We start from the raw sequence: 85,006 nt of genomic DNA, 5'->3' as shown, positions 1-85,006 counted from the left end.
CACGGGACCGAAGCGGTGCCACCAGTACCGGACCGCCGCGTGGCTCACGTCGATCCCGCGCTCGTGCAGCAGGTCCTCGATATTCCAGCGCGAGAGCGGGAACCGGACGTAGAGCATGACCTGCTCCCCTTTGAGTCCGCGTCTATAGGTGAGCTCTGTTCAGGGTTTGATCCTCTTCTGACCGTTGGTGATACTCCCGCGGGGTGAGCCCGTCGAGGCTCGAGTGCGGGCGGTTATGGTTGTAGTCGTCGCGCCATGCCGCAATCAGATGGCGGGCATGGCGCAGGGTCGGGAACAGGTGCTCGTTCAGGCACTCATCCCGCAGGCGACCGTTGAAGCTCTCCACGAAGCCGTTCTGCATTGGTTTGCCCGGCGCGATGTAATGCCATTCCACCTGGCGATCCTCCTGCCACTTGAGCATCGCGTTACTGGTCAGTTCCGTGCCGTTGTCGGAGACCACCATGCAGGGGAAGCCGCGCATTTCGGCGATGCGATCCAGCTCTCGGGCGACCCGGATGCCCGAGAGCGACGTATCCACGACCGTCGCTAGGCATTCCCGGCTGAAGTCGTCGATCACGCAGAAGATGCGGAACCGGCGGCCGTCAGCCAGCGCGTCCGACACGAAGTCGAGCGACCACCGCTGGTTTGGCCCCTGCGGGATCGCCATCGGCGCCCTGGTCCCGACCGCGCGCTTGCGTCCGCCCCGTTTGCGGACGGTTAACCCTTCCTCCCGGTAGAGCCGATAGAGCTTCTTCCAGTTCACGTCCCAGCCTTCCCGTTTGAGCAGGATGTGCAGCCGCCGATAGCCGAACCGACGCCGCTCCGAGGCCAGCTCTTTCATCCTGGCCCGCAGTTCCGTGTCCGCCGGGCGCTTTGATGCACGCCGGTAGACGCGCGGATCGATCCCGGCCAGCGCACAGGCCCGCCGCTGCGTGTAGCTCTTCTCTTTCATGGCCCAGTCCACCGCATTCCTCCTCGAACCGGGCCTCAGAAGTTTTTTCCGAGCATCTCTTTCAGTGTCGCCACATCCATCATCTGCTCGGCCAGCATCTTCTTCAGCTTCACGTTCTCAGTCTCCAGCGCCTTAAGCCGCTTCGCATCGGCGACCTCCATGCCGCCGTACTTGCGTCGCCAGTTGTAAAATGTCGCGTCGCTGATCCCGTGCTTGCGGCACAGATCGGGCGCGCTCATGCCCGCCTGGTGCTCCTTCAGGATGCCAATGATCTGCGCTTCGCTGAAACGGCTTATCTTCATCTTCTGTCTCCTCAGTTGGAGAACAGGCTAACCTAAAATCGAGGACTTTTCAGGGGAGCAGGTCAGACAGTCCCCAGAGTGCTTCGATCGCCTCCTCGATATCTTGACGCTTGCCGTTCTCTCCGTCCAACAGTCACACTCCATTCCACTTGTCATGGGCAGAGCATATCCGCGGGAAGATGTGCGCACAATCAATCGGGACGGCAGTCCAGTTCTGCCGGTAGGGCCAGGCCAAGTTGGATTTCAGTACCATTTCACGAACGCCTCTGGCGTCGAAGTGTTGAGCTGACACTTTCGATAAGTCTAAATTTTTCAGATGGTTAAAAGGAATTCACCAAATGGGCGCAGTCATGAGGTCCGGAGAATATGGGCCCTGAGAGACCACTTCCGGGCCTCCTTGCGACGATGCCAGTGCTCAGCCCCGCCCGCATAACCCTCGAAAACAACGAGAAAATCCGGCCGCAGCCGGATCGAGAGAACGCTTTCGCGAGGGCAAGTGGCGGAGAGACAGGGATTCGAACCCTGGGTGGGGTCGCCCCCACAACGGTTTTCGAGACCGCCCCGTTCGACCACTCCGGCACCTCTCCGCATCCAGGCTGGCTGGTCTGTGGGCGGCTGTTTATTTATGCCGGCGGACGGGTGCAAGGGGAAAGTGCGGGGCAGGGCGCGCGGCGTGTCCGCCGGGCCCGGCGGCGGCGACGGGGCGGGCGCGCGCGGCTTGGGATTAGCGCCTGGATTAGCGCCGGGATTTGCGCCGGGATTTGCGGTTGACTCGCGCGCCGCACGGCACCATAACGCGGCTTCCCATTCCCCGGCCTCGCGCCGGGGTCAATCCTTGTGCGGGCAGGACACCGCACACGCTGTCCGAGGCGCGGGGCGCGCGACGCTCCGCCGAAACACCGCAGCAGGTGGCCGCAGGGCGCGGAAGACGAAGGAAGACGACGCATGTTTGCGGTGCTCAGGACTGGTGGCAAGCAGTACAAGGTTGCCAAGGACGACAAGGTCTCGATCGAGAAGCTGAACGCGCAGCCCGGCGAGACCGTGCAGTTCAACGACATTCTGATGCTGGGCGGCGACAAGGTCACCGTCGGCGCGCCGTTCATCACCGGCGCCGCCGTGCAGGCCGAGGTGGTGGACCAGTTCCGCGGGCCGAAGACGATCTCCTACAAGAAGCGCCGCCGCAAGGCCTCGTCGCAGCGCCGCAAGGGCCACCGGCAGTCGCTGACGCTGATCCGCGTCACCGACATCCTGGCCTCGGGCGGCGACAAGACCGGCGTGCGCGCCGCCGACGCCGCCGCCGAGACGGTGAGCGAGGCGCCCGCCAAGGCCGCCAAGCCGGCCGCGAAGAAGGCCGCCCCGAAGCCCAGCGCGAAGCCGGCCGCGAAGGCCGAGGCGAAAGCCGCCCCGAAGGCCGCCGGGAAGGCCGGGAAGGCCGACGCACCGGCCGCGGACGCCGGCAGCAAGCCGGCGAACCTGCTGGCCGAAGCCAGGGGCAAGGCCGACGATCTGAAGAAGATCGGCGGCGTCGGCCCGAAGCTGGAGAAGACGCTGAACGAGGCAGGCGTGTTCCACTTCTGGCAGATCGCCGAATGGGGCCCCGAGGAAGTCGCCCACATGGACGAGCTGCTGTCGTTCAAGGGCCGCATCGAACGTGACGACTGGATCGGCCAGGCGAAGACCTTCGCCGCCGAGACCGAGTAACGCGACGAGTTAAGGAGACCGACAGATGGCACACAAGAAAGCAGGCGGTTCGTCCCGCAACGGTCGCGACAGCGCCGGCCGTCGCCTTGGCGTGAAGAAATACGGCGGCGAGGCCGTCATTCCCGGCAACATCATCGTTCGCCAGCGCGGCACCAGGTGGTACCCGGGACAGAACGTCGGCATGGGCCGCGACCACACCATCTTCGCCACCGCCGAGGGCAAGGTGACGTTCCGCAAGGGCCTCAAGGGCCGCACCTTCATTTCGGTGCTGCCAGCCGCCGAAGCGGCCGAGTAGACCGTCGCCGAAACGCGAATGCGAAGGCCCGGTCGAACCATCGGCCGGGCCTTCTTGACTCGCAGACGGGCCCGGCGAGTTGCCGACGCCGGCAGGCCCGGCGATCAATCACCTGGAGCCCATGCGCCATGACCGATTTCAAGCGCTCGACCTGGACCGGCCACGCCGACGACCGCGGTGCCGTGTCCGCGCAGCCGGTGCTGACCACCGAGCGGCTGGTGCTGCGTCCGCTGCGGCGCGCCGACGCCGGGCTGATCGCGCTCTACACCGGCGACGCGCGGCTGGCGCGCATGACGATGAACATCCCGCACCCGCTGCCGCCCGGCCGCACCGAGGCGTTCATCGAGCGCGTGCTGACCGGCGAGCGCGGCGAGACGGTCTGGGTGATCGAGCACACCGGCTCGGTCGCCGACGGGCTGATCGGCCTGATCAGCCTGAAGGACGACGGCGGCATCGGCTACTGGGTCGGGGCGCCGTTCTGGTCCACCGGCTTCGCCACCGAGGCGGTCGGGCGGATCGTCGCCTGGGCGCGCGGCCAGGACCGCGGCCCGCTGCACGCCGAGGTGTTCCAGGACAACGCCGCCTCGGCCAAGGTGCTGACCAAGACCGGCTTCGCCTACATCGGCCAGGGCCGGCGCTACTGCACCGCGCGCCAGGCCGAGGTCGACACCTGGCGCTACTCGCTGGCACATGAAACCTGGGCGCAGGACGCCTGACACCGCACCGCAGGGGGCCGACATGAAATTTCTGGATCTGGCCAAGGTCTACGTCCGCTCCGGCGCCGGCGGCAACGGCGCGGTCAGCTTCCGCCGCGAGAAGTACATCGAGTACGGCGGCCCCGACGGCGGCGACGGCGGCAACGGCGGCGACGTCTGGGCCGAGGCGGTCGAGGGGCTGAACACGCTGATCGACTACCGATACCAGCAGCACTTCTTCGCCCGCAACGGGCAGGGCGGCATGGGCCGGCAGCGCACCGGCAAGGGCGGCGACGACATCGTGCTGAAAGTGCCTGTCGGCACCGAGATCCTCGACGAGGACCAGGAGACGCTGATCGCCGACCTCGATACCGTCGGCCAGCGCGTGCGCATCGCCCGCGGCGGCAACGGCGGCTTCGGCAACCTGCACTTCAAGACCTCGACCAACCAGGCGCCGCGCAACTCCAACCCCGGCCAGCCCGGCGTCGAGCGCACGCTCTGGCTGCGGCTGAAGCTGATCGCCGACGTCGGCCTGCTGGGCCTGCCCAACGCCGGCAAGTCGACCTTCCTGGCCGCGACCTCGAACGCGCGGCCGAAGATCGCCGACTATCCGTTCACCACGCTGCACCCGAACCTGGGCGTGGTCGGCATCGACAACACCGAGTTCGTCGTCGCCGACATCCCCGGCCTGATCGAGGGCGCGCACGAGGGCCGCGGCATCGGCGACCGCTTCCTCGGCCATGTCGAGCGTTGCGCCGCGCTGCTGCACCTGGTCGACGGCACCTCGGACACCGTGGCCGAGGACTACCGCACCGTGATTGCCGAGCTCGAAGCCTACGGCGGCCACCTTGCCGACAAGCCGCGGATCACCGTGCTGAACAAGATCGACGCGCTCGAGCCCGAGACGCTGGAGGAGCGCGCGGCCGAACTGGAAGCCGCCGCCGGCGGCAGGATCCTCACCATGTCCGGCGTCAGCCGCGACGGCGTGACCGAGGTGCTGCGCGCCCTGCGCCCGATCGTCGACGCCAACCGCAGGCCGGCCCCCGAAGCGCCCGAGGACCAGACATGGAGACCCTGACCGCCGCTGCGCCCGACCCTGCGCGCATGCTGGGGCAGGCGCGGCGCGTGGTCGTCAAGATCGGCTCGGCGCTGCTGGTCGACCAGGCCTCGGGCGCGCTGCGCCGCGACTGGCTGGAAGGGCTGGCCGCCGACGTCGCCATGCTCAAAGGGCAGGGCGCCGAGGTGGTGCTGGTCAGCTCCGGCTCGATCGCGCTGGGCCGGCGGATCCTGCGGCTCGACCCGAGATCCGACCGGCTGGACGAGGCGCAGGCCGCCGCGTCCGTGGGCCAGATCAAGCTGGCGCAATCCTACGCCGACGTGCTCGCCACCCACGGCATCACCGCCGCGCAGGTGCTGGTGACGCTCGAGGACAGCGAGCAGCGCCGCCGCTATCTCAACACCCGCGCCACGCTGCGCACGCTGCTGGACCTGGGCACCGTGCCGATCGTGAACGAGAACGACACCGTGGCCACCGACGAGATCCGCTATGGCGACAACGACCGGCTGGCGGCGCAGATCGCCTCGCTGTCGGGCGCCGATGTGCTGGTGCTGCTGTCGGATGTCGACGGGCTCTACACCGCCAATCCGCGCGACGACGCCGCCGCGCGGCACATCGCGCTGGTGGAAAGCCTGACGCCGCAGATCCGCGCCATGGCCGGCGGCACCGGCAGCGCCGGCGCCAAGGGCGGGATGAAGACCAAGCTGCTGGCCGCCGACATAGCCATGCGGGCCGGCTGCGCGATGGCGATCACGCTGGGCAATGTCGAGCGGCCGCTGTCGGCGCTGGCCGGCGGCGCGCGCGCCAGCTGGTTCCGCGGCGCGTCCGATCCCAAGACCGCGCGCAAGCGCTGGATCTCGGCGATGAAGCCGCGCGGCCGGATCACCATCGACGCCGGTGCGGTGCGGGCGCTGCACGCGGGCAAGTCGCTGCTGCCGATCGGCGTGACCGAGGTCACCGGCCGCTTCGGCCGCGGCGATCCGGTCGAGATCGCCGGCCCCGAGGGCGAGGTTCTCTGCCTCGGCCTGGCCGGCTACGACGTCGCCGACGCGCGCGCGATCCGCGGCTTGCAGTCCGGGCAGATTGCGGAAAAACTGGGCTATCCGGGCCGGGTGGCGCTGATCCACCGCGACGACATGGCAATCTGAGCAACCAGGGGACTTCCGATGGACGGAGCCGAGACCGACATCCACGCGATGATGCAGCAGCTGGGCCAGAACGCCCGCGCCGCCGCGCAGGTGCTGGCCTCGACCCCGCCAGAGGTGAAGGACAAGGCGCTGACCGCCGCCGCCGACGCGGTGCTGGCCGGCAGCGACCGGATCATCGCGGCGAACGCCAGGGATCTGGAGTTCGGCCGCGCCAAGGGCCTGACCGGCGCGATGATGGACCGGCTGACGCTGACCGCCGAGCGGGTGCAGGCGATTGCCGAGGGCCTGCGCACCGTCGCCGCCCAGCCCGACCCGGTGGGCCGGGTGCTGGCGGAATGGGACCGGCCGTCGGGGCTGCACATCCGCCGGGTCTCGACGCCGCTGGGGGTGATCGGCGTGATCTATGAAAGCCGTCCGAACGTGACGGCGGACGCCGGCGGGCTGTGCCTGAAGGCGGGCAATGCCGCGATCCTGCGCGGCGGCTCGGAAAGCCTGCACAGCTCCACCGCGATCCATGAATGCCTGGTCGAGGGCCTGCGCGCCGCCGGCCTGCCCGAGGCGTCGATCCAGCTGGTCCCGACCCGCGACCGCGCCGCCGTGGGCGAGATGCTGACGATGACACAATATATCGACGTGGTGGTGCCGCGCGGCGGCAAGGGCCTTGTCGGGCGCGTGCAGGCCGACGCCCGCGTGCCGGTGTTCGCGCATCTCGAGGGCATCGTGCACATCTATATCGACGTCGATGCCGACCCGGAGAAAGTCAGCCGCGTGGTGCTGAACGCCAAGACCCGCCGCACCGGCATCTGCGGCGCGGCCGAGTGCCTGCTGTTCCACCGCGACTACAAGCAGACCGAAGCGGTGCTGAAGATGCTGCTCGATGCCGGTGTCGAGGTCCGCGCGGGCGAGGGGCTTCAGATCGACGGCACCGTTCCGGCGGCGCAGGACGACTGGGGCCGCGAGTATCTCGACAGCATCATCGCCGCGCGCAAGGTCGAGGACGTGCAGCAGGCGATGGAGCATATCCGCACCTATGGCTCGGGTCACACCGACTGCATCCTGACCGAGAACGACGCCACCGCCGCGCGGTTCTTCGCCGGGCTCGACAGCGCGATCCTGATGCGCAACGCCTCGACCCAGTTCGCCGACGGCGGCGAGTTCGGCATGGGCGCCGAGATCGGCATCGCCACCGGCAAGATCCACGCCCGCGGCCCGGTCGGCGCCGAGCAGCTGACCAGCTTCAAGTACCTGGTCGAGGGTGACGGCACGGTGCGACCATAGCGCCGCCTGCCGACCGGAACCCGCCCGGCGGTGACGCCGGGCGCGGCCCCCGATCCGGCGTCAACGAAGTTTTCAGAGTACGTTTCGCTGTAAGATCAAATGGTTGAGGGGGTTTTCACGGTGAGATCCGCCGTTTTCACGGTGCGAACTCCCCGGCCTCACAGCACCCGGTTGTACATCACCACATGCTGCGCCCGCATTCCCAGCGCCGCGTACAGCGCGTTGCCCTCGGTGTTCTCCGGCTCGGTCGCCAGCCAGATCTCGGCGCAGCCTTCCTGCCGGGCCAGCTGCGTCGCCTTCTCGGCCAGCGCGGTGCCGATCCCCAGCCGCCGGTGGGCGGAGGCCACCCCCAGTTCCTCGATGAACAGGTTCGGCGGCTTTTCCGGGTGCCGGTGGATCACCGCCTTCAGCTGCCCGACCACGGTGCCCCTCAGCACCGCGACCAGCAGGTGCTGGCAGGGATCGTCCAGATAGTCGGAAAGATGCCCGGGTTCGATCGGCGCGTCGAACACCTCGTCCGCCAGATGCTCCAGCAGGGCCATGTTGCGCCGGTCGACCCGCGTCACGCGCAGCGGGATCGGCGCGCCTTTCACGACGAGACGCCCCGCGCAGGGCAGGGCGCCGCCGGGCACATCGCCGGGATCAGCCGCGCCAGGTGCGCACCGGACCGCTATCCATGTGCACGAAGTTCGACCGCCCGTACTTGCCGACGCCGCCCGCGTTGCAGGCCTCGGCGGCCTTGGCCATCTGGTGGATCGAGCGCGACGTCAGCTTCAGGTCCGCCGCCATGCCGCGGATGTGGTACGAATTCTGCGCCACGCCCCGGCTGCGCCGGCTCAGCATCCGGTTGGTCGCCGGGCTGCGATAGCCCGAGACCACCTTGTAGGCCTCGTCGGTGTCCATCAGCCGCAGGGTCGCCGCCAGGATGTCGACGTTGCGGCGGTCGTACTGGATCACCTCGTTCTCGCGCCAGTCGCGCATGAACCAGCTGATCTCGGACAGCGCCTCGGGGATGTACTGGCCTTCGACCCAGTAGATGGTGTCGACCGCCTCGCCGGTGCGGGGGCTGCCCAGCCGGATGCGCCGGACGTCGCCGGCGCCGCGCAGGAAACCGGCGGCGTTGGCGTAGACCGGTGCGGCCGACGCCGCTGTAGCGGCGAAGAGCCCTGCAAGCACATCTCGCCGGTTGATGGGGGATTTTTTGCTGATCATCTGCCTGCGTAGGTTCCGTTTTCGGGTTTGTGTCTTTACGGCCGCCGCCCTTTTCCGGGCCTGTCGACCGATGCTGCTCGTGCCTTTGGTCTGTTCTTCTTGTCGTTGCGACGATGCGCCGGCGTATGACTTTGGTTTACGCGCGCCGGCTCCCGTCCTCTCGTTCGCGTGAGCAGACCATGCCACCGGCCCGCCGCCGCTCCAAGGGCCTGATCGCCGGGGGTCGGGGCAATGCGCGAAAATCCGCCGACATGCGCCGCGCTTTTCGGGAACCGTGTCTGCGGTGCAACAGGGGTGTGGCTGCGGCAAAAGTCACACGGCCGCACGATTTCTGCCGGAATTGGCGGTCATGTTGCTTTATGCGCGGCGGTGCAGACCGTAACTGTTGGGCGACGAACGCGCGCGCGAAGCAACACGCGATCCACGTTTCATGGGGCACGAATGACGCATCGGCTTACCAGTATCCTGACCTCGCTTTCCCTGTTCGTGGCCGTGGGGCACGTGCTTCCGGCGCAGGGCCAGACCCCGGGCACGGGCGCAGAGCCGTCGACCGGCGCGGTCGCCGCGCCGGTGCCGGCCGCGGCGCCGCTGAGCCCGGCCCAGGCGGCGCTGCGCGATGCGCTGGACGCCGCCGGCCCGCAGCTGGCGGCGGTTGTCGGCGTCTACCAGCAGCACGACTTCGCGCCGGTCTGGACCGCGCCGCGGGCCGAGGCGCTGCTGGCCGCGCTGGACCAGGCGGGTCGGCACGGGCTGCCTGCCGGGCGCTATGACGAGGCGCTGCTGCGCGGCGGCGAGCCGGGCACGCCGGCCTACGAGGTCGCCATGACCCGCGCCTTCCTGACCTATGCGCGCGACGTCAATTCCGGCCTGCTGGAGCCGCGCCGCGTCGATTCCGACATCGTCGTGTCGCCGAAGCGCCCCGATCCGTTCGCGCTGCTCGAGGGGCTGGCCACGGCGCCGGACGCCGCCGGCTACCTGGAGGCGCTGGCCCCCTCGCACCCGCACTACGCCGCGCTGCAGGCCGAAAAGGCGCGGCTGGAACAGCTGGTCGCGGCCGACATCTGGGGCGATCCGGTGCCCGCCGGCCCGACCCTGCGCCAGGGCGACAGCGGCCCGCGCGTCGCCGCGCTGCGCAGGCGCCTGGCGGCGATGGAAAGCCTCGAGCTGGGCGAGGCGCCGGTGTTCGACGCACCGCTGGCGATGGTGGTGAAGGCGTTCCAGCGCAGCCGCAGGCTGAGCGACGACGGTGTCGTCGGCCCGACGACGCTGGCGGTGCTGAACGCCCAGCCCGAGGACCGGCTGAAGCAGGTGCTGGTCAACCTGGAGCGCCAGCGCTGGCTGAACTACGACCGCGGCACGCGGTACATCCTGGTCAACCAGGCGGCGTTCACCGCGCAGCTGATCGACCAGGGCGAGGTGACGCTGGATACCCGCGTGGTGATCGGCACGAACGAGCACCGCACGCAGGAATTCAACGACAGCATGACCTACATGGTCGTGAACCCGACCTGGCACGTGCCGCGCTCGATCGCCACCGAGGAGATGCTGCCGAAGCTGCAGCGCAACCCGGGCGCGCTGGGCAGTTCGATGCAGATCATGACCCGCGGCGGCACCCGCATCAATCCGATGCTGGTCGACTTCCGGCGGTTCACCCGGTCGAACTTTCCGTTCGTGATCAAGCAGCGGCCCGGCCCCGGCAATGCGCTGGGCAAGGTCAAGTTCATGTTCCCGAACCAGTTCAGCATCTACCTGCACGACACGCCGGCGAAGCACCTGTTCGGCCGCGACGTGCGCGCCTACAGCCACGGCTGCGTGCGGGTGCAGAAGCCGTTCGAGCTGGCGCATGCGCTGCTGGCGCCGCAGGCTGACGATCCGCAGGGCTATTTCCGGACGCTGCTGGACGGCGGCAAGGAACGTCGCGTCAACCTGGAACAGCCGGTGCCGATCTACCTGACCTACCATTCCGCCTTCGTCGGCGCGGATGGCACGGTCGGGTATGCCAGCGACATCTACGGCCGCGACGCGCGCGTGTTCGAGGCGCTGCAGGCCGAGGGCGTCAACCTGGGTGCGGTTGAAGGCTGACCCTTTTACGACTAATTCTCGGGGGCGGCGCGCGGATGCGGGCCGCCCTTTGCTTTGCCCCGAAATGCAGGATCCTCGCATGTCCCACACCCTGAGAGCGATCGCCGAAGCCCTTGGCGCACAGGCCGACGGGGACCTGGACATCGAGATCTCGGGCGTGGCCGAACCCGCGCACGCCGCCGCCGACCAGCTGGCGCTGGCGATGGAGCCGAAATTCGGCGCCGCGCTGGGCGAGGGCGCGGCGCAGGCGGCGATCCTGTGGGAGGGCGCCGACTGGCGCGGCATGGGCCTGAAGGCGGCGATCTTCGCGCCGCGCTCGCGCTATGTGCTGGCCGGGGTCAGCCGCGTGTTCGACCATCCGCTGCGGCTGGCGGCTGGGGTTCACCCCTCGGCGGTGATCGAGGCGGGGGCGCGGATCGGCCGCGAGGTGTCGATCGGCGCGTTCACCTATGTCGGCCCCGGCGCGGTGATCGGCGACGGCAGCCGGCTGATGAACCATGTCTCGATCGGCGCCGACGTGCGCATCGGCCGCGACGCGCTGATCCACCCGCAGGTGCACATCGGCGCGCGGGTGGTGATCGGCGAGCGGTTCATCGCCCAGCCCGGCGCGATGATCGGCGGCGACGGCTTCAGCTTCGTCAGCCCGTCGCGCGACAACCTGGAAAGCGTGCGCGACAGCGGCCACATCTCCGAGGCCAGCCGCACGCCGGGGTTCGTGCGAATCAACTCGCTGGGCGCGGTGCGGATCGGCGACGACGTCGAGGTCGGCGCCAACGCCGCCATCGACCGCGGCACGGTGGTCGACACCGCGATCGGCGACGGCACCAAGATCGACGATCTGGTCGACATCGGTCACAACGTGCAGATCGGCCGGCACTGCCTGCTGTGCGGCCAGGTCGGCATTGCCGGCAGCACCGAGATCGGCGACCGGGTGGTGCTGGCGGGGCAGGTCGGGGTCGCGGACCACATCTCGATCGGCTCGGACGTGATCGTCGCGGCCGGCTCGGGCGTGGGCTCCAGCATCCCGGCGGGCAGGGTGATGATGGGCTATCCCGCGGTCGAGATGAAGCAGAACATCGCCAACATCCGCGCGATCCGCCGCATCCCGCGGGCGCTGAGCCGGGTCGAGGCGTTGGAGAAACGGGTTTCAAAGCTCGACCCGAGCGAGTAAGGGATGGCGGAAACATTTTGAGGATCGCATGAGCAAGACTGTCGAAGAACAGGTCATCGCCATCATCGCGGAGCAGGCCCTGATGGAACCCCAGGACGTGTCGCCCGAAGCGACGCTGGAGGATCTGGGCATCGACTCGCTGGGGCTGGTGGAGGCCGTGTTCGCGATCGAGGAGACGTTCGACGTCTCGGTGCCGTTCAACGCCAACGAGCCCGCCGAGTCCGAATTCGACATCACCAACGTGCGGTCGATGGTCCGCGCGGTCGAACAGCTGGTCGCGCAGAAGGCCGACACGGGCACGTGAAACGGGTCGTCATTACAGGCCAGGGCGCCGTGTCTTCCCTGGGGATGAGCGCGGACGAGACGCTGGCCGGGATGCGCGAGGGGCGCAACGGCATCGGTGCGCTCGAGTTCCAGGACGCCGAGCGGCTGTCGATCCCGATCGGCGGGCAGATCAAGGGCTATGACCCGGCCGCGCGGTTCAGCCGGCAGCAGATCACCCTCTACGACAAGTTCACCCAGTTCGCGCTGATCGCCGCCGAGGAGGCGATCGCCCAGTCCGGGCTGGAGTTCACCGACAGTCTGGCCGAGCAGGCCGGCGTGGTGCTGGGCACCGCCGGCGGCGGGCTGCAGACCCAGGACGAGAACTACCGCTCGGTCTACGAGGAGGGGAAGAACCGCGTGCATCCGTTCGTGGTGCCGCGGCTGATGAACAACGCCGCCGCCAGCCATGTGTCGATGACCCACAACCTGCAGGGCCCGTCGTTCACCGTCGCCACCGCCTGCGCCTCGTCGAACCACGCCATGGGGCAGGCGTTCCAGCTGATCCGCTCGGGCGCGACCAGGGTGATGCTGACCGGCGGCTCGGAAAGCATGCTCTGCTTCGGCGGCATCAAGGCGTGGGAGGGGCTGCGCGTGCTGTCGCGCGACGGCTGCCGGCCGTTTTCCGCCAACCGCAACGGCATGGTCCAGGGCGAGGGCGCGGGCGTGTTCGTATTCGAGGAGTACGAGCACGCGAAGGCCCGCGGCGCGCAGATCCTGGCCGAGGTGGTCGGTTTCGCCATGACCTCGGACGCGTCGGACATCGTCATGCCGAACAAGCTGGGCGCCTGCCGGGCGATCCGCGGCGCGCTGCGCGACGGCGGCCTGTCGACCGCCGAGGTGGGCTACATCAACGCGCACGGCACCGGCACCACCGCCAACGACCGCACCGAGTGCGCGGCGGTGCGCGATGTCTTCGGGGCGGATGCGGACAAGCTGATGATCTCGTCCACCAAGTCGATGCACGGCCACCTGATCGGCGGCACCGGCGCTGTCGAGATGCTGGCCTGCATCATGGCCGTGCGCGAGGGCGTGGTGGCGCCGACGATCAACTACGAGCAGCCGGACCCGGAATGCGATCTGGACGTGGTGCCGAACGCGGCGCGCGAGGCCGATGTCTCGGTGGCGCTGTCGAACGCGTTCGCCTTCGGCGGGCTGAACGCGGTGCTGGCCGTCCGCCGGATCTGACCGGCGGACGCGGATCGCTTCGGCGGCGTCAGTTGCCGCCGGTCTTCTTGCCCAGCGCCTCGTAGGCGGCGGTGAAGCCGGACAGCGACACCTCCAGGATCACCGGCTGATCCGGCGCCGAAGCCGACAGCAGCCGCATCCGCGCGACCCTTCCGGCCTTCATCGCGTTGACCTCGGCCTGGGTCAGGCCGAAGCGGACGAAGCAGCCCGATCGGGTGCACCAGTTGTACGGGTACTGCCGCGCCTGGCCCTGGTCGACCTGCATCACCAGGCCTTCGTTCAGCAGCGTGCCCAGCGGCGTGATCGCGGTCACGCCGGCGACCGCCTCTTCGCCGGCGGGCAGCTGCACCAGCGTCAGCTCGGACACCGGGTTGCCGCTGCTGTCGCTGGCCAGCTGGTACATGAAGCAGCCGCGGCTTTCGGTGTCGCAGCGCAGTTCCCAGTCGGTGAAGGTCTCGATTTCCAGCGTGTCGGGCAGTTCCGCCGCGGCCGCGCCGGGTCCGGCATCGAGCGCGGCGTCGCCGTCGGCGGGCGCGTCGGCCTCGGCGTCGGTCGCCGCATCTTCCGCGGTGTCCGGTGCAGTGTCCGGTGCGGTGTCCGGTTCCGCGGCGGCGTCCGCGCCGGCTGCCGATCCGGCCGGGGCGCTGTCATCGTGGGCGGCGTCCTGCGCCAGGGCGGGCAGCGCGGTCCAGGCCGCGACCATGGCGGCCGCCAGGATCCGGGTGCTGGTCAAAGTCATCTTGAAGCATCTCCCTTGTGAGCCTTGTCAGGCGGGGTGTCAGCTATTGCAGGTGCTGTCAACGGCCGCGCAGTCGACGGGGCGGTTCCGGTCTCCGGCCGCCTGCGGGGGACGGTTCCGGCGGTAACGACCGGGCCTCACGATGGAAAAAGGCACCCCGAAGGATGCCTTTAACCGCTGCAAGCAGCTTTTCTCCCTGTCGGACCGGCCGACTTATGGTGCGGAGGCTAGGCAAAGCCTTTCTTTGCGTCAACAGGGCTTGTGAAAAATTCGCCCGGCCCCCGCGATGCGGCCGGCGGACCGGTCCGAAACCCTGCGCCGCGGCGCGAAAAAAAAAGGCCGCACCCAAACGGGTGCGGCAGGTCCAACAGGGAGGAAAAAGCGATTTGACGCAACGCGCCCGTTCGCTGGTAGATAATGTCCTACCACCGTTAATAATGTATGTAACAAACGGCACAAACAAGGCACGGGGCAGGGATGGCGCAAGAAAATACCATTTTTCTGGGGGGCGGGGGCCCGGAACAGCGCGATCCGCAGACGCTGGCGCTGAAATATGCGAACCGCCACGGGCTGATCGCCGGCGCCACCGGCACCGGCAAGACGGTGACGCTGCAGATCATGGCCGAGGCGTTCTCGGCCGCCGGCGTGCCGGTGTTCCTGGCGGACGTGAAGGGCGATCTGTCGGGCCTCGCGGTGCCGGGGGCGCCGACCGACCGGCTGCACGAGGCGCTGCAGACGCGCGCCGCGGCGATCGGACTCGACCCATACGGGTATCGCGCCTTCCCGGTGGTGTTCTGGGATGTATTCGGCGAATCGGGCCACCCGGTGCGCACCACCATCTCCGAGATCGGCCCGCTGCTGCTGTCGCGGCTGATGGAGCTGACCGAGGCGCAGGAGGGGGTGCTGAACATCGCCTTCCGCATGGCCGACGAGGAGGGGCTGGCGCTGGTCGATCTGAAGGACCTGCGGGCGCTGCTGGTCTGGCTGGGCGAGAACGCCAGGGAGCTGTCGCTGACCTGGGGCAACATCTCGACCGCCTCGGTCGGCGCGATCCAGCGGCGGCTGGTGGTGCTGGAGAACCAGGGCGGCGCGGGTCTGTTCGGCGAGCCGGCGCTGCAGCTTGCCGACATGACCGCCACCGGGGCGGACGGGCGCGGCCGGATTAACGTGCTGGCCGCCGACCGGCTGATGCAGGCGCCGCGGCTTTACGGCACCTTCCTGCTGTGGCTGCTGTCCGAGCTGTTCGAGGAACTGCCCGAGGTTGGCGATCCGGACAAGCCGAAATTCGTGTTCTTCTTCGACGAGGCGCATCTGCTGTTCGACGACGCGCCCAAGGCGCTGATCGACAAGGTCGAGCAGGTGGCGCGGCTGATCCGCTCCAAGGGCGTCGGCGTCTATTTCGTCACCCAGAACCCCGACGACGTGCCCGAGGACGTGCTGGGCCAGCTGGGCAACCGGGTGCAGCACGCGTTGCGCGCCTACACCCCGCGCGACCAGAAGGCGCTGCGGGCCGCCGCCACCACCTTCCGGCCCAACCCGCGGTTCGACACCGAGACCGCGATCCGCGAGGTCGGCGTCGGCGAGGCGCTGGTCTCGACCCTGCAGAAGAAGGGCGTGCCCGGCGTGGTCGAGCGGGTGATGATCCGCCCGCCGTCCTCGCGCCTGGGCCCGGCCAGCGCCGCCGAGCGCGCCGCGGCGATGCGCGACTCGCCCGTCGCCGGGCGCTACGATACCGCCGTCGACCCCGACTCGGCCTACGAGATCCTGCAGCGCCGCGCCGACGAGGCCGCGCGCGAGGCCGAGGCGGCCGAGGCGGCGGAGCAGGCCGAGGAGCGCGAGTTCAGGTCCGGGCACCGCTATTCCGGCGGGCGCGAGAAGGGCGGCGACGCCGGCCTGGGCGAGGTGCTGGTGCGCGAGGTCGTGCGCAGCGCCACCTCGCGATCGGGGCGGAAGTTCATCCGCGGCGTGCTGGGCGGGCTGTTCCGCGGCCGCTGAGACCTGGCGCGCGCTCAGAGCGGCTCCATCTCGTCCACCGCCTGCGCCTGGGCGCGGTGCTCGGCGCGGGCGCGGGCGGCCTCGACCAGCGCCTGGAAGATGCGCCGCTGGCGGCGGGCATAGATCAGGTGCTCGGGGTGCCACTGGACGCCGAGGTAGAAGTCGTCGCCTGTGCATTCCACCGCCTGCACCACGCCCGACGGCTCGCGCGCGGCGATGCGCAGGCCGCGGCCCAGGTCCGCCACCGACTGCGTGTGCAGCGCATTCACCCGCATCTCGTCCGGGCCCGAGATCCGCGCCAGGTAGGTGCCGCCGACCACCCGCACCGTCTTGCGCGGCAGCACCGTCCAGTGGCGGCGGGCGTCGGCGTAGACCGCGTAGATGTCCTGGTGCAGCGAGCCGCCGAGCGCGACGTTCATCATCTGCGCGCCGCGGCAGATCCCCAGCACCGGGCGGCGCAGCGTGCGCGCGTCGCGCACCAGCCGGCGTTCCAGCGCGTCGCGCTCGGGATCGACCCGGGCCTCGGGCATCAGCCGGCCGCCATACAGATCCGCCGAGATGTCGTCGCCGCCGCCGACGATCAGCCCGTCGACGTCGCGGATGCTGGCCGGCCGGCCGACGCGCCACCAGACCGCGCGCCCGCCGGCCAGCAGCACCGACAGGGCGATCGCGGGAAAGATCCGCCAGCCGCTGCGGGCCGAGGTGGTGATGCCGATCAGCGGCCGGTTGCGATAACGCCTCAGCAGTCGGTCCAAAGCCCGGCCTCGTCCAGCCGCGAGCGCACCAGCGGCCACCAGTCGCCGCGCACCGTGGTCCAGCTGTGGCGGTGCGCGCGCCAGTCGCCGGCCAGCGTCTCCAGCACGCCCCCGGCATCGGCGACGCGCTCGACCAGCACCCAGCGGTTCCACGCGTCGGCCATGGTCCAGCCGGGCTCGTCCAGCCGGCAGTCGGGCAGCCGGAAATGGAACGCCGGCCGCGCCGAAACCGGGTTGCCGGGCCCCAGCACGCGGTCGATCTGGTCGCGGTGCGCCAGCGCCAGCACCGGCATCATGTCCAGCGCCCGGTTGCGGGTCGGGTTGTGCATCAGGTAGAGCCGCGCCAGCGCCGCGCCGTCGGCCGGGGCCGGCTGCGTCGCCAGCGCGTCGACGAAGGCGCGCGGGTAGGGGTCGACGAACGGCAGCGCGCGGCGCGCGATGTCGATCTCGAACCGGTGCCGCAGCAGATCCTCGAGAAAGGCGAATGCGCGGATCACCGAATGCAGGTAGCCGGCGTCGAATGTGGCGCAGCCGATGTTGTAATGCATGCCGTAGGCGAACAGCGCCGAGGCGCGGGTGCCCTCGGCGCCGGCGTCGGCCAGCGCCCGCGCCAGCCGGTCCAGCGCCGGCAGATCGTCGACCTCGACCGGCGGGCAGACCAGCTCGACCGGGATCACCGGGCGCGCGACGCTGCGGCCCAGCCGTTCCAGATCGGTGCCGTCGGCCTTCAGCGCGGTGTCCAGCTCGACCCGGAACGCGCCCAGCGCGGTGCCGGTCACCACCCACACGTCGGTGCCGTCGGGCAGCGCGCTGCCGCCCAGCACCTCGGTCACGACCTCGGCCGCCGTCTCGGGGGTCAGGCCGCCGAATTCGAGCTCGGCGCCGACGCGGCGCGGCGCGCCGTCGGGGCCCTCGGGGCGTGGCAGGGGGTCGAACGGCGCAAGCTGCGTCATAGCCTGCGAACGCGCAACCGCGTCAGCCGGTTCCGCTCCCGCTTCATCACCTGGAAGCGGAAGCCGTGGAAGGTGAAGCTCTGGCCCTCGGTCGGGATCGTCTGCGCCTCGTGGATCACCAGCCCGGCGACGGTGTTCGCCTCGTCGTCGGGCAGCGACCAGTCGCAGGCGCGGTTCAGGTCGCGGATCGTCATGCTGCCGTCGATCAGCACCGAGCCGTCGGGCTCGGGCGTCAGCGTCTGCTCGTCCTCGTCGTGCTCGTCCGAGATCTCGCCGACGATCTCCTCGAGGATGTCCTCCAGCGTGATCAGCCCGCGCAGCGCGCCGTATTCGTCGACCACCAGCGCGAAATGCGTGCGGCGGCGCAGGAATTCGCGCATCTGGTCGTCCAGGGTGGTGGTCTCGGGGACGAAGTACGGCTCCATCGCCACGTCCATCACGTCGAAGTTGGCCAGGTTCTCCAGCCCGCCCTCGCTGGCGTTCAGGATCGTGTTCACGGCGCGCAGCAGGTCCTTGGCGTGGATCACGCCGACGATGTTCTCGGGGTCGTCCTTGTAGACCGGCAGCCGGGTGTAGGTCGAGCGCAGGCACTGGCTGAGGATCTCGGCCGGCGGCGCGTCGGCGTCGATCATCTCGATCGACTGGCGGTGCAGCATGATCTCCTCGACCTCGCGCTGGCCCAGGTCCAGCGCGCCCAGCAGCCGGTCGCGGTGCTCGCGCTCCACCGCGCCCTCGGAATGGTGCAGCGCGATGGCGCCGGCGATCTCTTCCTGTGCGGCCAGCACGCTGGCCGTCGGGTCGGTCTCGACCCCGAGCAGGCCCAGGATCGCGCGCACCAGCCAGCGCACCGCGTTGACCACCGGCGAGAACGCCCGCACCACCACGCTGATCACCGGCGCGACCCGGACCGCGGCGGTCTCGGGGTTGGTGATGGCGTAGGTCTTCGGCATCACCTCGGCGAAGATCAGCACTAGGGCGGTCATCACCAGCGTCGCCACCGCGACGCCGCTTTCGCCGAACATCAGCGTCAGCGCCGAGGTCGCCAGCGACGTCGCCAGGATGTTGACCAGGTTGTTGCCCAGCAGCACCGCGCCGATCAGCCGCTCGTTGTCCTCGGTCAGCTTCAGCGCCCGCTGCGCGCCGCGCTGGCCCTTGTCGGCCATGCCGTGCAGCTTGCCGCGCGAGGCGGCGGTCAGCGCGGTCTCCGAGCCCGAGAAGAACGCCGACAGCATCAGCAGCGCCAGCACCGCCGCCACCGTCAGCCAGAGCGCGGCGTTCCAGCCGGCGGCGGCGGTTTCGGTCATGATCTCGGTTTCCATCGCGGGCGTCCTGCGCAGTCTCGGTTGCTGGGTAGTTAGGGGCGCAGGGGGGGCGGTTGCAAGCGCGCCGCCCCGCGCGGCCGGCTCAGGCCAGCGGGTGCGTGTCCAGCACGATCCGCTTCAGCCGTTCCTCCAGCACGTGGGTGTAGATCTCGGTGGTGGCGACATCGGCGTGGCCCAGCAGCGCCTGGATCGAGCGCAGGTCGGCGCCGTTCGCCAGCAGGTGCGTGGCGAAGGCGTGGCGCAGCGTGTGCGGCGACACGCGGTCCGGCGCCAGGCCCGCCGTGGCGGCGAACTGCCTGACCAGCAGGAAGAACTGGGTGCGGGTGATGTGCCCGGCCTTCCCGCGCGAGGGGAACAGCAGCGCCGAGGCCGCGCGGCCGGTCCGCGCCGCCGCCGCGGCCTCGGCGGCGTCGCGCGCCGCCAGCCAGTCGGCCAGCGCGGCGCGCGCCGGGTCCGACAGCGGCACCATCCGCTCGCGCCCGCCCTTGCCGCGCACCAGCAGCATCCGCGGATCGCCGCGCGCCGCTGCCACGGGCAGCGAAACCAGTTCGGACACTCGCAGCCCGGTGGCGTAGAGCAGTTCCATCAGGCAGCGGTTGCGGGTGCGCTCGGCGGCGCCGCGCCCAGTGGCGGCGGCGGCGTCCAGCAGCGCGTCGACGTCGGTCTCGGACAGGGTGCCGGGCAGCTTGCGGCCCTGCCGCGGGCCGGGGATCAGCGCCGCCGGATCGTCGCCGCGAAAGCCCTCGGTGAAGGCGAAGCGGTAGAACCCCTTCAGCGCCGAAAGCCGCCGGGCGCGGGTGCTGGCGGCGCGGCCGTCCAGCTCCAGTGCCGACAGATAGTCCTCGATCTGCGCCCGGGTCGCGGTCTCGACCGTACCGCTGGCGCGGTGCAGGTGGCCGGCGAAATCGCGCAGGTCGCGGGCGTAGTTCTCGAGCGTGGCGCGGGCGGCGTTGCGCTCGACCTGCAGCGCCTCCAGGAACGGGCCGACCCAGGCGTGCGCCGCGCTCATGCCGGCGGCAGCAGCAGCAGCGTCTCGATCGCCACCTGGCGGGCGACGTCGTCCTGCCCGGCGGCGCGCAGCAGGTAGAGCGCGGCCTCCAGGTCGCCGGGGTCGATCTCGGGGCCCGGCTCGAGCAGGGCGAGGGTGCGCATCAGCGCCTCGCCGGTGAAGCCGCGCGCGATCAGCCGGCCGATCTGCAGCGCGTCCTCGGTCGGCGGCGCGTCGGTGGTCAGACCGGCCACCGCCGCCACCTGCAGCGGCGCCAGCGCCGCGGTGTCGGGCAGCGCCGGCGCGCCGGCGGCCAGCGCGGCCAGATAGCGGCTGGAGACGTCGTTGTCGTCGGGGAACCACGGCACCGCCGCGGCGTGCGCGCCGGCCAGCAGCAGCAGCGCGCCGACCTCCTGCCGCAGGTCGGCGGGATAGGCGTCCGGCGGCAGCGCCTTGAGCTGGCGCAGATAGACCTGCGCCAGCGCCGGGCGCAGGTCGACTTCCGAGAACATCCGGTCGGCGGCGCGCAGCGCCGGCACGATCGCCTGCGGGTCGGCCAGCGCCAGCGCCCGGTCCAGCGCCTGCACCGCCGCGGCCCGGTCCCAGACCCCGCCCGAGGCGGCGGGGGTGCCGGCGCGGTAGGCCTCGAACAGCAGCGCCGGCGGCATCGCGCCGGCGCGCACCAGCTTCTCGCGGGCGGTGATCCGGGTCTTCAGCGGGCTGTCGCCCGCGGCGTCGGGGACCAGGAACGCCAGCGGCAGCGCCCGCGCCGGGCGCGGCAGCGCCACGGCCTCGCGCACGACGTAGTCCAGCGTGGTCAGCGGCTCGGGGACCGGCGGCGGCTCCAGGCCCTCGAAGGCGGCGGGATCGAGGAACCAGGCCAGCGCGGTTTCCTGCGCCGGCGCGATGTCGCCGACCTCGCGGCCCAGGCTCAGGGTAAGCGCCGCCGCCGGCCAGTCGCCCAGCCGCGCCAGGCAGTAGACCCGCGCCGGCAGCGTCGGCGACAGCGCCGGCGAGCCGCGCAGCTGCTCGCACTCGTCGTCGACGCGCCCGGTCAGCAGGCCGATGTCGAAGGCGCGGCGGAACAACTCGGGATCGGTGACGCCGGCAGCGTCGACCAGCGCCTCGGCCGCGTCCAGCATGCCCGCCTCCATCAGCGCGTCGATGCGGGCCAGCAGCACGCGGTTTTCGGGCCCCGAGCCGGCGGGCGGCACGGTCTCAGTCAGCAGCAGCGTGCGGAACAGCGCGCGCGCCGCCGGCACGCCGCCGGCGCGATGTTCGGCGATCAGCCGGCGCACCCGCGGCGCCGAGGCGCCCCCCCACAGATCGCGCGGCAGTCCGGCGGCGTGCGGCGCCAGGATGCCGACGCCGTTGCGCGCCACCAGGTCCAGCGGCCGGGTCTCGATCACGCCGGGGTCGAACGGGCGCACCGTCGGCCGCGCGGCGCCGCCGGGGGCGGTGCCGTCAGGCGGCGCCGCGCCGGTGCGCAGCACCTCGGACAGCCAGGGAATGGCGCTGCGGGGCGGATCCTCGGCCGCCACGGTGGCCGGGGCGGCAAGGGCGAGCGCGGCGGCCAGGGCGGCGGCGAGGGCGGTGACGGAGCGGCGCGCGCGCATGGCTACTCCGCGGTCGGGGTCACGGGGACCACGACGCGTTCCACCGGCGGCGGCGGCGGCGCGATCAGCGCGTAGCCGACGAGGACCAGCGCCCCCAGCAGCAGCAGGTAGGCGAGATACTTGAATACCCGTCTCATCGGGGGGCCTGCCTCTCGTTTTGTGCGGGCGTCTGGCACGCCTCGTTTCGCTATGGAAACTACCCCGCCCTTCGGGTTACATCAATCGCCGACCGAGAGGAAACATCCACCCGTGACCGCCGCCACCGATCACAAAGTGACCGTCGTGCTGACCCGACCGCTGGTTCTGGTCGGGCTGATGGGGGCGGGAAAGACCAGCGTCGGCAAGCGGCTGGCGGCGATACTGAACGTGCCGTTCCGCGATTCCGACCACGAGATCGAGGCCGCCGCCGGGCTGGAGGTGCGCGAGATCTTCGAAAGATTCGGCGAACCCTACTTCCGCGACGGCGAGGCGCGGGTGATCCGCCGCCTGCTGGCCGACGCGCCTGGCATCCTCGCCACCGGCGGCGGCGCGTTCATGTCCGAGCCGCTGCGCCAGGAGATCGCCCGCAGCGCCTGCTCGGTCTGGCTGGACGCCGAGCTGGACACGCTGTGGCAGCGGGTCAAGGACCGCCCGACACGGCCGCTGCTGCAGCAGCCCGAGCCGCGCAAGGTGCTGGCTGCGCTGCTGGAGTCGCGCGCGCCGGTCTACGCCGGGGCCGACGTGCGGGTGCGCTCGGAGCCGGGGCTCAGCCACGAGCAGATGGCCCGGCGGATCCTCGAGGGCGTGCGCGCGCATGACCTGGCGCACCCCGGCCGTCCGCCCGCCCTGGAGAAGAAGACCGGCTGATGAACGCTCCGCCCGACACCGCCGCCGACGTCCGCACCGTCACCGTGGACCTGCCGGGGCGCGCCTACCCGATCCGGATCGGCGCCGGGCTGATCGCCCGTGCCGGCGCCGAGATCGCGCCGTTCCTGGCCCGCCGCCGGGTGTTCGTGCTGACCGACGAGACCGTCGCCGGGCACCACCTCGAGACGTTCCGCGCCGCCTGCGCCGCCGAGGACATCGCCGTCGAGGCGCTGGCGCTGCCGGCCGGCGAGGCGACCAAGGGCTGGCCGCAGCTGCAGCGCGCGGTCGAGTGGCTGCTGGAGGCAAGGGCCGAGCGGCGCGACCTGGTGGTGGCGCTTGGCGGCGGGGTGATCGGCGATCTGGCCGGATTCGCCGCCGCGATCCTGCGCCGCGGCGTCGGTTTCGTGCAGGTGCCGACCACGCTGCTGGCGCAGGTCGACAGCAGCGTCGGCGGCAAGACCGGGATCAACTCGCCGCGCGGCAAGAACCTGATCGGCGCCTTCCACCAGCCGCGGCTGGTGCTGGCCGACGTCGCGGTGCTGGAGACGCTGGCCGCGCGCGATTTCCTTGCCGGCTATGGCGAGGTGGTGAAGTACGGGCTGCTGGGCGACGCGGATTTCTTCGCCTGGCTGGAGCAGGCCGGCCCGACCCTGGCCGGCGACCGCGACGCGCGGCTGCGCGCGGTCGAGCATTCCTGCCGGATGAAGGCCGGGATCGTGCTGCGCGACGAGACCGAGCAGGGCGAGCGGGCGCTGCTGAACCTCGGCCACACCTTCTGCCACGCGCTGGAGGCGGCGACCGGCTATTCCGACCGGCTGCTGCACGGCGAGGGCGTCGCCGTCGGCTGCGCGCTGGCCTTCGAGGTCTCGGCCCGGATGGGGCTGTGCAGCCAGGAGGAGCCCTCGCGCGTGCGCGCGCACCTGCGCGCGATGGGGATGAAGACCGACCTGGCCGACATTCCCGGCGACCTGCCGGACGCGGATGCGTTGCTGGAGCTGATGGCGCAGGACAAGAAGGTGCAGGACGGCCGGCTGACCTTCATCCTGGCGCGCGGCATCGGCCGGGCCTTCGTCGCCGGCGACGCCGACCTAGACGTCGTGCGCGGCGTGCTGCGCGACGCGCTTGCGCAGCGGAAACGCGCCTGAGGCCAGCGCCACCCCGGCCGAGACGACCGCGATGCCGGCGGCCTTGACCGGGCCGATCGCCTCGCCCAGCAGGGCCCAGCCGCCCACTGCCGCCAGCACCGGCACCAGCGCCGCGAAGGCGGCGCTGCGCGACGCGCCCAGATGCCGGACCGCGTAGAAGAAGGTGAAAGTGGCGACGAACCCCGACAGCACGCCCTGCACCAGCACCTGCAGCGCCAGGCTGCGCGGCGGCAGCGCGGTGAAGTCGACGCCCACGACCAGCGCCATCGCCCCCAGCACAACCGCCGACCAGAAGCACAGCACCGCACCGGCCACCGCCGGCGCCAGCCCCGAGCGGCGGAACAGCACGGTGTAGGCCGCCCAGGACAGCGCCGCACCGGTGAACATCAGGTGCCCGCGCCAGGCACCGGTGCCGGCGTTGGCGGCCGCCTCCCAGCCGCCGACCGCCAGCGCGCCGGTGACGATCATCGCGAACCCCGCCATCTGCAGGCGCGAGAACCGCTCGCCCAGCAGCGCGGCGGACAGCAGCGCGACATAGAGCGGCAGCATCGACGGCGTGAACACGCCGCTGTCGGCGACCGGCGCGAACCGCAGGCCGCCGGCGAGCAGCAGGATGAACAGCACGCCGCCGAACAGCGGCAGCAGCACCAGGTCCGCCGGGCGCACGCCGCGCGGTACCGGGCCGTGGCGCAGCAGCACCGGCAGGAACAGCACCGCGCCGGTGCCGAAGCGCACCAGCGCCACCTCCAGCGGGCCCATGCGCGCGGTGACGGCGGCGCGGGTGGCGACCAGGAACGAGGCCCAGATCAGGATCGTCAGCGCCAGCGCCGCCGGCGCCTTCCAGCCGGCGGGGCGGTCTGGCGGCCGGTCGGGGGCCGGATGGGCGGGGCCGGTTGCCGGACGGGCGGGGCCGGGTGCCGGACGGGCGGGGCCGGGGGCCGGATGGGCGGGGCCGGGGGCCGAACGGGCGGGGCCGGGGGCCGGGTGGTCGCGTCTCGGGGGCTGGCGCATGGCGGGCAATCTCGGCGGCGGCGCGGCGCCGGTCAAGGCGCTTCGCGCTTGACGCGGCACGCCGGGTCGGTGATCTCGCAGATCGACGCGCCGGGTGGACAACCACCGGGGGCGATCCCAATATAGCCGGAAGGAGGATGCCCGAGCGATGCACAAGGTCCCACGCGTGACGCGCGAGATCAGCTATGCCCACTCCGCCCGGACCAAGGCCGGGCGCGGCCTGATCCGGCTGACCGAGAACCTGACCGGGCGGATCAGCCTGATCCGCATGGCGCGCGGCTACGAGCGCGAGGTCAGCGCCGGCGAGGATTTCTGGCAGGTGATGGTGCGCCGCTACGGGCTGGGGCTGGACGTGCGCGGCGGTTCGCTCGACAACATCCCGAAGCAGGGGCCGCTGGTGGTGATCTCGAACCATCCCTACGGCATCCTCGACGGGCTGATGATGGGCTACATCCTGTCCACCACCCGCGGCGATTTCCGGATCATGGCGCACCAGGTGTTCCGCAAGGCGTCCGAGCTGGACCGGGTGATCCTGCCGATCAGCTTCTCCGAGACCAAGGAGGCGACGCAGCTGAACCTGGACACGCGCCGGACGGCGATCTCGTACCTGTCCGAGGGCGGCTGCGTCGGCATCTTCCCCGGCGGCACGGTGTCGATGCCGCTCAAGCCGTTCGGACGGCCGATGGACCCCAGCTGGCGGCGCTTCACCGCCAAGCTGATCGCCAAGTCGGGCGCGCAGGTGGTGCCGGTGTTCTTCGACGGCCACAACAGCCGCATGTTCCAGGTCGCCAGCCACATCCACTTCACCCTGCGCATGGCGCTGCTGATCAACCAGTTCAAGTCCCGCGTCGGCGAGAAGGTGCCGGTGGTGATCGGCAACCCGCTGCCGCCCGAGGATCTTGCCAGATACGGCCGCGATCCCAAGGGGATGATGGATTATCTTCGCACCGAAACCTACAAGCTGAGCCCGGAGCCGATTTCCGACTACGGCTACGGCTTCGACTTTCCCTGACCAGCGGTGCCGATCGGCGTCTTCGACAGCGGCCTGGGCGGGCTGACGATCCTGGGCCGGCTGCAGGCGGCGCTGCCGGGGCAGGACTTCCTGTATCTGGGCGACAACGCCAACGCGCCCTACGGCGTGCGTGGCGCGCGCGAGATTTTCGATCTGACCGCAAGGGGTTGCGAGGCGCTGTTCGTGCGCGGCTGCACGCTGGTGATCCTCGCCTGCAACACCGCCTCGGCGGTGGCGCTGCGGCAGATGCAGGAGTTCTGGGTGCCCGCCGACCGCCGCGTGCTGGGGGTGTTCGTGCCGATGATCGAGACGATCATCGCCCGGCCCTGGGCGCTGCGTGGCCCGGCGGTGCCCTCGCCGGTGCGCGACATCGCGCTGTTCGCGACGCCCGCGACCGTCGACAGCGGCGCCTTCACCCGCGAGCTGGTGCTGCGCGCCCACGGTGCGCGGGTGCTGGAGGTGCCGTGCCCCGGGCTGGTCGACGCGCTCGAGACCGGCGACGCGGCGGCGGCGGGCGCGGTGGTGGTGCGCGCCGTCGGCTGGGCGCTGCAGGGGATGCCGGCGCCGCAGGTGGTGGCGCTGGGATGCACGCACTACCCGCTGGCGCGCGGCGCCTTCGCCCGGGCGCTGCCGGCGGGCACGCGGATCCTCAGCCAGGGCGACGTGGTGGCGGCCAGCCTCGGGGACTATCTTGGCCGGCATCCGCAGTTCGCGGGAACGGGCGAGAGCCGGTATCTGACCACAGGTGATCCGGCTGCCGTCGGCGCGGCGGCCAAGCGTCTGCTGGGCAGCGACCTTCCGTTCCATCGAGCGTGAATTGCGCGCCGCCGCCGAAAGGACTATCTGAAGCCTCGCAACACACGGAGTTCTGGCATGGAAAAGGCGCGGATCGCGATCCTTGGCGCAAGCGGCTATACCGGGGCGGAGCTGGTCCGCCTGATCGCCACCCATCCCGGCATGCGCATCTCCGCGCTGACCGCCGAGCGTCGCGCGGGCGAGGAAATGTCTTCGGTGTTTCCGCACCTGCGCCATCTGGACCTGCCCAGGCTGGTGAAGATCGACGAGGTCGATCCCGGTGACGTGGAGCTTTATTTCTGCGCGCTGCCGCATGCGACGACGCAGGAGGTGATCTCGGCCCTGCCGCGCAACAAGATGATCGTCGACCTGTCCGCCGACTTCCGGCTGGACGATCCGGCGGCCTACAAGGAATGGTACGGCCACGACCACCTGGCGCTGGATCTGCAGGAAGAAGCCGTCTACGGCCTGACCGAGTTCTACCGCGACCGGATCAAGGGCGCGCGGCTGGTCGCCGGTACCGGCTGCAACGCGATCACCGGCCAGTTGGCGGTCACGCCGCTGCTGAAGGCGGGCGTGATCGACCCGGACGAGATCATCATCAACCTGGCCACCGGCGTCTCGGGCGCGGGCCGCGCGCCGAAGGAGGGCACGCTGCACGCCGAGGTCTCGGAAGGCTTCCACGCCTACAACATCGCCCGGCACCGGCACATCGCCGAGTTCGAGCAGGAGTTTTCCAAGGCCGCCGGCCGCCCGGTCAGCCCGACCTTCGTGCCGCACCTGCTGCCGCAGAACCGCGGCATCCTGGCGACCGTCTATGTGAAAGGCGCGGCGCAGGAGATCCACGCCGCCCACGCCGCCGCCTTTCGCGACGAGCCGTTCGTCACCGTGCTGCCGTTCGGCGAGGCGCCGGCGACGCGGCATGTGCGCGGCTCGAACCATGCGCATATCGGTGTGGTGGCCGACCGCCGACCGGGGCGGGCGATCGTGTTCGCGGCCCTCGACAACCTGGTCAAGGGCGCCTCGGGGCAGGCGATCCAGAACGCCAACCTGATGCTGGGCCTGCCCGAAACCATGGGGCTGGAAGCGGCCCCGCTGTTTCCGTGAGGGTGCCATGGCCGGTCTGAAGAAGAAACGCAGGATCCAGCTGATCCTGATCGGCGCGGCGATGCTGGGCACGGCCAGCGCGCTGGTGATCTTTGCCGGGCGCGACGCGTTCGAGTTCTTCCGCTCGCCCTCGGACATCGCCGCCGAGCCGCCGCGCCCCGGCGAGCGGTTCCGCCTCGGCGGGCTGGTCAAGGAAGGCAGCTGGCAGCGCGGGCCGGTGCACCGTTTCGTGGTGACCGACCTGAACGCCGACTACCCGGTCGAATACACCGGCATCGTGCCCGACCTGTTCTCGGAGGGGCAGGGCACCGTCGTCACCGGCACCATCGAGAATGGCGTGTTCGTCGCCACCGACGTGCTGGCCAAGCACGACGAGACCTACATGCCGCGCGAGGTGATCGACAGCCTGAAGGAACAGGGCGTCTACCGCGACGGCGCGGCCGGTGGCGATGGTGGCGATGGTGGCGGTGGCAGCTGAGCCTTAACGGAACCTGAACCCCGGCCTGCTACGGTGCGGACGATTATCCGAAAATCGTCATCATGAGGAGCTGGCCGATGCAGAGCGTCGATGCCATCGCGCGCGAGATCGTCGCGCGGGAAGGCGGCTATGTGAACGACCCCGACGATCCGGGCGGGGCGACGAAATACGGGGTCACGGTGCATACCATGCGCCGCCTGGGCCTGGACCTTGACGGCGACGGCGACGTGGACGCCGCCGACGTGCAGCGGCTGACCGTCGATCAGGCGGTCTCCATCTTCAGGACCCACTACTTCGAGAAGCCGGGCATCGCCCGGCTGCCGGTCGCGCTGCAGGCCACGGTGTTCGACATGTACGTCAACGCCGGCTCCAACGCGGTGAAGATCCTGCAGCGCCTGCTGGCCGAGTTCGGCGAGCCGGTCGCGGTGGACGGCGTACTGGGGCCGCTGACCGCGGCCGCCACGGCGCGCGCCTGGGCCCGGGCCGGCGACTATCTGGTCGACGCCTACGGCATCGCGCGGCGCAACTACTACTATGCGCTGGCCGACAGCCGGCCGGCCTCGCGCAAGTACGCGCGGCGCCGCGACGGCGGCAAGGGCGGCTGGATCGCCCGCGCCGAGGCGTTCGTCTCGGCCCGGTTCCGCCTGACGGACGCGCAGCACCGCGCGCGGGTGGCGTCATGGGCGTGATGCAGGCCCTGGGCCTGATCCCGGCGCTGCGCCGCACCGCCGAGGTCTTCGTCGCCAACCGCACCGAGCGCGCCCGGCAGGAGCATGCCGAGAACATCGCCAGCCTGGAGCAGCTGGGCACCGAGTTCGCCCGGCCCCGCGCCGGTGTGTTCGACGGTCTGGTCGACGCGCTCAACCGCCTGCCGCGCCCGGCGCTGGCGCTGGGCACGCTGGGCCTGTTCGGCTTCGCCATGGCCGATCCGGTCGCCTTCGGCGTGCGGATGCAGGGACTGGCACTGGTGCCCGAGCCGCTGTGGTGGCTGCTGGGCGCGATCGTCAGCTTCTATTTCGGCGCACGCGAGCTGAACTATTTCCGCGGCGCCCGCGCCGCGACCGACCCGGCGGCGGTGTCGCGCACCGTGGACGCGATGACGCAATTGCGCACGCTGGCCGCGCCCGAGGCCCCCCCCGAGGCCCCCGCACCCGAGGCCCCCGCACCCGAGGCACCGGAGGCGCGCGCCCCGCTCGGGGTCGACCCGGCCGCGGCCAACCCGGCGCTGGCCGAGTGGCGCGCGCGGCAGTCGCAACAGTCGCGGCAATGACGATCCGGCGGCCCGCAGCCTGCGGGCCGCCGCCCCCGATCCCCGGCGAGCCGCGTCCGGCGCCGCAACCCGCCGCCCGCTGACGGACCCGTGAGCGCAGGAATTGCGGATTTGAACCTTCCGCCGCGCTTGCCTATCCTGCACCCCGAAAGGGGACGTCATGAACGCGGAATTCGGACATCTTGCCGTGATCCTGGCCTTCATGGTCGCCATCGTGCAGATGGCCGTGCCGCTGACCGGCGCGTTGAAGGGCTGGCAGAACTGGATGGCCGTCGCCGTGCCGGCGGCGCTGCTGCAGGCGGCGCTGATCGCGCTGTCGTTCGCCAGCCTGACCTGGGCGTTCGTGACCTCGGATTTCTCAGTCGCGCTGGTGGCGAACAACTCGCATTCCGCCAAGCCGATGATCTACAAGATCTCCGGCACCTGGGGCAACCACGAGGGCTCGCTGCTGCTGTGGGTGCTGATCCTGACGCTGTTCGGCGCCGCGGTGGCGCTTTGGGGCCGGGCGCTGCCGGGCCGGCTGAAGGCGCTGGTGCTGTCGGTGCAGGCCAGCATCGCGGTCGCGTTCCTGGCCTTCCTGCTGTTCACCTCGAACCCGTTCGAGCGGCTGGCGGTGCCGCCGCTCGACGGCAACGACCTGAACCCGCTGCTGCAGGATCCCGGCCTCGCCTTCCATCCGCCGTTCCTCTACCTCGGCTACGTCGGGCTTTCGATGGCGTTCTCGTTCGCGATCGCCGCGCTGATCGACGGGCGCGTCGATCCGGCCTGGGCGCGCTGGGTGCGGCCGTGGACGCTGGCGGCCTGGCTGTTCCTGACCATCGGCATCGGCATCGGCTCCTGGTGGGCCTACTATGAACTGGGCTGGGGCGGCTGGTGGTTCTGGGACCCGGTCGAGAACGCCAGTTTCATGCCCTGGCTGTTCGCCACCGCGCTGCTGCATTCCGCCATCGTCGTCGAGAAGCGCAACACGCTGAAAAGCTGGACCATCCTGCTGGCGATCCTGGCGTTCAGCTTCTCGCTGATCGGCACCTTCATCGTCCGTTCGGGGGTGATCACCTCGGTGCACGCCTTCGCCAACGATCCGACGCGCGGCATGTTCATCCTGCTGATCCTGGCGGTGTTCATCGGCGGCGCGCTGACGCTCTATGCGTTCCGGGCCAACGCGCTGAGGTCGGATTCGGTGTTCTCGCTGGTCAGCCGCGAAAGCGCGCTGGTGATGAACAACCTGCTGCTGGTGGTGGCGGCGCTGGTGGTGTTCGTCGGCACCGTCTGGCCGCTGGTGGCCGAAATGGCCACCGGCCGCAAGCTGTCGGTCGGCCCGCCGTTCTTCAACCTCTCGTTCACGCCGTTCATGGTGGCGCTGGCGATGATGCTGCCGCTGGGCGCGATCCTGCCGTGGAAGCGGGCCAGGCCGGGCCGGGCGATGAGGCCGCTCTGGGGTCCGCTGGCGCTGAGCGTGGCGCTGGGCGCGCTGGTCTGGTCGCTGCAGACCGGCGGGCGGATGCTGGGGCCGGTCGGCGCGGTGCTGGCGACCTGGGTCCTGCTCGGTGCGCTCGCCGACCTCGGGCAGCGGGCACGGGTCGGCAAGGCCGGCGCGGGCGAGGTGCTGCGCCGGCTCGGCAGCCTGCCGCGCGCCGACTGGGGCAAGGCGGTGGCGCACGGCGGCATGGGGGTGATGATCTTCGCCATCAGCGCGATCACCGCCTGGCAGCAGGAGGACATCCGCGTCGTCCAGCCCGGCGAACGCTTCGCCTTCGCCGGCTACGAGCTGACGCTGGAACGGGTAGAGCGGGTCGAGGGGCCGAACTACAGCTCGGACATGGCGTTCATCGCGCTGGACCGCGACGGACGGCGGATCGCCACGCTGACGCCGGAAAAGCGCTTCTACCCCGTGCAGCGCTTCCCGACCACCGAGGCGGGGATCGACCTGGGCGTCACCCGCGACGTCTACGTGGTGATCGGCGAGCAGCAGCCGGATGGCGGCTGGGTGGTGCGCAGCTTCGTCAAGCCGTTCGCCAACTGGCTGTGGGCGGCAGTGGCGTTCATGGCGCTGGGCGGCGTGCTGAGCCTGACCGACCGCCGCTACCGCCTGGGCGCTGCGGTGCGCCCGGCGGCGCGCGCGGTGCCGGCGGAATGAGGCCGGCATGAGGCTGGTCCTCGCCCTCTGCCTGGCGCTGCTGGCGCTGCCCGCGCAGGCGGTGCAGCCCGACGAGGTGCTGGACGATCCCGTGCTCGAGGCGCGCGCGCGCGCGCTGAGCAAGGAGATCCGCTGCCTGGTCTGCCGCAACGAGAGCATCGACGAATCGAACGCCGATCTGGCCCGCGATCTGCGCATCCTGGTGCGCGAGCGGCTGGTGGCCGGCGACAGCGACGCGCAGGTGCTGACCTTCCTGGTCGACCGCTACGGCGAGTATGTGCTGCTCAGGCCGCGCTTCACCGCCGGAAACGCGGCGCTGTGGCTGGCGGCTCCGGCGCTGCTGCTGCTGGGCGGCGGCGTCGCCGTGGTCTTCGTGCGGCGCCGTGCCCGCATCGCCGCGTCGCCCGGGGCCGGTGGCCCCGACCGCCCGCTCAGCCCCGACGAGCAGGCCCGGCTGGACGCGCTGCTGAAGGACGGCGGCGGCCGCTGACGCCACGTTTCGGCTTTCCAAGCCGCGCGCGCCCCGGCTAGGGTCGCGCCGAACAGGCGGAGGGCCGGGCGTGAGCGACTACCAGACCATCCTTTTCGACGTGGCCGACGCCGTCGCCACCATCACCCTGAACCGGCCGCAGGTGAAGAACGGGCTGAACCCGCAGATGCGGGCCGAGATCCTGCACGCGGTGCGCCACGCCCCGGAACAGGCCCGCGCGCTGGTGCTGACCGGGGCCGGCGACGCGTTCTGCTCGGGGCAGGACCTGGGCGACCGCCGGCATGCCTCGGACCTCGACATCGAGCGCACGCTGCGCGAGGAATACGAGCCGATGCTCAAGGCGATCTACGACTGCCCGATCCCGACCATCGCCGCGGTCAACGGCGCCGCGGCGGGGGCCGGGGCCAACCTGGCGCTGGCGGCGGACGTGGTGATCGCGGCGCGATCGGCGGTGTTCATCCAGGCCTTCGCCCGCATCGGCCTGATCCCCGACGCCGGCGGCACCTACTGGCTGCCGCGCCAGGTCGGCTTTGCCCGCGCCATGGGCGCGGCGCTGTTCGCCGACCGGATCCCGGCCGAAAAGGCCGAACGCTGGGGCATGATCTGGGAAGCGGTGGACGACGCCGACTTCGCCGCCACGGTGCGCGGCCGCGCCACGCTGCTGGCGCAGGGGCCGACGGCGACGCTGCGGCGGATCAAGCAGGCGCTGCGCCAGAGCTACGGCAACACGCTGGACCAGCAGCTCGACCTCGAGGCGCATCTGCAGGGCGAGGCGGGAAGGACCCGCGACTTCATCGAGGGCGTGCTGGCCTTCACCGAGAAGCGCGCGCCGAAGTTCGAGGGCCGCTGACCCGGTGCGCCGGGCGGCGCGCGAGTTCTGGTGGTTCGGGCTGAAGCAGGCCTGGGCCTGCCTGTTCGGCGGGCTGATGCTGGCGCTGATCCTGGGCACGAAGTTCCTGTACCCCGGCGATGCCTGGCTGCCGCGCTACGACTTCCTGTTCCTCGCCGCGCTGGCGATCCAGGGCGGGCTGCTGGCGCTGCGGCTGGAGACCTGGTCCGAGGCGCGGGTGATCCTGCTGTTCCACCTCGTCGGCACGGTGATGGAGCTGTTCAAGACCCATGTCGGCAGCTGGATCTACCCCGAGGAGGCGGTCTTCCGCATCGCCGGCGTGCCGCTGTTCTCGGGGTTCATGTACTCCAGCGTCGGCAGCTATCTGGCGCGGGTCTGGCGGATCTTCGACTTCCGCTTCACCCGCTACCCGCCGCCGGTCGCCACCGCCGCGGTCGCCGCGCTGTCGTACGTCAACTTCTTCACCCATCACTACGCCACCGACCTGCGCGTGCCGCTGATCCTGGCGACGCTGGCGCTCTATGCCCGGACCCGGGTGTACTACACGCCGCGCGCGCTGCGGCTGCGGATGCCGCTGTGGCTGGGGTTCGGGCTGGTGGCGCTGTTCATCTGGCTGGCCGAGAACATCGGCACCTTCGGCGGCGCCTGGGTCTACCCCGACCAGGCCGACGGCTGGAAGATCGTCGGCCTGTCCAAGCTGGGCGCATGGTACCTGCTGATGATCCTTAGCTTCGTCATGGTGACATGGGTGCAGCCGCCGCGGCGGGAACACGCGCGCCCTTGACCGCGCCCGGCGCTCGGGGAACGGTGCGGCCATGAGCTTCGCATCCGCCGTCACCAGCGCGCCGATCCCCTACGACCCGGCCAAGGGCGCCGAGGCCGCCGCCCGCGTCGCCGGCACCGGCGCGGCGTTCGAGGCGCTGGTCGCCGGCGCCGCCGGCTGCGCGCCGCACCTGGCGCATCTGGCCGAGGCCGAGGCCGACTGGCTGCTGGAGGCGGCGCGCGGCACGCCCGAAGCCGCGCTTAAGGACGCGCTGGCCGGCGCGCGCGGCGGCGAGCTGCACGATCTGGCCTCGCGCCTGCGCCGCGCCAAGCGCCGCATCGGCCTGCTGACCGCGCTGGCCGACCTGGGCGGCGTCTGGGGGCTGGACGAGGTCACCGGCGCGCTGTCCCGGCTGGCCGACGAGGCGCTGCAGACCTGCGCCGAACTGCTGGTCGCCGAGGCGCGGCAGGCCGGGCGGCTGCCGCCGACCGACGCCCCCTGCGGCGGGCTGGTGATCCTGTCGATGGGCAAGCTGGGCGCGGTCGAGCTGAACTATTCCTCGGACATCGACCTGATCGCGCTGTTCGACGAAGGCAACTACCCGCCCGACGACTACGCCACCGTGCGCAAGCAGTTCATCCGCATCGTGCAGCGGATGATGAAGCTGATGTCCGAGGAAACCGGCGAGGGCTACGTCTTCCGCACCGACCTGCGGCTGCGCCCCGACCCGTCGGTGACGCCGGTGTGCATCGGCATGGGCGCGGCGGAATACTACTACGAAAGCCAGGGCCGCACATGGGAGCGGGCGGCCTTCATCCGCGCCCGCGTCAGCGCCGGCGACCGGGCGGCCGGGCAGCGATTCCTCGACGATCTGACGCCGTTCATCTGGCGCCGGCACCTGGATTTCGCCGCGATCGAGGACGCCCACGACATGCGCCGCCGGATCCGCGAGCACAAGGGCCTGACCGGCGCCTTCCGGCTGCCCGGCCACAACGTCAAGCTGGGCCGCGGCGGCATCCGCGAGATCGAGTTCTTCGTGCAGACCAACCAGCTGATCTGCGGCGGGCGCGACCCCAGCCTGCGCGAATCGCGCACCCGCCCGGCGATGGCGGCGCTGGCCCGGGCCGGCTGGGTGCCGCAGGCGCTGGCCGAGGAGCTGGCGCAGGCCTATGTCGACCACCGCACGCTGGAACACCGGATCCAGATGATCGAGGACGCGCAGACCCATCTCTATCCGGCCGACCGGCACGGCCGCGACCGGATGGCGGCGTTCTGCGGCGCCGACGACCGCGACGCGTTCGAGGCCGGGCTTGCCGAACGCTTCGAGCGCGTGCACCGGCTGGCCGAGGATTTCTTCGCCCCCGACGAGCCCGACCGCGAGGGCGGCGAGGGCTGGGACGCCTTTCCCGACCCCGAGCGCACCCGCGAGGTGGTGGAAAGCTGGGCCCGGCTTCCGGCGCTGCGGTCCGAGCGCGCGCAGCGCATCTTCGGCCGGCTGAAGCCGCAGGCGGCGGCGCGGCTGTCGGGCGCGGCGCGGCCCGATCTGGCGCTGGAATCCTTCGACCGCTTCCTGCGCGGGCTGCCCGCCGGGGTGCAGGTGTTCTCGCTGTTCGACGCCAACCCGCAGATCCTCGATCTGCTGCTCGACGTCTGCGCCACCGCGCCGCGGCTGGCGGACCACCTGGGCCGGCGCGCCGGGGCGCTGGACGCGGTGCTCAGCGGGCGCTTCTTCGATCCGCTGGCGCCGGTGCCCGCGCTCGAGGCCGAGCTGGCCGAGGCGCTGGCCGCCGCCGACGGCTACGAGGCGGTGCTGGACGCCGCCCGCGTCTGGGCGCGCGAGCAGCGCTTCCGCGTCGGCGTGCAGCTGCTGCGCCGGATCGCCAGCCCGGACGAGGCCGGCGCCGCGTTCTCGGCGGTGGCCGAGGCGGTGCTGCGCGCGCTGCTGCCGCACGTGATCGCCGAGCACGCCCGCAAGCACGGCGCGCCGCCCGGCGGCGGCGTGGCGGTGCTGGCGCTGGGCAAGCTGGGCTCGTCCGAGATGACGGCGGCCTCGGACCTGGACCTGATCATCGTCTACGACGCCGCGCCCGACATGACCTCCGAGGGGCGGCGGCCGCTGGCGGCCTCGGCCTACTACGCGCGGCTGACCCAGGCGCTGGTGTCGGCGCTCAGCGCGCCCACCGCCGAGGGCGAGCTTTACGAGGTCGACATGCGGCTGCGCCCGTCGGGGCGGCAGGGGCCGGTGGCGACCTCGCTCAGCGGCTTTGTCGCCTACCACGCCGAGCGCGCCTGGACCTGGGAGCATCTGGCGCTGACCCGCGGCCGCGTCGTCGCCGGGCCGGACCCGCTGTGCGCCGCGCTGCGCCGGGCGATGGCAGACACGCTGGACGCGCCGCGCGACCGCGCCAAGGTGCTGGCCGACGTGCGCGAGATGCGGGCGCGGATCGCCGAAAGCCGGCAGACCGACGATCCCTGGGCGATGAAGGAGCGCCCGGGCCGGCTGCGCGACATCGAGCTGGCGCTGCAGACCGGCAAGCTGCTGACCCCCGGCATCACCGCCTGCGCGCCGCGCCGGATGATCGACCCGTTGGCGAAGGCGGGATTCCTGACCGGCGACGAGGCCGACCACCTGCGCACCGCCGTCGCCCGGCTGATGGGGCTGCAGCACTACGCGCGGCTGGCGCTGTTCGGCGATTTCGACGTCGAAAGCGGCGGCCCGGGGCTGAACGCGCTGGTCGCCGAGGCCGGCGGCGCCGGGAACATCGAGGCGCTGCGCGTGCAGCTGGCCGAGGACGCCGAGCGGTCCGAGCGGATCGTGACCCGCGTGCTGGAGGGGTAGCGGATGCTGCCGGTGGTGTGGCATCCGGACTACATCGCGCCGCTGAAGCCGGGGCACCGGTTCCCGATGTCGAAATACGGCTATCTGAGGCGCGCGCTGGTGGCGCGCGGCGTGCTGCCGCAGACAGGCGGCTACCTCGCCCCGGCGCCGGCGCCGTTCGCGCAGATCGCCGCGGTGCACGCGCCGGGCTATGTCGACCGGGTGCTGACCTGCGCCACCACCGCCGCCGAGCGGCGCGCCATCGGCCTGCCGGCGACGCCCGCGGTCGCCCGCCGCGCGCAATTGTCGGCGGCGGGCACCACGCTGGCGGCGCGGCTGGCGCTGGAGCACGGGGTGGCCTGCAACGCCGCCGGCGGCGCGCACCACGCCGGGCCCGCGGGCGGCGCCGGGTATTGCGTGTTCAACGATGTCGCGGTGGCGGCGCGGGCGCTGCTCGACGCCGGGCAGGTGCGCCGGGTGCTGGTGGTCGACCTCGACGTGCACCAGGGCGACGGCACCGCGCTGATCTTCGCGGCGGAACCGGCGGTGTTCACGCTGTCGGTGCACGCGGCGCGCAACTACCCGGCGCGCAAGGCGGCTTCGCGACTCGACGTCGGGTTGGAGGACGGCACCGGCGACGGCGCGTACCTGGCGCGGCTGGGCGCGGCGCTGGACCTGGTGCTGGCGCAGCACGCGCCCGACATCGCGTTCTACAACGCCGGCGTCGATCCGCACGCCGCCGACCGGCTGGGGCGGCTGGCGCTGACCGACGCCGGGCTGCGCGCCCGCGATCGGCTGGTGCTGCGCCGGCTGCGAGGCGCCGGCGTGGCGGTGACCGGGGTGCTGGGCGGCGGCTACGACAACGACATCGAGGCGTTGGCCGGCCGCCACGCCATCCTGTTCGAAGAGGCGCGGGCGGCGCAGGCGGCATGAAGGGCGATCTGGACATCGACCCGCGCGGCCTGCTGCACGAGGCCTACCGCATCGACGGCATCGGCGGCGCCGACTGCCGCACGATCTTCCTCGACTGGGCGCTGGGGCTGCCGGCCGGGCAGGACCCGGCGCAGGCGGTGCGGCAGGCGCACGCGCACTACGCCCCGGCCCATCCCGACCATCCGATGACGCGGGTCCTTGCCGAAGGGCTGGCCCCCGCGCCGGGCCGCCGGCGCGGGGGCCGGGCCGGCCGCGGGCGCTAGCCGCGGCTCCGCGCCCCCTCGGGCGCCGGAGCCGTTCACCCCGCGCGCACCGCGTCGAGCACCCGCACCCAGGACCGGATGCCCTTGTGGAAGCTGCGCAGGCTGTACTTCTCGTTCGGCGAGTGGATGCCGTCGTCGTCGAGGCCGAAGCCGATCAGCACGCTGTCGACGCCGAGGATCTCGCGGAAGCGGCCGACGATCGGGATCGAGCCGCCGCCGCCGGCGAACACCGCCGGGTTCGGCCACTCCGCGCTCAGCGCCGCGCGGGCGCGGGCGAACTCGGGCCGGCCGGTGGGCATCACTGTCGCCGGCGCGCCGTCGCGCGAGACGAACTCCAGCTCGAAATCCTCCGGCAGCCGCGCCTCGATCCAGGCCCGGAAGGCGTCGCGGATCGCGATCGGGTCCTGCGTGCCGACCAGCCGGAAGCTGACCTTGGCCGAGGCCCGCGCCGGCAGCACGGTCTTGAAGCCGGCGCCGGTGTAGCCGCCCCACATGCCGTTGATCTCGGCGGTGGGCCGCGCCCAGACCTGCTCCAGCACCGAAAAACCCTGCTCGCCGGCCGGGACCGACAGGCCGACCTCGCCCAGGAAGGCGGCGGCGTCGAAATCCAGTGCGCGCCAGCCCGCGGCGATCTCCTCCGGCACCGGCGTCACGCCGTCGTAGAAGCCGGGGATGGTGACCCGCCCGTCGCCGTCGTGCAGCTGCGACAGGATCTTCGCCAGCACCCGGTTCGGGTTCATCGCCGGGCCGCCGAACAGCCCCGAATGCAGGTCGCGCGACGGGCCCTTGACGGCGAACTCCACCGCCAGCAGGCCGCGCAGCATGGTGGTGATTGACGGCGTGTCGGTGTCGAACATGCCGGTGTCGCAGACGAAGGCGATGTCGGCGGCCAGCTCTTCGCGGTGCGCCTCGAGGAACGGGATCAGCGAGGGCGAGCCGGATTCCTCCTCGCCCTCGAACAGCAGCACCAGGTTGCCGGGCAGGGCGCCGGTCGCCGCCTTCCAGGCGCGCATCGCCTCGACGAAGGTCATCATCTGGCCCTTGTCGTCGGCGGCGCCGCGGGCGCGGATCACCTTGCCCGCGGCGGTGTCCTCGACCGCGGGGTCGAACGGCTTGCGGTCCCACAGCTCCAGCGGGTCCACCGGCTGCACGTCGTAGTGGCCGTAGAACAGCATCTTCGGCCCCGGCGCCTCGTGGCGGGCGACCACCATCGGCTTGCCCGGCGTGTCGCGGCGCGAGGCGGCGAAGCCCAGCCCGGTCAGCTCGTCGACCAGCCAGTCGGCGGCCTTGACGCAGTCCGCGTGATAGACCGGATCGGTCGAGATGCTGGGAATGCGCAGCAGCGCGAACAGCCGCTCCAGCGCGGCGTCCAGGCCGCGGTCCGCGGCGCTCAGGGCGGCGTCCAGTGTCATGCTATACTCCTGTCATCGGCCGGTGGCGCGGACCTTGCCCGCGCCATCGTGCTAGGTCCAGTTGATTTGCGTCAAGGCGGCGGCATCGGGCCGCGCGTCTGATGGAACGCAATCAGGAAGGCAGAGGAGACGCCATGTACAACAATATCCTCGTCCCGATCGACGTGTCCCACGAGGATGTCGCGAAATGGATCCTGGGGCTTGCCGGGCGGCTGGTCGGGCCGGGCGGCAAGATCACCGCGCTGCACGTGATCCCCGAAGTCCCGGCCTACACCGAGGCCTATGTGCCCAAGGACGTGCGCACGCTGCGCGACCGCGACCTGCAGAAGCTGGCCGAGACCCTGGTCAAGGACGCCGGGCTGAGCACCGCGCACGTGCGGCTGGAGCGCGGCGGCGCCTATGTCCGGATCCTCGAGGTGATCGACCAGCTCGAGCCCGACCTGGTGATCATTGGCTCGCACCGGCCGGGGTTCACCGACATCTTCCTCGGCTCGACCGCCGCGCGGGTGGTGCGGCACGCGCCCTGCTCGGTGCTGGTGGACCGGCATTCGGTGCAGGAGCCGTCGGTCTAGACGCCGCGGCGGCGGCCCGGCCCCCGGAAGCGCCCCGGCGGCCCCGGCGGCCCCGGCGCGGGCCGGCCGCCGGGGCCGGAATCGCGCCGGTTGCGGCGTGCTCAGCGGGTGATCCAGCCGCCGCCCAGCACCCGGCTGCCCTCGGGGGCGTAGAACACGCAGGCCTGGCCGGGGGCGACGCCCTCCTCGGGGGCCAGCAGCTCGACCTCGGCGCTGTCCGGGCCGGTCGGGCGCACCCGCGCCGGCTTCGGCGGGCGGGTCGAGCGGACCTTGACGCCGACCTCCCAGCCGCCTTCCGGGGCATCCCGGAAATCGCCGTCGCCCAGCCAGTTCACCTCCCTGACCGGCACGCGGGCGGTGGCCAGCGCCTCGCGCGGGCCGACGACAACCCGATGCGAATCGGCGTCGAGCTTCACCACATACAACGGCTCGCCGCCGCCGATGCCCAGGCCCCGGCGCTGGCCGATGGTGTAGTGGATTACGCCTTCGTGCGTGCCCAGCACGCGGCCGTCCAGGTGCACGATCTCGCCCGGCTCGGCCGCGCCCGGGCGCAGCTTCTCGATCACCGCGGCGTAGGAGCCGTTGGGCACGAAGCAGATGTCCTGGCTGTCGGGCTTGTCGGCCACTTCCAGCCCGAACTCGCGGGCCAGCGCGCGGGTCTCGGCCTTGGACTTCAGGTGCCCCAGCGGGAACCGCAGGTAATCCAGCTGCTCCTGCTTTGTCGAGAACAGGAAATAGCTCTGGTCCCGCTCCGGGTCGGCGGCACGGTGCAGCTCGGCCCTGGCGGGGCCGTCGACGCGCTGGATGTAGTGCCCGGTGGCCATGCAGTCGGCCTCCAGGTCCCTGGCGGTTTCCAGCAGGTCGCGGAACTTCACCCGCTCGTTGCAGCGGATGCAGGGCACCGGCGTCGCGCCGGCCAGGTAGGCGTCGGCGAACTCGTCGATCACGCTTTCGCGGAAGCGGTTCTCGTAATCCAGCACGTAGTGCGGAAAGCCCATCTCGTCGGCGACGCGGCGGGCGTCGTGGATGTCGCGCCCGGCGCAGCACGCGCCCTTCCTGGCCAGCGTCGCGCCGTGATCGTACAGCTGCAGCGTGATGCCGACCACGTCGTAGCCCTCGCGCTTGAGCATCGCCGCGACCACCGAGCTGTCGACGCCGCCGGACATCGCGACCAGCACGCGCGTGTCCTCGGGCCGCTTGGGCAGGCCCAGCGAGTTGCGAAGCGGCGGGATGTCGGGCGCACCATCGGTGCGCCGCGGGGCAGTCTGGGTCATGACGGTCTCCGGAGTTGCGCGGGAATATAGTAAAACCCTCGACATATTCAAAGGGCGGCTTCAGAGCCGGTTAAGTCTCGGTGCCTATCCCGGTGCCAAGGGGAACGAAACCTTTGGTGAAGCGAGATGTACATAAGACGCGACAAGGGCCCGCTGTACGTGACATTGCCCGACGGCAGCCGGCTGACCCGCTCCGATCTGCCCGATCGCGGGACCCGGCGCTGGGTGGCGCGGCGCAAGGCGGTCGTGGTCAAGGCGGTGAACGCCGGCCTGCTGTCCGAGGAGGAGGCGTGCGAGATGTACCAGCTGTCGCTCGAGGAACTGCACAGCTGGCGAATCGCCATGGAGACGCACGGCGCCCGCGCGCTGCGCGCAACGGCGTTGCAGAAATACCGACAAGTTTAACGAGAAATTGACTCGCCCTATGCGTGTAGTAATGTCCGGTTAACCATTGCTCGTTAATCGTTTGACCAGATTGACGAATTGGCAGGACCGGAGAACCCGCATGCGCATACTACTGGTGGAAGACGACCCGACCACGTCGCGCAGCGTCGAAATGATGCTGACCAGCGCCAACCTGAACGTCTACGCCACGGATCTGGGCGAAGAGGGGATCGACCTGGCGCGGCTCTACGACTACGACCTGATCCTGCTCGACCTGAACCTGCCCGACATGACCGGGCACGAGGTGCTGCGCCAGCTGCGGATGTCGAAGATCGACACGCCGATCCTGATCCTGTCGGGTCTCGACGACACCGAAAGCAAGATCAAGGGCTTCGGCTTCGGCGCCGACGACTACATGACCAAGCCGTTCCACCGCGAGGAACTGATCGCCCGGATCCACGCCATCGTGCGGCGCTCCAAGGGCCATGCCCAGTCGATCATCACCACCGGCCCGGTGGAGGTGAACCTGGACACCAAGACGGTCGAGGTCGGCGGCCAGCCGGTGCACCTGACCGGCAAGGAATACCAGATGCTCGAGCTGCTCAGCCTGCGCAAGGGCACCACCCTGACCAAGGAGATGTTCCTGAACCATCTCTACGGCGGCATGGACGAGCCCGAGCTGAAGATCATCGACGTGTTCATCTGCAAGCTGCGCAAGAAGATCTCGGAAGCCACCGGCGGCGACAACTTCATCGAGACGGTGTGGGGCCGCGGCTATGTGCTGCGCGACCCGGCGCCGGTCGCCGACAGCGCCGGCACCGCCCGGCTGGCGATGGGCGCCTGACGGCGCCCGGCGCGGGCGCCGCAGGCGGCCGCGACCCGGCGCTCGAACGGCGCCGGACCCGACCCGCGCCGAACGCGCGGTGATGCTGGCAAACTCCGGCGCACGACGCTACACCTGCCTCGCCGGAATACGCGGGGAGGGTGGCATGGCCAGCAACGCGAGCGACAAGGCCGTGGATGAGCTTGGCGAAAGCGAGGCGCGGGGCGAGCTCGAACGGCTCGCCTCGGCCATCGCGGCGGCCGACATCGCCTATCACCGCGACGACGCGCCCGAGATCGCCGACGCCGACTACGACGCGCTGAAGCGCCGCAACGCGGCGATCGAGGCGCGTTTTCCGCACCTCAAGCGCGCCGACAGCCCCTCGGAGCGGGTCGGCGCCGCCCCGGCGCAGGGCTTCGGCAAGGTGGTGCACGCGGTGCGCATGCTGTCGCTGGGCAACGCCTTCTCGGACGAGGACGTGCTCGAGTTCGACAGCCGCGTCCGGCGCTACCTGAACCTGGATGCCGACGCCGCGCTGACCTGCACCGCCGAGCCGAAGATCGACGGGCTGTCGCTGTCGCTGCGCTACGAGGGCGGCCGGCTGGTGCAGGCCGCCACCCGCGGCGACGGCACCGAGGGCGAGAACGTCACCGCCAACGCCCGCACCATCGGCGACATTCCCGCATCGCTGCGCGGCGCGCCCCAGGTGCTGGAGGTGCGCGGCGAGGTCTACATGGCGCACGAGGATTTCGCGGCGCTGAACGCCCGTCAGGCCGAAAGCGGCGGCAAGACCTTCGCCAACCCGCGCAACGCCGCCGCCGGATCGCTGCGCCAGCTCGACGCCGCCATCACCGCCGCGCGCCCCTTGCGCTTTTTCGCCTACGGCTGGGGCGAGATCTCGGCGCCGCTCGCCGATACCCAGTCCGGCGCGCTGAAGCGTCTGGAAAACCTGGGCTTCACGGTCAACCCGCTGACCCGGACCGTCGCCCGTCCCGACGAGATGCTGGCGCATTACCGCCGGATCGAGGCCGACCGCGCGACGCTGGGCTACGACATCGACGGCGTCGTCTACAAGGTCGACGACCTGGACCTGCAGCGCCGGCTCGGCTTTCGCTCGACCACGCCGCGCTGGGCGATCGCGCACAAGTTTCCGGCCGAGATCGCCACCACCCGGCTGGAGAAGATCGAGATCCAGGTCGGCCGCACCGGCGCGCTGTCGCCGGTCGCGCGGCTGACCCCGGTGACCGTCGGCGGCGTCGTGGTCTCGAACGCCACGCTGCACAACGCCGACTACATCGCCGGGCGCGACAGCCAGGGCAACCCGATCCGCGAGGGGCGCGACCTGCGCGAGGGCGACTGGGTCACCGTCTACCGCGCCGGCGACGTCATCCCCAAGGTCAGGGACGTCGACCTCTCGCGCCGCCCGAAAGGCGCGCAACGCTATGAATTTCCGACCAAATGCCCGCGCTGCGGCTCGGACGCGGTGCGCGAGGAGGGCGAGGCCGTCGCCTACTGCACCGGCAACCTGATCTGCCCCGCGCAGGCGGTTGAAAAGCTGAAGCATTTCGTCTCGCGCTCGGCCTTCGACATCGAGGGGCTGGGCGCCAAGCAGGTCGAGGCGTTCTTCGACGACGGCTGGATCCGGGAGCCGGCCGACATCTTCACCCTGTCGCAGGCTCACGGCCCCGGCAGCGACGCACCGCTGGAGAAACGCGAGGGCTGGGGCCCGAAATCCGCCACCAACCTGTTCGCGGCCATCGACGAGCGCCGCCGCATCCCGCTGGCCCGGCTGATCTTCGGGCTCGGCATCCGTCACGTCGGCGAGACCTCGGCGGCGCTGCTGGCGCGCAGCTACGGCAGCTGGGACGCGTTCGCCGCCGCGATGCGGGCCGCCCGCGACCACGACGGACCGGAATGGGAGGCGCTGAACGCCATCGACGGCGTCGGCAAGGTGATGGCCGGCGCCGTGGTCGACTTTTTCCACGAGCAGACCGCCCGCGCCGCCGTCGACCGGCTGCTGGCGCACCTCGACGTGCAGGACGCCGAGACGCCGCGGACCGAGGGCTCGCCGGTCGCCGGCAAGACCGTGGTCTTCACCGGCACGCTGGAGACGATGACCCGCGCCGAGGCCAAGGCGACGGCGGAATCGCTGGGCGCGAAGGTGGCCGGCTCGGTCTCGGGCAAGACCGACATCCTGGTGGCCGGGCCGGGTGCCGGATCGAAGCTGAAGAAGGCCGAGGAACTGGGCGTCGCGGTGATGACCGAGGAGGAATGGCGCGCCCTGATCGGGTGACGCCGGCAGCCCATGGCCCACCAGCGCCCCGAGATCCTGTTCCCGCTGTTCTCGGCCCTGACCGAGCTGCCCGGCATCGGCCCCAAGACCGCCGGCCTGCTGGAGAAGGTCGAGATCACCAGGCCGCGCGACATGCTGTTCACGCTGCCCGCCGGCGGCATCGACCGCCGCCGCCGCGACACCGTGCTGGGTGCGCCGCTGCCCGGCGTGGTCACCGTCGAGGTGACGGTCGGCGCGCACGTCCCGCCGCGCGCCCGCAACCGCCCCTACCGGGTGTTCGTCGAGGATGCCAGGACCGAGTTCGAGCTGGTGTTCTTCCACGCCCGCGACGACTGGCTGCACAAGGTGCTGCCCGCCGGCCAGCGCCGGCTGGTCTCGGGCCGGGCGGAACTGTTCGACGGCCGCGCGCAGATGGCGCACCCCGATTACATCCTGCAGCCGGACGAGGCCGGCGAGCTGCCGCTGTTCGAGCCGGTCTACCCGCTGACCCAGGGCGTTACCCAGAAGGCGATGCACAAGGCCGCCGCCGGCGCGGTGGCGCTTGCGCCCGCGCTGCCGGACTGGATCGACCCGCACCTGAAAGCGCAGCGCGACTGGCCCGGGTGGCGCGCCGCCGTCGCCGCCGCCCATGCGCCGGACACCGCTGCCGATCTTGCACCCGAGGCCCCGGCGCGGCAGCGGCTGGCCTATGACGAGCTGTTCGTGCACCAGCTGACGCTGGCGCTGGCCCGCGCCAGGGCCCGCAAGCGGCCCGGCCGCAGCACCAGGGGCGCCGGAGAACTGGCCGGCAAGATCCTGCAATCGCTGCCGTTTTCCCCGACCGGGGCGCAGACCCGCGCGGTGGCCGAGATCCAGGGCGACATGGCCGCTTCGCACCGGATGAACCGGCTGCTGCAGGGCGACGTCGGCTCCGGCAAGACGCTGGTCGCGCTGCTGGCGATGCTGGCGGCGGTCGAGGCCGGCGGGCAGGCGGCGCTGATGGCGCCCACCGAGATCCTCGCCCGGCAGCACATGGAGGGGCTGGCGCCGCTGGCCGCCGCCGCCGGCGTGCGGCTGGAACTGCTGACCGGGCGCGACAAGGGCGCGGAACGGGCGGCGAAGCTGGCGGATCTGGCCGAGGGGCGGATCGACATCCTCGCCGGCACCCACGCGCTGTTCCAGTCCGACGTCGCCTTCCGCGACCTGCGGCTGGCGATCGTTGACGAGCAGCACCGCTTCGGCGTGCGCCAGCGCATGGACCTGAGCGAGAAGGGGCAGGCGGCGGACATCCTGGTGATGACCGCGACGCCGATCCCGCGCAGCCTCGCGCTGTCGCACTACGGCGACATGGACCTGTCGGTGCTGGACGAGAAGCCGCCGGGCCGCCAGCCGATCGACACCGCGCTGGTGTCCGCGGACCGGCTGGACCAGGTCGTCGAACGGCTGCGCGCCGCCGTGGCCGAGGGCCGGCAGGCCTACTGGGTCTGTCCGCTGGTCGCCGAATCCGAAGCCACCGAGGCCACCGCCGCCGAGGCCCGGTTCGAGCATCTGCGCGCCGCCCTGGGCGCGGGCGCGGTCGGGCTGGTACACGGCCAGATGCCGCACGCGCGCAAGGACGCGGCGATGGCCGATTTCGTTTCCGGGCGCACCCAGGTGCTGGTCGCCACCACGGTGATCGAGGTCGGCGTCAACGTGCCGCAGGCGACGATCATGGTGATCGAGGGCGCCGAGGGCTTCGGCCTGGCGCAGCTGCACCAGCTGCGCGGCCGGGTCGGGCGCGGCAGCGGCAAGTCCACCTGCCTGCTGATGTACTCCGGCCCGCTGAGCGAAAGCGCCAGGGCCCGGCTGGCGATCATGCGCGAGACCGAGGACGGCTTCCGCATCGCCGAGGAGGATCTGCGCCTGCGCGGCGCGGGCGACCTGCTGGGCGTGGCTCAGTCCGGCCTGCCGCGGTTCCGCATCGCCGACCTGGAGCGGCAGGGAGAGCTGATGGCCACCGCCCAGACCGACGCCCGCCGGGTGCTGGCAGAGGATCCCGACCTGAGCTCGGAGCGGGGGCAGGCGGTGCGCACCGCGCTCTACCTGCACGAGGCGGACCGGGCGATTCGGATGCTCTCGGTCGGCTGAAGGCCCGCGCCAAGCCGTTGAAAACCGGGCCTCTCCGGCTTTGATCTCAAATGTTCTGCAAAAGTTCTTGACCTGACCGCGTCAAAAGGAGAACATTCCGTTAACACGCAGCCGAGAGGACAAGCCGATGCGCCGCCCGACCGACAACGAGTTTTCCGCGAACAGGACCCTTCTGGGCGACACGCTCGGCCTTGCCGCGATCTGTTTCATGGTGCTTGTCGGACTGACGCTTCCCGGCCTGTCCTGACGCTGCGTGTACCCTTTGCCTGCGGATCGTCCCGGCCTGTCACCCCGTCCTGCCTGAGGGGTCCGGCCATCGCCTCCGATGCTGCCCAGGAGCCGATGCCAGAGATGAGACGCCACTTGCCGCCGCGATGGTCTCGCGGCGGCTTTTTCTTTTCGGTCACAAGGCTACAGCGTGAGGCTGCGGTCGTTCCATCGGCGCAGCAGGTCATCCAGATCCCTGGCCACAAGCCGGTGTTCACATTCGATCCCGTACCATGCGTGCACGCCGGGCATGCCCTTGCGGAAACAGAACTCGATGCCGTCGACGCCGGCGTGGCCGATCACAAGATCGCCGCGGTCCGCCACGACATGGGCGCGGTCGGCCGGCAGGATCAGTTGCAGATGGTTGAACGTGTCGTAGACGCCGCTGGCGAAGCGCGCGAAATAGGCGTCGCAGGCCGGGGACCAGGCGGCCGCATCGCCGCGGGTCACCATGTCAGGCGGCGACTTCCAGCGCCTTGTCGAACGCGTCCAGCGTCGCCTCCAGCGCCAGCATGATCGAGGCGTGGCGGTTCTTGTAGTCCCGCGCCGGCTCCAGCACCTCGTAGCCGTCGAACGGCGCATCCGGCACCGGGCCGCCGGACTTCAGCATCGCCTTCAGCTGGTCGCGGGCGGTCTCGACCTCGGCGCGGGTGCGCCCGAGAATCACCTTGCCCGACACCGCGGCCGAGGCCTGGCCCAGCGCGCAGGCCTTCACGTCCTGGGCGTAGTCGGCGATGCGGCCGTCCTCCAGCGTCAGATCGACGGTCACGGTCGAGCCGCACAGCGGCGAGCGCTTCATCGCCGTCGCCTGCGGCGCAGGCAGGCGCGCGGTATGCGGAATCTCGGCCGACAGCGCCAGGATGCGCTGCGAGTACAGCTTGATGAGATCGGCGTCGCCGCTCATGGCGCTCTCCGCTTTCCAAACCCGTCCGTCCCCCATATCTAGGCGCAAACCGCGGCACGGGAAAGTGGACGAAATGACAAACACGCGATTCGACCCGGACACCTTGCGCTGGACCGACACCGGGCTGATCCCGGCCATCGCCCAGGACCACGCCACCGGCGAGGTGCTGATGATGGCGTGGATGAACCGCGAAAGCCTGGCCGAGACGCTGCGCACCGGCGACGTCACCTACTGGTCGCGCTCGCGCGGCGCGCTGTGGCGCAAGGGCGCGACCTCGGGGCACCTGCAGAAGCTGGTGCGGCTCAGCGTGGACTGCGACCGCGACACGATCCTGATGCAGGTCGAGCAGACCGGCCCCGCCTGCCACACCGGGCGGCGCAGCTGCTTCTACACCGACGTGGAGGCGGGCGCGGAGCGGATCACCGCGGACCCGCTGCCGGAGTAGCGGCCAGCCCCACCAGTTCGCGGATGTCCCGCGGGCTGGCACCCTCGGCCCGGTACTTCGCGATCGCCCGCGCGTCGTCGCGCTTGGCCAGCCGTCGGCCGGCCGCGTCGCGGATCAGCCGGTGGTGGTGGTAGACCGGCACCGGCAGGCCCAGCAGCCGTTGCAGAAGCACGTGGATCGCCGTCGCCTCGAACAGGTCCCGGCCGCGCGTGACATGCGTCACCCGCTGGTGCGCATCGTCCAGCACCACCGCCAGGTGATAGGACGTGCCCCAGCCGCGCCGGGCCAGCACCACGTCGCCGATCTCGCGCATCATGCGCTCGGGCGCGACCGCGATCGTGCCGGTCTCGCCGTTCGGGCCTGCGCCGGTCTCGGTGAACCGCACCGGGCCGACCCGTGCCGCGGCCCGGGCCATGTCCAGCCGCAGCGCCGCGTCCCCGGGCGGCGGGCCGCCGTCGTAGCGGTGCGCGCGGCAGGTGCCGGGATAGATCAGCCCGTCGGGCCCGTGCAGCGGCGCGCCCTCCTGCGGGGCGGACAGCGCCGCCTCGACCTCGCGCCGGGTGCAGGTGCAGGCGAACAGCATGCGGTCCGCCCAGAGCTGCTCGACCACCATGCGGTAGTCGGCCATGCGCTGCGACTGGCGCAGCACCGGCTTGGGCCAGTCCAGCCCCAGCCAGCCCAGGTCGTCGAGGATCTGCGCCTCCCATTCGGCGCGGGCGCGGCTCTGGTCGATGTCCTCGATCCGCAGCAGCAGCCGCCCGCCCGCCGCCTGCGCCCGCTGCCACGCGGTCAGCGCCGAGAACGCGTGGCCCAGGTGCAGCGGCCCGGTGGGCGAGGGCGCGAAGCGCTCGGTGTGCAAGGCTCAGGCCTTCTTCAGCACGAACACGGTCGATTCCATTCCGATCCCCGGCAGGTGCGCGCCGTGCTCGCGGAACAGCAGCTGTGCCGCGCAGCAGTCGAGCTGGTCGTTGATCCGTCCGGTGTAGTCGGCCGAGGCCAGCCCGTGATCGTTCAGCGAGAACACGAACAGCCCGCCCCGCGGCAGCCTGGCCATCACCGCGGCGACCGTGGCGGCGGGGGCGTGGCCCGGGGTCAGCACGCCGACCGCGGCGATCATCGGGTAGGCGCCGGCGGCGAACGGCAGCGGATCGTCCAGGTCGGTCTGCGTCAGCTGCCGGTAGACCCCCTTGGCGCGGGCCTGCGCCAGCATCTCGGCCGACAGGTCGGTGCCGTCGATGGTGGTGAACCCGGCGGCGTGAAACGCCTGACCCGACAGCCCGGTGCCGCAGCCCAGGTCCAGCAGCGGCGCGGACTTGTCGCGGGCCTGCCCGGCCAGCGCGGCGGCGGCGCGGGCGGGGGTGGCGTAACCCTGGCGTGCAACCTCGTCATCGTAGCTGCGCGACCAGTCGTCGTAGAAGCCGCGCGTCTGCTCTCCGGGCTCCAGATCGTAGACCCGGTCCAGAAACGTCCTGTCAGAATCCATCAATACCTCCGGCCCCGTATTCTAAGGGCCGTGGTCCGGGTGTCTAGGCGAGGGCCGGCGCCGCCTGCAGCCAGCCGTGCAGGTCGGCCTTGGCGCGGTCGGTATAGGCCTTGTAGCGCTGCTGCCGGCCCTTGCGCCCGCCGCGCACGTCGCCGACGGGCGGGAACAGCCCGAAATTGACGTTCATCGGCTGGAAGGTCCTGGCGTCCGCGCCGCCCGAGATGTGCGTCAGCAGCGCGCCCATCGCCGTGGTCGCGGGCGGCGGCGTCAGCGGCCGGCCCAGGCGCTCGGCGGCGGCCAGCCGCCCGGCGACCAGCCCCATCGCGGCGCTTTCGACATAGCCCTCGACGCCGGTGATCTGCCCGGCGAAGCGCAGCCGCGGCTGCGTTCTCAGCCGCAGCTGCCCGTCCAGCAGCCGCGGCGAGTTCAGGAAGGTGTTGCGGTGGATCCCGCCCAGGCGCGCGAACCGCGCGTCCTCCAGCCCGGGAATCATCCGCAGAACATCGGCTTGCGCGCCGTACTTCATCTTGGTCTGGAAGCCGACGATGTTGTAGAGCGTGCCCAGCGCATTGTCCCGGCGCAGCTGCACCACCGCGTGCGCCTTGACCTCCGGCTGGTGCGGGTTGGTCAGCCCGCGCGGCTTCATCGGCCCGTGGCGCAGCGTCTCGCGGCCGCGCGCGGCCATCACCTCGATCGGCAGGCAGCCGTCGAAATACTTCGCGTCCGCCTCCCAGTCCTTGAACCCGGTCTGGTCCGACTCGAGGATTGCGTCGATGAACGCCTCGTACTGGTCCTTGTCCATCGGGCAGTTCAGATAGGCGGTGCGCTCTGCCTCGGTGTCGCCCTTGTCGTAGCGCGACTGGAACCAGGCCTTGCTCAGATCGATGCTGTCGATATGCACGATCGGCGCGATGGCGTCGAAGAACGCCAGCGAATCCTCGCCGGTCTCGGCCCGGATCGCCTGCGCCAGCGCGTCCGAGGTCAGCGGCCCGGTGGCAATGATGACGCTGTCCCAGTCCGCGGGCGGCAGGCCGGGCACCTCGCGCCGGTCGATGGCGACCAGCGGATGCGCCTCCAGCGCCGCGGTGACGCCCTGGCTGAAGCCGTGGCGATCCACGGCCAGCGCGCCGCCCGCGGGCAGCTGGTGCGCGTCGCCCATCCGCATGATCAGCCCGTTCGCAGCGCGCATCTCCCAGTGCAGCAGGCCGACGGCGTTCTGCTGGTCGTCGTCCGAGCGGAACGAGTTCGAGCACACCATCTCGGCCAGCTCGCCGGTCTGGTGCGCGAAGGTGCCGCGCTCGGGGCGCATCTCGTGCAGGATGACGGGCACGCCGGCCTGCGCCGCCTGCCAGGCGGCCTCGGACCCGGCCATGCCGCCGCCGATGATGTGGATGGGGGCTGGGGTGCTCATGCGCGGGATGTAGAGAACGCAGGCGCAAAAGAAAAGGGGGCCGCGTGCGGCCCCCGGGGGTGCGGTCGGCGCCGGATCAGGCGGCGACGGCGGTTCCGGCGCCGCGGCGGCTGTCCAGCGACAGCGCGCCGGCGCCCAGCGCCACCAGCACCAGGAAGCCGCCGGCGATCGACACGTTCTTCATGAACTGGGTCATCTGCATCACCTGCGCCATGCCCTCGGCGCCCTGCGCCGGCAGCAGGTGGAACAGAACGCCGGACAGCAGCGAGAAGCCGGCCAGCAGCACCGCGGTGATCCGCACCTGGAAGCCGGCGAGGATGAACAGCCCGCCGACCAGTTCCAGCGCGATGGTCGGCCAGACCAGGACGCCGGGCAGGCCGCCGGACTCGATGTAGGCGGCGGTGCCGGCCGGATCGCCCAGCTTCGCCCAGCCGGAGGTGATGAAGATGACAGAGAGCAGCAGGCGGCCCAGCGGCGCCGCGTATTTCAGTTGGTCGGTCATGTGTCGGTCCCGTTTGCGCCCCGGCATCCGCGGGGTCCATTGCGATATGGCGGGATAGATACACCCTCGCCAGCCGCAAACAATCCTCGGATGGATGCACAGATTGTTCACGCTCTGGCGACGGTAGCGATCAGGCGTCCGGCGTCTCCCCAGAGCCGTCGGGGGCATCGCCGCCCGGATCCGGCGATCCGTCGACCGGCGCGTCCCCGGCGTCGCCGCCATTGCCATTGCCAGTGCCGCCGTCACCGTTGCCATTGTCGCCGTTGCCGGTCTCGGCGATCCAAGCGACCGAGACCACCTCCTCGCCGGGCGAGGTGTTGAACAGCTTGACGCCGCCGGCCCCGCGCGAGCGGTACGAGACGCCGTCGACCGGAATCCGGATCGACTGCCCGGTCGAGGTCACCAGCATGATCTGGTCGTTCGCCTCGATCGGGAAGGCCGAGGCGATGTCGCCCGACTCGCGGCCGCGGCGCTCGCCCAGGTCCATCGCCCGCACGCCCTGGCCGCCGCGCCCGCGCAGCGGATACTCGTGGCTGGACGTGGTCTTGCCCAGCCCGCCGGTGGTGACGGTCAGGATCATGTTCTCGGCCGCGGACATCTGGGCATAGCGCTCGGGGCTGATGTCGCCGGCGATCGCGTCCTCGTCCTCGTCGGCGGCGTCCTCGGTGATGCCGGCGACGGCGCGGCGCATCTTCAGATAGGCGGCGCGTTCCTCGGGCGAGGCCTCGAAGTGCCGGATCACCGCCATCGACACCACCCGGTCGTCGCGCAGCAGGCGGATGCCGCGTACCCCGGTCGAGGCGCGGCCGCGGAACACCCGCACCGCGGTGGTCGGGAACCGGATCGCGCGGCCCGCACTGGTCCACAGCATCACGTCGTCCTCTTCCGAGGCGATGCGCGCGTTCACCAGGCTGACGTCCTCGGGCAGCTTCATCGCGATCTTGCCGTTCGACTTCACGTTGGTGAAATCCGACAGCGCGTTGCGGCGCACGTCGCCGGCGCTGGTGGCGAATACGATCTGCAGGTCGTCCCACTCGTCCTCGTCGCGGTCCACCGGCATGATCGCGGCGATCGAGACCCCGGCCGGGATCGGCAGGATGTTGACCACCGCCTTGCCCCGCGAGGTGCGCGAGCCGCGCGGCAGCCGCCAGGTCTTCAGCTTGTAGACCATGCCGTCGGTGGTGAAGAACAGCAGCGGCGTGTGGGTGTTGGCGACGAACAGCGTGGTGACCACGTCCTCGTCCTTCATCGCCATCCCGGCCAGGCCCTTGCCGCCGCGGCGCTGCTCGCGGTACTCGGTCAGCGCGGTGCGCTTGATGTAGCCCGAAAGGGTCACGGTCACCACCATGTCCTCGGGCTCGATCAGGTCCTCGTCCTCGAAATCGGCGGCGTATTCGACGATCTCGGTGCGGCGCGGCACGGCGAACTGCTCGCGCACCTCGCGCAGCTCGTCGCCGATGATCGCCATGATCCGCTCGCGCGAGCGCAGGATGTCCAGGTACTCGGTGATCTTGCCGGCCAGCTCTTCCAGCTCGTCGGTGACTTCCTTGACGCCCAGCTGGGTCAGCCGCTGCAGCCGCAGGTCCAGGATCGCGCGGGCCTGCACCTCGGACAGGTTGTAGGTGCCGTCCTCGTTGATCGTGTGGCTGGGATCGTCCACCAGCCGGATGTAGGGCGCGATATCGGCCGCCGGCCAGCGCCGGGTCATCAGCTTCTCGCGCGCCTCGGCGGCGTCGGCCGAGGCGCGGATCGTCGCCACCACCTCGTCGACGTTGGTGACCGCGACCGCCAGCCCGCACAGCACATGCGCCCGCTCGCGCGCCTTGCGCAGATCGTGCGCGGTGCGCCGGGCGACGACCTCCTCGCGGAACGACACGAACGCGGTCAGGAAGCCGCGCAGCGTCAGCTGCTCGGGCTTGCCGCCGTTCAGCGCCAGCATGTTGCACGCGAACGAGGTCTGCAGCGGCGTGAACCGGTACAGCTGGTTCAGCACCACCTCGGCGGTGGCGTCGCGCTTCAGTTCGATCACCACGCGCACGCCGAAGCGGTCGCTCTCGTCCTGCACATGGGCGATGCCCTCGATCTTCCGGTCGCGGGCCAGCTCGGCGATCTTCTCGATCATCGTCGCCTTGTTCACCTGATAGGGGATCTCGGTGATGACGATGGCGTAGCGGTCCTTGCGGATCTCCTCGATGGTCGAGCGCGCCCGCAGCAGCACCGAGCCGCGCCCCTCGAGATAGGCCTTCTTCGCGCCCGAGCGGCCCAGCATGATGCCCCCGGTGGGGAAGTCGGGGCCGGGAACGTAGTCCATCAGCTGTTCCGAGGTCAGGTCCGGCGTCTCGATCAGCGCCAGCGTGGCGTCGACCACCTCGCCCAGGTTGTGCGGCGGGATGTTGGTGGCCATGCCGACGGCGATGCCGCCCGCGCCGTTGACCAGCATGTTCGGGAACCGCGCCGGCAGCACGGTCGGTTCCTGCTGCTTGCCGTCGTAGTTGTCCTGGAAATCGACGGTTTCCTTGTCGATGTCCGCCAGCAGATAGTTCGCCGGCTTGTCCATGCGCACTTCGGTATAGCGCATGGCCGCCGGGGCATCCCCGTCCATCGAACCGAAGTTGCCCTGGCCGTCCAGCAGCGGCAGCGACATCGAGAAGTCCTGCGCCATCCGCACCAGCGCGTCGTAGATCGCGCTGTCGCCGTGCGGGTGGTACTGGCCCATGACGTCGCCGACCGGGCGCGCGGACTTGCGGTAGGACTTGTCGAATGTGTTCCCGGTCTCGTGCATCGCAAACAGGATGCGCCGGTGCACGGGTTTCAGCCCGTCGCGCAGATCGGGGATCGCACGGCTGATGATCACGCTCATCGCGTAATCGAGGAAGGATGTCTCCATCTCTTCTTCGATCGAGATCGTGGGTCCGGAATGCACCGGACGCTCGGGCGGCTCTTCGCCGTCCTGCGGGGGGATCGGATCGTCGGTCACGGGGCTGGGTGCCTGCTCTTATTGTCCCGGTATATTGTGTGCGGGACTATAGACCACGACGATATCGGGTAAAAGCCCATTGTGGCGCGGCCCCGGCCGGGGCCGCGCGCGGGTGCCGGGGGGCAGGGGCCCCGCAGCGGGCTCAGAACGGGATGTCGTCGTCCATCCCGCCCGAGGGCGGCCCCGACGGGCCCGAAGGCGCCGGCGCGCCGCCGCCGTAGTCGTCGCCGCGGCCGCCGGAATAGCCGCCACCGCCGCTGCCGCCGCCCTGGCCGCCCGGCGAGTCGAGGAAGGTCATCTCGCCCTTGAAGTTGCGCAGCACCACTTCGGTGGAATAGCGGTCCTGGCCCGACTGGTCCTGCCACTTGCGGGTTTCCAGCTGGCCCTCGATGTAGACCTTGGAGCCTTTGCGCAGGTACTGCTGCGCCAGGTCGGCGAGGCGCTCGTTGAAGATCGCGACGCTGTGCCACTCGGTGCGCTCGCGGTTCTCGCCGGTGTTGCGGTCGCGCCAGCGTTCGGAGGTGGCGATGCGCAGGTTGCACACCTTGCCGCCGTTCTGGAACGTCCGCACCTCGGGATCCGCCCCCAGGTTGCCGATCAGGATTACCTTGTTCACGCTTCCGGCCATCGCCGTCTGCCCTCCACTCGATTCTCGGTTCCGCGAGACCCTAGCCAGTTTGTCCGGCGGGCGCCACAGCGCGCGGACGCGGCCGGCAGGGGCGGTGCCGTCACCTGCGGTAACCAGGGGTGATCGGCGCGGGGGTGCAAGCCGCGCCGGGCTCTGCTAAAAGACTGCGGGGACTTGAAAAGACTCGGGAAAGCGGAAAGCGGGGGGTATGGCATGCGCGCGATGCTCGCGGGACTGGTGGTGACATGCGCGGTGGCGGCCGCGGGCGCGGCGTCCGCGCAGGGCATCCTCGGCGGCGGCTCGGCGCTGTCGGCCCACGACCAGAGCCTGATCCGCAGCCCGAAGAAGGGCCGGCTGAAGAGCAAGCCGCGGGTTCCCACCGCCGCCCGCGCCGAGACCGAGCCGCTGGGCATCCCGCTCGAGGCCTATGCGCCGGGCGATCCGTTCGCCACCGGCCCGGTGCCCGACAGCCCCTATGCGGTGCACGCGCGCGCTGCGGCACAGCGCCACGGCGTGCCGGCGGACCTGTTCTACAAGCTGGTGACCCGGGAAAGCCGCTGGAACCCGAAGGCACTCAGCCACAAGGGCGCGATCGGGCTGGCGCAGCTGATGCCGTTCACCGCCCGCAAGCTGGGCGTCGATCCGCACGATCCACAGCAGAACCTGGACGGCGGCGCGCGCTACCTGGCCGAGCAGTATCGCCGGTTCCGCGACTGGCGGCTGGCGCTGGCGGCCTACAACGCCGGCCCCGAGGCGGTGCAGCGCTACAACGGCATCCCGCCCTACCGCGAGACCCGGCTCTACGTCGCCGCGATCATGGGCGACTGATCTTCGGCGCCTGACCATCGGCGACCGGCCGCGTCCCGCCTGCACACCCCGCCGGCGGGACTTGTAAATGTTCCGTTAATGTTCCAGTTTGGCGGGGTGGGATTCCGCCCCCGGCGTCTTACATACGCCGGGGCGCAGGAGAGGGCTTATGGCTGAACTCAAGAACATCGAGATCCGCGGCGCGCGGGAACACAACCTGAAGTCCGTGGATGTCGACATTCCGCGCGACAGGCTGGTGGTGATCACCGGGCTGTCGGGTTCGGGCAAGTCCAGCCTCGCCTTCGACACGATCTACGCCGAGGGCCAGCGCCGCTATGTCGAATCGCTGTCGGCCTATGCCCGGCAGTTCCTCGACATGATGCAGAAGCCGGACGTCGACCACATCTCGGGGCTGTCGCCGGCGATCTCGATCGAGCAGAAGACGACCTCGAAGAACCCGCGCTCGACTGTCGGCACGGTGACCGAAATCTACGACTACATGCGGCTGCTGTTCGCCCGCGTCGGCACCCCCTACAGCCCCGCCACCGGCCTGCCGATCGAGGCGCAGCAGGTGCAGGACATGGTCGACCGGGTGATGACGATGGAGCAGGGCACCCGCGCCTACCTGCTGGCGCCGATCGTGCGCGACCGCAAGGGCGAGTACCGCAAGGAATTCGCCGAGCTGGCCAAGCAGGGCTTCCAGCGCGTCAAGGTGAGCGGCGAATTTCACGAGCTGGACGCGCCCCCGACCCTGGACAAGAAGTTCCGCCACAACATCGACGTGGTGGTCGACCGCATCGTGGTGAAGGACGGGCTCGAGACCCGGCTGGCGGATTCGTTCCGCACCGCGCTCGACCTGGCCGACGGCATCGCCATCCTCGAGACCGCGCCCCGCGACGGCGAGGGCGAACCCGAGCGCACCGCCTTCTCCGAGAACTTCGCCTGCCCGGTCTCGGGCTTCACCATCCCCGAGATCGAGCCGCGGCTGTTCTCGTTCAACGCGCCGTTCGGCGCTTGCCCGGTGTGCGACGGGCTGGGCAAGGAGCTGTTCTTCGACGAGCGCCTGATCGTCCCCGACGCGGGCATCAGCCTGCTCGGCGGCGCCATCGCGCCCTGGGCGAAGTCGAAGTCGCCGTATTTCCGGCAGACCGTCGACGCCATCGCCAAGCATTACGAATTCGATCCGCGCACCCCCTGGCGTGACCTGCCCGAGGCGGTGCAGCAGGTGATGCTGCACGGCACCGGCGGCCAGAAGATCAAGTTCCGCTACGACGAGGGCGGCCGCATCTACGAGGTCAGCCGCCCGTTCGAGGGCGTGATCCCGAACATGAAGCGCCGTTACCACGAGACCGACTCGAGCTGGATCCGCGAGGAGTTCGAGCGTTACCAGAACGACCGCCCCTGCGGCGCCTGCGACGGCTACCGCCTGCGCCCCGAGGCGCTGGCGGTGAAGATCGGCGGGCTGCACGTCGGCCAGGTGGTCGAGATGTCGATCCGCGAGGCGCACGCCTGGTGCGAATCGGTGCCCGGCGCGCTGACCGCGCAGCGGAACGAGATCGCCCGCGCCATCCTCAAGGAGATCCGCGAGCGCCTCGGCTTCCTGAACAACGTCGGGCTGGAGTACCTGACGCTCAGCCGCTCCGCCGGCACGCTGTCGGGCGGCGAGAGCCAGCGGATCCGGCTGGCCAGCCAGATCGGCTCGGGGCTGACCGGCGTGCTCTATGTGCTCGACGAGCCCTCGATCGGCCTGCACCAGCGCGACAACGACCGGCTGCTGGGCACGCTGAAGAACCTGCGCGACCAGGGCAACTCGGTGATCGTCGTCGAGCACGACGAGGAGGCGATCCGCGAGGCCGACTGGGTGCTGGACATCGGCCCCGGCGCGGGCGTCCACGGCGGCGAGATCATCGCCGCCGGCACCCCTGAGCAGATCGCGGCGCACACCGGTTCGGTCACCGGCGACTATCTTGCCGGGCGGCGGCAGATCGCCGTGCCCGCCGAGCGGCGCGCCGGCAACGGCAAGTCGGTCGTGGTCGAGGGCGCCACCGGCAACAACCTGCAGGACGTCACCGCCGAGTTCCCGCTGGGCAAGTTCGTCTGCGTCACCGGCGTCTCCGGCGGCGGCAAGTCGACGCTGACCGTCGAGACCCTGTTCAAGACCGCCTCGATGCGGCTGAACGGCGCCCGGCAGACGCCGGCGCCGTGTTCGACGATCAAGGGGCTGGAGCATCTGGACAAGGTCATCGACATCGACCAGCGCCCGATCGGCCGCACCCCGCGCTCGAACCCGGCGACCTACACCGGCGCGTTCACCCCGATCCGCGACTGGTTCGCCGGCCTGCCCGAGGCGAAGGCGCGCGGCTACAAGCCGGGCCGCTTCAGCTTCAACGTCAAGGGCGGCCGCTGCGAGGCCTGCCAGGGCGACGGCGTGATCAAGATCGAGATGCACTTCCTGCCGGATGTCTACGTCACCTGCGAGACCTGCGGCGGCAAGCGCTACAACCGCGAGACGCTCGAGGTCCTGTTCAAGGGCAAGTCGATCGCCGACGTGCTGGACATGACCGTCGAGGATGCCGAGACGTTCTTCCAGGCGGTGCCGGCGATCCGCGAAAAGATGACCGCGTTGACGCGCGTCGGCCTCGGCTACATCAAGGTCGGCCAGCAGGCGACGACGCTGTCGGGCGGCGAGGCGCAGCGGGTGAAGCTGTCGAAGGAACTGAGCAAGCGCGCGACCGGACGCACCCTCTACATCCTCGACGAGCCCACCACCGGGCTGCACTTCGAGGACGTGAAGAAGCTGCTGGAGGTCCTGCACGAGCTGGTCGCGCAGGGCAACTCGGTGGTTGTGATCGAACACAATCTGGATGTGATCAAGACCGCCGACCACATCATCGACATCGGCCCCGAAGGTGGCGACGGCGGTGGCAGGATTGTGGCGGCCGGCACCCCGGAATCCGTGGCCCAGGTGGCGGAAAGCCATACCGGTCAATACCTTAAGCCGATGCTGAAATCGCGGAGGATCGCCGCCGAGTAGCCCGCGAAAATCGCCAGGCAGCCAAATTCCTGCCCCAGACCACGGTTAAATTCACAACCGAAAGTGGTTCACAAGTGAAAGGAACACTCAGATGGCAGGTATCAGCAGGGCGCGCAAGCAGGACTCGGGCGACAAGATCACGGCACTGCTGTTCGTGGCGGTCGCGTTCGCGGCGGTGTTCGTGGGCGTGCACAAGGACGACATCGTCGAAGGGCGCCTGATCGAGGTTCTGACCTCCTACGTGCAGGACAGCTGACCCGCGCCGCCCGTATGGCGGCCTGAGCGGGCCGCGCCGGCCAGGCGCGGCCCGTTTTCGATTCTTCCGGTCGCAGGTCGTCGTCTTCTGCGGCGGCCCCTCAGCGCCGGAACCCCGCGTCGTGGCTGTCGCCGCGACCCGCTCGACCGGCGCGGCCGGCGCGTCGGGGTTGAGGATCGTCAGGCCCGGCCCGGTCCTGCGTCCGGCCCCGCCGGCGCCGCGCTCAGCCGGTGCGGTCGCGCCCGGCCAGCCACGGCAGCATCGCCGAGAAGTCGCGGCCGCGGCCCTGGTCCTCGACGAACGCCTGGTACAGCCGGACGGCCTGCGCGCCCAGCGGCGTCTCGGCGTGGACCTGCGCCGCCGCGGCCTGCGCCAGCCGCAGGTCCTTCAGCATCAGTTCGGCCGCGAACCCCGGCTGGTAGTCGTTGTCGGCGGGCGATTTCGGGCCGACGCCGGGCACCGGGCAATAGCTGTTGACCGCCCAGCACGATCCGGACGAGGTCGAGACCACGTCGAACACCTTCTGCGGGTCCAGCTCCAGCTTCTCGGCCAGCGCGAACGCCTCGCACACGCCGATCATCGACACCCCGAGGATCAGGTTGTTGCAGATCTTCGCGGCCTGGCCGGCGCCCGACGGGCCGCAGTGCACCGACCTGCCGCCCATGATCTCGAACAGCGGCAGCGCCGCGGCATAGCCGTCCTCGGTGCCGCCGGCCATGAAGGTCAGCGTTCCGGCCTCGGCGCCGGCGATGCCGCCCGAGACCGGCGCGTCGACCGCGCGCAACCCGGCCGTCACAGCATCCTCGGCCACCGCGCGGGCGGTGGCGACGTCCACGGTCGAGCAGTCCAGGAACACCGCGTCGTCGTCCATGAACGGGATGATCTCGCCGGCGACGCGGCGCAGCACCTCGCCGTCGGGCAGCATCGTGACCACCACCGCGCGGGTGGCGGCGGCCTCGGCGGCGGTGGTGGCGGGGGTCACATGCTCGACCTCGATCCCGGTCACGTCGTAGCCGTGCACCTTGTGCCCGGCCGCGGCCAGGTTGCGGGCCATGGGCGCGCCCATGTTGCCCAGTCCGATAAAACCGATTTCCATCAGGCTCTCCCTTCTAGACCGCGAAATCCGGCGCGCCGTCGACCGGGGCCAGCATCGCGGCGATGTCGGCCTCGCTCACCTCGGCCAGCGCGCGGTGGCGCCAGCGCGGCCGCCGGTCCTTGTCGATGATCGCCGCGCGGATGCCCTCGACGAAATCGCCGTGCTCGGCCGAGCGCGCGGTGAAACGGTACTCCAGTCCCAGCGCCTCGGGCAGGGTGTCGACGCGGCGCGCGCCGCGTACCAGCGCCAGCGCGCAGCACACCGACAGCGGCGAGTTTCCCGCCAGCGCCGCCGCCGCCCCGGCCCAGCCCTCGGCGGCGGCGGCCTCGGCGATGGCGGCGGCGGTGTCGAGCCCGAACAGCCGGTCGATCCGCGCCCGCTCCGCCAGCAGCGGCGCCGGCCCGGGCGGCTGCGCCAGCGCGCCGATGGCGGCGACGTCGCCGCCGGCGCACAGCGCCGCGGCCAGCTCCGGCCAGGCCGCGCGCGGCACGAACCGGTCGGCGAAGCCGCAGGCGATGGCGTCGGCCGGGCCCATCCGCGTGCCGGTCATCCCCAGGTACTCGCCCAGCCGTCCCGGCGCCCGCGCCAGCAGCCACGAGCCGCCGACGTCGGGCACCAGCCCGACGGCGCATTCCGGCATCGCCACCCGCGTATCCTCGCCCGCCACCCGGTGCCCGGCATGGCAGCCGATGCCGACGCCGCCGCCCATCACGAAGCCCTGCATCAGCGCCACCACCGGCTTGGGATAGGCGGCGATGCGCGCGTTCATCCGGTATTCGTCGGCCCAGAAGCGCCGGCCGTAGTCGTAATCGCCGGCCCGGGCGGTGCGGTACATCTCGGCCAGATCGCCGCCGGCACAGAACGCCCGCTCGCCGGCGGCGTCGATCAGCACCAGCGCCACCGCCGGATCGTCCGCCCAGCGGTCGAGCGCCGCGCCGATCGCGCGCACCATGTCCCAGGTCAGCGCATTCAGCGCCTGCGGCCGGTCCAGCGTCAGGCGCCCGGCGCGGCCCTCGGTGCGGACGCGGATCCCGCTCATCCGCCGCGCTCCGCCAGCATCGCGCGGGCGGTGATCAGCCGCATGATCTCGTTGCTGCCTTCCAGGATCTGGTGCACGCGCAGGTCGCGGACGATCTTCTCGATGCCGTAGTCGGCCAGATAGCCGTAGCCGCCGTGGATCTGCAGCGCCTCGTTGGCGACCCGGAAGGCGGCGTCGGTGACAAAGCGCTTGGCCATGGCGCAACGCTTGGTGGTGTCGGGCGCGCCGGTGTCGTAGGCCCATGCCGCCTGGCGCAGGAACACCCGCGCGGCCTGCAGCTCGGTCTCCATGTCGGCCAGCTTGAACTGCACCGACTGCAGCCGGTTCAGCGTGGCGCCGAAGGCGTGGCGCTCGCCGGCGTAGGCCAGGGCCGCGTCCAGCGCCGCCTGCGCCGCGCCCAGCGCGCAGGCGGCGATGTTCAGCCGGCCGCCGTCCAGCCCCTGCATCGCGTAGGCAAAGCCGCGGCCCTGCTCGCCCAGCAGCGCCGCGGCGGGGACCGGGCAGCCGTCCATCTGCACCTGCGCCGTGGGCTGCGCGCGCCAGCCCATCTTGCGCTCCTGCGCGCCGAAGCTCAGCCCCTCGGTGCCGTCGGGGATCAGCAGCGCGCTGATCCCGCGCGGTCCCGGCCCGCCGGTGCGGCACATCACCACGTAAAGATCGGCATAGCCGCCGCCCGAGATGAAAGCCTTGGTCCCGGTCACCCGCCAGCCGTCGTCCGCCGGTTCGGCCCGGGTGCGCAGCGCCGCCGCGTCCGAGCCCGAGCCCGGCTCGGTCAGGCAGTACGCCGCCACCGCCTCCAGCCGCAGCAGCGGCGCCAGCCAGCGGTCGCGCGCCTGCGCCGTGCCCAGGGTGGCCAGCATGCCCGTGCACATGTTGTGGATCGAGATGAACGCCGCCACCGACGGGCACGCCATCGACAGCGCCTCGAACACCAGCGTGGTGTCCAGCCGCGACAGCCCGCCGCCGCCCAGCTCCTCGGGGACATGGATCCCGCCCAGGCCCAGCGCGCCGGCCTCGGCCAGGAACTCGCGGGGCAGGGTGCAGGTGGCGTCCCATTCCAGCGCGTGCGGCGCGATGCGCTCCTGCCCGAAGGCGTGCGCCATGTCGAACACCGCCCGGCTGTCCTCGTTCAGGCTGAAATCCATGGCGTCTCCCCGGCGCTTTTCCGGAACGCTAGGGCGCGGGGCGGGGACAGGCAAGCCCGGCGCGGGCCGGCACCTAGTAGCGCGGGAAATTCAGGTCGAATCCGGGCCGGCCATAGCCGCGCAGCGGCGGTCGCGCCTGCAGCACCGGCGGCCGCGGCAGCGGCGCGACGACGATCGGCGGCGGCCGGAACGGGCCGGTGCGGCAGACCAGCACCCGCTCGCGCGGGAAGGCGAAGCCGGGGCCGTCGCCGCCGCCTTCGCCGCCGCGCCGCGGGGTGCGCAGATACCCGCGCCGGTCGACGCCGGTGACCGGCAGCCAGCGGCAGCGCGGCGCGCGGGTGTAGTCGCGCACCGGGTAGCCGACATAGCCGTCATAGGCGGCGGCCGACTGGTCGGTGGCGGCGGCGGCGGCGGTGGCGGCGGCGCTGCGCGCCTCGGCCTCGGCCCGGCGCCGGGCCTGCACCTGCTCCAGCGCCTGCTGCCGCTCGGCGGCGCGGCCGGCGAAGAACGCCTCGCGCTCGGCGCTCTCGCCGAACACCGGGAAACGGGGCGAGTCGATCCGGCGCTCCTCGGCGGTGGCCGGGGCCGGCGGGGCGGCGGTCAGCAGCAGCGCCAGCAGCGCGGCAAGGGGGGCGATGCGTGTCATGGGGCGCAGTATAGGCGCACGCGGCGCGCGGATCACGCACATCCTCGTGCATCCTCGTACGCCGCCGCGGGCGCTGGCGTCAGCCCGGGCCGCCGCCGGAGCCGAACAGCGCCCAGAGCCCGCCGCCGACCGCGATCGCCGCGCCGACGAACCCCAGCAGCATCAGCAGACCGTCGCGGTAGAGCAGGCCGAGGCCGAAGACCGCGACGACGATCATCGGCCCGGAGGTGGCGAAGGGCACCAGCTCCAGCGGCGGGACGGTGAGCAGCAGGCCCAGGATCACGATCCCGGCCGCGCGCCGCGCCGCCGGTCCGGCAAAACGCGACAGGCGCGCGTGCAGCTTGCCGTCGATCCGCAGCGACAGCGGCTTCAGCCACCGCACCGACTTGAGCACGCGGCGCGACCCGAGCCTGCGCCGGCGCAGCCATGCCGGCGCCCAGAAATGCTGGTACCCCATCAGCAGGCGCACGGTGATGATGCCGAGGGTCAGCGCAAGCAGCGTCGGAAAGCCCGGAATGCCGCCGATCGGCGTGAGCTCGATCAGCGGCAGCACCGCCAGCGCCGGGCCGTAGCCGCGATGGTCGAGCGCGTCGATCAGGTGGCCGACCTCGACCGTGTCCGCGTCCCCGCCTTCGGAGGCTTTCTCGAGCTCCTCGACGACGTCGGTAAGCGCGCCTTCATGCGTGTTCATGCCGGAGTCCCCATGCGGGCAACGTCTGCTGTTGCGAGCGGTTCCATGCCGCCGGTCCGGAATGGCCGCGCCCCCGCGAAGGCGCCGGGGTGCGGGGGCACGGGGGCGCCGAAGGCCCGGCTTTCCGCCGGAACTCCGCCCCGGCAGGGCGGGGCTCCGGCGCCGGCGTCAGTCCATCGGCTTGAAGTGGAACTCGCCGCCGTCCTTGATCCCGCTCGGCCAGCGCGCGGTGACGGTCTTGGTGCGGGTGTAGAACCGGAACGCGTCCGGCCCGTGCTGGTTCAGATCGCCGAAACCCGACTTCTTCCAGCCGCCGAAGGTGTGGTAGGCCAGCGGCACCGGGATCGGCACGTTGATGCCCACCATGCCGATGTTGATCCGGCTGGCGAAGTCGCGCGCGGCGTCGCCGTCGCGGGTGAAGATCGCGGTGCCGTTGCCGTATTCGTGGTCCATCGCCAGCCCCAGCGCGTCCTCGTAGCTGTCGGCGCGCACCGTGGACAGCACCGGGCCGAAGATCTCCTGCCGGTAGATGTCCATGTCGCGGGTGACGTTGTCGAACAGGCAGGCGCCGACGAAAAAGCCGTTCTCGTAGCCCTGCATGCTGAAGTTCCGCCCGTCGACCACCAGCTTCGCGCCCTGCTCGACACCGCGGTCGACCAGACCCAGCACGCGCTTCTTCGCCTCGGCGGTGACCAGCGGGCCGAAGTCGACGTCGTCGCCGCCGGTATAGGGTGCGATCTTCAGCGCCTCGACCCGCGGCGCCAGCTTCTCGATCAGCCGGTCGGCGGTGTCCTGGCCCACGGGAACCGCGACCGAGATTGCCATGCAGCGCTCGCCGGCGGCGCCGTAGCCGGCGCCGACCAGCGCGTCGACCGCCTGGTCCATGTCGGCGTCGGGCATGATGATCATGTGGTTCTTGGCGCCGCCGAAGCACTGCACGCGCTTGCCGTTGGAACAGCCGCGGCCATAGATGTACTCGGCGATCGGCGTCGAGCCGACGAAGCCGATGGCGCCGATGTCCTCGTGGTCGAGGATCGCGTCCACCGCTTCCTTGTCGCCGTTGACCACCTGCAGGATGCCGTCGGGCAGCCCCGCCTCCTGCATCAGTTCGGCCAGCATCAGCGGCACCGACGGATCGCGCTCGGACGGCTTCAGGATGAAGGCGTTGCCGGCGGCGATCGCCGGGCAGAACTTCCACATCGGGATCATCGCCGGGAAGTTGAACGGGGTGATGCCCGCGGCGATGCCGATCGGCTGCCGCAGCGAGTACATGTCGATGCCGGGGCCGGCGCCGTCGGTGAACTCGCCCTTCAGCAGATGCGGCGCGCCGATGCAGAACTCGGCCACCTCCAGCCCGCGGATCACGTCGCCCTTGGCGTCGGGGATGGTCTTGCCGTGCTCGCGGCTCAGCGCCTCGGCCAGCTTGTCCATGTCGCGGTGCAGCAGGCCGACGAACTTCATCAGCACGCGGGCGCGGCGCTGCGGGTTGGTCGCGGCCCAGGCCGGCTGCGCGGCCCGGGCGCCGGCGACGGCGGCGGCCATCTCCTCGGTCGAGGCCAGCGGCACCCGGGCCTGCACCTCGCCGGTGGCGGGGTTGAAGACGTCCGCGAACCGGCCCGAGGTGCCCTTGACGCGCTTGCCGTCGATGAAATGGTAAAGCTCTTCCATCGCAGATCCTCCCTGTGTCTGTCTGCGCACAGGTTAGTCTTGCGGAAATGCCGATGACAGAGGCAATGTCCCAAAAGCGTTTTGCGGAAATGGGGGTGCGGATGGCGCAGCCGAACTGGGACGACCTGCGTATCTTCCTTGCCGTCGCCCGCGCCGAAAGCCTGACCCGCGCCGCCAAGGCGCTGCGGCTGGACCCGGCCACGGTCGGCCGCCGCATCGCCCGGCTGGAGGAGGCGCTGGCCGCGGCGCTGTTCGTCAAGTCGCCGCAGGGCTATGTGCTGACCGAGCCCGGCCAGCGCCTGCTGGAGCACGCCCAGACCGTGGAGGAGGCGATGCGCGGCGCGCTGTCGCCGGGGCTCGACGCCTCGGACCGGCTCAGCGGCACGGTCCGCATCGGCGCACCGGACGGCTGCGCCACCTACCTGCTGCCGCAGGTCTGCGCCGCGATCCATGCCGAGCATCCGGGGCTGGAGGTGCAGATCGTCGCGCTGCCCCGCGTCTTCAACCTGTCCAAGCGCGAGGCCGACATGGCGATCGCGGTCTCGCGGCCCGCCGCCGGGCGGCTGACGGTGCAGCGGCTGGCCGACTACAAGCTGCACCTGACCGCGGCGCAAAGCTATCTGGACCGCGCCGCGCCGATCCGCGGCAAGGCCGATCTGAAGGGCCACCCGGTGGTCGGCTACATCCCCGACATGATCTTCGACCGCGAGCTCGACTACCTGGCCGAGCTGGGGGTGACGCGGCCGACGATCGCCTCGAACTCGGTGGCGGTGCAGCTGTCCTTCGTTCGCGAGGGGGCGGGGCTGGGGATCGTGCACGACTTCACGCTGCCGTTCGCGCCGGGCGTGGTGCGGGTGCTGCCCGAGCAGATCTCGCTGGCGCGCAGCTTCTACCTGATCCGCCACGCCGACGACCGCCGGGTGGCGCGGCTGAACCGCTTTGCCGACGCGCTCGCCGCCCGCTTCCGCGCCGAGGTCACCCGGCTGGAGGCGGCCTGAGCCGCTGCAGCCGCCGTGCGCGGGTCGCGCGTGGCCCCGCGCACGCGGATCGGGGCCATCGTCACGCCCTGCCGGCCTGCGTTCTTGACAGAACGATATGCCGAGAGGACGCTGGCGCAAGGAACTGCGGGAGGCTTTCATGACAGTGCGCCAGATTCTGAAGACCAAGGCCATCGACAAGATCCTGACGATCACCCCAGATGCGATGGTGCACGAGGCGGCGAAGCTGCTGTCCGAAAAGCGCATCGGCGCGCTGATCGTCTCAAAGGACGGCCAGAGCCTCGACGGCATGATCTCCGAGCGCGACATCGTGCGCGAGCTGGGCGCCCGCGGCATCGGCATCATGGAGGAGCGGGTCTCGGACCTGATGACCACCAAGGTGATCACCGCCAGCCCCGCCGACTCGGCGGTGCAGGTGCTCGAGAAGATGACCAGGGGCCGCTTCCGCCATGTGCCGGTGGTCGAGGACGGGCAGATGATCGGCGTGGTCTCGATCGGCGACGCGGTCAAGCACCGCATAGACGAGGTCGAGGCCGAGAACACCGCCCTCACCGACATGATCGTCGGCCACGGCTGACCCCCGACCACGATCCCGGCGCCGGCCGCGCCCCCGCCGATGCGCGCCCAAGGGGCTTGACGCGGGCGCCGCTATCGGGTGCTTTGCGCCGCAACCCCACCGGATCGTGTACCGGGTCAGGAACGGCGCAGGGACAGGCAGATGCGGACAGGACTTTACCCCGGCACCTTCGACCCGCTGACGGTCGGTCACCTCGACATCATCGAACGCGCCTGCACGCTGGTCGACCGGTTGGTGATCGGCGTCGCGATCAACCGCGACAAGGGCCCGCTGTTCACCCTCGAGGAACGCGTCGAGATGATCGAGGCCGAGGCCGCGCCGATCGCCGCGCGCTGCGGCATCGAGATCGTCGCCTACCCGTTCGAGACCCTGCTGATCGACTGCGCCCGCGAGGTCGGCGCCAGCGTCATCATCCGCGGCCTGCGCGCGGTCAGCGACTTCGAGTACGAATTCCAGATGGTCGGCATGAACCGCGCCCTCGACGACACCATCGAGACCGTGTTCCTGATGGCCGACGCCCACCACCAGGCCGTCGCCTCGCGCCTGGTGAAGGAGATCGCCCGCCTGGGCGGCGATATCCGCCCGTTCGTCACGGAACCGGTCGCGAAGGCGCTGACGGCGAAATTCGCCTGACCCCGCGACCATTGCAGAAGGAGGCTCCCTTGGCCGACATCAAGGATCCCGAGAACACGCTGATCATCACGCTGAAGGACGGCGAGGTGGTGCTGGAGCTGCTGCCCGACGTCGCCCCCAGGCATGTCGAGCGCGTCAAGCAGCTGGCCCGCGACGGCCAGTACGACAACGTCGCCTTCCACCGCGTCATCGACGGCTTCATGGCGCAGACCGGCGACGTCGCCAACGCCAACATGGAAAAGGACTACAACCCGCGCCGCGCCGGCACCGGCGGCTCGTCGCTGCCCGACCTGCCGGCCGAGTTCTCCAAGGTGCCGTTCGACCGCGGCGCGCTGGGCATGGCGCGCTCGAACGACCCGGACTCGGCCAACTCGCAGTTCTTCATCATGTTCGACGAGGGCCATTTCCTGAACGGCCAGTACACCAACTTCGGCCGGGTGGTCTCGGGCATGGAGCATGTCGACGCCATCACCAAGGGCGAGCCGCCCGCAAGCCCCGACCGCATGATCACCGTGCGCGTCGCCGCGGACGTCGCGGCATGATCCGGCGCGCCTTCCTCGGGGCGGCCGCCGCGGCACTGGCCGCGTTCGCCGCCCCCGCCATCGCCCAGGATGCCGAGAACACCCTGTTGATCGATGTCGCCGGCGAGGCCAACGGCACGATCACGATCGAGCTGCTGCCCGACATCGCGCCGCAGCACGTCGAGCGGATCAAGACGCTGGCCCGCTCGGGCGCCTACGACGACGTGGCGTTCCACCGGGTGATCGACGGCTTCATGGCGCAGACCGGCGACGTCGAGTTCGCCACGCGCGAGAAGTTCGGCGAAGGCCGCGCCGGCACCGGCGGCTCGGACCTGCCGGACCTGCCGGCCGAATTCTCGGACCAGCCGTTCGAGCGCGGCGTGGTCGGCATGGCCCGCGCGCAGGATCCGGATTCGGCGAACTCGCAGTTCTTCATCATGTTCGCGCCGGGCGATTTCCTGAACGGCCAGTACACCGTCGTCGGCCGCGTCACCGATGGCATGGAGGTTGTCGACCAGATCCGCCGCGGCCGCGGCCAGTCCGGCGCGGTGACCGAGCCGGACTACATGACCGACGTGCGCATCGCCTCCGACGAGTAGCCTCGCGCGCGCTCAACACCGGGTGAGGGCCGCTTCCGGCCCCGCCCGCCCCGGCGCACACTTCCCCGGAACCCGACCCGGAGGAGATCATGCGCCGCCGCACCCTGCTGACCACTGCCGCCGCCGCCCTGGCCCTGCCCGCCGCCGCGCAGACGAATTTCCTGAACCAGCAATGGCCGAACACGGATTTCTCGCGCGCCGCCGTGCCGCTGTCCGAGATCCGCTCGGGCGGCGTGCCGCGCGACGGCATCCCGGCGCTCGACGGCGCGCGATTCGGCGCCGCCACCGGCCTGGACGCGCGCGAGCCGGTGGTCACCGTCGCCCTCGACGGCCAGCCCGAGCGCGCCTACCCGATGCGCTACCTGATGTGGCACGAGATCGTGAACGATGCGATCGGCGGCGTGCCCGTCGCGGTCACCTACTGCCCGCTGTGCAACTCGGCGCTGGTGTTCGACCGCCGCGCCGCCGGCATGGTGCTGACGTTCGGCGTCTCCGGGCTGCTGCGCCATTCCGGCCTGGTGATGTACGACCGCCAGACCGAAAGCTGGTGGCAGCAGTTCACCGGCGAGGCGATCGTCGGCCGGCTCACCGGCACCACCCTGACCCAGCTGGTCAGCTGGACCGAGCCGGTGTCGGCGTTCGCCGCGCGCAACGCCGGCAACGTGATGCAGCAGCCCGGCGCCGCCCGCCGCTACGGCAGCAATCCCTATGTCGGCTACGACGGCGCCGCGAAGCCGTTCCTTTACTCGGGCGAGGATCCGCCGCACGGCATCCCGCCGCTGGCCCGCGTGGTCCGCGTCGGCGACCGCGCCTGGCCGCTGTCGCGGTTCCAGGCGAGCCCGGTGATCGAGGTGGCCGGCCTGCGCCTGGAGTGGCGCGCCGGCATGGCCTCGGCGCTGGACACGGGCCGGATCGCGCAGGGCAGGGACGTCGGCGCGATCCGCGTCTACGGCACCGACGGACGCCCGGTCCCGCACGAGGTCGTCTTCGCCTTCGCCTTCCATGCCTTCACCCCGAACGGGCAGTGGATGCTGGGGCGCTAGGCCCGGCACATCCTGGGGTAGGCGCATCCTCGGCGGCCCGATACCCAAGGCGGTCACGTTTCCGTTTCAAGAAGCCGCTGGTGATCCGAGATGGGTGACATCCAGCGACGTTACGCCAATCACGAAATCGGTTAGGAAGCTCGTTCGCGAATACAGCTTGCAGGGTGAGGCCGAAGAGTTTTTCAGGCCTGCCCTGGATTCAGGACCGAGCCTCTCATTTGCTCGTGCAGTAAGGGACGGCGCGCGGCAGGCGGGTAGCCGCCGAAACATCCGTTAACACACTAGATAAAATCTATTTCCCATTAAAATCATTGGTTTAAGGGGTTTTCACGGTGAGATCCCCCCTTTTCACGGTGCAAACGGGTGCCCGGCGCGGCGCTTACAGCCGCACCAGCGCGTGGCGTTTCCTGCCCGCCGACAGTTTCACCGTGCCCGCCAGGCGGCCCCTGTCCACCATCAGCCCGGCGTCGGTCACCGCCTCGTCGTCCAGCCGCGCGCCATTGTCCGCGATCAGCCGCTTGGCCTCTTTCCCCGAGCCTGCCAGCCCCGACTTGACCAGCAGTTGCACGATGGAAATGCCGCCCTCGGGCACGTCCGCGGCCTGCAGCGTCGTGGTCGGCAACTCGCCCCCCACGCCGCCCTTCTCGAACACCTCGCGCGCCGTCGCCTCGGCCGCCGCCGCCGCTTGCGGGCCGTGGCACAGGGTGGTGACCTCGTTCGCCAGGCGCACCTTGGCCGCGTTGATCCCGGCGCCTTCCAGCGCGCCCAGCTGCTCGCATTCGGCAACCGGAAGCTCGGTGTAGAGCTTCAGGAACCGGCCCACGTCGGCGTCCAGCGTGTTGCGCCAGAACTGCCAGAACTCGTAGGGGCTCAGCATGTCGGCGTTCAGCCAGATCGCGCCGCCCGCCGTCTTGCCCATCTTTGTGCCGTCCGCCATCGTCAGCAGCGGCGAGGTCAGCCCGTAGACGTCGTTGCCCAGCATCCGCCGGGTCAGGTCGATGCCGTTGACGATGTTGCCCCACTGGTCGGAGCCGCCCATCTGCAGCACGCACCCGTGCCGGCGGTTCAACTCCATGAAGTCGTAGGCCTGCAGGATCATGTAGTTGAATTCGAGGAAGCTGAGGCTCTGCTCGCGGTCGATGCGGCTTTTCACGCTCTCGAAGCTCAGCATCCGGTTCACGCTGAAATAGCGCCCGACCTCGCGCAGGAAGGTCAGGTAGTTCAGGTTGTCCAGCCACTCGGCATTGTCGAGCATGATGGCATCGGTCCCGCCCTCGCCGAAGTCGACATACTTGGCGAAGACCTGTCCGATGCCCTCGATGTTCCGGGCGATCTGCGCCTCGTCCAGCAGCTTGCGCTCGTCGGCGCGGAAGCTGGGATCGCCCACCTTCGAGGTGCCGCCGCCCATCAGCACGATCGGTTTGTTGCCGGTCTTCTGCAGCCAGCGCAGCATCATGATCTGGATCAGCGATCCGACGTGCAGCGAGGTCGCGGTGGCATCGAAACCGATGTACCCCGGCGCCGCGCCGTTCCGAAGGCGTTCGTCCAGGCCCTGAAGGTCGGTGCAGTCGGCGATGAAGCCGCGCTCCCGCATCACCTGCAGGAATTCGGAGCGGGGTTTGTAGGTCATTGCGTCCGTCCGGTCGGGGTGGTTTTGTCAGGCCCGCATCTATAGCGGAACCGGACGTGAAGGAAAGCGAAATGGCCGAGGGGGACGCGCCCGAGGATCGCCCGGTCTGGGCGCTGGGGCTGATGAGCGGCACCTCGATGGACGGGGTCGACGCCGCCGCGCTGCTGACCGACGGGGTCGGGGTGCTGGGCTTCGGGCCGAAGCGGTTCCTGGCGTTCCCGGACGCCCTGCGCGCCGAACTGGCCGCCGCCCAGGGGCTCTGGCAGGACGACCGCGCGCGGCTGCCGGGGATCGAGGCGCAGCTGGCCGGGCTTTACGCCGAGGCGGTGCGGTTCTTCCCGACCACCGAGATCGTCGGCATGCACGGCCAGACCCTGGCGCACGAGCCCGCCTGCTTCCGCACCCACCAGGCCGGCGACGGCGCGGCGCTGGCCCGCGACGGCGGCAAGCCGGTGGTCTGGGATTTCCGCGCGGCCGACGTTCTGTCGGGCGGCGAGGGCGCGCCGCTGGCGCCGTTCTTTCACCATGCGCTGGCCCGGATGCTGGGTCTGGATGCGATCACCGCGTTCCTGAACATCGGCGGCGTCGCCAACGTGACCTGGATCGACCCGGCCGCGGCGCGGCCCGAGCGGCCGGGGGCGCTGGTCGCCTTCGACACCGGGCCGGGCAACGCGCCGATCGACGATCTGGTCGCCGCGCGCGGGCAGGGCAGCTTCGACCGCGACGGCGCGCTGGCCGCCGGCGGGCAGGTCGACGAGGCCGTCGTCGCCGAGGTGCTGGCCGATCCCTATCTCGCCCGCCCGGCGCCGAAGTCGCTGGACCGGAACCATTTCGCCTGGCTGCAGGACCGCGTCGCCGGGCTGGCGACGGCGGACGCCGCCGCGACGCTGGCGGCGGTGACGGCGGCGACGATCGCCGCGTCGGTGCGGCACATGCCCGAGCCGCCGGCGCGCTGGCTGGTCTGTGGCGGCGGCCGGCACAACGCGGCGCTGATGGGGATGATCGCCGCGCGCACCAATGCCGAGGTCGCCCCGGTCGAGGCCGAGGCGCTGGACGGCGATTTCCTCGAGGCGCAGGCCTTCGCCTATCTGGCGGTGCGGGTGGCGCGGGGGCTGCCGACCTCGGCGCCGTCGACCACCGGCGCGCGGCTGCCGGTGAGCGGCGGGCGGATCAGCCGGCCCTGAGCGCCGGGGCTCCCGCCCGGCGGGCGCGCCGCCGGCGCGGCGCTTCCGCCCGTTGGGCCCGGCCCGCTGCGCGGGTCCGGGCGCGGGCGGTCGGCGGGCGACCCCGGTCAGCGGGCGTTTTCGCTCAGCGGGTGGTTTCGGTCAGCGCGTGGTCTCGGTCAATCGGCGGCCGACGTAGGCGTTGATCAGCCCCATCAGTTGGTCCATCCCCGGCTCGAAGAAGTGGCCGGCGCCCTCGATCACCTCGTGGGTGATGGTGATGCCCTTCTGCTGCTTGAGCTTCTCGGACAGGCCGGTGACGTCGGCGGGCGGCACCACGCGGTCGGCGGAGCCGTTGACGATCAGCCCCGAGGACGGGCAGGGCGCGAGGAAGGTGAAGTCGTACATGTTCGCCGGCGGCGCGACCGAGACGAAGCCCTGGATCTCGGGGCGGCGCATCAGCAGCTGCATGCCGATCCAGGCGCCGAACGAGAAGCCCGCCACCCAGCAGCCCTTGGCGTTTGGGTTCAGGTTCTGCAGGTAATCCAGCGCCGAGGCGGCATCCGACAGCTCGCCCACGCCCTGATCGTATTCGCCCTGGCTGCGGCCGACGCCGCGGAAGTTGAACCGCAGCACGGTGAACCCCAGGTCGTGGAACGCGTAGTGCAGGTTGTAGACGACCTTGTTGTTCATCGTTCCGCCGAACTGCGGGTGCGGGTGCAGGATGATGGCGATCGGGGCGTCCCGGTTCGGTTGCGGGTGGTAGCGGCCCTCGAGCCGGCCCTCGGGCCCCGGGAAGATCACCTCGGGCATGTGTCACCTCTCTGGCGTTTCTCTGGTGTTGCCGCGATTGGTTGACGGAATCGCTAGGGCAACATAGAAACATTCTAATTCGCGTCCGGGGGAGCCCGCGGTCGCAGGTAAGTAAGCACTGTCACGGAATGCGTCAACTGGGAACGCCGCCGCGCCGGCATTCGGAGCAAGCCCATGAAACTGAGCACGAAAGGCCGCTACGCGATGATCGCGCTGACCGACCTGGCGCGCGAGGGCGGGCTGGGCGCCGACGGGCGGCCGGTGGCGCTGTCGGAGATCGCCGAGCGGCAGGACATCAGCCTGGCCTATCTGGAGCAGCTGTTCGTCAAGCTGCGCCGGTCCGAGATCGTGGAAAGCGTGCGCGGCCCCGGCGGCGGCTATCGTCTGGCGCGGCCGGCCGAGAAGATCCGCATCTCGGAGGTGCTGGAGGCGGTCGACGAGACGATGAACGCGCTGAGCCGCGGCGCCGGCGCCTCGGGCGCCACCGGCGACACCGACGCGGCGCGGCTGACCGAGCGGCTGTGGGAGCAGCTGTCGGCCTATGTCTACGTGTTCCTGCACCAGACCCGGCTGAGCGACATCGTCGCCGACGCGCTGGCGCCGTGCCCGGCGGTGCCGGCCTTCGTCGAGATGGTCGACGAATGAGCGGACGAGCGATCCGGGCGGCGGGTCCCGTGGCCGGCGGCGGATGCCTCCGGCGGGGATATTTGGAGACGGTGGAAGGGGGGCGCGCGCCATGAGCCTGCCGGCGAGCCGCATCTACCTGGACTGGAACGCCACCGCGCCGCTGCGCGACGCGGCGCGGTCGGCGATGCTGGCGGCGATGGACGTCGCCGGCAACCCGTCGAGCGTGCACGCCGAGGGGCGCGCCGCCCGGGGCGTGATCGAGCGGGCGCGGGCGCAGGTCGCCGCGGCGGTGGGCTGCCAGCGCGACGAGGTGGTCTTCACCAGCGGCGCGACCGAGGCGGCGATGGTGCTGGCGCAGCGGCCGCCGGGCGCGGCGGTCTGCGTCGACGATCTGGCGCATGACGCGCTGTGGGCGCATTTCGATCTGACCGGAGCGGATGATCCGCAGGCGCGCGGGCACACGCTGGCCATGGGCGTGGCCTGCGGCGAGACCGGGCTGCTGCGCCCGGTGCCGGAGCGGGTGGACGGGCGTTGGCCATTCGGCGCTGTGCGCTGCGACCGGCTGCTGCTGGACGCGACGCAGGCGGTCGGGCGGGTGCCGTTCGCCTTTTCCTGGTCGGGCGCGGAATTGGCGGTGCTGTCGGCGCACAAGCTGGGCGGGCCGAAGGGCGTCGGCGCGCTGATCCTGCGCGACGGGCTGGACATCGGCGCGCTGGCCCTGGGCGGCGGACAGGAGCTGGGCCGACGCTCGGGCACCGAGAACGTGATCGGCATCGCCGGCTTCGGCGCCGCCGCCGAGGCCGCGCTGCGCGACCAGGAGGCGGGCGCGTGGCGCCGGGTTGAAAAGTTGAGGAATTTGCTCGAGAAGACCCTGCAAGATGCCGCCGGGGACATTATCTTTGTCGGGCGGGACCAGCCGCGGCTGCCGAACACCAGCTGTTTCGCCGTGCCCGGCTGGAAGGGAGAGACGCAGGTGATGCAGCTGGACCTGGCCGGATACGCGATCAGCGCGGGGTCGGCCTGTTCCAGCGGCAAGGTGAAGGAAAGCCGCGTGCTGCGCGCCCTGGGTCATGACGGCGTCACCGCCGCGAGCGCGATCCGCGTCTCGCTGGGGCCGGTGACGACGCAGGACGAGATCATCGGCTTCGCCGAGGCCTGGACGGCGCACTACCGGCGCTGGAAGGCCCGCGCGGCCTGAGGGCGGCCCGAGGCCGGACAATCCGCCGGGCAAGCCCCGGCGTATCGGAACAAGACGGCCCGGCAGACGGGCGACAGGAGATGAGGATGGCAGGATTGGACGACGTTCAGCTGAAAGAGGCCCGGGCGCAGGACGCCGCGGCCAGGGACGTTCAGGTGAAGGAAGGGGTCGACCAGGACACCGTCGACGCCGTCCGCTCGGTCGGCGAGCGCTACAAGTACGGCTGGTCCAGCGACATCGAGATGGAATACGCGCCGAAGGGCCTGAACGAGGACATCGTCCGGCTGATCAGCGAGAAGAACGGCGAGCCGGAGTGGATGACCGACTGGCGCCTGACCGCCTATCGCCGCTGGCTGGAGATGACCGAGCCGGAGTGGGCGATGGTCCACTATCCGAAGATCGACTACCAGGAGCAGTACTACTACGCCAAGCCGGCGAGCATGAAGGAGAAGCCGAAGTCGCTGGACGAGGTCGATCCCGAACTGCTGGCGACCTATGAGAAGCTGGGCATCCCGCTGAAGGAGCAGATGATCCTGGCCGGCGTCGAGGGCGTCGACGCGGCCCCGGCCGAGGGCCGCAAGGTCGCGGTGGACGCGGTTTTCGACTCGGTCTCGGTCGGCACCACGTTCAAGGCGGAACTGGCGAAGGCCGGGGTGATCTTCTGCTCGATCAGCGAGGCGATCCAGGAGCATCCCGAGTTGGTGAGGAAATACCTCGGCTCGGTGGTGCCGCAGTCGGACAACTTCTTCGCGACGCTGAACTCGGCGGTGTTCTCGGACGGCTCGTTCGTCTATGTGCCGCCGGGCGTGCGCTGCCCGATGGAGCTTTCGACCTATTTCCGCATCAACGCCGAGAACACCGGCCAGTTCGAGCGCACGCTGATCATCGCCGACAAGGGCTCGTATGTCAGCTACCTCGAGGGCTGCACCGCGCCGATGCGCGACGAGAACCAGCTGCACGCGGCGGTGGTCGAGATCGTGGTGCTGGAGGACGCCGAGGTGAAGTACTCGACGGTGCAGAACTGGTATCCGGGCGACGAGAACGGCAAGGGCGGGATCTACAACTTCGTCACCAAGCGCGCCGACTGCCGCGAGGATCGTGCCAAGGTGATGTGGACGCAGGTCGAGACCGGCAGCGCCGTGACCTGGAAATACCCGTCCTGCATCCTGCGCGGCGACGAAAGCCAGGGCGAGTTCTATTCCATCGCCATCGCCAACAACTACCAGCAGGCCGACACCGGCACCAAGATGATCCACCTGGGCAAGAACACCCGCAGCCGGATCGTGTCCAAGGGTATCAGCGCCGGCCACGCGCAGAACACCTATCGCGGGCTGGTGTCGATGCACCCGCGGGCCAAGAACAGCCGCAACTACACCCAGTGCGACAGCCTGCTGATCGGCGATCAGTGCGGCGCGCACACGGTTCCCTACATCGAGTGCAAGAACAACTCGAGCCGGGTGGAGCACGAGGCGACCACCTCGAAGGTGGACGACGACCAGCTGTTCTACTGCCGCGCCCGCGGCATGGACGAGGAAGAGGCCGTCGCGCTGGTGGTCAACGGCTTCTGCAAGGAAGTCCTGCAGGCGCTGCCGATGGAGTTCGCCATGGAGGCACAGAAGCTGGTGGCGATCAGCCTCGAAGGCTCGGTCGGGTAGGGCGCGATGTCGGTGGCGCTGCCCATAACGCTTGTCGCGCTGGCGGCTGGTCTTGCGCTTGGCGTCTGGTTTCTGCGCCGCAGCAGGCGGGGCGGACCGGCGGAACGCCCCCGCGCCCGCGTCGCGTCCGAGGCGTCGCGGCGCGATCGCGGGGTTGACGATGCCATGCGCGAGCATGGCGGGGCTGACGATGCCATGCGCAAGCATGGCGGGGCTGACGATGCCAAGCGCAAGCATGGATGGTGCGGGACCCCGCGCTTGCAATGGGCGCTGCAGGAGCGGCAGTCGCAGCTTGCCGGACGCGCGTCCGGGCCGACCGCGCCCGGCACCGGCCAAACGAAGAACTGATCCGGACAGGCGGCAAGAGGACCTCAGCCATGATCATGACGACCACCCCGAACATCGAGGGGCACCGGATCTCGGCCTATCACGGCGTCGTGGTGGGCGAGGCGATCCTGGGCGCCAACGTCGTGCGCGACCTGTTCGCCGGGATCACCGACATCATCGGCGGGCGCTCGGCCAGCTACGAGGCCAGCCTGCAGGAGGCCCGCGACACCGCGATGAAGGAACTGGGCGACCGCGCGGCGGCGCTGGGCGGCAACGCCGTCGTCGGCATCGACCTGGACTACGAGGTGGTGGGCAGTTCGATGCTGATGGTCTCGGCCTCGGGCACCTCGGTGACGCTGGAGGCGGCGTGATGGCGTTTCTCGGGGCCAGCATCATCGCCGGGGTGATCTATTTCGTCCTCAGCTTCCTTTCGGGCCTGTATCTGAGCGGGCCGGACGTGACCACCGTCTCGGCGCTGGTGCAGGCGGTGGTCAAGACCGCCGTGTTCGTGACGCTGTTCCACTACGCGCACAACTGGATCGCGAGGCTGCTGGGCTGGTACCGGATCGACCAGCCCGAGGGGCGGCACACCTTCGACCGCAACCCCGCCCTGGACCAGGTGCGCGAAGAGGGGGGGCGCTGAGATGGCCGTGCAGCCGCGACGTCGCGTTCCCGAAGCGCGCCAGATCGACGCCCGCGCGCGCGAGCGCGGCATTGCCGGCCGGGTGCTGCCGTTCCTGCTGGGCATTCTCGGCGGGCTTGGGCTGGGGGCTGTGCTGCTGGCCTATCCCGACGCGGTCGACCGCGCCTGGGCGCAGCTGGCCGGGATGAGCGACCGGATCGCCGACGGCCAGCGGCAGTGGGGCGTCTGGGCGCTGACCCTGGCGCTGGTGTTCGTCGTGTTCATGCTGCGCGGCCAGATCCTGCGCAGCGGCGCGCTGCTCGGCCTGGTCATCGGCCTGTTCCTGTGGCTGCCGTTCGGCCGCCAGATCATCGCCTACACCCCGGGCCTCGACCGGCAGATGCCGGCGCTGGCCGCGGGGCTGGATCGTTTCGTCGCCCGCTCGCCCGCCTACGGCACGGTGCGCGGCTGGGGCGAATCCGTACTCGCCGTGCCCGGGCAGAGCCCTGCGGCGCGGCTTCCGCAAACTGCGAATGAAGGATGAAAGATGCTGGATATCAAGAACCTGCACGTGAAACTTGAGGAAGAGGACAAGCAGATCCTCAAGGGCGTGGACCTGCATGTTCCCGCCGGTTCCGTGCACGCGATCATGGGCCCGAACGGGTCCGGCAAATCGACGCTGAGCTATGTGCTGGCAGGCCGCGACGGCTATGAGGTGACCGAGGGCGAAGCGACGCTGGACGGCGCCGACCTGCTGCAGCTGGAGCCCGAGGAGCGCGCCGCCGCCGGCCTGTTCCTGGCCTTCCAGTACCCGGTCGAGATCCCCGGCGTCGGCAACATGACCTTCCTGCGCACCGCGCTGAACGGCCAGCGCAAGGCCCGCGGCGAGCCCGAGGTCAACTCGGCCGACTTCCTGAAGCTGGTGCGCGAGAAGGCGGCGACGCTGAAGATCACCAACGACATGCTCAAGCGGCCGGTCAACATGGGCTTCTCGGGCGGCGAGAAGAAGCGCAACGAGATCCTGCAGATGGCGGTGCTGGAGCCGCGCATGTGCATCCTCGACGAGACCGACTCGGGCCTTGACGTCGACGCGATGAAGCTGGTCGCCGAGGGCGTGAACGCGCTGCGCGACGAAGGCCGCGCCTTCCTGCTGATCACCCACTACCAGCGCCTGCTGGACCACATCCAGCCCGACGCGGTGCACATCATGGCCGATGGCCGGATCGCCAAGTCGGGCGGGCCCGAGCTGGCGCTGGAGGTCGAGAAGAACGGCTACGCCGAATTCGAAGGCGAGGTGGCCTGATGGCGGTCGCGCAGCCGAAGATCGACCTGGCCGAGTCGCTGCTGTCGCGCCACGCCGCGCCCGGGCCGGGCGCGCGCTGGGCGCAGGAGGCCCGCGCCGCCGCCGCCGCGCGCCTGCGCGCGATGGGCGCACCGGTGCGCCGCGACGAGTACTGGAAGTACACCGACCCCGCCCGGCTGACCGCAGCCGAGCTGGCGCCCGCGGCGCCGCTGGAGCCCGAGAAGGAGGCGCTTTACGGCGACCGCGCGCAGCTGAAGCTGGTGTTCGTGGACGGCGTGCTGGACGCCGATGCCTCGGACGCGCTGGCGCTGGACGGCCTGACGGTCGAGCCGCTGGCGCGGGCGCTGGCGACCGACATCCACTGGGCCCGGGACCTGTACGGCGTGCTGGAAGCGCGCGGCCAGGACCCGGTGCCGCGACCGCTGGCGGCGCTGAACACCGCGGTGGCGGGGCAGGGCGTGGCGATCCGCGTCTCGGCCCGCGTCGCGACCCCGGTGACGATCGTGAACCGGCAGCGCGCCGCCGACTCGGACGTGGTGCTGCACCACCTGATCCTGCTCGAGGACGGCGCCGAGATGACGCTGCTCGAGGCGGGACCGGCCGGTGCGCGCTACAACACCTGTCTCGAGGTCGACCTGGGCCGCGGCGCGCAGTTCCACCACGTCCGCACCCAGGGCCGCGACAACGAGCGCCACGCGATCACCCACAGCTTCGCGCGGCTGGCGGCCGAGGCGTCGTTCAAGGCGTTCACCCTGACCGTCAACGGCGTGCTGACCCGCAACGAGAGCGTGATCGAGTTCACCGGCGATGACGCCAAGGCGCATGTCGCCGGCGCGGCGGCGGGCGACGGCCGGTTCCACCACGACGACACCGTGTTCGTGACCCACGACGGGGTGAACTGCGAAAGCCGGCAGGTGTTCAAGAAGGTGCTGCGCAACGGCGCGCTGGGCGTGTTCCAGGGCAAGATCCTGGTCCGGCCGGGGGCTCAGCAGACCGATGGCTACCAGATCAGCCAGGCCCTGCTGCTGGACGAGGACAGCCAGTTCCTGGCCAAGCCCGAGCTGGAGATCTATGCCGACGACGTCGCCTGCTCGCACGGCTCGACCGTGGGCGCGATCGACGAGGACGCGATGTTCTACCTGACCTCGCGCGGCGTGTCGAAGCCGGACGCGCAGGACATGCTGGTGCTGGCCTTCCTCGACGAGGCGATCCAGGAAATCGAGGACGACGCGCTGGCCGACGGCATGCGCGAGCGGCTGGCGGGATGGCTGGCGCGGCGCCGCTAGAGCGGGCCGGGCAGCCGGCCGGGCTGGTGGCGGCGATCGCCGCCAGCTGGCGCGACCTGCGTGGCGGGGCGCGGCGCCGGCTGGCGCAGCGCCCGTCCGAGGCGGGGCTGCTGGCGCACGCCTATCTGGCGGCCGGGCTGGCCTTCGTCGCCGGCCTGCCGCAGGCGGTGGCCGACGCGCGGGCGCTGGACCAGCCCGACGCGCTGGCCGGGGTGCTGGCGGGCCGGCTGTTCGCGGCGCTGTTCCTGTTTCCGCTGCTGCTTTACGCGCTGGCGGCGGCGCAGCGGCTGGTGGCGCGCGGCTTCGGCGGGCGCGGCAGCTTCTACAGCGCCCGGGTGACGCTGTTCTGGACGGTGATCGTGGCGCTGCCGCTGGTGCTGGCCGAGGGGCTGGTCTCGGCGCTGGTGCCGGCGCTGCCGCCGCGCGGCGGCGCGCTGCTGGGCGCGGCGGCCTCGGCGCTGGCCGGGCTGGGATTCGTATGGATCTGGGCGACGATGACCGCCGAGGCTGAGGGATTCGGGCGCCGCGGCCTTGTTCTTGCCGTATTCCTGATCATTCTGGTCGCAAGTCTGGCCCTGCTGCGCGTGATTCCGTCTATAGCGTGAAAATCCGCAGCAGCGGTCGGTAACCGGCCCCGTTAAGGCCGCATTAGTGTCTCTCTGTTACCTCGTTCGCACGGTACGCTGCTTCGGAACCAAGGTTCGGCGCGCGACACCGTGGCGCGCCTTGCACTAGAGGGGTGAGTAGAATGAGCCACCAGATCGCCGAAGCCATGCTGCTGCAAAGCGGCGGCACGATGGATGCCCGCCGCACGTCGCTGGGCGACCGGATCGTCGATGCCTGGAAGGACATGCGCGCCTCGACCGAGCGGCTGATCGCCGAGAACCCGTCCGAGCACCGGCTGCTGTTCTACGTGCTGCTGTCGGACATCATCTTCTTCCTGTCCTGGGCGCTGAAGACCGTCGTCGCGCCGGTCTCGGGGGTGAAGGCGCAGGTGCCGCTGGAGATCGGCATCTGGCTGATCGCGGCGCTGATGCTGCGCACCGCGTCGATGTACGGCTTCTCGGCCATCGTCACCGCGTTCGTGCGGCTGTTCGGCGGCACCGGCAGCTGGCGCGCGAACCGGGCGGGGATCTTCTGGGGCGCGCTGGTCGCGGCGCCGTTCGGCTTCCTGATGGCCGCGGTCACGGTGTCGATGTCGTGGCTGGAGCCGATGTTCCCGATCCTGCGCGAGGACTGGATCGCGCTGCCGCCGTACTGGATCAGCCTGGTGCCGTTCCTGTGGTTCATCAGCCAGGGGGTCGCGCAGGCGAACGGCTTCCGCAAGAACGCCGCCGTTTTCCTGGCGATGTCCGGGGTGGCGCTGGCGCTGATGCTGGTGGCGATGTACCTGCGGAAGATCGGCGTGCTCTGAGATGATGCCGCCGCTGCTGCGGCAGCTGTTCCGGGAAAGCCTGGTCCTGCCGCGCAGCGCGGCGCGAAGGATCCTCAACCTGGCGCCGCCCCCGCGGGCGGCGTTGTCCGTGGCGCTGCTGGCGATCATCGTGTCGACCCTGTTCGGGGCCGCGGCGCGGCTGGTGCTGCCGCCCGCCACGAACCCGCTGGCCGAGGCGCTGCTGGACGCGCCGCTGCTGGCGACCGCGCTGCAGTTCGGTATCTACCTGGTCATGGCCGCGCTGGTCGCCGGGCTCGGCCGGCTGGCCGGCGGGCGCGGCGATCTGCCCGGCGCGCTGGCGCTGATGGCCTGGATCCAGGCGATGCTGACGGTGCTGCAGGTCGGGCAGACGGCGGCGCTGCTGCTGCTGCCGGCGCTGGGCAATGTCGCCGGCGTGGCGGTGATGCTCTGGTTCTTCTACGCGCTCTCGGCCTTCGTCGCCGAGCTTCACGGTTTCGGCAATGTGTTGAAAGTCCTCGGCGGGGTCTTTATCTCGTTCATAGCCGTGCTGCTGGTACTGGCCTTTCTTGTGACGCTGATGGGCGTCCCGCTGCCGGAGATGCGCTGAATTCATGTATGACGTCGAAAAGGTGCGCGCGGATTTCCCGATCCTGTCGCGCACGGTGAACGGCAAGCCGCTGGTCTATCTGGACAACGGCGCCTCGGCGCAGAAGCCGCGGGCGGTGATCGACGCCGTGACCCGCGCCTATGCCGAGGAATACGCCAACGTCCACCGCGGGCTGCATTTCCTGTCCAATCTCGCGACCGAGAAATACGAGGCCGTGCGCCCCAAGCTGCAGGCGTTCCTCGGTGCGGCGCACGAGGACGAGATCATCTTCACCACCGGCTCGACCCAGGGGCTGAACCTGGTGTCGTACGGCTGGGCCGCGCCGCGGATGCAGGCCGGCGACGAGATCGTGCTGTCGGTGATGGAGCATCACGCCAACATCGTGCCCTGGCACTTCCTGCGCGAGCGGCAGGGCGTGGTGCTGAAATGGGTCGACATCGATGCCGACGGCGGCCTCGACCCGCAGGCGGTGATCGACGCCATCGGTCCGAAGACGAAGTTGATCGCGCTCACCCACATGTCGAACGTGCTGGGCAGCGTCGTGGACATCAAGACGGTCGCCGCCGCGGCGCGCGCGCGCGGCGTCGCCATCGCCGTCGACGGCAGCCAGGCGGCGGTGCACATGCCGGTCGACGTCGCCGATCTGGACGTGGATTTCTACGCCATCACCGGTCACAAGCTGTACGGCCCGTCGGCGTCGGGCGCGCTTTACGTGCGGCGCGAGCGCTATCCCGAGATCCGGCCCTTCATCGGCGGCGGCGACATGATTCGCCAGGTCCGCAAGGACGGCATCGACTGGAACGACCCGCCGCACAAGTTCGAGGCCGGCACCCCCGGCATCGTGCAGATGATCGGGCTGGGCGCGGCGCTGGACTACATGACCGGCCTGGGGATGCAGAACATCGCCGCGCACGAGGCCGACCTGCGCGATTATGCCATGGCGCGCTTCCAGGGGCTGAACTGGCTGAACCTTCAGGGCACCCGGCCGGACAAGGGCGCGATCTTCTCGTTCACCATCGAGGGCGCGGGCCATGCCCACGACATCTCGACGGTGGTCGATCAGAGGGGAATCGCCGTGCGCGCCGGGCAGCACTGCGCCGAGCCGCTGATGGAGCACCTCGGCGTGCACGCCACCTGCCGCGCGTCCTTCGGCCTGTACAACACCCGCGCCGAGGTCGATGCCCTCGTGGATGCGCTGGAACTGTGCCACGAGCTTTTTTCGTGAACGAATTCAGGCACTAAACCCGGGTTTATTGCCGAAGCCGCGGTTTGTGAGCATGGAATTCCTGCAGTCGGCACACGAGTCGACACAGGAGGAATCATGCATTTCATTCGCCCACTGACCACGAGCGCAGCCGCACTTGCTCTCGGCACCGCCCTGGCGCTGACCCCGGTTGCCCAGGGCGTCTGGAACCTGGATGCGGCCCTGGCACAGGGCAAGGGGAACTCCGACAAGGACAAGGGCGGTGACAAGGGCGGTCGCGGCGGCGGTCGCGACAAGGAAGAGCGTGGCCGCGGCTCGAGCGGCAGCGCGACCAGCGTCCAGCGCGCGGATCGCACGCCGCCGGGGCAGGCGAAGAAGACCGAGACCGCCGCGCCGGGCGGCGTCTTCGTCCCGCCGGGCCAGGCGAAGAAGTCAGCGCCCGTGGCGGCAACAACCGACGGCGGCGCCCGCCGCGTGCCGCCGGGCCAGGCGAAGAAGGCCACCGCCACCGAACAGCAGGCCTATGCGGAGCCGCTGCCCGAGGACGGCATCGTGCTCGAGGAACTGGAGCCGAAGGGCAAGAACATCCGCGCGCAGCTTGGCGCGCTGAACGCGGCCCACGCCTCCGAGAACGCGCTGCAGAACGCCTCGCCGAATTCGCGGGTCGGCCGGATCGCCGCCTACCGCGACGAGATCCTCGCCGGACGCGAGGCCGCGGGCGAACTGGAGGAGGCGCGCGCGCTGCTGGAGACGCTTGACGCGCCGGAGCGCGAGATCGACGAGATCCGGACCGACCTGGGCGACACGCGCGACCGGATCGAGACGCTGCGCGAGGACATCGATCTGCTGGAGCAGGCGGTCGCGGACGGCACCGGCGATCCGGACGCGCTGGCCGCCGCACGCGCCGAGCTGCGCGAACTGCGCGACGACCGCTCCGCGCTGCGCGACGAGCTGACCGAGGCCCAGGATTATGCCGAGGCCGAGTTCCTGGTCGACGAGCTCGAGGACGAGATCCTGCTGTCGGTCGAGGAGTCGAACGGCCTGCTGGACCTGGCGGCGAACAAGCCGGTGACCGACGATGTCGAGGTCGAGGTGCAGCGCCTGCTGGGTCTGGACGGCGATCCGCTGGCCGATGTCGTCGCAGACGTCGTCGCCGACGCCGAAGAGGAAGAGTTCGATGATGGGACCGGGGACGAACCGGTGATCATCGTCGTGGACTAGGTCACTGCGGGGCCGGTGACGGCCCTGCTCCC

General features: G+C 70.8%; 86 protein-coding genes, 1 tRNA gene and 1 pseudogene (1 of these 88 cut by a window edge). 56 read left to right on the top strand and 32 right to left on the bottom strand.

What is annotated here, in order from left to right:
• The 3 genes and pseudogenes from GE300_RS10545 to GE300_RS10535 form a co-directional block, all read right to left on the bottom strand.
• A pseudogene (locus GE300_RS10545) lies at window positions 1–120 on the bottom strand (IS6 family transposase); the annotation flags it as partial.
• Between the two features lie 22 nt (window positions 121–142).
• Window positions 143–1,254, bottom strand: a protein-coding gene (locus GE300_RS10540) for an IS3 family transposase (RefSeq protein ID WP_154446518.1) whose coding sequence is annotated in 2 segments (ribosomal slippage) — window positions 143–999 and window positions 999–1,254 — 1,113 coding nt in all. Because the reading frame shifts where the segments join, the coding sequence is not laid out codon by codon here.
• Between the two features lie 497 nt (window positions 1,255–1,751).
• Window positions 1,752–1,841 (bottom strand) — tRNA-Ser (locus GE300_RS10535).
• A gap of 358 nt (window positions 1,842–2,199) precedes the next feature.
• Between GE300_RS10535 and GE300_RS10530 the strand changes: the two genes are divergently transcribed.
• The 6 genes from GE300_RS10530 (at window position 2,200) to GE300_RS10505 (ending at window position 7,428) form a co-directional block, all read left to right on the top strand.
• Complete coding sequence (locus tag GE300_RS10530; protein WP_154446517.1) at window positions 2,200–2,955, top strand: 50S ribosomal protein L21; 756 nt, start codon at window positions 2,200–2,202, stop codon at window positions 2,953–2,955.
• 25 nt (window positions 2,956–2,980) lie between these two features.
• Complete coding sequence (gene rpmA / locus GE300_RS10525; RefSeq protein WP_154446516.1) at window positions 2,981–3,250, top strand: 50S ribosomal protein L27; 270 nt, start codon at window positions 2,981–2,983, stop codon at window positions 3,248–3,250.
• Between the two features lie 128 nt (window positions 3,251–3,378).
• Complete coding sequence (locus GE300_RS10520; RefSeq protein WP_154446515.1) at window positions 3,379–3,966, top strand: GNAT family N-acetyltransferase; 588 nt, start codon at window positions 3,379–3,381, stop codon at window positions 3,964–3,966.
• Window positions 3,967–3,988: 22 nt separating this feature from the next.
• Complete coding sequence (gene obgE / locus GE300_RS10515) at window positions 3,989–5,023, top strand: GTPase ObgE (RefSeq protein WP_154446514.1); 1,035 nt, start codon at window positions 3,989–3,991, stop codon at window positions 5,021–5,023.
• The gene (gene proB / locus GE300_RS10510) at window positions 5,011–6,150 is read left to right on the top strand and encodes a glutamate 5-kinase (protein WP_154446513.1); all 1,140 of its coding nucleotides are present in this window, start codon (window positions 5,011–5,013) and stop codon (window positions 6,148–6,150) included. The genes obgE and proB overlap by 13 nt, the downstream gene beginning before the upstream one ends.
• Before the next feature lie 18 nt (window positions 6,151–6,168).
• A complete protein-coding gene (locus GE300_RS10505) occupies window positions 6,169–7,428 on the top strand; it encodes a glutamate-5-semialdehyde dehydrogenase (protein WP_154446512.1) in 1,260 nt (419 codons plus the stop codon).
• A gap of 158 nt (window positions 7,429–7,586) precedes the next feature.
• On the opposite strand, the gene GE300_RS10500 is transcribed toward GE300_RS10505, so the two are convergent.
• Complete coding sequence (locus GE300_RS10500; RefSeq protein ID WP_154446511.1) at window positions 7,587–8,021, bottom strand: GNAT family N-acetyltransferase; 435 nt, start codon at window positions 8,019–8,021, stop codon at window positions 7,587–7,589.
• A gap of 49 nt (window positions 8,022–8,070) precedes the next feature.
• On the bottom strand, window positions 8,071–8,640 hold the full coding sequence (locus GE300_RS10495) for a YcbK family protein (RefSeq protein WP_154446510.1): 570 nt from the start codon (window positions 8,638–8,640) through the stop codon (window positions 8,071–8,073).
• A gap of 441 nt (window positions 8,641–9,081) precedes the next feature.
• On the opposite strand from GE300_RS10495, the gene GE300_RS10490 reads away from it, so the two are divergent.
• The 4 genes from GE300_RS10490 (at window position 9,082) to GE300_RS10475 (ending at window position 13,402) form a co-directional block, all read left to right on the top strand.
• Entirely contained in the window at window positions 9,082–10,722 is a 1,641-nt protein-coding gene (locus tag GE300_RS10490; RefSeq protein WP_154446509.1) for a L,D-transpeptidase family protein, read from the top strand.
• Window positions 10,723–10,801: 79 nt separating this feature from the next.
• Window positions 10,802–11,893, top strand: a complete 1,092-nt coding sequence (gene lpxD / locus GE300_RS10485; RefSeq protein WP_154446508.1) for a UDP-3-O-(3-hydroxymyristoyl)glucosamine N-acyltransferase — start codon at window positions 10,802–10,804, stop codon at window positions 11,891–11,893.
• 28 nt (window positions 11,894–11,921) lie between these two features.
• Window positions 11,922–12,197 (top strand): acyl carrier protein, encoded by a 276-nt coding sequence (locus GE300_RS10480; protein WP_154446507.1) that lies wholly within the window; start codon window positions 11,922–11,924, stop codon window positions 12,195–12,197.
• Window positions 12,194–13,402 (top strand): beta-ketoacyl-[acyl-carrier-protein] synthase family protein, encoded by a 1,209-nt coding sequence (locus tag GE300_RS10475; RefSeq protein WP_325063191.1) that lies wholly within the window; start codon window positions 12,194–12,196, stop codon window positions 13,400–13,402. Before GE300_RS10480 ends, GE300_RS10475 begins: the two co-directional genes overlap by 4 nt.
• A gap of 28 nt (window positions 13,403–13,430) precedes the next feature.
• Here GE300_RS10475 and GE300_RS10470 read toward each other — a convergent pair whose 3' ends face one another.
• A complete protein-coding gene (locus GE300_RS10470; RefSeq protein ID WP_154446506.1) occupies window positions 13,431–14,141 on the bottom strand; it encodes an invasion associated locus B family protein in 711 nt (236 codons plus the stop codon).
• 477 nt (window positions 14,142–14,618) lie between these two features.
• On the opposite strand from GE300_RS10470, the gene GE300_RS10465 reads away from it, so the two are divergent.
• Complete coding sequence (locus tag GE300_RS10465; protein WP_154446505.1) at window positions 14,619–16,136, top strand: helicase HerA-like domain-containing protein; 1,518 nt, start codon at window positions 14,619–14,621, stop codon at window positions 16,134–16,136.
• Window positions 16,137–16,150: 14 nt separating this feature from the next.
• Here GE300_RS10465 and GE300_RS10460 read toward each other — a convergent pair whose 3' ends face one another.
• The 6 genes from GE300_RS10460 to GE300_RS23545 form a co-directional block, all read right to left on the bottom strand.
• Window positions 16,151–16,891 carry a gamma-glutamyl-gamma-aminobutyrate hydrolase family protein gene (locus GE300_RS10460; RefSeq protein WP_233416921.1) on the bottom strand — a complete coding sequence of 247 codons (741 nt, stop codon included), beginning with the start codon at window positions 16,889–16,891 and terminating at the stop codon, window positions 16,151–16,153.
• On the bottom strand, window positions 16,876–17,844 hold the full coding sequence (locus GE300_RS10455) for an amidoligase family protein (RefSeq protein WP_154446504.1): 969 nt from the start codon (window positions 17,842–17,844) through the stop codon (window positions 16,876–16,878). The genes GE300_RS10460 and GE300_RS10455 overlap by 16 nt, the downstream gene beginning before the upstream one ends.
• Window positions 17,841–19,163, bottom strand: a complete 1,323-nt coding sequence (locus tag GE300_RS10450) for an HlyC/CorC family transporter (protein WP_154446503.1) — start codon at window positions 19,161–19,163, stop codon at window positions 17,841–17,843. The genes GE300_RS10455 and GE300_RS10450 overlap by 4 nt, the downstream gene beginning before the upstream one ends.
• 85 nt (window positions 19,164–19,248) lie before the next feature.
• Complete coding sequence (locus GE300_RS10445; protein WP_154446502.1) at window positions 19,249–20,175, bottom strand: tyrosine recombinase; 927 nt, start codon at window positions 20,173–20,175, stop codon at window positions 19,249–19,251.
• Window positions 20,172–21,770, bottom strand: a complete 1,599-nt coding sequence (locus GE300_RS10440; RefSeq protein WP_154446501.1) for a hypothetical protein — start codon at window positions 21,768–21,770, stop codon at window positions 20,172–20,174. Before GE300_RS10440 ends, GE300_RS10445 begins: the two co-directional genes overlap by 4 nt.
• A gap of 2 nt (window positions 21,771–21,772) precedes the next feature.
• Complete coding sequence (locus tag GE300_RS23545) at window positions 21,773–21,907, bottom strand: hypothetical protein (protein ID WP_267905433.1); 135 nt, start codon at window positions 21,905–21,907, stop codon at window positions 21,773–21,775.
• 52 nt (window positions 21,908–21,959) lie between these two features.
• On the opposite strand from GE300_RS23545, the gene GE300_RS10435 reads away from it, so the two are divergent.
• Together GE300_RS10435 and aroB are read left to right on the top strand one after the other, a co-directional pair.
• The gene (locus GE300_RS10435) at window positions 21,960–22,616 is read left to right on the top strand and encodes a shikimate kinase (RefSeq protein ID WP_154446500.1); all 657 of its coding nucleotides are present in this window, start codon (window positions 21,960–21,962) and stop codon (window positions 22,614–22,616) included.
• Window positions 22,616–23,761, top strand: a complete 1,146-nt coding sequence (gene aroB, locus GE300_RS10430; RefSeq protein WP_154446499.1) for a 3-dehydroquinate synthase — start codon at window positions 22,616–22,618, stop codon at window positions 23,759–23,761. Before GE300_RS10435 ends, aroB begins: the two co-directional genes overlap by 1 nt.
• Here aroB and GE300_RS10425 read toward each other — a convergent pair.
• On the bottom strand, window positions 23,705–24,772 hold the full coding sequence (locus GE300_RS10425) for a DMT family transporter (RefSeq protein ID WP_154446498.1): 1,068 nt from the start codon (window positions 24,770–24,772) through the stop codon (window positions 23,705–23,707). The genes aroB and GE300_RS10425 overlap by 57 nt on opposite strands.
• A 148-nt stretch (window positions 24,773–24,920) precedes the next feature.
• On the opposite strand from GE300_RS10425, the gene GE300_RS10420 reads away from it, so the two are divergent.
• The 13 genes from GE300_RS10420 (at window position 24,921) to GE300_RS10360 (ending at window position 37,688) form a co-directional block, all read left to right on the top strand.
• On the top strand, window positions 24,921–25,784 hold the full coding sequence (locus GE300_RS10420; protein ID WP_154446497.1) for a lysophospholipid acyltransferase family protein: 864 nt from the start codon (window positions 24,921–24,923) through the stop codon (window positions 25,782–25,784).
• Window positions 25,785–25,790: 6 nt separating this feature from the next.
• On the top strand, window positions 25,791–26,600 hold the full coding sequence (locus GE300_RS10415) for a glutamate racemase (RefSeq protein WP_325063190.1): 810 nt from the start codon (window positions 25,791–25,793) through the stop codon (window positions 26,598–26,600).
• Window positions 26,601–26,657: 57 nt separating this feature from the next.
• Entirely contained in the window at window positions 26,658–27,686 is a 1,029-nt protein-coding gene (argC, locus tag GE300_RS10410) for an N-acetyl-gamma-glutamyl-phosphate reductase (RefSeq protein ID WP_154446496.1), read from the top strand.
• A gap of 7 nt (window positions 27,687–27,693) precedes the next feature.
• A complete protein-coding gene (ccmE, locus tag GE300_RS10405) occupies window positions 27,694–28,164 on the top strand; it encodes a cytochrome c maturation protein CcmE (protein ID WP_154446495.1) in 471 nt (156 codons plus the stop codon).
• 77 nt (window positions 28,165–28,241) lie between these two features.
• Window positions 28,242–28,853, top strand: coding sequence for a holin-associated N-acetylmuramidase (locus GE300_RS10400; protein WP_154446494.1), 612 nt, complete (start codon window positions 28,242–28,244; stop codon window positions 28,851–28,853).
• Entirely contained in the window at window positions 28,844–29,434 is a 591-nt protein-coding gene (locus tag GE300_RS10395; protein ID WP_154446493.1) for a holin family protein, read from the top strand. The genes GE300_RS10400 and GE300_RS10395 overlap by 10 nt, the downstream gene beginning before the upstream one ends.
• A 160-nt stretch (window positions 29,435–29,594) precedes the next feature.
• Complete coding sequence (locus tag GE300_RS10390; protein ID WP_154446492.1) at window positions 29,595–31,571, top strand: heme lyase CcmF/NrfE family subunit; 1,977 nt, start codon at window positions 29,595–29,597, stop codon at window positions 31,569–31,571.
• 7 nt (window positions 31,572–31,578) lie between these two features.
• Window positions 31,579–32,061: a cytochrome c-type biogenesis protein gene (locus GE300_RS10385; protein ID WP_154446491.1), complete on the top strand. Its 483-nt coding sequence runs from the start codon at window positions 31,579–31,581 to the stop codon at window positions 32,059–32,061.
• A gap of 70 nt (window positions 32,062–32,131) precedes the next feature.
• On the top strand, window positions 32,132–32,911 hold the full coding sequence (locus GE300_RS10380; RefSeq protein ID WP_325063189.1) for an enoyl-CoA hydratase-related protein: 780 nt from the start codon (window positions 32,132–32,134) through the stop codon (window positions 32,909–32,911).
• A 4-nt stretch (window positions 32,912–32,915) separates the two neighbouring features.
• Window positions 32,916–33,695 carry a DUF817 domain-containing protein gene (locus GE300_RS10375; RefSeq protein WP_325063188.1) on the top strand — a complete coding sequence of 260 codons (780 nt, stop codon included), beginning with the start codon at window positions 32,916–32,918 and terminating at the stop codon, window positions 33,693–33,695.
• Between the two features lie 31 nt (window positions 33,696–33,726).
• A complete protein-coding gene (locus GE300_RS10370; protein ID WP_154446490.1) occupies window positions 33,727–36,513 on the top strand; it encodes a bifunctional [glutamine synthetase] adenylyltransferase/[glutamine synthetase]-adenylyl-L-tyrosine phosphorylase in 2,787 nt (928 codons plus the stop codon).
• Between the two features lie 3 nt (window positions 36,514–36,516).
• Window positions 36,517–37,425 carry a histone deacetylase family protein gene (locus tag GE300_RS10365; RefSeq protein WP_154446489.1) on the top strand — a complete coding sequence of 303 codons (909 nt, stop codon included), beginning with the start codon at window positions 36,517–36,519 and terminating at the stop codon, window positions 37,423–37,425.
• Window positions 37,422–37,688 (top strand): hypothetical protein, encoded by a 267-nt coding sequence (locus GE300_RS10360; protein ID WP_154446488.1) that lies wholly within the window; start codon window positions 37,422–37,424, stop codon window positions 37,686–37,688. Before GE300_RS10365 ends, GE300_RS10360 begins: the two co-directional genes overlap by 4 nt.
• A gap of 35 nt (window positions 37,689–37,723) precedes the next feature.
• On the opposite strand, the gene GE300_RS10355 is transcribed toward GE300_RS10360, so the two are convergent.
• Window positions 37,724–39,100 (bottom strand): M20/M25/M40 family metallo-hydrolase, encoded by a 1,377-nt coding sequence (locus GE300_RS10355; RefSeq protein WP_154446487.1) that lies wholly within the window; start codon window positions 39,098–39,100, stop codon window positions 37,724–37,726.
• Between the two features lie 134 nt (window positions 39,101–39,234).
• Here GE300_RS10355 and GE300_RS10350 point away from each other — a divergent pair, with 134 nt between their 5' ends.
• On the top strand, window positions 39,235–39,672 hold the full coding sequence (locus GE300_RS10350) for a universal stress protein (RefSeq protein ID WP_233416920.1): 438 nt from the start codon (window positions 39,235–39,237) through the stop codon (window positions 39,670–39,672).
• Between the two features lie 101 nt (window positions 39,673–39,773).
• Here GE300_RS10350 and mnmA read toward each other — a convergent pair whose 3' ends face one another.
• Window positions 39,774–40,946, bottom strand: coding sequence for a tRNA 2-thiouridine(34) synthase MnmA (gene mnmA / locus GE300_RS10345; RefSeq protein ID WP_154446485.1), 1,173 nt, complete (start codon window positions 40,944–40,946; stop codon window positions 39,774–39,776).
• 126 nt (window positions 40,947–41,072) lie between these two features.
• Here mnmA and sciP point away from each other — a divergent pair, with 126 nt between their 5' ends.
• The 4 genes from sciP (at window position 41,073) to recG (ending at window position 46,552) form a co-directional block, all read left to right on the top strand.
• Window positions 41,073–41,351 (top strand): CtrA inhibitor SciP, encoded by a 279-nt coding sequence (sciP, locus tag GE300_RS10340; protein WP_154446484.1) that lies wholly within the window; start codon window positions 41,073–41,075, stop codon window positions 41,349–41,351.
• A gap of 100 nt (window positions 41,352–41,451) precedes the next feature.
• The gene (gene ctrA, locus GE300_RS10335; protein ID WP_154446483.1) at window positions 41,452–42,174 is read left to right on the top strand and encodes a response regulator transcription factor CtrA; all 723 of its coding nucleotides are present in this window, start codon (window positions 41,452–41,454) and stop codon (window positions 42,172–42,174) included.
• Window positions 42,175–42,319: 145 nt separating this feature from the next.
• A complete protein-coding gene (gene ligA, locus GE300_RS10330) occupies window positions 42,320–44,446 on the top strand; it encodes an NAD-dependent DNA ligase LigA (protein WP_154446482.1) in 2,127 nt (708 codons plus the stop codon).
• Between the two features lie 12 nt (window positions 44,447–44,458).
• Window positions 44,459–46,552 (top strand): ATP-dependent DNA helicase RecG, encoded by a 2,094-nt coding sequence (gene recG, locus GE300_RS10325; RefSeq protein WP_154446481.1) that lies wholly within the window; start codon window positions 44,459–44,461, stop codon window positions 46,550–46,552.
• Window positions 46,553–46,963: 411 nt separating this feature from the next.
• On the opposite strand, the gene GE300_RS10320 is transcribed toward recG, so the two are convergent.
• Together GE300_RS10320 and GE300_RS10315 are read right to left on the bottom strand one after the other, a co-directional pair.
• Entirely contained in the window at window positions 46,964–47,272 is a 309-nt protein-coding gene (locus GE300_RS10320; protein ID WP_154446480.1) for a hypothetical protein, read from the bottom strand.
• A gap of 1 nt (window position 47,273) precedes the next feature.
• On the bottom strand, window positions 47,274–47,723 hold the full coding sequence (locus GE300_RS10315; protein WP_154446479.1) for an iron-sulfur cluster assembly scaffold protein: 450 nt from the start codon (window positions 47,721–47,723) through the stop codon (window positions 47,274–47,276).
• 73 nt (window positions 47,724–47,796) lie between these two features.
• Here GE300_RS10315 and hisI point away from each other — a divergent pair, with 73 nt between their 5' ends.
• Complete coding sequence (gene hisI / locus GE300_RS10310) at window positions 47,797–48,168, top strand: phosphoribosyl-AMP cyclohydrolase (protein ID WP_154446478.1); 372 nt, start codon at window positions 47,797–47,799, stop codon at window positions 48,166–48,168.
• Here hisI and gluQRS read toward each other — a convergent pair.
• The 6 genes from gluQRS to ssb all read right to left on the bottom strand — a co-directional run bounded on the left by gluQRS (window position 48,143) and on the right by ssb (window position 55,169).
• Window positions 48,143–49,027, bottom strand: coding sequence for a tRNA glutamyl-Q(34) synthetase GluQRS (gene gluQRS, locus GE300_RS10305; RefSeq protein ID WP_154446477.1), 885 nt, complete (start codon window positions 49,025–49,027; stop codon window positions 48,143–48,145). The genes hisI and gluQRS overlap by 26 nt on opposite strands.
• 3 nt (window positions 49,028–49,030) lie before the next feature.
• Entirely contained in the window at window positions 49,031–49,651 is a 621-nt protein-coding gene (locus tag GE300_RS10300; protein ID WP_154446476.1) for a class I SAM-dependent DNA methyltransferase, read from the bottom strand.
• 43 nt (window positions 49,652–49,694) lie between these two features.
• On the bottom strand, window positions 49,695–51,062 hold the full coding sequence (gene trmFO, locus GE300_RS10295) for a methylenetetrahydrofolate--tRNA-(uracil(54)-C(5))-methyltransferase (FADH(2)-oxidizing) TrmFO (protein ID WP_154446475.1): 1,368 nt from the start codon (window positions 51,060–51,062) through the stop codon (window positions 49,695–49,697).
• Between the two features lie 76 nt (window positions 51,063–51,138).
• On the bottom strand, window positions 51,139–51,564 hold the full coding sequence (locus GE300_RS10290; protein WP_154446474.1) for a DoxX family protein: 426 nt from the start codon (window positions 51,562–51,564) through the stop codon (window positions 51,139–51,141).
• Between the two features lie 130 nt (window positions 51,565–51,694).
• Complete coding sequence (gene gyrA / locus GE300_RS10285) at window positions 51,695–54,541, bottom strand: DNA gyrase subunit A (protein ID WP_325063187.1); 2,847 nt, start codon at window positions 54,539–54,541, stop codon at window positions 51,695–51,697.
• Between the two features lie 142 nt (window positions 54,542–54,683).
• The gene (gene ssb / locus GE300_RS10280) at window positions 54,684–55,169 is read right to left on the bottom strand and encodes a single-stranded DNA-binding protein (RefSeq protein ID WP_154446473.1); all 486 of its coding nucleotides are present in this window, start codon (window positions 55,167–55,169) and stop codon (window positions 54,684–54,686) included.
• 213 nt (window positions 55,170–55,382) lie between these two features.
• Between ssb and GE300_RS10275 the strand changes: the two genes are divergently transcribed.
• From GE300_RS10275 to GE300_RS10265, 3 genes are all read left to right on the top strand, one after another.
• Window positions 55,383–55,997: a lytic transglycosylase domain-containing protein gene (locus GE300_RS10275; protein WP_154446472.1), complete on the top strand. Its 615-nt coding sequence runs from the start codon at window positions 55,383–55,385 to the stop codon at window positions 55,995–55,997.
• 148 nt (window positions 55,998–56,145) lie between these two features.
• On the top strand, window positions 56,146–59,010 hold the full coding sequence (uvrA, locus tag GE300_RS10270; RefSeq protein WP_154446471.1) for an excinuclease ABC subunit UvrA: 2,865 nt from the start codon (window positions 56,146–56,148) through the stop codon (window positions 59,008–59,010).
• A 91-nt stretch (window positions 59,011–59,101) separates the two neighbouring features.
• A complete protein-coding gene (locus GE300_RS10265; RefSeq protein ID WP_154446470.1) occupies window positions 59,102–59,266 on the top strand; it encodes a hypothetical protein in 165 nt (54 codons plus the stop codon).
• A 223-nt stretch (window positions 59,267–59,489) separates the two neighbouring features.
• Here the strand turns inward: GE300_RS10265 and mmsB are convergent, their stop codons facing one another.
• The 6 genes from mmsB to GE300_RS10235 all read right to left on the bottom strand — a co-directional run bounded on the left by mmsB (window position 59,490) and on the right by GE300_RS10235 (window position 65,551).
• Entirely contained in the window at window positions 59,490–60,362 is an 873-nt protein-coding gene (gene mmsB / locus GE300_RS10260; RefSeq protein WP_154446469.1) for a 3-hydroxyisobutyrate dehydrogenase, read from the bottom strand.
• Window positions 60,363–60,375: 13 nt separating this feature from the next.
• Window positions 60,376–61,401, bottom strand: coding sequence for an enoyl-CoA hydratase/isomerase family protein (locus GE300_RS10255; RefSeq protein ID WP_154446468.1), 1,026 nt, complete (start codon window positions 61,399–61,401; stop codon window positions 60,376–60,378).
• A complete protein-coding gene (locus GE300_RS10250) occupies window positions 61,398–62,546 on the bottom strand; it encodes an acyl-CoA dehydrogenase family protein (RefSeq protein WP_154446467.1) in 1,149 nt (382 codons plus the stop codon). Before GE300_RS10250 ends, GE300_RS10255 begins: the two co-directional genes overlap by 4 nt.
• A 73-nt stretch (window positions 62,547–62,619) precedes the next feature.
• The gene (locus tag GE300_RS10245; RefSeq protein WP_154446466.1) at window positions 62,620–63,192 is read right to left on the bottom strand and encodes a hypothetical protein; all 573 of its coding nucleotides are present in this window, start codon (window positions 63,190–63,192) and stop codon (window positions 62,620–62,622) included.
• Window positions 63,193–63,271: 79 nt separating this feature from the next.
• On the bottom strand, window positions 63,272–63,883 hold the full coding sequence (locus GE300_RS10240; protein WP_154446465.1) for an exopolysaccharide biosynthesis protein: 612 nt from the start codon (window positions 63,881–63,883) through the stop codon (window positions 63,272–63,274).
• 168 nt (window positions 63,884–64,051) lie between these two features.
• Window positions 64,052–65,551, bottom strand: a complete 1,500-nt coding sequence (locus GE300_RS10235; RefSeq protein ID WP_154446464.1) for a CoA-acylating methylmalonate-semialdehyde dehydrogenase — start codon at window positions 65,549–65,551, stop codon at window positions 64,052–64,054.
• A gap of 53 nt (window positions 65,552–65,604) precedes the next feature.
• Between GE300_RS10235 and GE300_RS10230 the strand changes: the two genes are divergently transcribed.
• The 6 genes from GE300_RS10230 (at window position 65,605) to GE300_RS10205 (ending at window position 69,922) form a co-directional block, all read left to right on the top strand.
• Window positions 65,605–66,549 (top strand): LysR family transcriptional regulator, encoded by a 945-nt coding sequence (locus GE300_RS10230; protein ID WP_233416919.1) that lies wholly within the window; start codon window positions 65,605–65,607, stop codon window positions 66,547–66,549.
• Between the two features lie 139 nt (window positions 66,550–66,688).
• Complete coding sequence (locus GE300_RS10225) at window positions 66,689–67,126, top strand: CBS domain-containing protein (protein ID WP_154446462.1); 438 nt, start codon at window positions 66,689–66,691, stop codon at window positions 67,124–67,126.
• A gap of 141 nt (window positions 67,127–67,267) precedes the next feature.
• Entirely contained in the window at window positions 67,268–67,759 is a 492-nt protein-coding gene (gene coaD, locus GE300_RS10220; RefSeq protein WP_154446461.1) for a pantetheine-phosphate adenylyltransferase, read from the top strand.
• 29 nt (window positions 67,760–67,788) lie between these two features.
• Window positions 67,789–68,301, top strand: a complete 513-nt coding sequence (locus GE300_RS10215; protein ID WP_154446460.1) for a peptidylprolyl isomerase — start codon at window positions 67,789–67,791, stop codon at window positions 68,299–68,301.
• Window positions 68,298–68,879 (top strand): peptidylprolyl isomerase, encoded by a 582-nt coding sequence (locus GE300_RS10210; protein ID WP_154446459.1) that lies wholly within the window; start codon window positions 68,298–68,300, stop codon window positions 68,877–68,879. The genes GE300_RS10215 and GE300_RS10210 overlap by 4 nt, the downstream gene beginning before the upstream one ends.
• Window positions 68,880–68,968: 89 nt before the next feature.
• Complete coding sequence (locus GE300_RS10205; protein WP_154446458.1) at window positions 68,969–69,922, top strand: DUF3179 domain-containing protein; 954 nt, start codon at window positions 68,969–68,971, stop codon at window positions 69,920–69,922.
• A gap of 379 nt (window positions 69,923–70,301) precedes the next feature.
• Here the strand turns inward: GE300_RS10205 and tyrS are convergent, their stop codons facing one another.
• Window positions 70,302–71,552, bottom strand: coding sequence for a tyrosine--tRNA ligase (gene tyrS, locus GE300_RS10200; RefSeq protein WP_154446457.1), 1,251 nt, complete (start codon window positions 71,550–71,552; stop codon window positions 70,302–70,304).
• 71 nt (window positions 71,553–71,623) lie between these two features.
• Here tyrS and GE300_RS10195 point away from each other — a divergent pair, with 71 nt between their 5' ends.
• Window positions 71,624–72,736, top strand: a complete 1,113-nt coding sequence (locus GE300_RS10195) for an anhydro-N-acetylmuramic acid kinase (protein WP_154446456.1) — start codon at window positions 71,624–71,626, stop codon at window positions 72,734–72,736.
• A 141-nt stretch (window positions 72,737–72,877) separates the two neighbouring features.
• On the opposite strand, the gene GE300_RS10190 is transcribed toward GE300_RS10195, so the two are convergent.
• Entirely contained in the window at window positions 72,878–73,528 is a 651-nt protein-coding gene (locus GE300_RS10190) for an alpha/beta hydrolase (protein WP_154446455.1), read from the bottom strand.
• Window positions 73,529–73,702: 174 nt separating this feature from the next.
• Here GE300_RS10190 and GE300_RS10185 point away from each other — a divergent pair, with 174 nt between their 5' ends.
• From GE300_RS10185 to GE300_RS10120, 14 genes are all read left to right on the top strand, one after another.
• Window positions 73,703–74,173: an Rrf2 family transcriptional regulator gene (locus tag GE300_RS10185; RefSeq protein WP_154446454.1), complete on the top strand. Its 471-nt coding sequence runs from the start codon at window positions 73,703–73,705 to the stop codon at window positions 74,171–74,173.
• A 91-nt stretch (window positions 74,174–74,264) separates the two neighbouring features.
• Window positions 74,265–75,353 carry a cysteine desulfurase family protein gene (locus GE300_RS10180; RefSeq protein ID WP_154446453.1) on the top strand — a complete coding sequence of 363 codons (1,089 nt, stop codon included), beginning with the start codon at window positions 74,265–74,267 and terminating at the stop codon, window positions 75,351–75,353.
• A gap of 86 nt (window positions 75,354–75,439) precedes the next feature.
• Window positions 75,440–77,008 carry a Fe-S cluster assembly protein SufB gene (sufB, locus tag GE300_RS10175; RefSeq protein ID WP_154446452.1) on the top strand — a complete coding sequence of 523 codons (1,569 nt, stop codon included), beginning with the start codon at window positions 75,440–75,442 and terminating at the stop codon, window positions 77,006–77,008.
• Window positions 77,009–77,014: 6 nt separating this feature from the next.
• Window positions 77,015–77,356: a hypothetical protein gene (locus GE300_RS10170; RefSeq protein ID WP_154446451.1), complete on the top strand. Its 342-nt coding sequence runs from the start codon at window positions 77,015–77,017 to the stop codon at window positions 77,354–77,356.
• 29 nt (window positions 77,357–77,385) lie between these two features.
• On the top strand, window positions 77,386–77,706 hold the full coding sequence (locus GE300_RS10165; protein WP_154446450.1) for a heavy metal-binding domain-containing protein: 321 nt from the start codon (window positions 77,386–77,388) through the stop codon (window positions 77,704–77,706).
• Window positions 77,706–77,978 (top strand): hypothetical protein, encoded by a 273-nt coding sequence (locus tag GE300_RS10160; protein ID WP_154446449.1) that lies wholly within the window; start codon window positions 77,706–77,708, stop codon window positions 77,976–77,978. Before GE300_RS10165 ends, GE300_RS10160 begins: the two co-directional genes overlap by 1 nt.
• 1 nt (window position 77,979) lies before the next feature.
• A complete protein-coding gene (locus GE300_RS10155) occupies window positions 77,980–78,501 on the top strand; it encodes a hypothetical protein (protein WP_154446448.1) in 522 nt (173 codons plus the stop codon).
• Window positions 78,502–78,504: 3 nt separating this feature from the next.
• A complete protein-coding gene (gene sufC / locus GE300_RS10150; RefSeq protein WP_154446447.1) occupies window positions 78,505–79,260 on the top strand; it encodes a Fe-S cluster assembly ATPase SufC in 756 nt (251 codons plus the stop codon).
• Complete coding sequence (locus GE300_RS10145) at window positions 79,260–80,546, top strand: SufB/SufD family protein (protein WP_154446446.1); 1,287 nt, start codon at window positions 79,260–79,262, stop codon at window positions 80,544–80,546. Before sufC ends, GE300_RS10145 begins: the two co-directional genes overlap by 1 nt.
• Window positions 80,525–81,151: a YIP1 family protein gene (locus GE300_RS10140; RefSeq protein ID WP_154446445.1), complete on the top strand. Its 627-nt coding sequence runs from the start codon at window positions 80,525–80,527 to the stop codon at window positions 81,149–81,151. The genes GE300_RS10145 and GE300_RS10140 overlap by 22 nt, the downstream gene beginning before the upstream one ends.
• A 143-nt stretch (window positions 81,152–81,294) precedes the next feature.
• Entirely contained in the window at window positions 81,295–81,960 is a 666-nt protein-coding gene (locus tag GE300_RS10135) for a hypothetical protein (protein WP_154446444.1), read from the top strand.
• 1 nt (window position 81,961) lies between these two features.
• A complete protein-coding gene (locus GE300_RS10130) occupies window positions 81,962–82,549 on the top strand; it encodes a YIP1 family protein (RefSeq protein WP_154446443.1) in 588 nt (195 codons plus the stop codon).
• A gap of 4 nt (window positions 82,550–82,553) precedes the next feature.
• Window positions 82,554–83,774: a cysteine desulfurase gene (locus GE300_RS10125; RefSeq protein ID WP_154446442.1), complete on the top strand. Its 1,221-nt coding sequence runs from the start codon at window positions 82,554–82,556 to the stop codon at window positions 83,772–83,774.
• 96 nt (window positions 83,775–83,870) lie between these two features.
• Window positions 83,871–84,974, top strand: coding sequence for a hypothetical protein (locus GE300_RS10120; RefSeq protein ID WP_154446441.1), 1,104 nt, complete (start codon window positions 83,871–83,873; stop codon window positions 84,972–84,974).
• 1 nt (window position 84,975) lies between these two features.
• Here the strand turns inward: GE300_RS10120 and GE300_RS10115 are convergent, their stop codons facing one another.
• Window positions 84,976–85,006, bottom strand: the end of a protein-coding gene (locus tag GE300_RS10115) for a penicillin acylase family protein (RefSeq protein WP_154446440.1). 2,477 nt of this gene lie beyond the right edge of the window; 31 of the gene's 2,508 nt are visible here — the last part of the coding sequence; its start codon lies beyond the right edge, outside the window — the gene reads right to left on this strand; it ends in the stop codon at window positions 84,976–84,978.

Origin of the sequence: Halovulum marinum (assembly GCF_009697225.1) — a bacterium.
Classification (GTDB): domain Bacteria; phylum Pseudomonadota; class Alphaproteobacteria; order Rhodobacterales; family Rhodobacteraceae; genus Halovulum; species Halovulum marinum.
Note: the sequence above shows the minus strand (reverse complement) of the source record. Positions and strands in the feature narration are given on the sequence as shown.

Bases quoted from the DNA above. Each gene is read 5' to 3' on its own strand.
- GE300_RS10205 (WP_154446458.1), top strand. From the start codon at position 68,969: ATGCGCCGCCGCACCCTGCTGACCACTGCCGCCGCCGCCCTGGCCCTG.
- GE300_RS10390 (WP_154446492.1), top strand. From the start codon at position 29,595: ATGAACGCGGAATTCGGACATCTTGCCGTGATCCTGGCCTTCATGGTC.
- GE300_RS10435 (WP_154446500.1), top strand. From the start codon at position 21,960: ATGGAAACTACCCCGCCCTTCGGGTTACATCAATCGCCGACCGAGAGG.
- GE300_RS10370 (WP_154446490.1), top strand. From the start codon at position 33,727: ATGAGCTTCGCATCCGCCGTCACCAGCGCGCCGATCCCCTACGACCCG.
- GE300_RS10170 (WP_154446451.1), top strand. From the start codon at position 77,015: ATGTCGGTGGCGCTGCCCATAACGCTTGTCGCGCTGGCGGCTGGTCTT.
- coaD (WP_154446461.1), top strand. From the start codon at position 67,268: ATGCGGACAGGACTTTACCCCGGCACCTTCGACCCGCTGACGGTCGGT.
- GE300_RS10480 (WP_154446507.1), top strand. From the start codon at position 11,922: ATGAGCAAGACTGTCGAAGAACAGGTCATCGCCATCATCGCGGAGCAG.
- ccmE (WP_154446495.1), top strand. From the start codon at position 27,694: ATGGCCGGTCTGAAGAAGAAACGCAGGATCCAGCTGATCCTGATCGGC.
- ligA (WP_154446482.1), top strand. From the start codon at position 42,320: ATGGCCAGCAACGCGAGCGACAAGGCCGTGGATGAGCTTGGCGAAAGC.
- GE300_RS10320 (WP_154446480.1), bottom strand. From the start codon at position 47,272: ATGGTGACCCGCGGCGATGCGGCCGCCTGGTCCCCGGCCTGCGACGCC.
- GE300_RS10140 (WP_154446445.1), top strand. From the start codon at position 80,525: ATGGCTGGCGCGGCGCCGCTAGAGCGGGCCGGGCAGCCGGCCGGGCTG.
- obgE (WP_154446514.1), top strand. From the start codon at position 3,989: ATGAAATTTCTGGATCTGGCCAAGGTCTACGTCCGCTCCGGCGCCGGC.
- GE300_RS10145 (WP_154446446.1), top strand. From the start codon at position 79,260: ATGGCGGTCGCGCAGCCGAAGATCGACCTGGCCGAGTCGCTGCTGTCG.
- proB (WP_154446513.1), top strand. From the start codon at position 5,011: ATGGAGACCCTGACCGCCGCTGCGCCCGACCCTGCGCGCATGCTGGGG.
- GE300_RS10180 (WP_154446453.1), top strand. From the start codon at position 74,265: ATGAGCCTGCCGGCGAGCCGCATCTACCTGGACTGGAACGCCACCGCG.
- GE300_RS10450 (WP_154446503.1), bottom strand. From the start codon at position 19,163: ATGGAAACCGAGATCATGACCGAAACCGCCGCCGCCGGCTGGAACGCC.
- hisI (WP_154446478.1), top strand. From the start codon at position 47,797: ATGACAAACACGCGATTCGACCCGGACACCTTGCGCTGGACCGACACC.
- GE300_RS10365 (WP_154446489.1), top strand. From the start codon at position 36,517: ATGCTGCCGGTGGTGTGGCATCCGGACTACATCGCGCCGCTGAAGCCG.
- GE300_RS10230 (WP_233416919.1), top strand. From the start codon at position 65,605: ATGACAGAGGCAATGTCCCAAAAGCGTTTTGCGGAAATGGGGGTGCGG.
- GE300_RS10235 (WP_154446464.1), bottom strand. From the start codon at position 65,551: ATGGAAGAGCTTTACCATTTCATCGACGGCAAGCGCGTCAAGGGCACC.
- ssb (WP_154446473.1), bottom strand. From the start codon at position 55,169: ATGGCCGGAAGCGTGAACAAGGTAATCCTGATCGGCAACCTGGGGGCG.
- GE300_RS10350 (WP_233416920.1), top strand. From the start codon at position 39,235: ATGTACAACAATATCCTCGTCCCGATCGACGTGTCCCACGAGGATGTC.
- GE300_RS10395 (WP_154446493.1), top strand. From the start codon at position 28,844: ATGGGCGTGATGCAGGCCCTGGGCCTGATCCCGGCGCTGCGCCGCACC.
- GE300_RS10300 (WP_154446476.1), bottom strand. From the start codon at position 49,651: ATGGATTCTGACAGGACGTTTCTGGACCGGGTCTACGATCTGGAGCCC.
- GE300_RS10245 (WP_154446466.1), bottom strand. From the start codon at position 63,192: ATGACACGCATCGCCCCCCTTGCCGCGCTGCTGGCGCTGCTGCTGACC.
- GE300_RS10185 (WP_154446454.1), top strand. From the start codon at position 73,703: ATGAAACTGAGCACGAAAGGCCGCTACGCGATGATCGCGCTGACCGAC.
- sciP (WP_154446484.1), top strand. From the start codon at position 41,073: ATGTACATAAGACGCGACAAGGGCCCGCTGTACGTGACATTGCCCGAC.
- GE300_RS10165 (WP_154446450.1), top strand. From the start codon at position 77,386: ATGATCATGACGACCACCCCGAACATCGAGGGGCACCGGATCTCGGCC.
- GE300_RS10440 (WP_154446501.1), bottom strand. From the start codon at position 21,770: ATGCGCGCGCGCCGCTCCGTCACCGCCCTCGCCGCCGCCCTGGCCGCC.
- GE300_RS10275 (WP_154446472.1), top strand. From the start codon at position 55,383: ATGCGCGCGATGCTCGCGGGACTGGTGGTGACATGCGCGGTGGCGGCC.
- GE300_RS10445 (WP_154446502.1), bottom strand. From the start codon at position 20,175: ATGAGCGCGGCGCACGCCTGGGTCGGCCCGTTCCTGGAGGCGCTGCAG.
- GE300_RS10225 (WP_154446462.1), top strand. From the start codon at position 66,689: ATGACAGTGCGCCAGATTCTGAAGACCAAGGCCATCGACAAGATCCTG.
- GE300_RS10470 (WP_154446506.1), bottom strand. From the start codon at position 14,141: ATGACTTTGACCAGCACCCGGATCCTGGCGGCCGCCATGGTCGCGGCC.
- GE300_RS10265 (WP_154446470.1), top strand. From the start codon at position 59,102: ATGGCAGGTATCAGCAGGGCGCGCAAGCAGGACTCGGGCGACAAGATC.
- GE300_RS10505 (WP_154446512.1), top strand. From the start codon at position 6,169: ATGGACGGAGCCGAGACCGACATCCACGCGATGATGCAGCAGCTGGGC.
- GE300_RS10250 (WP_154446467.1), bottom strand. From the start codon at position 62,546: ATGGATTTCAGCCTGAACGAGGACAGCCGGGCGGTGTTCGACATGGCG.
- GE300_RS10240 (WP_154446465.1), bottom strand. From the start codon at position 63,883: ATGAACACGCATGAAGGCGCGCTTACCGACGTCGTCGAGGAGCTCGAG.
- GE300_RS10530 (WP_154446517.1), top strand. From the start codon at position 2,200: ATGTTTGCGGTGCTCAGGACTGGTGGCAAGCAGTACAAGGTTGCCAAG.
- GE300_RS10315 (WP_154446479.1), bottom strand. From the start codon at position 47,723: ATGAGCGGCGACGCCGATCTCATCAAGCTGTACTCGCAGCGCATCCTG.
- GE300_RS10455 (WP_154446504.1), bottom strand. From the start codon at position 17,844: ATGACGCAGCTTGCGCCGTTCGACCCCCTGCCACGCCCCGAGGGCCCC.
- trmFO (WP_154446475.1), bottom strand. From the start codon at position 51,062: ATGAGCACCCCAGCCCCCATCCACATCATCGGCGGCGGCATGGCCGGG.
- GE300_RS10290 (WP_154446474.1), bottom strand. From the start codon at position 51,564: ATGACCGACCAACTGAAATACGCGGCGCCGCTGGGCCGCCTGCTGCTC.
- GE300_RS10210 (WP_154446459.1), top strand. From the start codon at position 68,298: ATGATCCGGCGCGCCTTCCTCGGGGCGGCCGCCGCGGCACTGGCCGCG.
- GE300_RS10520 (WP_154446515.1), top strand. From the start codon at position 3,379: ATGACCGATTTCAAGCGCTCGACCTGGACCGGCCACGCCGACGACCGC.
- GE300_RS10355 (WP_154446487.1), bottom strand. From the start codon at position 39,100: ATGACACTGGACGCCGCCCTGAGCGCCGCGGACCGCGGCCTGGACGCC.
- mmsB (WP_154446469.1), bottom strand. From the start codon at position 60,362: ATGGAAATCGGTTTTATCGGACTGGGCAACATGGGCGCGCCCATGGCC.
- GE300_RS10385 (WP_154446491.1), top strand. From the start codon at position 31,579: ATGAGGCTGGTCCTCGCCCTCTGCCTGGCGCTGCTGGCGCTGCCCGCG.
- recG (WP_154446481.1), top strand. From the start codon at position 44,459: ATGGCCCACCAGCGCCCCGAGATCCTGTTCCCGCTGTTCTCGGCCCTG.
- GE300_RS10420 (WP_154446497.1), top strand. From the start codon at position 24,921: ATGCACAAGGTCCCACGCGTGACGCGCGAGATCAGCTATGCCCACTCC.
- GE300_RS10425 (WP_154446498.1), bottom strand. From the start codon at position 24,772: ATGCGCCAGCCCCCGAGACGCGACCACCCGGCCCCCGGCCCCGCCCGT.
- GE300_RS23545 (WP_267905433.1), bottom strand. From the start codon at position 21,907: ATGAGACGGGTATTCAAGTATCTCGCCTACCTGCTGCTGCTGGGGGCG.
- GE300_RS10400 (WP_154446494.1), top strand. From the start codon at position 28,242: ATGCAGAGCGTCGATGCCATCGCGCGCGAGATCGTCGCGCGGGAAGGC.
- GE300_RS10255 (WP_154446468.1), bottom strand. From the start codon at position 61,401: ATGAGCGGGATCCGCGTCCGCACCGAGGGCCGCGCCGGGCGCCTGACG.
- GE300_RS10135 (WP_154446444.1), top strand. From the start codon at position 81,295: ATGAGCCACCAGATCGCCGAAGCCATGCTGCTGCAAAGCGGCGGCACG.
- sufB (WP_154446452.1), top strand. From the start codon at position 75,440: ATGGCAGGATTGGACGACGTTCAGCTGAAAGAGGCCCGGGCGCAGGAC.
- GE300_RS10195 (WP_154446456.1), top strand. From the start codon at position 71,624: ATGGCCGAGGGGGACGCGCCCGAGGATCGCCCGGTCTGGGCGCTGGGG.
- lpxD (WP_154446508.1), top strand. From the start codon at position 10,802: ATGTCCCACACCCTGAGAGCGATCGCCGAAGCCCTTGGCGCACAGGCC.
- GE300_RS10360 (WP_154446488.1), top strand. From the start codon at position 37,422: ATGAAGGGCGATCTGGACATCGACCCGCGCGGCCTGCTGCACGAGGCC.
- GE300_RS10495 (WP_154446510.1), bottom strand. From the start codon at position 8,640: ATGATCAGCAAAAAATCCCCCATCAACCGGCGAGATGTGCTTGCAGGG.
- GE300_RS10490 (WP_154446509.1), top strand. From the start codon at position 9,082: ATGACGCATCGGCTTACCAGTATCCTGACCTCGCTTTCCCTGTTCGTG.
- sufC (WP_154446447.1), top strand. From the start codon at position 78,505: ATGCTGGATATCAAGAACCTGCACGTGAAACTTGAGGAAGAGGACAAG.
- uvrA (WP_154446471.1), top strand. From the start codon at position 56,146: ATGGCTGAACTCAAGAACATCGAGATCCGCGGCGCGCGGGAACACAAC.
- mnmA (WP_154446485.1), bottom strand. From the start codon at position 40,946: ATGACCCAGACTGCCCCGCGGCGCACCGATGGTGCGCCCGACATCCCG.
- GE300_RS10160 (WP_154446449.1), top strand. From the start codon at position 77,706: ATGGCGTTTCTCGGGGCCAGCATCATCGCCGGGGTGATCTATTTCGTC.
- GE300_RS10125 (WP_154446442.1), top strand. From the start codon at position 82,554: ATGTATGACGTCGAAAAGGTGCGCGCGGATTTCCCGATCCTGTCGCGC.
- tyrS (WP_154446457.1), bottom strand. From the start codon at position 71,552: ATGACCTACAAACCCCGCTCCGAATTCCTGCAGGTGATGCGGGAGCGC.
- GE300_RS10130 (WP_154446443.1), top strand. From the start codon at position 81,962: ATGATGCCGCCGCTGCTGCGGCAGCTGTTCCGGGAAAGCCTGGTCCTG.
- GE300_RS10155 (WP_154446448.1), top strand. From the start codon at position 77,980: ATGGCCGTGCAGCCGCGACGTCGCGTTCCCGAAGCGCGCCAGATCGAC.
- GE300_RS10465 (WP_154446505.1), top strand. From the start codon at position 14,619: ATGGCGCAAGAAAATACCATTTTTCTGGGGGGCGGGGGCCCGGAACAG.
- GE300_RS10120 (WP_154446441.1), top strand. From the start codon at position 83,871: ATGCATTTCATTCGCCCACTGACCACGAGCGCAGCCGCACTTGCTCTC.
- aroB (WP_154446499.1), top strand. From the start codon at position 22,616: ATGAACGCTCCGCCCGACACCGCCGCCGACGTCCGCACCGTCACCGTG.
- GE300_RS10190 (WP_154446455.1), bottom strand. From the start codon at position 73,528: ATGCCCGAGGTGATCTTCCCGGGGCCCGAGGGCCGGCTCGAGGGCCGC.
- rpmA (WP_154446516.1), top strand. From the start codon at position 2,981: ATGGCACACAAGAAAGCAGGCGGTTCGTCCCGCAACGGTCGCGACAGC.
- ctrA (WP_154446483.1), top strand. From the start codon at position 41,452: ATGCGCATACTACTGGTGGAAGACGACCCGACCACGTCGCGCAGCGTC.
- argC (WP_154446496.1), top strand. From the start codon at position 26,658: ATGGAAAAGGCGCGGATCGCGATCCTTGGCGCAAGCGGCTATACCGGG.